The organism is Polynucleobacter sp. AM-26B4 (assembly GCF_018882285.1).
Lineage (GTDB): Bacteria > Pseudomonadota > Gammaproteobacteria > Burkholderiales > Burkholderiaceae > Polynucleobacter.
The window spans coordinates 685,587-799,408 of the sequence record NZ_JACVOT010000001.1 but is presented as its reverse complement, the minus strand read 5'-3'; the positions used below and the strand labels follow the sequence as shown (position 1 = coordinate 799,408).

Below are 113,822 nucleotides of genomic sequence, written 5' to 3'. Positions count from 1 at the left end.
GGAAGCAATGAAAAAAGATGGTCAAGCAGGTCAAAGAAAAATTACGCAGTACACACGTTATGCAACTTTGGTGTTGGCATCTTTCCAAGCTCTTGGCATTGCGATTGCATTAGAAGCTCAAGCAGGATTGGTGATTGACCCAGGCTTTACATTCCGCATGAACACTGTGATCACACTAGTCACGGGAACAATGTTCTTGATGTGGTTGGGTGAGCAAATCACTGAACGTGGTTTGGGTAACGGTATTTCAATCATTATTTTCGGCGGTATTGCAGCTGGTTTGCCTGGCGCACTTGGTGGTTTGTTTGAATTGGTAAGAACTGGTTCAATGAGCGCACTATCAGCTATTTTGATTGTTGCAATCGTTATCGCAGTAACTTATTTTGTGGTGTTTGTAGAGCGTGGTCAGCGTCGTGTGTTGGTTAACTACGCCAAACGTCAAGTTGGTAACAAGGTATACGGTGGTCAAGCTTCTCATTTGCCATTGAAGTTAAACATGGCAGGTGTTATTCCTCCAATTTTTGCTTCATCGATTATTTTGTTCCCAGCAACAATTGCAGGTTGGTTCACAGCAGGTGAGACAACAAGCTCTGTGACTTTATTTATTAAAGATTTGGCGGCAACTTTGTCACCAGGTCAGCCGGTTTATATTTTGATGTATGCATTAGCGATTATTTTCTTCTGTTTCTTCTACACAGCAATGGTGTTTAACAGCAGAGATACAGCAGACAACCTTAAGAAGAGTGGCGCTTTTGTTCCAGGTATTCGTCCTGGTGATCAAACCGCGCGTTACGTTGATAAGATTTTGACGCGCTTGACATTGATCGGTGCTGCTTACATGGTTTTGGTTTGTTTGTTGCCAGAGTTTTTGGTGTTACGTTGGAATGTGCCGTTTTACTTCGGTGGAACATCACTTCTAATCATCGTGGTTGTGACAATGGACTTCATGGCCCAAGTTCAGTCATACATGATGCAGCAGCAATATGATTCACTATTGAAGAAGGCTAACTTCAAAATGGGTAACTCGTAAGCTATATGGCAAAAGATGATGTCATACAAATGGCTGGCGAGATTGTTGAAAACTTGCCTAATGCCATGTTTCGTGTGAAGTTAGAAAACGGACATGTGGTGTTGGGACATATCTCAGGAAAAATGCGTATGCACTATATCCGCATTCTTCCTGGCGACAAAGTGACGGTGGAGCTTACTCCATACGACTTGTCAAAAGCGCGAATTGTGTTCCGCGCGAAGTAGTAACTAATTGTATAGAAGAGGTTAATTATGAAAGTTTTGGCATCTGTAAAGTGTATCTGCCGCAACTGCAAGATTATTAAACGCAAGCGCGTGGTCCGAGTGATCTGTTCATCAGATGCTCGTCACAAGCAGCGTCAGGGTTAATAAGAAGCCGTCTCAAAAAAGAGGAACGTTACATGGCACGTATCGCAGGGGTAAACATCCCAAATCATCAACACACCGTTATTGGTCTAACGGCTATTTTTGGTATTGGCAATTCATTGGCTCGCAAGATTTGCGAAGCTTCTGGTGTTGCAATTAACAAAAAAGTTAAAGATCTAAACGATGCTGATTTAGAAAAACTTCGTGAAGAGGTAGGCAGGTTCACTGTTGAAGGTGACTTGCGTCGTGAAGTGACAATGAACATCAAGCGCCTAATGGACTTAGGTTGCTACCGTGGTCTGCGTCATCGCAAAGGCTTGCCAATGCGCGGTCAACGCACACGCACTAATGCTCGTACACGCAAAGGCCCTCGTAAGGCCGGTATTGCACTTAAGAAATAATTAGGAAGAGCTGACAATGGCAAAACCACAACAAAATAACGCGGCTCGCGCCCGTAAAAAAGTTAAAAAGAATATTGCTGACGGCATTGCGCACGTTCACGCATCATTCAATAACACTATCGTGACTATCACTGATCGCCAAGGCAATGCGTTGTCATGGGCTACATCAGGTGGTCAAGGTTTTAAAGGTTCTCGTAAATCTACACCGTTTGCCGCACAGGTAGCAGCTGAAGTTGCTGGCCGCGCAGCGATTGAGTGTGGCATCAAGAACTTGGCAGTTGAGATCAAGGGTCCAGGCCCAGGTCGCGAATCTGCTGTTCGTGCTTTGAATGCTCTTGGCATCAAAATCACGGAAATCCAGGACGTTACGCCAGTTCCACACAATGGCTGCCGTCCTCCAAAGCGTCGTCGTATCTAATTTTTTTAATCAAGCCCACCGTCCATTGCTTGTAAAGAATGGACTCACCCTCAGTTTTTAACTGAAGGCAAAGAAAGGATGAATCGTGGCACGTTACATAGGCCCTAAAGCCAAACTATCACGTCGGGAAGGTACCGACTTATTTCTAAAGAGCACACGTCGCTCTTTATCAGACAAATGCAAGCTTGACACTAAGCCAGGTCAACATGGCCGCACATCTGGTGCGCGTACATCTGACTACGGTAATCAATTACGTGAAAAGCAAAAAGTTAAGCGTATTTACGGTGTGTTGGAGCGTCAGTTCCGCCGTTATTTCGCTGAAGCAGAGCGTCGCAAAGGCAACACAGGTGAAAACTTGTTGATGTTGTTGGAGTCACGTTTAGACAACGTTGTATACCGTATGGGTTTTGGCTCAACACGCGCCGAAGCACGTCAATTGGTTTCTCACAAAGCAATTTTGTTGAACGGTAATGTTGCAAACATTCCTTCAATGCAAGTTCGTCCAGGTGACGTTATTGCAATTCGTGAAAAAGCAAAAAAACAAACTCGTATTCAAGAGTCTTTAGGTCTTGTTGCTCAGTCAGCTGATGTTAGCTGGGTGAACGTAGACGCTACTAAATTAGAAGGCACATTCAAGCAAGCCCCTGATCGTGAAGACATCGGTGGCGATATCAATGAAAGCTTGATCGTCGAACTTTACTCACGTTAATGTGTCGCCCTCTTAAGGAATAAATATATGCAAAACACACTGCTGAAGCCGAAAATTATTTCCGTAGAAGCGCTTGCAGAAAACCAAGCGAAAGTAGTTATGGAACCGTTTGAACGCGGTTATGGCCATACCTTGGGTAATGCCTTGCGTCGTGTGCTTTTGTCGTCTATGGTAGGTTGTGCTCCAACAGAAGTCAGCATTGCTGGCGTTGTACACGAGTACTCAACAATTGATGGCGTGCAAGAAGACGTTGTTAACCTATTATTGAACCTCAAAGGCATCGTTTTTAAATTAGAACAGCGTGATGAAGTAACCATCACCTTGCGCAAAGAAGGCGCAGGCGTTGTTTTGGCAAAAGACATTGAATTGCCACACGATGTTGAAATCATCAATCCTGATCACGTGATCGCTCACTTATCTGCAAACGGTAAGTTAGATATGCAGATCAAGATTGAAAAAGGACGTGGCTATGTTCCTGGCAACGTTCGTAAATATCAAGACGAATCTTCAAAGACGATTGGTAGCATTGTTCTAGATGCTTCATTCAGTCCAGTTCGTCGTGTTAGCTACGCCGTTGAATCAGCTCGTGTTGAGCAACGCACAGACTTAGATCGCTTGGTCATGACAATTGAAACGAATGGTGTATTAACACCAGAAGAAGCAATTCGTCAGTCAGCTAGCATCTTGGTTGATCAGTTAGTGGTATTTGCACAGCTAGAAGGTACACAAGCTGCCGGCGACTTGGCTCCAAGCCGTTCACCAGCTGTTGACCCAATGTTGATGAGACCTGTTGATGATCTTGAGTTGACAGTACGCTCTGCAAATTGCTTAAAAGCTGAAAACATTTACTACATCGGTGACCTCATTCAACGCACTGAGAACGAGTTGTTAAAGACTCCAAATCTTGGCCGCAAATCATTGAATGAAATTAAAGATGTCTTGGCCGCTCGCGGTCTGACCTTGGGCATGAAGCTAGATAACTGGCCTCCTGCAGGTCTTGAGAAATAATAGAAAGGAAGAGCCACCATGCGTCACGGAAACGGACTTCGTAAATTAAATCGTACATCCTCACATCGTTTAGCGATGTTGCGCAACATGTCTAATTCATTGTTGCAGCACGAGGTTATTAAAACAACTTTGCCAAAAGCTAAAGAGTTGCGTCGTGTAGTAGAGCCGCTCATTACTTTAGGTAAAAAAGACAACTTGGCTAACCGCCGTTTAGCATTTGATCGTTTGCGCGATCGTGAAATGGTTACCAAACTCTTCACAGAGTTAGGCCCACGCTTTGCTACACGTCCAGGCGGCTATTTGCGTATTTTGAAGTTCGGCTTCCGCGTGGGTGACAATGCACCTATGGCTTTGGTCGAGCTTTTGGATCGCCCAGAAGTCACAGAAGCACCAGCAGCAGAATAAAGCTCGCTGTTCAATAAAAAAAGCCTGGTTTTGCCAGGCTTTTTTGTTTGGAAGATAATGGGCGATGGATTCAATTTATCTGATCATTACAACGGTTGCTAAAGAAGAGGATGCCAAGAAATTGGCTAATCTAGCCATAGAAAAAAATATGGCTGCCTGTGCGCAAATACAGTCTCAGTGCACCTCTACGTATCGTTGGCAAGGTCGGATTGAAACGGCAACAGAATACCCGGTTCATTTCAAAACAAATGAAGCCAATAAACAGACCCTGATGAGCATGTTGAAACAAAACCACCCTTATGATGTTCCTGAAATTATTTGTATCAAGGTCGATGAGGTCGAATCAGATTATGCTGAGTGGTTGAATGCGCAGATAAGTAGCAAGAATGATTAAAAAATTTCTAATTTCCTTCGTTTTAGCCTTTGGTGCGATAACAGCACAAGCGCAAAATTTTCTAGCGCCTGAACAAGCCTTTCAGGTCAGTGCTGAGTATCAGTCTAAGAATGAAATTTTTTTGAATGTAAAGCCGGCAAAAGGTTATTACATCTATCGCGAATCAATCAAGTTCAAGCTTATAAAAAGTAATGGTGATCTGTCACTAGGTGCCCCACAACTACCGCAGGGCAAAATTAAATTCGATGAGAACTTTGGCAAAGAATTAGAAACATATCCAAAAGATTTCAGCATATTGCTTCCATTAATCAATAACAAAGATGCTTCAGGAATAATTCTCAGCATGGAGTTGCAAGGCTGCGCTGATAGAGGAGTTTGTTACCCTCCGATGGAGCTAAGGTTCACATTGTCAGGTCTGCAATCAGTTGTGAATGGTGTTTTATATGAGGAAGGTGCAGAAGCTGAGTCAAGTGCGAAAAATACGACAAAAAAATTAGGCTTAGCAGATTTATGGTCGGCCAGAGATGACGCTGGCTTGTTGACTGGCATGCTGCAAAATATTTCACCATTCATTTTGCTGGGTTCATTTTTTATTTTGGGCCTCGCAATGGCTTTAACGCCTTGCGTGCTACCGATGTTACCAATCATGTCAAGCGTGATATTTGGCTCAAAAAATGATCGACATCGCGACATATCTAAGTTGAGGGCGTCAGTGCTAGCCTTATCTTATGTGTTGGGCATGGCAATCATGTACAGCGTTGCTGGAATGATTACAGCTGCGCTTGGTGCAAATATTCAGGCTTGGTTGCAAAACCCATGGGTGTTGAGCGTATTTGCATTGATGTTATTAGCACTGGCAGCAAGCTTGTTTGGTTTCTATGAATTGCGTTTACCGCAATCGCTACACAATAAAATTGATCGTATTGCCGGTAAACAAGAGGGCGGAAGTGTGATTGGGGCCTTCATGTTGGGTGCTATTTCTACACTCATCGCAAGTCCATGCGTCACAGCCCCTTTGGCGGGCGTGCTCGCATTCATTGCACAAACAGGTTCAATCCGATTGGGAGGAATTTTATTGTTTGTGATGGCCTTAGGCATGGGCTTGCCATTGATGTTGTTCGCTATTGGTGCCAAAGGTCTCTTGCCTAAAGCAGGGGCATGGATGACGATCGTTCAAAGAGTCTTCGGCGTGCTCTTGATTGGTTTGGCAGTTTGGGTGGCATCTCCTATTTTTACAAGTTCTAAGACATCAAGTAACGAAACCATGCATCGATTGGAATCAGGTATTGTGTTTCAGCGGGTTACAAATTCTGCACAGTTAAATACCTTATTGAGTCAGGCAAAGCAAAAGGGTCAACCAGTTTTATTGGACTTCTATGCTGACTGGTGTGTGACTTGTAAAGAAATGGAATTGCTGACTTTCAGCAATGAGAAAGTTAAAGCAGCGCTGAGCAGTTATCAGTTGATTCAGGTGGATGTCACAAAAAATACCGTGGAGCATCAGCGTATATTGAAACAATATGCATTGTTTGGACCCCCTGCCATTTTGTTTTTTGATGCAAATGGCGAAGAGAAGGCATCCAAAAGAGTGATTGGATTTATGAAAGCAGAGCGCTTCTTAGAGCGCCTGCAATAAGTCTGGCTGGTAATTTATTTTTTAGCGTTTAAAAGTCTTGCCGCATCTCTGGCGAAGTAAGTCAGAATGCCATCCGCACCAGCACGCTTAAATGCCAACAAAGATTCCATCATCACGGCCTCTTCATTGATCCACCCATTTTGTGCTGCAGCTTTGATCATCGCGTATTCGCCGCTAACCTGATAAGCAAAGGTTGGGTAACCAAGTTCTTCTTTGACTCTTCTAACGATGTCTAAGTAAGGCATGCCAGGTTTGACCATCACCATGTCAGCACCCTCTTCAATATCAAGAGCAACCTCTCTGATGGCTTCATCAGAGTTGGCTGGATCCATTTGGTAATTCTTCTTATCACTCTTACCTAAATTTCCAGCAGAGCCAACTGCATCTCTGAATGGGCCGTAAAAAGCCGAGGCGTATTTTGCAGAGTAGGCCATGATTTGAGTATGAATAAATCCATGAGTCTCAAGAGAATCTCTGATGGCACCAATACGACCATCCATCATGTCAGATGGAGCAACGATGTCTGCGCCTGCTTGGGCATGAGTCAATGCTTGTTTGATCAATGCATCAACCGTTGCATCATTGAGAACATAGCCATCAGCATCGATGATGCCGTCTTGGCCATGGCTGGTGTATGGATCAAGCGCAATGTCCGTCATGATGCCAAGATTTGGAAATTTCTTTTTGAGTTCTTTGATTGCCTGCGGAATCAATCCATTCGGATTGAAAGCTTCTTTGCCGTCTGGAGTTTTGAGCTCAGCCCTGATCACTGGGAATAAAGCCATCACTGGGATGCCAAGCTTGACGCAGTCTTCAGCAACTACCATCAACTTATCAAGAGATAAGCGGCTAACACCTGGCATGGATGAAACAGTTTCTTCACGGCCACTACCCTCTAGCAAGAAAACCGGATAAATAAAGTCATTGGATGACAGTTGATTTTCTTGAACTAAACGACGTGACCAATCTGTTTTGCGTAATCGACGTGGACGATGAAATAGTTGCATATAAAACCTTATGAAGAAAGTTGGGGTTTTAGATTTTTAGAAATCCGATTTTCATTGCTGGTATGTGCTGCAGACGCCTCGATACCCAACCAATTTGAAACCATCGCATCAGCTTCAACCAGACCAATTCTTTTGGTGCTGGAAAATAGCTGAACTGTGTAGGGCCCATGCGGGTTAAGTTCTTTGAGCTTTTCTTGTAGTTTTTTCAGGGCCAAACGGCTCTCTGATTGGTTCAATTTATCGCATTTTGTTAATAAAACATGGATTGGGCGACCCGTTGGGCTGAACCATTCAATCATTTGTTGGTCCAAATCAGTCATACCGCGGCGAGAATCCATGATCAAAACCATGCCCTTTAAATTCGGCCTGGTTTGCAAATAGCTAGAAAGCAGGTTGTTCCAATGGCTTTTTGTTTTGAGGTCCACCTGGGCGTAACCGTAACCTGGTAAATCGACTAAATTCGCTAAATTGGTCTTATCTTTCGTTAAAATACCGAAAAAGTTGATATGTTGCGTTCTTCCTGGTGTTTTACTGGCGAAAGCAAGGCGATTTTGTTGGCAAAGTACGTTAATTGCAGTCGACTTTCCAGCATTTGAGCGCCCAGCAAAAGCCACCTCAGGGATCTCCCAGGTGGGCAAATCAACCAGGTGGTTAATGGTTACTAGAAATTGTGCTTGATGTAAGGTCGACATAGATGTTTATGGGTTAGACCTATTGTAAAATCTAACGCTGTTAATTAGTTGTTTAGTTAAAAATAAAGATTTAAGAATCTTCGCATCATATACATACAGGTGAGAGCACAATGCGTCAAACATTTTCCGTCACATTAAAAACTTTAGTGATTGCCTTGGGTTTATCTTTGGTAAATCCTTCATTTGCAGCTGATCCTACTGCTCCAGCGCCAGCTGGTCCAGCAAAGCCCGATCTTGCTAAGGGTGAGGCTTTGTACAACGCAGGCGACGCAAAGCGTGGTCTTGCAGCGTGTATGGGTTGCCATGGTCCTAATGGAGTGAGTGGTGGTGGTACCTATCCTAAGTTGGCAGGTCAACATGCCGCTTACACAGTGAAACAATTAAAAGATTACAAAGCTGGCAAAGATCGTCCTAATGCAATCATGGGTGCTTTCGCCGGAATGATGACAGAAGAAGACATGATCAACGTTGCTGCTTATTTAGAAAAGCAAACACCAGGTTTGGGTACAGCTAAAAATAAAGCCAGCATTGAATTAGGTCAAAAGATTTATCGTGGCGGTATTGCTTCTAAGCAAGTGCCGGCATGCGCAGCTTGTCATGCACCTAATGGCGCAGGTATTCCATCACAGTATCCACGTCTATCAGGTCAGTGGGCTGAATACACCGAAGCGCAGTTAGTTGCATACCGTCAAGGTGATCGTAAGAACAGCGTGCAGATGACTGGAATTGCCTCTAGAATGTCAGATGCAGAAATTAAAGCTGTGTCAGATTACATCGCCGGCTTGCGTTAATTTATTCATTAAGTAGCTCTCATTAAGAAGGGCCCACGAACATTGTTTGTGGGCTTTTTATTTTTTAAAAGAAGGTTATGGCGAACACGGTTCTTGCAACATCTGATAGTCGTTTGAAAAGGTTTAATCGGGCCAGTATCGAGTTGCTATCGTCAATGCGTTTTGCGATTGCATTGCTAACAATCATTTCAATTGCAAGCATCATCGGAACTGTCATAAAGCAAGGTGAGCCTTACGCTAACTATGTGAATCAATTCGGACCATTTTGGGCAGAGATTTTCAATGGCCTAGGATTGTTTGCGGTTTATACGGCCTGGTGGTTCTTGCTGATCTTGGCATTTCTAGTTGTTTCAGTGTCATTCTGCGTGGTACGCAATGCTCCAAAGATGTTGACCGAGGTTCGTGCCTGGAAAGAGCATGTTCAAGAAGGTGGATTAAGAGCGCTTCATCATCATTTTGAGTTTTCAACTGGTAATTTATCCACACAAGCAGCCGCGGCAAAAATCGCTGATCAGTTAGCAAAAGAAGGCTACTCAGTTAAGACTTTGGTTTCTGAGGACAGTTCTAGAGTGCTTGCCAAAAAAGGTGCTGCCAGTAAATGGGGTTATATCTTCGCGCACAGCGCGATTGTTTTAATTTGTTTGGGTGGCTTGCTTGATGGTGATTTGTTCACGCGCGGACAAATTTGGTTTGGAGGAAAAAGTATTCTTCCTGAGAGCACGCAGGGAATGTTGATATCGGACATTCCTAGTGAACATAAGCTCAGCGAAGCAAACCCAAGTTATCGTGCGAATATTTTTGTTCCTGAGGGTGGCACAAGTGCCACAGCATTGCTTAGCTCAACAAGCGGCAGCATCATTCAAGAGTTACCATTTTCAATTGCGCTGAAAAAATTCCACGTTGAGTATTACAGCACTGGAATGCCAAAGTTATTCATGAGTGAAGTGCTCATCAAGGATCTAGATACTGGCAAAGAAACAGAAGCAAAAATCAAAGTAAATGAGCCGATGATTCATCGAGGCGTGGCTATTTACCAATCAAGCTTTGAAGATGGCGGTTCTAAATTAAAATTGCGCGCATACCCCATGCAGGGCGCCGCTAACTCTGTTCAAACAAGCTTCATCGTTAATGGAAATGTTGGTCAAAGTACCAAGTTAAAGTCCAGTGATGGCACAAGCTACACGCTCGAGTTCAGCGGATTTCGACCAACCAACGTTGAAAACATATCGAATGCGTCAGGTCAGACTGATGTCAGAGGTGTTGCCACGAACGAATCGGATGCGGGATTAAAAAAAGTATTCAGTGATCGTTTAGGTTCCGCTGCAAAAACCAGCAAGCCAGTTGATTTAAAAAATGTCGGGCCATCTGTTCAATATAAATTGAGAGATGCGGCTGGACAGGCTCGTGAATTCAGCAATTACATGCAACCACTTTTCATCGATGAAATGCCGATGTTCATGTTGGGTGTGAGACAGAGTTCTGCTGAAGAATTTAAATACTTACGCATACCAGCAGATGCAAACTTGAGTTTGAATGAGTGGTTAACTTTGAGAACTCTCTTGCAAGATCCAAGCGCACGTCAGCGAGCAGTGCAGCGCTTTATCGCAACCATCAGTCAGCAACAGGGTTTTGGTGGTGCACCACAAATGCTGAACCAATTAAAAGAGAGCGCCACCAGATCGATTGAATTGTTCTCTGGATCAACTGCGTTTGCTGTTAATCAAGCAAAAGAAGCCGGCATCAAGCCAGGTGGTTTTGCTGCTTTAGGCTCGTTCATTGATAAAGCTGTTCCAGAAGCTGATCAACAAAAAGCAGCAGAAGTTGTATTAAAAGTATTGAATGGAGTTATTTGGGAACTTTGGCAAGAGGCCAGGGCTCAACTGAAATTACCTCCCGCTAAAAATGATATGGAAAGTCAGCGATTTATTCAGGCTGCAACATCCGCTTTGTCAGACGTTAATTTTTATCCCGCACCACTGGTCTTCCAATTGGATTCGTTTGAAGAGGTCAAGGCCAGTGTATTTCAGGTGACCAGATCCCCTGGCAAGAACATGGTTTATCTAGGTTGTTTACTATTGACCTTGGGTATTTTTGCAATGTTTTATTTGCCAGAGAGAAGAATCTGGGTCAGAAGTTTAGCTAACGGCAAGCAACTATTCGCCATGTCGACTTCAAGAAAGACATTGGATTTTGAAAAAGAGTTTGAAAAATATCGGAAAGATTTTCAATAATGGAAACTAAATACGTTAGTACGGTTCAAGGTGGCTTGCTTCAAAACCTAAAACAAGGTTTTGCAAATGTTTTTAAAAGCCTAAGCCTGATGGACTACCTATTTGCTTTGGCTTTGTTGGCCGGCGCAATCTTTGCTGAAATTCGTTTTCATAATTTCATGGATAGCTATGAACAAACGATTTTGTTTTGTTCAGTTCCTGCATTAGCTATTTTGGGTTGGGCATGGAAGCCTCTCAGAAGTTTGATGATCGGTTCAACGATACTGACTTTCTTGGCAATTTACTTCTACCAAACACCAGAAGGTGGAGCGCTTGCTAGAGCAGATCAAGCTTTCTTTTTGAAGTACATGCTGTCTAGTCAGTCTGCCATTTTATGGATGAGTGTGTTTTTCTGTTTCAGCACACTCTTCTATACCTTGAATTTGTTTTTTCGCTCACAAAATATGGGATCAACAGGATCTAAATTTTGTTGGGCGGCGGTTTATATTGGCTTAACAGGCATGTTGGTGCGTTGGTATGAGTCTTATTTAATGGGCGCTGATATCGGCCACATTCCTATTTCTAATTTGTATGAAGTATTTATTCTCTTCTGTTTGGTGACAGCTTTATTCCACTTGTATTACGAAGCCAAGTATCAATCTTTGGTTCTAGGTTCATTTGTTTTATGGATCATTGCTGCAGCCGTTGCATTTATTCTTTGGTACAGCGTGACGCGTGATGCTCACCAAATTCAACCATTGGTTCCAGCATTACAAAGCTGGTGGATGAAAATACACGTGCCAGCAAACTTTATTGGTTATGGCACCTTTGCAATTGCAGCGATGTTGGGCGTTGCTTATTTGCTAAAGTCAAAAAATATCTTGGCTGATCGTCTGCCAAGCCTAGAGCTACTTGATGATGTGATGTACAAGGCAATCGCTGTTGGTTTTGCATTCTTTACGATTGCAACCATTCTTGGTGCACTATGGGCGGCCGAAGCTTGGGGTGGTTACTGGAGTTGGGATCCAAAAGAAACATGGGCGCTGATTGTTTGGCTTAACTACGCTGCTTGGTTACACATGCGCTTGATGAAGGGTCTAAGAGGCGTGGTGGCAGCTTGGTGGGCAGTAGTAGGTCTTTTTGTCACGACCTTTGCTTTCATCGGTGTGAACATGTTCTTGTCAGGTTTGCACAGCTACGGTACGCTTTAAATCCTGCCACATGAATGCCAAGTAGAGACCTGAATAAGGCTACTTGGCATATTTTTTAGTTCGGCAACAATCTTTCGTTGGCAAAGAGACTTTCAATTGATTCTCGCTCACGAATCAAGTGAATCGTTGATCCATCCACCATCACTTCTGCTGCTCTACCTCGGGTGTTGTAGTTTGAACTCATGGTGAATCCATAGGCACCCGCGGACAAAATAGCCAGCTGATCACCAGCTTGAACGTTGAGCTCGCGATCTCTTCCAAGCCAATCACCTGACTCACAAATCGGTCCCACGACATCGCAGGTCATGTTCGGCATATTTGATTGCTTCACCGGAACAATTGAGTGATAAGCCTCATACATTGCTGGGCGCATTAAATCATTCATGGCTGCATCAACAATACAAAAATTCTTAGTTTCACCAGGCTTGATGTATTCAACTGTCGTTAATAAAAGACCTGCATTGCCAACCAAAGATCTACCGGGTTCAAATAGCACTTCAAGGTGGCCATAACCTTTGGCTTCAATGTGATTGAGCAAGGTGTTGGCAAAGTCAGTGATGGCTGGTGGAGTGTCATTGGCGTAGTTGATACCCAAGCCACCGCCGATATCCAAGTGATGAATGTTGATACCGTTATCACCAAGTGATTTAATCAACTCCAGCACTCGATCCAAGGCATCTAAATAGGGGCTGATTTCAGTGATCTGTGAGCCAATATGACAATCAATGCCAACAATCTTGCAATTACTCATCGATGCAGCTTCACGATAAGTGTTGATCACTTCGTCGTAGGCAATGCCAAATTTATTGCCTTTCAAGCCAGTTGAAATATAAGGGTGTGTTTTAGGGTCAACATCCGGGTTGACGCGTAAGGAAATCGGCGCAGTAACACCTAAGCTTGCAGCTACTTCATTTAATCTTGAAAGCTCCGGGATTGATTCAAGGTTGAAACATTTAACCCCAGCTTTGAGTGCAGCAATCATTTCAGAGCGGCTTTTGCCTACCCCAGAAAAAACAATTTTTTTGGCTTCGCCGCCAGCTGCTAAAACTCGTGCCAACTCTCCAGCACTGACAATGTCAAAGCCAGCCCCTAAGCGTGCAAAAACATTCAAAATAGCCAAATTGCTATTTGCTTTCATGGCATAGTGAACTTGTGCTCGACGCTCGCCATTTGGTTTAAAACATGCCTTTTCGTAGGCATTAAAAGCATCTGTCAGAGCTTTTCTGCTGTAAACATAAGTGGGTGTCCCAAATTCTTTGGCAATTTGGGAGAGGGGGACATTTTCAGCAAACCATTCTTGCTGGACGATTGAGAAGCCATTCAGGCTTGGAACTGAATTCATTTGGAATCTTTCGCAGGTGGCCACTGTTTGCCAGTGGGTTCTGCTTTTTCAGGATGAGTCGGGGCTGGCGGTATGGTTGGTAGCGTGAGGGGGCCACGTATCCCGCATCCTAAGAGGGATATTGCTACACAAAGAAGCCAAGTCCTAGATACAATAAAACGCATATGATTAAGTATATAAATGATCTCTGACTATAGCATGGCCAATATAAAAATGATGAACAAAAACATAGAAACATTATCAGACGCTGGTTTTTACGCAATTGCTGAAAAAACATTGAAAGCCATCGAGATTTCTTTGGAAGAAGCTTTTCAGGAAACTGATTTAGACCTTGATATCTCCCGTCAAGGTGGCAATGTTGTGAACATTCAATTTGAAGATAAAAGTGTGATTGTTGTGAATACACAATCGCCATTACAGGAGATTTGGGTAGCAGCCAAAGAAGGCGGCTTTCACTATAAGTGGGCTGGTACTCTTCAAGAACCTCTTTGGTTAGACACAAAAACAGGCGCGGAGCTATTCAGTGAATTAAGCCGTCTAGCTAGTCAACAAGCTAAAACTACCTTAGTAGTTAAATTCATTTAAAGCCGCAATGAATCTAAGGCGATGCTTAATCTAAGGTAGTTGTTCTGCCAAAGAATGGGACAAATGCAGGAATAGTCCAGTCACCATCTTGCTGAGCGACGCCTGCAGGCACTGGTCGTGGAGATTCTGGAACACCGTTCAGTGCAGTCTTCATGTACCTGATCCACATAGGTAATGCTAGGCCGCCACCAGTCTCACGATCGCCTAAGCTCTTGGGCTTATCAAAGCCCATCCATGCGACTGCTACGACATCCGATTGATAACCAGCAAACCACGCATCCATGGATTCATTGGTTGTACCTGTTTTTCCGGCAATATCAGATCTGCCTAAAGCAGGTCTTGCTGATGCAGCCGTTCCAGTTTTCGTGACTTCTTGAAGTAGGCTATCCATCACGAAAGCAGTGCGAGCATCCAATGCTCGAAGATTAGGGTCGCCTGCTTTTTGAGGGGTTGCCTCAAACAAAACATTGCCCTTGGCATCGATCACTTTGCTGATCAAGTAGGGTTCAACTCGATAGCCACCGTTAGCGAATACACCATAACCAGTGGCAAGTTCGAGTGGTGTTACCGATCCAGCGCCCAAAGCCATGGTTAAGTAGGGCGGGTGCTTTTCTGCTTCAAAGCCAAAGCGTTGAATAAAGTCTTGAGCGTAACGAGGACCAATCTTTCTGATGACCCTGACAGATACTAAATTTTTAGATTTCGCTAGCGCAGCACGGAGTTTCATTTGACCTTCAAACTTACCATCGTAGTTTTTAGGACTCCACATTTGGCTGCCTGTTTCTAAGCTGCTGATGGACAGAGGCGCATCATTCACCAACGTATTTGGCATGATGCCTTTTTCAAGAGCGGCAGCATAGATGAATGGTTTGAATGATGAACCAGGCTGACGCTGTGCTTGAGAAACCCGGTTGTATTTATTTCTATTGAAATCAAAACCACCAACCAAAGCACGAATACCACCATTGTTCGCATCTAAGCCGATAAAAGCGGCTTCAACCTGAGGCATTTGCGCCAGAATCCAGCGACCATCTGATGGTAATACTCGAATAATGGCGCCAGGTTTGATTTGTTGTTTTGGCTGGGCTTTATCTGACAATGCAACTGCACCAAGCTTGAGGTCATCACCTTTGATTGTGACAGTGTCACCTGTTGCAATCACTGCTTGAATTTCTTTTGGATTAACTGCTATGACTACGCCCGCCAGTAAATCATCACTGCTTGGGTGGTCACTTAAGATGTTGTCAATCGCTCTTTGTCGTGCAGTTAAATCATCAGGAAGTTTGATGTAACCTTCTGGCCCCCTGTATTTATGGCGAAGCTCATAATCCATGATGCCTTTTCGAACAGCAGAATAGGCCGCATCTTGTTCAGCCTTTCTGATGGTGGTGATCACAGTCATGCCTTGTGTGTAAATGCCATCACCATATTCACTGATCAGCATCTGACGAACCATTTCTGTGGCGAAGTCAGCCTTGGTTGTGAACTCTCGACCAACTCCACGAACATGCAGAGTTTCAGCCATGGCGGATTGATACTGGCTTGGCGTGATCATTTTTAAATCACGCATTCTTTGCAAGATATATTCTTGACGAATTTTTGCGCGACGATAATTCACTACTGGGTTATAAGCAGATGGCGCTTTAGGTAAGCCAGCTAGCATTGCTGCTTCAGCAATGGAGATGCGCTGAATATCTTTGCCAAAATAAATTTGAGCAGCACTGCTAAATCCGTAAGCTCGCTGTCCCAAATAAATTTGGTTCATGTACAACTCAAGAATTTGTTCTTTCGATAGATTGGATTCGATTTTCCAAGCTAATAAGACTTCATAAATTTTTCTGGCAAATGATTTTTCATTTGTTAAGAAAAAATTCCTGGCGACTTGCATGGTGATGGTTGATGCACCTTGCGCAAGTCTACCTCGTAAATTAGCAAGGGTGGCTCTTAAAACTCCCCAGTAATCAACGCCGCCATGCTCATAAAAACGCTCATCTTCAATTGCAACAACGGCATTCTTAAGGTAACTCGGAATTTCTTCGATAGCAATGATGTTTCTGCGTTCTTCGCCAAACTCACCAATCAATGCATTGTCAGCGGTGTATATGCGCAGAGGAACTTTAGGGTTGTAGTCTGTGATGGTGTCTAGATCAGGAAGATTCGGTTTGGCAACAACCAGTGCATAAACAATCACCAGGCCCAATAAGATCAGGCCAGCGCTTCCCAAGAAAATACCCCAACGAATTAAATATTGCTGCCAATTGCGTCGTGGTTTTCTAGATTGTGCACCCCCGCCTAAGCGTGAGGGTGGTCTGACGGGCTTGCGAGATTCACTCATGTCTTGATTATAGAGATAGCTTGAAAAGAGGGGTATGAAAAAAATTCAGGGAAACCCTGACAAAAATTTCAGAATTTTCTGACAAGAAATCAGCATTTTGCTGATTTCTGAAGGCGGAGCCCGTCTAGATAATCCTTGAATGATCAAACGCAACTTCACTTCAGACTCTTATGACCGGGCTTTTACTGAGCAAGAGATAAAAACACCAGTTTTTCATCAAGAGCTCATTAAAAAATTGACCGGCGAGCAAGTTCAACTTTTTTGCTCAAAACATGGACTTTTTCTACTGAGCTTTTTCAATCTCATTGGGATCCTTGCGTCACTAATTTTTATGATGAGCCAATTACATGACCTTCATCAGCACATCGATGAGGGGCGTAGCAAAGTCTTAAAACTAGAAAATTTGGTAAAGGTGCTTGGAAATCCTCCAGAGAAAACCAGGCACCAGGAATTATCTCAGCGAGAAAGCGAGCCTGAGCCAGAACTGATCAGCAGTGACTTAAACATCAGATATTTAGGCCTTATGCATGCAGGGCATTCATTCAAGGCCTATGTAGAAATTGATGAAGTCACGGGCTTCTTTCGTAAAGGGCAAATGATTGATGGTCGTTGGCGGATCAAATCATTTGATCAGTCTCAGATGGTCTTGGAATCAATCAAGGGTCAGCAAGTGACCATTCTTTTGGAGTAATGAGGATGAATAAAAGAAGGTTATGGCTGAAGTGGTCTTTGATGACGTTGATTGTTCGTGCTTCTAGTACGTCTGCCCAAGAAAGTTTTTCAGGCAAAGCGATCACCCTTAAATTTTCATCGATAGATCTTCGACAACTCTTGCAAATGTTGGCAGATATGCGGGGATTGAATTTGATGATGAGCGATAAGGTGTCTGGCAAAACCAGCATCAATATGAGAAATGCATCATGGCAAACAACCTTTGACTCGGTTTTGGCTAGTAAATCTCTTGGTTCACGTTTTGATAAAGATGTTTTATGGGTGGCACCCTATGAAGAGCTCGCCTTGTTTCATCAAAGACAAAAAGACCGTGAGCAGCAGCATCAAATGGGGCAGATGGGAGAGTTGCGTCAAATCATGATTGAGGCAAGGATTGTTGAGGCGGAGAGAAGGTTTGCGCAAAACTTGGGGGCAAAATTGGCTTATCAACAGCAGCCCAATTTAAAAACAGGCCATCATCTCGGCGCTTCTGGTCTGAATGGGTTTGAACCGGGAACTGCGGCCATCACTCTATTGGGCAAGCAAGCAACCCAAGCTTTGAATATGGAACTTTCAGCCTTAGAGTCGAATGGCTTAGGGAATATTGTGTCGAATCCAAGGGTGTTGGCCGCTGAGAATACTCAGGCCTTGATTGAGCAGGGCACTGAATTACCTTATCAGTCATCCGCTGGTCAGGGTGCCACAAAAGTCCAGTTCAGGAAAGCCAACCTTCGTTTGGAGGTTAAACCGCGGATTCAGAAAAATCAGATGATTGTTTTAGATGTGGACATCAATAAAGACAGTGTCGGAGTAAAAACAGAACAAGGCTTTGCTATTGATACCAAGCATGTCAAAACACAGGTTTTGGTTGAAAGCGGTGGAACGGTGATTTTGGGAGGCATTTTTCAAGAAACAGAAAGAAAAGATGATGCCAAGGTGCCATTCTTGGGCTCAATTCCATTGATTGGCTTTCTTTTCCGGCAAGAGTCGAAGTTCAAGGACAAAACAGAATTATTAATTTTTTTAACGCCAACCTTGGTTTCTGGTCAAAAGCCTCAGTAGAATCTCATGTATGAACAGTTTTCCAGAAAATATCTTTTTAGTTGGGGTGATGGGCGCCGGTAAAACCACCGTTGGCCGTCTCCTTGCTAAAAAATTAGGAAGACGATTTGTGGATTCGGATCATGAGATTGAGGCCCGCTGCGGCGTTCGCATTCCAACCATTTTTGAAATGGAGGGTGAGGAAGGATTTCGCAAGCGTGAGGCTCAGGTCATTGATGAATTAACCCAAGAAAAGAATTTGGTTTTGGCTACGGGTGGCGGCGCTGTTTTATTGCCTGAAAATCGTCAACATTTGCATCAAAGAGGCGTGGTTGTATATTTGCGTGCAACACCGCATGAGCTTTGGTTAAGAACTCGTAATGACAAAGGTAGACCATTGTTGAATAACGATGATCCTAGAGGCACCCTTGAAAAGCTTTTCGCAATTCGTGATCCCTTGTACAGAGAAACCGCCCATCATGTGATTGATACTGGTAAGCCCAGCGTCACTCAGTTGGTGAACACACTAATGATGCAATTCGAATTATCAACATGAACACTCTTCAATTAGATTTAGGTGATCGCAGTTATCCGATTCATATTGGATCTCAATTACTTGCTCAAGCAGACTTATATAAAAAACACATCAAGGGTACTTTCACAGCGGTGGTCACCAATGAAACGGTTGCTCCTTTGTATGCCGATAAGGTGGTTAAAACCCTAGAGGGCATTGGTCAAAAAGTGAAGCTGATTGTTTTGCCTGATGGTGAAGTATTTAAAACATGGGAAGTGTTACAAAAGATTTTTGATGGCTTGTTAGAAAACTCAGCTGACCGAAAAACCACCCTGGTTGCCTTGGGTGGTGGTGTGATTGGTGATATGACAGGCTTTGCTGCTGCATGCTATATGCGCGGCATTAAATTCATTCAGGTTCCAACCACCTTGTTATCTCAAGTGGACTCTTCAGTCGGTGGCAAGACAGGCATCAACCATCCTTTGGGTAAAAACATGGTGGGCGCTTTTCATCAGCCGCAAGCCGTGATTGCTGATTTAGATACTTTAAAGACTTTGCCGCCTGAAGAATTGGCGGCGGGTTTGGCTGAAGTGATCAAGCATGGCGCTATTGCTGACTCTGAATTTTTATCTTGGATTGAGAAAAACCAAGACGCACTGAATAACTGTGATCCAGCTGCCATGGAGTACGCCGTGCGCCGCTCATGTGAAATCAAATCTGAAGTGGTAGCTCAAGATGAAAAAGAAGGTGGCATTCGTGCGATCTTGAATTTTGGCCATACCTTTGGTCATGCGATTGAAGCGGGCATGGGTTACGGTGCTTGGCTTCACGGCCAAGCGGTTGGTTGTGGCATGGTCATGGCCGCTGATTTATCAGTTCGAGTGGGTTTACTATCCGAAGCTGAGGCATCACGTTTAAAGAAAATCATCGAAGCACTTCGTTTGCCAACTCAACCACCTAAATTAGGGGTTGATCGTTTCATGGAATTGATGAGCGTTGATAAAAAAGCAGAAGGTGGCGAAGTCCGTTACATTTTGCTCAATGGTTTGGGTCAGGCAAAAATTCAAACAGTGGATGATGACCTTGTGATTCAAACACTGATCTCCAATGGGGTAGCTTGATGAGCTTGCTTGAGTGAGTTGTGATGAGCTTAGCTAGTTACGCAGCAAACCCAGCATTATCTTTAGGGCGCTTGCATCCTGAGCCAGAGGAGCCAACCCAATCTGGCCGAAATGTATTTCAACGAGACCGAGACAGAATCATTCATTCAACCGCCTTTCGTCGGCTTGAATATAAAACACAAGTTTTTTTAAATCATGAAGGCGATCACTTCAGAAATCGCTTGACCCACAGTTTGGAAGTTGCGCAGATTGGTCGTTCGGTGGCCAGGCGCTTAAATCTCAACGAAGACTTGGTAGAAGCTATTTCTTTGGCTCATGATTTGGGTCACACGCCTTTTGGTCATGCGGGCCAAGATGCACTCAATGAATGCATGAAAGAATATGGAGGCTTTGAACACAATTTACAAAGTTTATGGGTCGTTGATTTTTTAGAAGAGCGCTACGCAAGGTGGGATGGCTTAAATCTTTCTTTTGAAACTCGTGAAGGCATTCTGAAACATTGCTCCAGAAAAAATGCTGAAAAATTAGGTCCTTTGGGAGAGAGATTTTTAAAGGGACATCAACCTAGTTTAGAAGCTCAGTTGGCTAACTTTGCTGATGAAATCGCTTATAACAATCATGACATTGACGATGGTATTCGCTCGGGTTTATTAAACATTCAGCAACTATCTGAGGTTGCCTTGTGGCAAGAGCAGCATAATCGGGTGAAACATTCATTTCCTGATTTGACTGGGCGTCGTTTGGTCTATGAAGTGATTAGACACATCATTCATGTGCTCGTTGATGATTTGGTTAAAGAAACGCAGCGCCGACTTGAGGAGTTCTCGCCAAGCACCATTGACGATGTGCGTCATGGTTCACCCATGGTTGGCTTCTCCGCAAGCATGCGTGAACAAGCCGGTGCGATGAAAAAGTTCCTTTTTAAAAACTTGTATCGTCATCCACAAGTGCAATCTGTCACAAGTGAAGCAGCCAACATGGTTAAAGTGTTATTTGCACACTACCAACAATCCCCACAAGACTTGCCTGAGGGGTTTAGATCAGAAGATGATTTGTCGCGACGCATATCGCATTACATTGCTGGCATGACAGATCGTTTTGCCAATAAAGAATTTCATAAGTTGACTGCTTAAATGGCCAGACTTCAAAGAGTGGTTCTTCCTGGTTATCCGCTTCATATCATGGTCAGGGGGCACAACTCCAAAGATATTTTTATTTCTGATGAAGATAAAAAATCTTATCTTGAATGGCTCAAAGATGCGGCACGAGAATATGAGCTTGCTATTCATGCTTTTGGATTGATGCCCAATCACGTGCATATTTTGGCCACCCCAAAAACTGTCTTAAGCGCTTCTAAAGTCATGCAATCGATTGGACGCCGTTACGCACAATTGTTTAATCAAACACATGCTTCAAGTGGCACTGTGTGGGAGGGCAGATTCAAATCCTGCTTGATTGACCCTGATGCTTACTTTTTATTGGTTCAAAAATACATCGAACAAAATCCAGTGAGAACTGGATTGGTTCAAAAACCTGAAGAATGGCCTTGGTCCAGTTACCGACATCATGCTGGAGCCGAAACAATCCCTTGGATTGCTGATCACCCTTCCTATTGGGCGATTGCTAATACTCCTTTTGAGCGTCAAATGGCCTGGCAAAGATCGGTTTTAGAGCCCTTAAGCCCGAATGAGGTGGAAAAAGTAAGTAAACACTTAAGCTATGGCTGGCCAATGGCAGGGGATGTGTTTTTAAAACAATTGGCCCTCAAAACATCCAGGCCCCTTCAGCCTCGACTTGCTGGCAGACCAAAAAAGTCCTAAAAAGCCATAAAAGAAACAAGTTTTGCCATAATTTGGTGCATGAATCTCCTCATTTTAATTGACTATGTCCCCAATTTATCGATTTAATTGTTTAGCCATTAAATAATTAGTGACAGACACCAATTATTTTTATTGCTTGCCCACGGGTAATCCCCTATAGTTGTCAAAAACCTCGTTATGTCGGGGACAAAGTCTTTAATAAAGACATCCATTGTTATTTATCAAGGAAATATCTGTGACTACTACTCCTTCATTGCGCCCTGAAGCGCAAGGTCTTTATGACCCCGTCAATGAACACGACGCTTGTGGCGTTGGTTTCGTTGCGCACATCAAGGGCCATAAGAGCCATGACATCGTTTCTCAAGGTTTAAAGATTCTTGAGAACATCGATCACCGCGGTGCGGTGGGTGCAGATCCTTTGATGGGTGACGGCGCCGGTATCTTGATCCAAATTCCAGACCAGTTCTATAGAGAAGAAATGGCCAAGCAAGGCGTGAATTTGCCGCCAGCAGGTGAGTACGGTGTTGGTATGGTGTTCATGCCAAAAGAAAGTGCTTCACGCTTAGCCTGTGAGCAAGAATTAGAAAGAACGGTACGCATTGAAGGACAAGTGGTTCTCGGTTGGAGAGATGTGCCAGTTGATGCAACTATGCCAATGTCACCGACTGTTAGAAAAACAGAACCAGTGATTCGCCAAATTTTCATTGGTCGCGGCCGCGACATCATGACAACCGACGCTTTAGAACGCAAGTTGTATGTCATCAGAAAAACAGGCAGCCACGCAATTCAAGCATTACAACTTCAGCATGGCAAAGAGTACTTTGTGACTTCTATGTCAGCCAGAACAGTGGTTTACAAAGGTCTTCTTTTGGCAAACCAAGTAGGTGCTTATTACGAGGATTTAAAAGATTCAAGAGTGGTGTCAGCGCTGGCTCTAGTGCATCAACGCTTCTCAACCAACACATTCCCAGCATGGGAGTTAGCACACCCATACCGCATGATTGCTCATAACGGAGAAATCAACACAGTTAAGGGCAACGTCAATTGGATCAACGCAAGAACGGGTGCTATCAGTTCACCAGTGCTTGGTGATGATTTACAAAAATTATGGCCTTTGATTTATCCGGGTCAATCAGACACAGCCAGTTTTGATAACTGTTTAGAGTTGTTGGTGATGGCTGGATACCCAATGGCACACGCCATGATGATGATGATTCCTGAGGCATGGGAACAACATACATTGATGGATGACAACCGTCGTGCATTCTATGAATACCACGCAGCGATGATGGAGCCATGGGATGGTCCAGCAGCGATTGCTTTCACGGATGGTCGTCAAATTGGCGCAACTTTAGATCGAAATGGTCTGCGTCCAGCACGTTATTACGTGACTGATGATGACTTGGTCATCATGGCTTCAGAGGCAGGTGTATTGACCTTCCCAGAAAATAAAATTGTTAAGAAGTGGCGCTTGCAACCAGGCAAGATGTTCTTGATTGACATGGAGCAAGGTCGCATCATTGATGACATTGAGTTGAAAGATGCATTAGCAAAAGCCAAACCATACAAGAGCTGGATTGAAGCAGTTCGTATTAAGCTTGATGAAATCGACGTGACGTCGGAAGATGTCAAACAAGATGCACAGAATATTCGTCCTGCAGCTAGCTTGTTAGATCGTCAACAAGCATTCGGTTATACGCAAGAAGATTTGAAGTTCTTGATGGCACCGATGGCTTCATCAGGTGAGGAAGCGATTGGTTCCATGGGTAATGACAGCCCATTAGCAGTTCTATCAAATAAGAACAAACCTTTGTACAACTACTTTAAGCAGTTATTCGCTCAGGTAACAAACCCACCAATCGATCCTATTCGTGAAAACATGGTGATGTCTTTGGTTTCATTCGTGGGACCTAAGCCTAATTTGTTGGATACCAACAACATCAATCCACCGATGCGCTTAGAAGTGTCACAACCAATTTTGGATTTTGATGACATCGCTAAAGTTCGTCACATTGAACACTACACAGGCGGCAAGTTCCGCTCATACGAGTTGGATATTTGCTATCCATCAGCATGGGGCAAAGATGGTGTGGAAGCGCGCCTTGCTTCACTATGTGCTGAAGCAGTAGATGCAGTTCATTCTGGCTACAACATTTTGATCATCAGCGATCGTCAAGTGGCTGCTGATCACGTGGCTATTCCGGCACTATTGGCAACATCAGCCATTCATCAACATTTGGTTGATAAAGGCTTGCGCACAAGCACTGGTTTGGTAGTTGAAACAGGCAGTGCGCGCGAGACACATCACTTTGCATTATTAGCAGGTTACGGAGCTGAAGCAGTTCATCCGTACTTGGCAATGGAAACTTTGGTTGATATGGCCAAAGGTTTGAAAGGTGATTTATCTGCTGAGAAAGTTGTTAAGAACTTCACTAAAGCTGTGGGCAAGGGCTTGCAAAAAGTGATGTCTAAGATGGGTATCTCAACATACATGTCTTACACCGGCGCACAGATTTTTGAAGCCATCGGTTTGAATAAAGAGTTGATCGATAAATACTTCAAAGGTACCGCATCGAATGTAGGTGGTATTGGTATTTTCGAAGTGGCTGAAGAAGCATTGAAGATGCACAGCTTGGCATTTGGTAATGATCCAACATTGACCAATATGTTGGATGCTGGTGGTGAGTACGCTTTCCGTGTTCGTGGTGAAGATCACATGTGGACACCAGACTCAATTGCTAAGTTGCAGCACTCAACACGTCAGGGCCCAGAAAAAGGCGGCTACCAAACGTACAAAGAGTACGCCAACATCATCAATGATCAAACCAAGCGTCATATGACTTTGCGTGGTCTGTTTGAGTTCAAGATTGATCCTAATAAAGCAATTCCATTAGATGAAGTTGAGTCAGCAAAAGAAATCGTGAAGCGTTTCGCAACAGGTGCGATGTCTTTAGGTTCTATTTCTACAGAAGCTCACGCAACTTTAGCAATCGCGATGAACCGCATCGGTGGTAAGTCAAACACTGGTGAAGGTGGTGAAGATAACAAGCGTTATCGCAATGAGCTCAAAGGTATTGCGATCAAGAATGGTGAAACTTTGGCCAGCATCCTTGGCGATGATGTGATCGAAGCAAACATCCCATTGAGCGAAGGCGATTCATTGCGTTCTAAGATCAAGCAAGTTGCTTCAGGTCGTTTTGGTGTGACTGCTGAGTATTTAACTTCTGCTGATCAAATTCAGATCAAGATGGCTCAGGGTGCTAAGCCTGGTGAAGGCGGTCAGCTTCCTGGAAGCAAGGTATCAGATTACATCGGTAAATTGCGTTATTCAGTACCGGGTGTTGGTTTGATTTCTCCTCCTCCGCACCATGACATTTACTCAATTGAAGATTTGGCTCAATTGATCCATGATTTGAAAAACGTTAACAGTAAAGCTGACATTTCAGTGAAGTTGGTTTCTGAGGTGGGTGTTGGTACGGTTGCTGCTGGTGTTGCCAAGGCAAAAGCAGATCACGTTGTGATCGCTGGCCATGATGGCGGTACAGGCGCATCACCGTTGTCATCGATCAAGCATGCTGGTAGCCCATGGGAATTGGGTCTTGCTGAAACACAGCAAACATTGGTATTGAATGGTTTGCGCAGTCGTATTCGTGTTCAAGCAGACGGACAAATGAAGACCGGTCGTGACGTGGTGATTGGTGCTCTATTGGGCGCTGATGAATTTGGTTTTGCTACTGCACCATTGGTGGTTGAAGGTTGCATCATGATGCGCAAGTGTCATTTGAATACTTGTCCAGTGGGCGTGGCAACACAAGACCCTGAATTGCGTAAGAAGTTTTCAGGTAAGCCAGAACACGTTGTGAATTTCTTCTTCTTCATCGCTGAAGAAGCTCGCGAAATCATGGCGCAATTAGGTATCCGCAAATTTGACGACTTAATCGGTCATACAGAGCTCTTGGATACGAAGAAGAGCATTGATCACTGGAAAGCCCGTGGTTTGGATTTCACGAAGATCTTCCAAGCTCCAAATGTTCCGGCAAGCGTGCCTAAGTTCCAAGTTGAAACTCAAGACCATGGTTTAAGTACAGCCTTGGATCATGCTTTGATTGAAAAATCAAAAGCTGCTTTAGAAAAAGGCGAGCGAGTTTCATTCATTCAACCAATCAAGAACGTGAACCGTACAGCTGGTGCGATGTTGTCTGGTGAGGTGGCGAAACGTTATGGTCACGAAGGTTTGCCTGATGACACGATTCATATTCAATTGAATGGCACCGCTGGTCAAAGTTTTGCAGCCTTCTTGGCGCATGGCGTGACGATGGATTTGGTTGGTGACGGCAATGACTACGTGGGCAAAGGTTTGTCAGGTGGTCGAGTGATTGTTCGTGCGCCACATGAATTCCGTGGTGATACATCGCAAAACATCATTGTTGGTAACACAGTGCTTTACGGAGCAATCGCTGGTGAAGCTTTCTTCAACGGTGTTGCTGGTGAGCGTTTTGCAGTTCGAAACTCAGGTGCGATTGCGGTTGTTGAGGGCACAGGCGATCACGGTTGTGAATACATGACCGGCGGTACGGTTGTGGCTCTTGGTTTAACAGGCCGTAACTTTGCTGCAGGTATGAGCGGCGGTATTGCTTATGTTTACGATGAAGATGGTTTGTTTGCTAAACGCTGCAACACCAGCATGGCAACTCTTGAGCCAGTTCTCAGTTCAGCAGAGCAAGAAGCCAAGATGCCTAAGCCAGAATGGCACGCTCCAGTGAATGTGAAAGAAGGTGGCGAGCGTTTAACGGATGAAGTCATTTTGAAGAATTTGATTGAGCGCCATTTCAAACACACAGGTTCAGAACGTGCAAAAGCAATTTTGGCTGATTGGGACAAGTCACGTGCGCGTTTCTTAAAAGTATTCCCGACTGAATATAAGCGCGCTTTGGGTGAGCTTTGGGAGAAATCTCAAGGCAACAAACAAACCGCTTCTGTTTAAGTGATGAATCAAGAGATAAAGGAATAAAGATGGGTAAGGTCACTGGATTTATGGAATTTGAGCGCCTCAGCGAGCATTATGAGGAGCCACAAAAACGCGTGAAGCATTACAAAGAGTTTGTGATGACTTTGTCAGATGATGAGGCAAAAACTCAGGGTGCTCGTTGTATGGATTGCGGTATTCCGTTTTGCAATAGCGGTTGCCCAGTTAACAACATCATTCCTGACTTCAATGATTTGGTGTATCAGCAAGATTGGAAGAATGCGATTGATGTTTTGCATTCAACCAATAACTTCCCTGAGTTCACGGGTCGTATTTGTCCAGCACCTTGTGAGGCTGCTTGCACATTGGGTATTAATGAGGCACCTGTCGGCATCAAATCAATTGAGCACGCCATTATTGATAAGGCATGGGCCAATGATTGGGTGAAACCTCAGGTCGCCAAACAAAAAACAGGTAAAAAAGTAGCCATCGTTGGATCAGGTCCTGCAGGCATGGCCGCTGCTCAGCAATTGGCTCGTGTGGGTCATGATGTCACGCTTTATGAAAAGAACGATCGTGTCGGTGGTTTGTTGCGTTATGGCATCCCTGACTTCAAGATGGAAAAAACTTTGATTGATCGTCGTGTCGAGCAGATGAAGGCCGAGGGCGTAAAATTTGAGACAGGTACTTTTGTTGGTAAAGATACTTTGGGTAAAGAAGTTAAGAATTACTCCAAGAAAGTAGTTTCTCCAGAGCAGTTACAAAAAGACTTTGATGCAGTTGTCATCACTGGTGGTGCAGAGCAGCCACGTGATTTACCAGTTCCTGGTCGTGAGCTATCAGGCATTCACTATGCATTAGAGTTTTTGATTCCTCAGAACAAAGAAGTTGCTGGAGACAACAAAAATGAAATCCGTGCAGACGGCAAGCATGTGATCGTGATTGGTGGCGGTGACACTGGTTCAGACTGTGTGGGTACATCGAATCGTCATGGCGCAGCTTCAATCTCACAATTTGAATTGTTGCCTCAGCCACCTGAGCAAGAAAACAAACCATTGGTTTGGCCATATTGGCCAACCAAGTTGCGCACATCTTCATCGCATGATGAAGGCTGTGATCGTGATTGGTCAGTGGCAACCAAGCGTTTTGAAGGTAAAAATGGCAAGGTTGAAAAGTTGATCGGTGTGCGTCTTGAATGGAAAGACGGCAAGATGCAAGAGATTGCTGGCAGCGAATTTGAAATGAAAGCAGATTTGGTGTTTTTAGCCATGGGCTTTGTGTCACCAGCTCAGCAAGTATTAGATGCATTTGGTGTTGAAAAAGATCCTCGCGGTAATGCTAAAGCCAGTACCGAAGGTGAAAAGGCTTACTACACCAATGTGCCTAAGATTTTTGCTGCAGGCGACATGCGTCGCGGTCAATCTTTGGTGGTCTGGGCTATTCGTGAAGGTCGTCAATGTGCACGAGCTGTTGACGAGTTTTTGATGGGTAGCAGCGTTTTGCCACGTTAATTGATTAAACATCATCAGCTATTGATACACTGCCATCATGATTTCAACAATAAACATGGTGGCAGTCTGTAAATGACATATTCCGTTGAACCCACTGAATCAATTGTTTCACTAAAAGGCGTCGACTTTTCTTATGCGCCTGGGGAAAGAAACATTCTTTCTGGCCTCAATATGGAGTTCCCGCGCGGCAAAGTGATTGCTGTGATGGGTGGTTCTGGTTGCGGTAAAACCACGGTCTTGCGTTTGATTGGCGGACAAGTCACAGCTCAACAAGGCGAGGTGATGTTCGAAGGTCAAAACGTTGGCTTGATGAACACCCAGCAGTTGATGGCTGCACGCCGACGCATGGGCATGCTGTTTCAGTTTGGTGCTTTATTCACTGACATGAGTGTTTTTGAAAACGTCGCCTTCCCATTGCGTGAACATACCAAATTAAGTGAAGCAACTTTGCGTGATTTGGTGCTGATGAAACTCAATGCTGTTGGCTTGCGCGGAGCGCGTGATTTAATGCCTTCACAAATTTCAGGTGGAATGGCTAGACGCGTTGCTCTTGCGAGAGCCATTGCGCTCGATCCTCCATTGATCATGTACGACGAGCCATTCGCTGGCTTGGATCCGATTTCTTTGGGCATCACTGCTCGCTTGATTAAAAACATGAATCAAGCCTTAGGCGCCACAAGTATTTTGGTGACCCACGATATTCCAGAAACATTTGAAATTGCAGATTATGTTTATTTCATTGCAAACGGAACGATTGCTGCTGAAGGCACTCCGGATGACTTGAAACTATCGACAGATCCATTTGTGAAGCAGTTTGTTTCTGCTGATCCTGATGGCCCTGTGCCATTTCATTACCCTGGAAAAACATTGGCTGAAGATTTTGGAGCTCAGTCATGAACAGTGTTTTAAATACATTAGGTAATTTGGGTGCCTTTGTTCGAGAGCATCTGGTGGGGCTCGGTTATGCCTCAAGGATGTTTGTCACCATAATGCGACGCTCTGCCTTCTTGCTGAAGCGTCCTCGCTTGGTCACTGATCAAGTACATTTTGTTGGCAATTATTCTTTTGTGATCATTGCTGTATCAGGATTATTTGTTGGTTTTGTTTTGGGCTTGCAAGGTTATTACACCTTGAACCGTTATGGTTCTGAGCAGGCCCTTGGTTTATTGGTGGCTTTGTCATTGGTTCGTGAATTGGGCCCAGTGGTCACTGCACTTTTATTTGCTGGTCGTGCTGGAACATCGTTGACCGCTGAAATTGGTCTCATGAAAGCAGGCGAACAATTAAGCGCCATGGAAATGATGGCCGTGGATCCTTTGACCCGAGTGATTGCTCCAAGATTGTGGGCTGGCATCATCGCGATGCCAATCCTGGCCGCCATTTTTAGTGCGGTGGGCATCATGGGCGGTTATTTAGTGGGTGTACCATTGATCGGTGTGGACGATGGTGCATTTTGGGCACAAATGCAAGCGGGTGTTGATGTCGTTAAAGACATTGGTAATGGCGTGATCAAGAGCATGGTGTTCGGCGTTGCTGTTACTTTTATTGCTTTGTATCAAGGTCATGAAGCTAAGCCAACACCAGAGGGTGTTGCAAGAGCAACCACTCGAACAGTGGTGATTGCTTCCTTAGCAGTATTGGCGCTGGATTTCCTTTTAACTGCAGTGATGTTCTCAAGCTGATAAAGTCTTATAAATTCTGTAAATATTATGAAAAAACAATCATTAGATATCTGGGTCGGTTTATTTGTGGCGCTCGGCCTCTTGGCTTTGCTATTTTTAGCATTGAAGGCTGGAAATATGAGCGCTTTTACTTTTGAGCCAACTTATCAAGTAAGTGCCAAGTTTGACAACATTGGTGGATTGAAGCCGCGTGCTCCTGTGAAGAGTGCGGGCGTGGTGGTTGGGCGTGTTTCAGAAATTCGTTTTGATGATCAAAGTTATCAAGCCACGGTGTTCATGAATTTAGAAGAGCGTTACAAGTTCCCTAAAGACAGTTCTGCCAAGATTTTGACTTCTGGTTTATTGGGTGAGCAGTACATTGGTTTAGAAGCTGGCGGCGATGAAGCCATGATTGCTGGTGGTAGCAAGTTAGCTCAAACACAATCAGCCATCGTTTTAGAAAACCTGATCAGTCAGTTTTTATATAACAAAGCCTCTGATGGCGCGCCATCGGACAAGAAATAGATCGAATACTTAAAAGAAAGAAGATTGACGATTCAATATGTTGAACTTAATCAATAAAACAATCATAAAAAAAATCTTGATGTTCAGCGTGATCCTGATGACTGGTTGTGCCACCACTCAACAAAATGAGCGCGTTGCCAAGATCGATCCATTTGAGCCCATGAATCGTGCGGTTTTTTCATTCAATGAAGCAGCTGATGATTATGTGATCAAACCAATTGCGCAAGCCTATAAATTTGTCTTGCCTGAATTTGTTCGCACAGGCGTAACAAACTTTTTTAGCAACATCAATGATGTGTTGATTGCAGCCAATAATTTATTACAAGCTAAACCTGTTGAAGCAGCGAGCGACATTGGACGATTTTTAATTAACTCGACCATCGGTGTTTTGGGTTTATTTGATGTCGCCACTGATATGGGTTTGGATAAGAATAGAGAAGATTTCGGCCAAACGCTTGGCGTTTGGGGTATTTCTGATGGCCCATATATTGTGTTGCCATTCTTCGGCCCAAGTAACGTGAGAGATACAGTTGGTTTGGTGGTTGATATCGAAACTGATTTCATGATCAACACCAATAAACTCAATAGCGATGAAAAAATCGCTGTGAATGCTCTGAGAGTGATCAATCGTCGTGCAGACTTATTGGATGCAGGGCAACTTTTGGAAGATGCTGCATTTGATAAGTACAGCTTTATGCGAGATGGCTATTTACAGCGTCGCCGCAATCAGGTTTATGACGGCAATCCCCCTCCTGTGAAAGAGGAAGATTGACGAGAAAGACTGACCCTCTGAAATTGCTAGGCATTATCTATACAATTTAGGTATCTGATACAGATCTATTAAATAAGGCACTTCGACTAATGATGCACCCTATTTTGAATAAAACATTTGCAACTATTGCTTTGACATTGATCACGGCAACAGCTTCTTTTGCTCAAGCGCCGCAAGCTGCAGCTAATATGAGCACACCAGATGGCTTGGTGAAGTTTGTGGTTGAAGATGTGATGAATACCATCAAATCTGATAAAGCCATTCAAAGTGGTGATTTAAGAAAAATCAATGCTTTGGTTGATCAAAAGATTTTGCCTTACAGTGACTTTCAAAAAACCACTCGTTTAGCGATGGGTCGCAACTGGCCGAAGGCTACACCCGCGCAGCAAGCTTTGATCACGCAAGAATTTAAGACGCTATTGATACGTATCTATGGTGGCGCTTTGGCGCAAGTAAAGGATCAAAAGATTCAATACAAGCCATTCAGAGCGTCTGCAGATGACATCGATGTGATTGTTAGAACAGTGGTTGTCGGTAAGGGCGAGCCAATTCAGTTGGACTATCGTTTAGAAAAGACCGCGAACGCTTGGCGTGTTTATGACATCAACATTTTAGGTGCTTGGTTGGTTGAGTCATACCGCAACCAATTCAATGATCAAGTCAGCAAAGGTGGCATTGACGGCTTGATTCAGTTTTTACAACAAAGAAATAATTCTTTGGCCAACGCTAAATAACAATGACTGTTAGCTTCAAATTTCCTGCAAAGATTGATCACGCGAATGTTGAGTCCGTGTTGGCCGATGGGCTTGGCATGATGAAGACTTTGGCGCAGGGAAGTTTGATGGTGATTGACTGCAAGGACTTGCAATCGTTCGACTCGAGTGCCTTAAGCATGATTTTATCGATGAAGCGTCAAGCGCAAATGCAGTCAGTCAATATTCAATTAGACGCCATACCTGAAAAACTAGCGAGCTTAGCAACGGTTTATGGTTTATCAGATGTTGTGCTTGCATGAGTGCGATTGAATTTAAAAACCTCAGTAAAAATTACGGCCCTTTACTAGCACTTAATGACATTAATTTAAGTATTGAAGAGGGCGAGTTCTTTGGATTGTTAGGTCCTAACGGGGCTGGTAAAACAACACTCATTTCTATCTTGGCTGGCTTATGCAAACCAACTCATGGTCAAGTAAAAGTCATGGGTCATGATGTTCAAACAGACTTTCGTGCAGCTAGACGTTTGCTCGGCATAGTTCCACAAGAATTGGTATTTGATCCCTTTTTCAATGTTCGCGAGGCGCTTGAGTTTCAATCAGGTTACTTTGGTATTAAAAATAATGGCGCCTGGATAGATGAAATCATGCATCACTTGGGTTTAACTGATAAAGCCAATAAAAACATGCGCGCTCTTTCTGGTGGTATGAAGCGTCGTGTCTTGGTGGCTCAGGCTTTGGTTCATCGTCCACCCGTGATTGTCTTGGATGAGCCAACGGCAGGTGTGGATGTGGAGTTGCGTCAATCGCTTTGGAAGTTCATCAGCCGCTTGAATCAAGAGGGTCACACGATTGTGTTGACCACTCATTATCTTGAAGAGGCCGAGCAATTGTGCAATCGCATCGCGATGCTAAAAAAAGGTCAAATCGTGGCCTTAGATACGACTGCTAATTTATTGGCAAGAGTAAAAAACCCAAATGCGAAAGATGGCGACTTGGAAGATGTCTTCATGCAAATCATGCAAGAGGAGAGTGACTCTTGAGTCAATCAAATTTGAATACCTTCGAATCAAGCAGTGGTTTTTATGCGCTCTTCTATAAAGAAGTTAAAAGATTTTGGCGGGTGAGTTTTCAGACGGTGGCCGCACCAGTTTTAACAGCCATCTTGTATTTGATGATTTTTGGTCATGTCTTAGAAGATCATGTCAAAGTGTATGACACCATTGGCTACACCGCATTTTTAATCCCTGGTTTGGTGATGATGAGTTTGTTGCAAAATTCTTTTGCGAATACATCCTCGTCTTTGATTCAGTCAAAAATCACAGGCAATTTGATTTTTGTATTGCTGGCCCCTCTGTCACATTTTGAATTCTTCTCTGCTTATGTCTTGGCTGCCATGGTCAGAGGCATTGCCGTAGGAGCGGGTGTGTTTTTGGCAACCTGCTGGTTCACGGATGTGAGTTTTGTTCATCCTTTGTGGGTGATTGTCTTTGGCCTGTTGAGTGCCGCACTATTGGCAGCGCTTGGTTTGATCGCAGGCATTTGGGCGGAAAAGTTTGATCAGTTGGCGGCATTCCAGAATTTCTTCATCATGCCTGCGACGATGTTGTCGGGAGTTTTTTATTCAATTCACAGCTTGCCACCCATTTGGCAAACCATTTCTCATTTCAATCCATTCTTCTACATGATCGATGGTTTTAGGTATGGATTTTTTGGTATTTCTGATGTGTCACCTTGGTTCAGCTTATTGGTCATCGGCGTTTTCTTTACTGGGGTGGCTGGTTTAACCTTGAAGCTGTTATCGACCGGTTATAAATTAAGACATTAATGGACCTTATTTCATTGATGATTGTTATTTAAAAGAGATATTCATATGTTGCCAACACCTGAACAAGTCAAAAGCTATATTGCCAATGGTATTAATTGCCTTCATCTCGACGTTGAGGGAGATGGCCAACATTTTTTTGCTACGATTGTGAGTGCTGACTTTGAGGGCTTGCGTTTGGTCCAACGTCATCAAAAAGTCTATGCTGCTTTGGGCGATCGAATGAAATCTGAGATTCATGCCCTATCATTCAAGGCATTGACGCCAGAAGAGCATGCGGCTGGAAAATAATTAAAAGGTTATTAGACGTGGATAAGTTATCAATACAAGGCGGTATTCCTCTAAAAGGTGAGATCACCATTACCGGTGCTAAAAACGCGGCGCTGCCAATTTTGTGCGCAGGTCTTTTAAGTGCTGAGCCGATCACTTTAAGAAATCTTCCTGATCTTCAGGATGTGCGCACGATTCTAAAAATTTTGGCGCAGATGGGTTTGAAGGTCACATTCCCGAATCCGGATGATCGTTCAGTGGTTATTCTGGATGGCTCTGATATTCACACACCGGAAGCTTCTTATGACTTGGTGAAAACCATGCGCGCGTCTATCTTGGTATTAGGCCCATTGTTGGCGCGTTTTGGTCATGCCAAAGTATCTTTGCCAGGCGGTTGTGCGATTGGCGCGCGCCCAGTGGATCAGCACATCAAGGGCTTGAAAGCCATGGGTGCGGATATTCATATTGAGCATGGTTACATCGAAGCAAAGTTTGGTAAAAATCCGAATGCCTTGGTGGGTGCAAAAATTTTGACCGACATGATCACGGTCACCGGCACAGAAAACTTGATGATGGCAGCAGTTTTAGCTGAAGGTGAAACAGTTTTAGAAAATGCCGCCCGTGAACCAGAGGTCACAGATTTAGCAGAATTGCTAATCAAGATGGGCGCCAACATCAAGGGTCTTGGTACTGATCGTTTGATCATCAAGGGAGTGAAGGCTTTGCATGGTGCTGAGCACAGCATCATTCCGGATCGTATTGAAACAGGCACATTCATGTGCGTGGCAGGTGCCATGGGTGAGGTGGGTGCTGATTTGATGATCAAGAATGCTCGTCCTGATACCTTGGATGTGGTGATTGATAAATTACGCGAAGCGGGTTTAAAGATTGAAGTAGGGGCTGATTGGATCCATGTGACCATGAATCAACGTCCTAAAGCCGTTAGTTTCAAGACTTCTGAATACCCGGCGTTCCCAACCGATATGCAGGCCCAGTTCATGGCCATGAACGCGATTGCCAATGGCACATCACGGGTCACGGAAACCATCTTTGAGAATCGTTTCATGCACGTTCAAGAGCTGAATCGCTTGGGTGCCAATATTGTGATCGAGGGCAATACCGCGACCACCGAGGGTGTCAAAGGCTTATCGGGAGCCATTGTGATGGCCACGGATTTGCGTGCATCTGCCAGTTTGGTGATTGCTGGCTTGGCCGCTCAGGGCGAGACGATTGTGGATCGGATTTACCATTTGGACCGTGGATATGACCGAATGGAGAAAAAATTAGCCGCAGTAGGCGCTAACATCGTTCGCATGAAATAATAGAGCCATGTCCAAAATGATTACTTTGGCCCTATCCAAGGGCCGTATCTTTGATGAAACTTTGCCGATGCTCGCAAAGGCAGGTATCACTGTGTCTGAAGATCCTGAGACTTCACGTAAATTAATCCTGCCAACTTCCAGCCCTAATCTAAGGGTGATCATCGTTCGAGCATCTGATGTGCCAACCTATGTGCAATACGGGGCTGCTGATTTAGGTGTGGCTGGTTACGATGTATTGGCAGAGCACGGCATGGATGGTTTGTATGCCCCCATCGACTTGGGTATTGCAAGGTGCCGCATGTCAGTGGCTGTTCGTGAAGGATTTGATTATGCAAACGCTGTTCGCCAAGGCGCTCGTTTGCGCGTGGTGACAAAGTATGTAGAACAGGCACGAGAGCACTTTGCTAATAAAGGCGTTCACGTTGATTTGATCAAATTGTATGGCTCGATGGAATTAGGCCCATTGGTTGGCTTGGCAGATGCCATTGTTGATTTGGTGTCTACGGGCAATACTCTAAAAGCCAATCAATTAAAAGAAGTTGAAGTGATTAGTCAGATCAGCTCTCGCTTGGTTGTGAATCAGGCCGCGTACAAGAGACGCCGTGCTGATTTGCAAGAGTTGTTAGACGCATTTTCAAAAGTGTGATGCTCTGATGACCAATCTTGTTCGCCAACTCAATAGTCAAGACGCTGATTTTTCATCTGCGCTTAAAAAGCTATTGGCTTTTGATGCGGCAGATGATGAAGCGATTGATTTAGCTGCAGCAAAAATTTTGGCCGATGTCAAAGCGCGTGGTGATCAAGCTGTATTGGAATACACACAAAAATTTGATCGCTTGTCCAAAGAGCAAGCAAGTTCAATCAAATCATTAGAAATCACAAAAACAGAATTATTTGCAGCGCTTGAATCTTTGCCAAAAGAACAAAGAACCGCTTTAGAAGCTGCGGCTGCAAGAGTCAAAAGTTATCACGAGCGTCAAAAGATTGAATCAGGTTGTCACAGCTGGGACTACGCTGATGAAGATGGTACTCGTTTAGGTCAAAAGGTAACACCTTTGGATCGTGCAGGTTTGTATGTTCCAGGCGGTAAAGCTGCCTACCCATCATCTGTGTTGATGAACGCCATTCCAGCGAAGGTCGCTGGTGTGAGTGAAGTCATCATGGTGGTGCCAACACCTGATGGTGTGCGCAATCCATTGGTTTTGGCTGCTGCTGCAGTCGCTGGTGTGGATCGAGCCTTCACCATTGGTGGTGCTCAAGCTGTGGGTGCTTTGGCTTATGGCACAGAAACAATTCCAGCGGTCGATAAGATTGTCGGTCCTGGTAATGCTTATGTGGCCGCTGCTAAGCGCCGCGTGTTCGGTACTGTTGGTATCGATATGATTGCAGGCCCATCAGAGATTTTAGTGTTGTGTGATGGCAATACCAATCCAGATTGGATTGCGATGGATTTGTTCTCGCAAGCTGAGCATGATGAATTGGCGCAATCAATTTTGTTGTGCCCAAGTCAATCATTCATTGATCAAGTGCAAGCGAGCATTTTGAAGTTTTTGCCAGAGATGCCAAGACAGGCAGTGATTAAAAAATCATTGCAAGATCGTGGCGCGATGATTTTGGTCAAAGATATGCATGAGGCTTGTGAAATTGCTAATTCAATTGCAGCCGAGCACTTAGAAATTTGTGCAGACAATCCCCGCCAATGGGCAGAGTTGATTCGTCATGCAGGTGCTATTTTCATGGGCCCATACACCAGTGAGTCTTTGGGTGATTATTGCGCAGGTCCGAATCACGTTTTACCAACGATGAGAACGTCACGCTTCTCATCTCCTTTGGGTGTTTATGATTTCATCAAGCGTTCAAGCATGATCGAGGTCAGTGAAACAGGTGCTCAAAAGCTTGGTCAGATTGCCAGCACCTTAGCACACGGCGAAGGTTTGCAAGCTCACGCAAGAGCTGCTGAGTTAAGACTCAAGAAGTAATCCAATAAAAAGTATTAAAAGTAATGGCACACAGTTTGTGTGCCATTACTTTTGTCGATTTGATTTCTTACTTATAAAAAATATAAAATTCTGTTTTAAGAGGAGACAATATGAACATGACATCATTCAGCACCCTTCAATACTCAAAAGAATTACAAGCAGTTGGGTTCAGTCAATCTCAAGCAGAGGTCATCGCTGAAGGTGTGGGTATGAATTTAAATGCCACACATGACTTTGCGACCAAGAAAGAGTTGTATGAAGTAAGGGATCAGTTGAATAAAAAAATTGATCAAAAGTTTGATCATCTAGATGAAAAATTTAATCTTTTGGATAAAAAAGTTTCCCATTTGGAAGGCACAATTAACTGCATGGCAGATGTATTAATTAGCAAGCTATTTAATCGCCTGGGAGGATTGATGGTTGCATGTATGTCAGTGGGTATCAGTGCCGTGGCATTTTTTACAAGAGGCATCGCTTAATGAATGATCTTCAAATATCAGCCATATCTGAGATAAAAGGACTGTTTGGCACTTCAAATAAAAAAGTGACCATAGATCAGATGAATAAAGCAGTTATTCAAAAAGTTAAGACGAATAACGGATGCAGTATTCCACAGTTAGTTAAAGAATTTCTTTGATCGCTTTAACTAATGCATCACACTGTTCGTCAGTGCCGATGGTGATGCGAAGATATTGATCAATCCTCGGTAATTTGAAGTGGCGCACGATGATGTGCTTTTCGCGAAGTGCTGCAGATAGATTTGCGGCATCATGTTTAGGATGTTTCGTGAAAATAAAATTAGCTGAAGACGGAATTGTTTCAAAGCCAAGAGCATTCAGTGATTGAATCAAGTTCTCACGTGTTTTGATGACAGACTGACTGATCTTCTTCAAGTAGTCTTGATCTTCAATGGCTGCCATGGCGCCAGCCATCGCTAATTTATCAATCGGGTAAGAGTTAAAACTGTTTTTAACGCGCTCAAGTGCTTCAATCAAATCAGGATGACCCACGGCATAACCTACACGCAAGCCAGCCAAAGCATATGACTTTGATAGGGTGTGAGTGACCAAGAGGTTGTTGTATTGCTTGATCAATGACACGGCTGATGAAGTTCCAAAATCAACATATGCTTCATCAATCACCACAACGCTGCCTTTGTTGGATTGAAGCAATGTTTCAATGTCTTTTAAAGGCAGAGCTCTGCCTGTGGGTGCATTCGGGTTCGGGAAAATGATGCCGCCATTACGACCATTATTTTTCTTCAGGTAGTCAGCAACTGAAATTGAAAAGTCATCACTCAATGGAATGTTGTCAAAAGCGATGCCGTAGAGTTTGCAGTAGACCGGATAAAAGCTGTAAGTGATGTCTGGAAACAGAATCGGGTCTTCGTGTTTGAGTAAGCCTAAAAACACATGGGCCAAGACTTCATCGGAACCATTACCAACAAATACTTGATTGGCTGTCAGGCCATGAAGTTTGGCAATGCTTTGCTTTAAGGCATCAGAATTTGGGTCCGGATAAAGACGCAAGGCTTCGGTATTGGCGGCAGCGATGGCGGCCAATGCTTTCGGAGAGGGGCCATAAGGGCTCTCATTGGTATTGAGCTTGATGAGCTGGCTTAATTTGGGTTGTTCGCCCGGAACATAGGGCGTTAACTCTTTAACAGTTTTGCTCCAAAAACGGCTCATCTTCTTGTCTTGCCTTATTAATTCAGTAATTTATACGGTTATTTCAATGATTTTTAGCTAATTTCGTTCAAAATCAGCACCTTCAGAAGGTTACCACGGGGTGGAATTTCAGGGGGACGGTGATATTATGACGGTATGCGCAACGTAGACGTCACTCGTAACACCTCAGAAACCCAAATTCAGATTGCTCTCAATCTGGATGGCACGGGTAAAGCTCAACTTAATTCTGGGGTTCCATTCCTAGATCACATGCTTGATCAAATTGCTCGTCATGGCATGATCGACTTGGCTGTTACAGCCAAAGGCGACACGCACATTGATGATCACCACACTGTTGAAGATGTGGGCATCACTTTGGGTCAAGCGATTGCTAAGGCAGTGGGCGATAAAAAAGGTATCACCCGTTATGGCCATTCTTATGTGCCGTTGGATGAAACTTTGTCACGCGTTGTGATTGATTTTTCAGGTCGTCCAGGCTTGGAGTTCCATGTGCCTTTCACACGCGCACGCGTGGGTGATTTTGATGTTGATTTGACGATTGAGTTTTTCCGCGGGTTCGTGAACCACGCGGGTGTGACTTTGCACATCGACAATATTCGCGGCATCAATGCGCACCACCAAATTGAAACAGTGTTTAAGGCCTTTGGTCGTGCTTTGCGCATGGCTTTGGAATTAGACCCTCGTGCCAGTGGTGTGGTTCCTTCTACAAAAGGTAGTTTGTAAAAACTCGTCCACTCACCTGTCCGCTATTAGGTTCAGACCTTGTCTAAAAATTCACCAAGCATTGCCATTGTCGATTACGGAATGGGTAATCTGCGCTCAGTTGCACAGGCATTGATGCATGCTGCTCCTGAAGCAAAAGTGATGATCTCTTCAAAAGTTGAAGAAATTAAAGCGGCTGACAAAGTGGTGTTGCCAGGACAAGGTGCCATGCCTGATTGCATGTCACATTTGCAAGAGTCTGGATTATTGGACGCCGTTTTAGAAGTCAGCCGCACTAAACCAATGTTGGGTGTTTGTGTGGGTGAGCAAATGCTATTTGAGAGCAGCACCGAGGTTCGTTTTGATGCACCCGCTGGAACGAATGTCACGCCAGGTCTTGGTTTGTTGCCAGGCAAGGTGATTCGTTTTGATTTGGCTGGAAAAAATCAGGCCGATGGCTCACACTTCAAAGTGCCGCACATGGGTTGGAATCAAGTGCAACAAGTTCAAAAGCACGCTCTGTGGGAAGGTATTCCAGATAACAGTGCCTTTTATTTTGTGCACAGCTACTATGCAGTTCCTGCTAATTCAGCTCATACTGTAGGTGCAACAGATTACGGATCTTTGTTTACATGTGCCTTGGCAAAAGATAATATTTTTGCAACACAGTTTCACCCAGAAAAAAGCGCACACTTAGGTTTGCGTTTGTATCAGAATTTCACTCGTTGGCAACCTTAATCATTTTTATTAAATATCTATCATGTTGTTAATACCTGCAATTGATCTTAAACAAGGCCACTGTGTTCGTTTAGAGCAAGGTGATATGGATAAAGTCACGACTTTCTCAGAAGATCCGGGCGCGATGGCAAAGCACTGGGTTGAGCAAGGTGCACGTCGTTTGCACTTGGTTGATTTGGATGGTGCCTTTGCTGGTAAACCTAAAAATGAATCTGCGATCAAATCAATTCTGAAAGCGGTTGGTGACGATATTCCTGTTCAATTGGGTGGTGGTATTCGTGATTTAGAAACTATTGAGCGTTTATTGGATGATGGCATCAGCTACGTGATCATCGGTACTGCTGCGGTGAAGAACCCAGGATTTTTACAAGATGCATGTGTGGCTTTTCCAGGACACATCATTGTTGGTCTAGATGCCAAAGATGGCAAAGTGGCCACCGATGGTTGGAGCAAATTAACCGGTCACGAAGTGATTGATTTAGCAAAAAAATACGAAGACTATGGTGTTGAAGCCATTGTCTATACCGACATTGGTCGCGATGGTATGTTGCAAGGTATCAATATGGACGCCACTGTGAAGTTAGCGCAAGCGGTGAACATTCCAATCATTGCCAGTGGTGGCTTGACCAATATGAAAGACATTGATGCTTTGTGTGCTGCTGAGCCAGAGGGCGTGATGGGTGTGATCGCGGGTCGTGCGATTTATACCGGCGATCTTGATCTTGCCAAGGCTCAAAAGTATGCCGATGGTAAGAAGTGACGGTGAGAATTTATTAAGTCATTGATCATCAGTCATAGTATGTTAATTAGATAAGTAAACAAACAAATAAAAAAGTAATAAAACATTCATGCTTTCAAAAAGAATCATTCCTTGTTTAGACGTCACCGCAGGTCGGGTGGTGAAGGGCGTGAACTTTGTTGAGTTGCGTGATGCGGGTGATCCTGTTGAAATTGCCAAGCGTTATGACGATCAGGGCGCCGATGAAATTACTTTTTTAGATATCACTGCCACATCTGATGAGCGTGATTTGATTTTGCACATCATCGAAGATGTGGCCTCACAAGTGTTCATTCCTTTAACAGTCGGTGGTGGTGTGCGTGCCGTGGCCGATGTGCGTCGTTTGCTGAATGCTGGTGCAGATAAAGTGGGCATGAACTCTGCTGCTGTGGCTAATCCAGATTTGGTCTCTGATTCTGCCGCCAAGTATGGTTCGCAATGCATCGTGGTGGCCATTGATGCCAAACAAACTTCACCAGGTGTGTGGGAAGTGTTCACGCATGGTGGTCGTAAGAACTCAGGTATCAATGCGATTGCTTGGGCGCAAGAAGTAGCTAAACGAGGTGCTGGTGAAATTTTATTGACCAGCATGGATCGCGACGGTACAAAAAATGGATTTGATTTGGCTTTGACACGTGCAGTTAGTGATGCTGTATCTGTGCCGGTGATTGCATCAGGTGGTGTGGGTAATTTGCAGCATTTGGCTGATGGCATCAAAGAAGGTCATGCTGATGCAGTGTTGGCCGCGAGTATTTTTCACTTTGGTGAATACACGGTGGGTCAAGCCAAACAGTTGATGGCAGAGCAAGGTATACCGGTGCGCCTTTAGCATCCAACGCATCTAACCCAACTAATTTGGAATTTACATGAGTGATAAAAATGCACAATCAAATAACTGGCTAGACCAAGTGACTTGGAATGAGCAGGGCTTGGTGGCTGTGATTGCTCAAGAATTTGATACTGGTGATGTGCTGATGATGGCGTGGATGAACCGTGAATCATTGCAGCTAACTTTAGAAAAAGGCGAGGCCGTGTATTGGTCACGTTCTAGAAAAAATATTTGGCACAAGGGCGAAGAGTCTGGCCATGTGCAGACAGTGAAGAGTATTCATTTGGATTGTGATGGCGATACGATTTTGATCAAGGTGGATCAAAAGGATCGCATTGCTTGCCACACGGGTGAGCACAGTTGTTTTTTCTTGGATTTAGAAAAAACACCGAATGGCCCTGTTTGGAAAAAATAGTTTAGAGTTGTTCCATTCGGGCAAATGCCTCAATAACTACTAAGCTAAATACGACAGAGATAAACATGACAGAGCAAACCAAATCAAATAACAACATGGATGCTATCAAACGATTGGCCGATGTGGTGGATGCTCGTCGCGCTGATTTTTTAGCAGGCAATGCTAATCCTGATGTTTCATATATTGCCAAGTTGTTCAGTAAGGGCGATGACGCGATCTTGAAAAAGATTGGCGAAGAAGCTGCTGAGACTGTGATGGCTGCCAAAGATAGTCGTTTTGCCAACTTAGCCCCAGAAATGCAAAGCAAGTTGGTGGGTGAGATTGCCGATCTTTGGTTCCACTGTTTCGTGGCTTTGTCTCAGTTCAATTTGCGTCCTGAAGATGTGATTGCTGAGTTAGAGCGCCGCGAAGGGGTTTCTGGCATTGCTGAAAAAGCCGCCAGAAAATCATAATCTTCCCTAAGTTCAGTCTTATGAGCCAAGAATCTACTCACAACCATTCAGAAAACTGCATTTTTTGCAAAATCATTGCCGGTCAAATATCGAGTAAAAAGGTCTTTGAGGACGAGGATTTATTTGCCTTTCATGACATAAATCCAGCGGCGCCGGTTCATTTTCTGATTGTGCCTAAGCGTCATTTTGCTAATTTAATGAATACCTCTAGCGCAGATGGTGAATTACTGGGTAGAATGTTAACAATTGCACCGCGCCTTGCCCAAGAGCAAGGATGCCGCCCTGGCGACTCCGGGGGCTTTCGTGTAGTTATCAATAACGGTGTAGATGGTGGTCAAGAGGTTTACCATTTGCACATGCATGTGATGGGTGGCCCCCGTCCGTGGAATAAAAACTAATTAGGAGTTAAAAAATGGGTTCATTTAGCGTTTGGCATTGGATTATTGTTTTAGTGATCGTTCTTTTGGTGTTCGGTACTAAAAAATTGCGCAACATTGGTTCAGATTTGGGTGGAGCTGTTAAAGGCTTTAAAGATGGCATGAAGAATGGCGAAGAGAAGCCAGCAGATCCTGCTAATCAGATCCAAGGTCAGAACGATGGCAAGACAGTGGATGTTCAAGCCAAGGATGTGAACAGAGGTTAAGACCTCCAAGCATTGGGTGTGTTTGCCATTGCTGGTACACACACCTGAGCTTGATACACACCATCATTATTTTTAAGTTCATTTGACATGATCGATCTTGGAGTTTCCAAGCTCGCCCTCATTGCGGTAGTCGCATTGGTGGTGATTGGTCCTGAGCGTTTGCCAAAGGTTGCTCGCATGGCGGGTAATTTATTGGGTCGTGCTCAGCGTTATATGGCTGAGGTGAAAAGTGAAGTCAATCGTCAAGTTGAGTTAGATGAACTCAAGAAGATGCAAGAAGCTGCAACTTCAGCTGTGAAAGATGTTGAGTCCAGCATCAATCAAGTCACGAGCGAGGCGAGTTCGAGTTTGAACGATCCTGAGTTCAGTTATGACTTTGATAATAACTACGCTGTGCGTGAACCTAAAAGCAATGTGCGTCAAGGTCGCGATAGCTGGGGTGTCAAGAAAACAGCGATGCCTCAGTGGTACAAGCGCAACACTGGCGTGAAAACAAAGATTCAGTCAGGCGCTGCCAGAGTGAAGCGTTTTCGTCGTGCTGCTAGTCAGCAAAAAACACCAAAATCATTTTTTTAAAAGCGCAAGTATTTAAACCATGTCACAAAATCAAACACCTGAAGCAGATAAAGAAGACGGAATCCAAGAAACATTCCTGTCTCATTTATTTGAGCTGCGTGATCGCTTGATCAAAGCAGTCGGTGCTTTGTTATTGGTGTTTTTGTGTTTGGTGTATTGGGCGCCCGATATTTTCCATTTGTTCTCTAAGCCATTACTTGATGCATTACCAAGTGGCGGCAAGATGATCGTGACCGATGTCACGGGTTCATTCTTTGTGCCAATGAAAGTCACGATGTTGGTTGCATTCTTGGGCGCTTTGCCTGTGATCATGTATCAGTTGTGGGCTTTTATTGCTCCGGGTTTGTATAGCCACGAGCGTCAATTGATCCTACCGATTGTGACCAGCAGTTATTTGTTATTCATCGCTGGTATGGCATTCGCCTACTTCTTAGTGTTCCCAACCGTATTTCAATTCATGGCGCATTACAACGCACCCTTAGGTGCTGATATGGCGACGGACATTGATAAGTATTTGAGTTTTGCCATGACCACTTTCTTGGCATTTGGTTTGACCTTCGAAGTACCCGTGGTTGTGGTGGTCTTGGTGAAGCTGGGCATGGTCAGAATCAAAAAGCTCAAAGAGATACGCCCTTATGTGATTGTGGGCGCCTTCGTGATCGCTGCAGTTGTGACGCCGCCAGATGTGTTGTCACAATTATTGTTGGCTGTCCCTCTTTGTATCTTGTATGAGTTGGGTATTTTTGTGGCCAGGTTCTATGAGAAGAAGTTAGACCCTGCGGAAGAGGCTGAGGAAGCTGCAGCGAATTAATTTACGAATTAAATTAATTAGAAATATAAAAGTAAATAGTTAAAAAACTAAGTTATTTAACTTGCACCATCTCCATGAGTTTTTCTAAGCGATAACGTCGCTGTCTTAAATTACCTTCATCCAAACTGTTACTGAGTTCAGCATTCGCAAATGCTTTGCTGGCCATCATCAATGCTTTTCGTTGTTCGAGTGTTTCAATCAGGATGAGTCGTGGAGTTGAGCGGGGTAGTTCTGCTCTGATGTCTACCACTGCACCATGTTCATGTTGAATGGCTGCAATGTCAGCAAGCAATAATTCTGCTTTTGATAAATTTAATTGATTTGCCACAATCACCCGATGACACATGAGAAGTATTTCTCCAGTGAAGCGATGAGAATTTTCACTCATTGCTTGAGCAACAGCACTTGCTAGTTGATGCCAATCGTTTGTCTTGGGATTGGAATGACTTTCCATAATTTTAGAAAGTAATTCTTGTGCTTCTGGCACACCTTGTTGTGAGGCATGCCATACCCAATAGGAGGCTTGTAAGCCTTCAACTTCTTCTGATAGTTGCGCACGTTTGCGCCAGAGTGCGGCACCTTTGCGGTATTGAGCTTGAGGATGTCCTAGGTCGGCCGCTTTATCAAAATAAGTATCACTGTCTTCGGCACTGTATCCAGAATATTGAGGCATGCGATTAATCAAGCCCAGCGCATACCAAGCTTCTCGTTCGCCGTGATTGGCAGCAAGCTTCAGCCAATACACTGCGCGCTTTAAGCGAGCGTTACCAGAGTTTGTTGTTAATTCTTTTTCTTTTTTTGTATTACTAGCTGATGAATCGTTTTTATCATTACCAATGACTTCATCAACTATTGAGTCTAATTTTGCAAGGCGCAAACCCATGGCGAGTTGCGCTGGAACGTGACCCAGCTCAGCAGCAATTTCTAATGCATCAGTATTTTGTAATTGTTGCCATCCTGCCCAGTAAATGGGGAGGTGTTCCTGTTGGTGTTTTTTATTGCTAAGTAAGCTCGGTAGGTGCATCTTCAATGCAGGGACCAAGCTGGAATCAATACCTTGACTGAAAGAGAAGCCTAAAGAAAGTAAGCTACTTAAACCAATATCATTGGATTGAGTCGCTAATGAGGCGATGATTTTTTTTGAGCGATCAACATCCAATGTACCTAATCGACCATCTTGCAAACATTGCGCAAGTAATTTTTTAGCAGAAGCTTGCTCATTGAAAGAAGATAAGTCAGCCAGCTCTTCTAAATAGCGATGAGCCGCTATGCGAAATGATTCAAGACCACCAGCATCATGCCAATTTTTTTCAGACATTTGTGCAAATGCCAAAGCCGTGATGGGTGTTTCAGATATTTGATTTGTTTGAGGTGCAAATTGAGAGATGGCTTGTGCCATCAGCCATCTGGCACGGGTGTGTCCTGCATTGGCAGCTAATAAAAGGCATTTCCAGGCAAAGGGTGCTTGGCTTGAGGAAAGGTTGATTGTGAGTTCAAGGTGATCGGCCACAAAATTGAATATTTCTTCATTAAATCCGATACTTATAGATGCTTTTTCAAGCCAAAGCAAAGCATTTTGAGAGTTTTTGGGCACTCCATCGTCCCCAAGCATATAAATATGGCCTATTTTCTGTTGCGCCAAAGCATCACCAGAACGGGCTAATTTCATGATTTTCAGGAATTCTCTGCTTGCCATATGACAAAAATACCTTTTTTATTAGGGTTAATATGTATTTAACACCTAATTTCTCTTGAAATACAGTGAATTAAAAATGATTTGTTGCGCAGATGCAACACTATGTGAATTTGTATCAAAAATCGACAGAGAAACACCCCCGCAGCCCCGCAACTACATAATAAGAGCCAATGACCTGTTGCAGTATGGATAGGTCCCTAGATTAACTAGGTACGTTTATTTCACATTTTTGGAGATTTACGAATGAAAAAATTATTAATCGCTTCTGCAGCCCTAGCAATGGTTGCTGGTACAGTGCAAGCTCAATCATCAGTAACTATTTCTGGTCGTATTGATCAGTCTGTTGGCTCACATGACATTGGTACTGCAGGCCAAGGTAACGTAGGTAAAGTAAATTCAAACGTTTACGCTACAAGCCGTATTACTTTTGCTGGCGTTGAAGATTTAGGTGGTGGTCTAAAAGCTGGTTTCTTCTTAGAAACTGGTATGTCTCCTGATACTGGTGGATCTGGTTCTGTGACTGGTGTTTCTGGTACAACAGGTACAAACACATTCTTCAGCCGTGAATCAAACATGTACGTAAGTGGTGGTTTTGGTGAAATTCGTGTTGGTAAGATCACAACAGATGCAACAGATTCTGACGTTTTTGTTAACGCAACTGCTTCTCACGTTGCTGGTATGAACCAAGCTTTGGTTGGCAAGCGTATCGGTGGCGTTGCTGGTGCAGCAGCAACTGGTATCGACTCTTTAGGCGACAACTCTGACAATACAGTAGCTTACAAGCTTCCAACTTTCTCTGGCGCAACAGTACAGTTGTTCCGTGCTGAGGGTGAAAATACAGGTGGCTACGACACAGGTTCTACTAACGGTGCTTCAGTACGTTACGTAAATGGTAAATTGAAGGCTACTGCAGCTCAAGTCAGCAAAAAGATTTCTACTGGTAAATCACAAGACCAAACTTCATACGGTTTGAGCTATGACTTCGGTATGGTTCGCGTTGGTGCAGTTCAGGTAGTTTCTGATTACACAGAAACTACTCCTAACGACAAAGCTAAAGCAACTGTATTGAGCGCAGCCGTTCCAGTTAACGCTAAGATAACTTTGGTTGGTGCGTACCACACAGCTAAGAATGATCTAGGTTCAGCTTACGATGGTAAAGCTACAGTAGTTGGTGCAACTTATGACTTCAGCAAGCGTACAGCTGCTTACGTAACATATGCAGCATCTAAGAACGAAGCATCTGGTAACTACTCTGTTTCAGGTATGACAGGTACAACTGCTGGTGCGGATGAGAAGTTGACATCTGTTGGTATCAAGCACTTCTTCTAATCTAATGCTGGCCTAGCCAGTTTTAGTTAGATGTAATTGAACCCACTCTTCGGAGTGGGTTTTTTATTTTGTTAAATCCAAATCTTTCATTATTAATGTTTAGAATATCTGGATGAGTATCTTAGACGCTTCCGACACGGTTTTAATTAGCGAGGTAGGCCCACGTGATGGCTTGCAATCGATTAAGAGCATCATGCCAACCGAAGGCAAGCGACTTTGGTTAAATGCCTTGTATGAAGCTGGACTCAAAGAAATAGAAGTTTGTTCATTTGTGCCTCCGAGCCTGTTACCTCAAATGGCAGATGCCCCAGAAATTGCAAGTTATGCAAAGTCATTGAGAAAAGGAATGGTTCTTGCATTAGCTCCGAATTTGAAGGGGGCTCAATTAGCAATCCAATCGGGAGTTGATAAAGTCACAATTCCTGTTTCAGCCAGCCAAGCTCACTTGCTGGCTAATGTCAAAAAAACACGCCAAGAAATGATTTCTGAAGTTAAGAAAATCATTGAGTATAAAAATCAAACCTCTCCCAATGTGCTGATAGAAGTGGGTATTTCAACCGCATTTGGCTGCACCCTGCAGGAATCTGTCAGCGAATTGGATGTGATCTCTTTAGCTTTTGAATTAGCCGATATGGGTGTAGATGAAGTGGGTTTATCTGATACTGCTGGCTATGCCAACCCTGCGCAAGTAAAACGATTATTTAAACAGTTGAGACAAGAAATTGGTGAAAAAGCTGGGGCAGCTCACATGCATAACACTCGTGGTTTAGGGCTTGCAAATTGCTTAGCGGCATTTGAAGAAGGGGTCAGAACATTTGATTCTTCGCAGGGTGGACTGGGTGGATGCCCGTATGCTCCAGGCGCATCGGGCAATGTGGTGACAGAGGATTTGGTGTTTATGTTTGAGGCAATGGGAGTAAAGACAGGCATCAATTTTGAGCAGCTATTAAAGGCTAGAGAAATTCTTCAGGCTGCATTACCTAATGAAGCAATTTATGGCATGACTCCACAAGCAGGTTTGCCTAAAGGCTTTTCCTTGAAATGAAGAAAAAATCTTTGCCCTATGAAGGGGTTCGAGTCATTGAATTTAGTCATATGGTGATGGGGCCAAGTTGCGGCATGGTTCTTGCTGACCTTGGTGCAGAAGTGATCAAAGTTGAGCCAATTGAAGGAGACAGAACGCGCGACCTCTTGGGGTCTGGTGCTGGCTTTTTTTCAATGTTTAATCGCAATAAGAAAAGTATTGCAGTTAATTTAAAGTCAGATGAAGGTCGAGCTTTTGTCGAAAAATTAATTGCTAGTGCAGATGTTGTCAGCGAAAACTTTCGTTCAGGTGTGATGGCTCAATACGGCCTTGACTATGCCACTCTTTCAAAGAAATATCCAAAAATCATCTACGTCTCTCACAAGGGATTTCTGCCGGGGCCTTACGATCACCGCACAGCTTTAGATGAGGTTGTGCAAATGATGGGGGGATTAGCTTATATGACTGGTCCTGAAGGGCAACCTCTGCGAGCCGGTAGTTCAGTCAATGACATCATGGGTGGCATTTTTGGCGCTATTGGAGTCATGGCAGCTTTAAGAACCCGCGAACATACGGGAGTAGGTCAAGAAGTTCAATCTGCCTTATTTGAAAATAATGTGTTTTTGGTTGGCCAACACATGATGCAATATGCAAGCACAGGTGTACCAGCATCCCCCATGCCAAGTCGTGTTTCAGCTTGGGGTATTTATGATGTTTTTAAAGTAAAAGACGAGGAACAAATCTTTTTGGCAGTGGTTTCAGACAGCCAGTGGGAAACATTCTGTGACGCTTTTAAATTAGAGCAACTAAAGTCGGATGAACATTTAAAAACAAATAACTTAAGGGTTCAAAATCGGACTTTATTGCTGCCAATCTTAAGAGAAATATTTTTGACTATGGATATCAAGCATGTCGCAGAAATTTTTGAAAAAAACGGTTTGCCTTACGCGCCAATCACAAAGCCACAAGAACTGTTTGATGACCCTCATTTAGCGGCAACAAATGGTCTAGGAGAACTGGTGATGTCATCCGGTCCACGAGCAGGTGAAAAAACTAAAACACCTCTTTTACCAATTACTCTAGACGGAAATCGTTTACCCATTAGGTCAAGCCCTCCGCAATTGGGAGAGCACACACAACAGTTGATGCAAGAGCTTGGTTATTCAGAGGAAGTGTTTCAGGACTTTATTAGCAAGAAAATTATCAAATAAAAAGCCCTGTATGCAGGGCTTTTTATTTGAAGTAACACCTGAATACTTAATCCATCGTGATCTTTGCTTTTGTAATAACCGCACCCCAGCGAGCTTGCTCAGCCTTGATGAATTTCGCAAAATCCTCAGGGGTATTGCCAACTAAAGTTGCCCCATCCTCAACCATGCGCTTGGTTCCTTCTTTTGACTTGAGGGCAATTGCAATTTCTTTTTGAAGCTTATTGATAATTTCTTTAGGTGTTCCTGCTGGAGCTATAACTCCATACCATTGTGAAGTTTCAAAACCTTTGTAACCACTCTCAGCTATGGTTGGAACATTTGGAAGAGAGGGGGATCTTGTTGCTGATCCAACTGCCAAAGGAATGAGAGCGCCACCTTTGATTTGGCCAATGAGTGATGGAAGACCATTAAAAGTAGCTTGGGTCAGACCACCAATAAGATCAGTGAGCATAGGGCCTGAGCCTTTATATGGTACATGCATTAAATCAATACCAGCTTCTGATGCGAAATACTCCATGGCCAAATGACCCGCACTGCCATTCCCCGCTGAACCATAGTTAATTTTGTTGGGATTTTTTTTGGCTTGACTAACCAAGTCTGCAAGGTTTTTGATGCCACTCGATTTGCCTACAGCAATGACATTAGGCACTTTTGCAATTAATGTAATTGGAGCAAAATCTTTATTTGGGTCGTATGGCAATTTAGCGCCAAATAAAGCTGGGTTGGCCGCCAATGTACCCACATGTCCCAAAATAATCGTGTAACCATCTGGAGCCGCTCTCTTAACCTCTTCCATAGCAATATTGCCAGCCGCACCAGGCTTATTTTCTACATAGACAGATTGCCCCAATTGCGAACTAAGGCTTATAGCAATTGATCTTGCAATAATCTCTGATGTGCCTCCGGTTGCAAAAGGCACAACAAATCTAATTGATTTTTCTGGGTATGCCGCATGAGCAGTTGAGCTAGCTATAAGAGCTATGGTCATGAGGGTTTTTTTAAGCATAACTTTCTCTAATTTATAAAATAAATTAACGAATTGCGTTACCAAGTCTTTTAATCTTGGCTAGCTTAATCAGCGGCGGAATGACCAATAAGGCAATTGCAATCAACATGATTGATCCGGAAATTGGCCGTGTAAAAAATGTACTCCACTGACCTTGACTAATTGTCATTGCTTGACGCATTGATTGTTCAGCCATCGGGCCAAGGATCAAACCAATAATCATGGGAGCTGCAGGAAAATCAAAGCGACGCATCACAAAACCCAGCAACCCAAAAAAGAATAAAAGTGCGACGTCAAATGATGAATTACTAGATCCATAAACACCTGCGGCAGAAATAACAATGATGCCGGCATATAGCCATGGTGGAGGAATTTTAAGTAATTTAACCCATAGTCCAACCAAGGGAAGATTAAGAATCAATAAAATAACGTTACCGATATAAAGGCTTGCAATCAAAGTCCAAACCAAACCGCTTTGTTGTGTGAATAACTGTGGGCCAACTTGTATGCCATATGATTCAAATGCAGACAAAATGATTGCTGCTGTTGCAGAGGTTGGAATACCTAGAGTTAATAAAGGCATTAAGACACCGGCAGCAGATGCATTGTTAGCAGCCTCTGGTCCAGCCACACCTTCAATGGCACCATGACCAAACTCTTCAGGATTTTTTGAGAGTTTCTTTTCTGTGTAATAAGAAAGTAATGTTGGTAATTCTGCTCCGCCAGCAGGCATTGCGCCTACCGGGAAACCAAAAAAGGCTCCTCTGATCCAAGGCTTCCAAGAGCGTTTCCAATCCTCTTTACTTAGCCACAAACTACCAGAAACTTTTAATACTTCAGAATTCTTATTTTCTTTTCCTTGCCAGGCCAGATATAGAGCCTCTCCAACAGCAAAAAGTCCAACAGCCGCAATGGTTACTTCAATACCATCCAAAAGCTCTGGTTGACCAAATGTGAAACGGGCTTGACCTGTTTGCAAATCAATACCCACCAAACCAAACAGAAGGCCGGCAAATAAACTAATAAGGCCTCGCAAAGCAGAGTTACCCAATACTGCAGATACCATGATTAAAGCGAGAACCATCAAGCTAAAGTATTCAGCAGGTCCAAAAGCCAAAGCTAGATCAACCAGCATTGGTGCAAAAAAGGTGAGTGCAATGGTGCCAATTGTCCCCGCAATAAAGCTACCAATTGCAGCTGTAGCTAAAGCAGGTCCCGCACGGCCTTTTCTAGCCATTTTGTTACCTTCTAAAGAAGTAACAATCGTTGCAGATTCACCTGGGGTATTTAACAAAATCGAGGTTGTTGAGCCGCCGTACATTGCCCCGTAATAAATACCAGCAAACAATACAAACATGGCGGTCGCTGGAACCTTAAAGGTCAGCGGTAAAAGGAGCGCAATTGTTAATGCAGGCCCAATTCCTGGTAGAACTCCAATAAGGGTTCCAACCAGACAGCCAATAAATCCATACATTAAGGTTAAAGGTTGCAATGCAACTGCAAAACCTTGCATCAAAGAATCAAATGAACCCATAATTTTTTACTTAAAAAGGTAAGCGAATAAGAGGTCCTAAATCAACCCCAAGCAAAGCTGAGAAAAGCCCCCAGAAGGCGAGAGAAATAGAAGAACAAATAACAAAAGTTTTTATATTCAGCGGTGCATCAAATGATTTCGCTATGCCAACCCCACAAATTGTGGCTGGAATTAAAAAGCCTAAAGGTTTTATTAAAAGAATAAAAACCATGCCAGCTATCAAAAAATAAAAAACTCTTTGATTGCCACCTTCAATAGGCACGCCATCATCACTTTCGATGCAATCTGGATTTTTATTTTTCATGGACAGTATTAAGTAAATAAGCCCCAATACAGTCAAAGCAGCAATGACTACTGAGGGGGCCAATATTGGCCCTACCTCAGAGTACATTGTTGACTCAGGAATGATTGTTGTTTGCCAAATGCCGATTGCACATAAGGCTAACAATAAACCGGAGACAATTTTACTGTTCATGCTAGACCAAGATCTTTTAAAACGGCTTCAGTGTCAGCAATGCTTTGTTTGATTTGCTCATCAAACGCTGCGCCAGCCGTAAACACATCAGTCCACTTTCTCTTGCTCAAAGTTTCTTTCCAGCCTTTTGAGTCATGAATCTTAGTAACTAGATCAACCAAAGCAGCTTTTTGTTGAGCATTAATGCCCGGTGCAGCAAAAACACCACGCCAGTTCGCAGCAGTGACATTCACACCCAATTCTTTGAGTGTAGGAACATCAATGCCTGGGATGCGTTTATTGCCAGATACTGCAATGGCGCGCATGCGACCTGCTTTAATTTGCTCTTCAAACTCTGAGTAACCTGAAATACCTGCAGTCACTTGTCCGCCCAAGATTGCAGCATTAGCTGGGCCGCCGCCTGCGAAGGCTACATAGGCGGCATCTCTTGGGTTTTTGCCCAAAGCTTTAATGATTAGACCCAATAATTGATGATCTGTACCACCAGCACTACCACCGGCAACAGAAACAGCTTTCGGATTTGCTTTAAATGCTGCTTCTAAATCTTTCCAGTTTTTAATTTTTCCATCAGCTGGTACGGCAATAACACCAGCTTCTTCTGTTAATTTTGCAATTGGAGTGACGTCTTTCATGGTCACTGGGCTCTTATTTGTGATTGCTGCGCCAACCATGACTGAGCCACCAATCATCAATGAATTACCTTGACCTTTGCGTTGATTAACGAAGCGTGGCAATCCGACCATACCGCCAGCACCACCAACGTTTTCAAATTGAAATGCCCCAACAAGACCAGCTTCTTTGGCAGCAACTTCAATTGCGCGACCAGTGCCATCCCAACCACCGCCAGGCGCTGCAGGGATGAACATATTAATTGAGTCAAAAAGAGGTTTTGCTTGAGCAAACACATTAAATGGCAACAAACTGCTAGCACCCAAAGCAGTGCTATATGATAGAAAATCTCTACGTGATAGTTTCATCTTTTACTCCAACAGATATATAAGTGGTTAAATTGCAAAATAACTAACGCCATATAGCTATGACAATCAAATCATCACCCAAGCCACTGTCAATTAGCTGTCAAAATGACTAAGGTTTTACCCTAATGAAAGTACTTTTAGTTGAAGATACCCAGGAGCTAGCCTTGTGGCTGAGCTCTGCCCTCCGAAAAATGGGGCTGGAAGTTACTTTAGCTATGGATGGTCAGGAAGCCGCCAATCTTCTATTTAGTCATGAATTTAACCTGATTATTTTGGATTTAAATTTGCCAAAACGTGATGGCCTCTCGATATTGCAAGAGATTAGGGCAAGGAAAGATTTTGTTCCCGTCCTAATTTTGACCGCAAGAGCAGATGTTGGTGATCGAGTCAAAGGTCTAAATGCGGGCGCTGATGATTATTTGCCAAAACCATTTGACTTAGAAGAGTTTGATGCAAGAGTTCATGCTCTTTTAAGAAGGGCTCCTCAAATTGTTTCTGACATTGAATCTTATGGAAATCTTAGTTATGAGAAATCAACCCAAAGCTTTTTCAATAAAAATGAACTGATCAGCTTAACCCCGAGGGAGAGCGCATTACTAAGATTGTTGTTTGATCGAAAAAATAGAGTGGTTGCCAAAGATTTTTTACATCAGCAAATATTTCAACATGAAAACGCAGCACCCGATGCAGTTGAGGTTCTGATTTATAGAATAAGAAAAAAAATTACTGTTGAGCTGGGGTGCGAAATCACAACAGTGAGAGGCATTGGTTATATGTTGAGGATTGATTCATGAGTCTACGAATTAAATCTCTCAAGCAGGCCTTGTTTATTTGGCTAGTTTTACCCTTGGTTCTATTGATCATCATCAATGCTGTTTTTTCTTATAGAAATAGCGTGGATGCTGCTAATAACGCATATGATCGCTCTTTGTATATTGCAGCAAGAACAATTGCTGAAGAATCAAAATTAGAAGGCGGACGATTAAAGATTGAGGTACCTGAATCAGCCACATACTTGTTTGAAAGCAACATCGGCTCAAGGTTTTTTTATCAAATCGTAGATGCAGATAACCAAACCTTGGTTGGCAATGCAATGCTTCCAAGTACTTCTGGCCAAACAGAAAACTCAGTCAATTACTTTTCGCTGGTAAGTTTTCATAATGAAAATATCAATGGATTGCCAATTCGTTTGGCCATATTGAAACACTCATTGGTTGAGTCAGCAGACCTCAATCAAAAGTCGGGAACTAAAGGATTAATCACGATTAAGGTTGCCGAGACTTTAGAGGCAAGAAATATATTAATTTCCCACATGCTTAGAGAGCTCTTGTTAGGTCAAACAATTTTGCTCATTGCTTTAACTGGGCTTATTTGGATTGTGATTAATAAGAGCCTTAAGCCGATTAATCGTTTGAGTCGTTATTTGGCGAATCGTGATGAATCAGATTTAAGTACGATAGAGAATAAGTCTTTACCAAAAGAGCTAATTCCATTTATAGAAAGTTTAAATATTTATCTATCTCGATTGGCCAATCTGCTGACACTTAGAAAAAAATTCATAGGCAACGCCGCACATCAACTAAGAACTCCTTGGGCGATTGTTAAAACTCAAGTTGGTTTAGCAAAAAAAGAGCCCATGAATGAAGATCTGGCGAAGATTATTGAAGGCCTCTCAAAAACAGCTGACACTTCGGTTAGGTTGACTGAACAACTTTTATCAATGACGAAGGCTGAGCATGGGTATGAAATTGATTTGACTAAAAACGTAGATTTGGTTGCTCTGTCAAAACAATTGGTCATTGATTATTATCCGCATGCACAAAAATTAGGTATCGACTTAGGGATTGATTGTCAGGTTAACTCTTTGGTTGTGAAGGGGTCCGAAATTTTGTTATCAGAATGCATTGGCAACCTGATCGATAACGCTATTAGATATTGCCCTTCTGGAACTCAAGTAACCATCAGAATTGATCATGATTCATTGAGCGTCATTGATAATGGCCCCGGCATTCCATTGCAGTATCAGGGAAAAGTCTTTAATCGCTTTTTTAGAGGTGATAGCAAAGAACCTGGGAGTGGATTGGGCCTATCGATAGTTAAAGAGATTGTTTTGCAACATAATTTGAAGATTAGTTTAGATAGTCCTTATCTGTTAACTGGTGAAAATTACCATTCTGGTACAAAAATTACCCTATTTATTCCAAATTAACGTCACATAATTAGGGCATACCCATCTACTTTTATTTCTCAAAATCTGCTAAAAACTATAAATCCGGCTTTTTGCCTGATTGGGTCTGTTTTCGGTTCGTTTTAATAACAATGAAGGAGCAGTAATGAAAAAGAATCTATTGGTTGCAGCATTATTAGGTTTGGGCGTGATCGCTACAGCACAAGCTGATACTTTGGCAAAAATCAAGTCTTCAAGCGCAGTAACAATGGGTGTGCGTGAGTCTTCAGGCGCCTTGTCATACACAGTGGGTGACGGCAAGTTTGCTGGTTACCACGTAGAAATTTGTCAACGTGTTTTGGCAGACGTTCAAAAACAATTGAAATTAAACAAGCTAGATATCAAATATCAAGCTGTGACTTCACAAAATCGTTTGCCATTGGTGGCTAACGGTACAGTCGACATTGAGTGTGGCTCAACAACAAACAATGCTACACGTCAAAAAGACGTGGCTTTTGCTGTAACAACATATGTTGAAGAAGTTCGTATTGCTGTTAAAGCAAACTCAAACATTACTTCTTTGAACCAATTGGCTGGCAAGAAAGTGGCAACTACAACAGGTACAACATCAGTCCAGTTGTTGCGCAAGCACGAGCGTGCTGCAAACGTTAACTTTGATGAAGTATTTGGTAAAGACCACGCTGACAGCTTCTTGTTGCTAGAGTCTGGTCGTGCTGATGCCTTCGTAATGGACGGTTCAATCTTGGCCGGTAACATTGCCAACTCTAAGAACCCAGCTGATTTCAAAATCGTTGGTGAAGTTATTGCAGTTGAGCCAATCGCGATCATGATCCGTAAAGATGACCCAGCGTTTAAGAAGTCTGTGGACGACAGCATCAAGAAGATGATGAAAGACGGCACATTGGCTAAGTTGTGGGACAAGTGGTTCTTGCAACCAATTCCACCAAAAGGTAATAAAGTTGGTTTAGCTTTGTCTGCAAGTACAAAAGACGCTTGGGCTAATCCAAACGACAAACCTGCTGAAGACTACGCTAAGAAGTAATTCCCTAACCAAGTAGTAGAAAGTAAACACATTAGATGTCTTGGAATTGGGAAGTATTTTGTAAAAGTACTTTAGAAGAAGATTTCTCACCGGTGTGCTTTGGCACCGGTGGAGAAATCACTTATTTAGACTGGATGTTATCTGCTTGGGGCTGGACCTTATCGGTTTCAGCCCTAGGTCTTTTTGTGGCCATGATTTTGGGTGTCTTGATGGGCACTTTAAGAACCTTGCCCCCCGATAATTTATTGACCCGAGCGCTCGCATTATTGGGCACTGTATGGGTTGAGTTGTTCAGAAATATTCCTGTATTGGTTCAGGTATTTCTTTGGTATCACGTGATACCCGCTCTATTTCCTGTGATGAAGGGATTCCCTTCATTTGTATTGGTGAGTTTGGCCCTAGGCTTCTTCACTTCTGCTCGTATTGCAGAACAAGTCAGAGCCGGTATAGGCTCTTTGCCTAGAGGGCAACGATACGCCGCACTAGCAGTTGGATTAACCACCACTCAGTCATACCGCTATGTGATTTTGCCTATGGCTTTACGCATCGTGATTCCACCATTGACATCAGAATCAATGAACATCATTAAAAACTCTTCTGTGGCTTTTGCTGTTTCAGTTGCTGAGCTGACTTTGTTCGCGATGCAAGCGCAAGAAGAGACCTCCAGAGGTATTGAAATCTATTTAGGCGTGACAGCCTTGTACGTGGTTTCTGCTTTGAGTGTAAACCGTGTCATGGCCTTTATTGAATCCAGAACCAGGGTTCCTGGTTTCATTGCTGCAGCTAGCAGCGGTGGTCATTAAAAAAGATAAATAATGAATATTGATCTTTCTTTTTATAGCTGGGAACTCATCCGAAGTTATGTCTTGAGTGGCTTGGTGTTCAGCATCCAATTGACCGTGATTGCCACCATCGGTGGTATTTTCTTTGGCACTCTTTTGGCTTTGATGCGTTTATCTGGCAATAAGTGGTTAGAAATACCTGCAGCCACTTATGTGAATACGATGCGCTCGATTCCATTGGTGATGGTGATCTTGTGGTTCTTCTTATTGATGCCAGCGATTCTGGGTAAACCGATTGGCGCTGAACTATCAGCCATCATCACTTTTGTTGCTTTTGAAGCGGCCTTCTTTTGCGAAATCATGCGCTCAGGTATTCAATCGATTCCTAGAGGGCAAATTCATGCTGGCCAAGCCATGGGCATGACGTATTCTCAAAACATGCGTTTGATCATTTTGCCGCAAGCCTTTAGGAACATGATTCCGGTATTACTCACTCAAACCATCATTTTGTTCCAGGACACATCATTGGTTTACGCCATTGGTGCCTATGACATGCTCAAAGGGTTTGAAGTTGCTGGCAAAAACTTTGGTCGTCCGATTGAAACTTATTTGGCTGCAGCTGTGATTTATTTCTTGATCTGCTTTAGCTTATCAAGGCTTGTCAGAGTATTGCAGCAACGTGTGGCGATTATTCGTTAAAACAAAATTTATAAATAGCCTAAAAATAGCTTAAGTAAATTAAACATCAAATAACAAAGACATAAGAGATCACCATGATTGAAATGAAAAACGTCTCCAAGTGGTATGGGAATTTCCAGGTATTAACGGATTGCACCACTGACATTAAAAAAGGTGAGGTAGTTGTTGTTTGTGGCCCATCTGGTTCTGGTAAATCAACCTTGATTAAGACCATCAATGCATTAGAGCCTTTTCAAAAAGGTGAAATCACTGTTGACGGTATCGCGGTTCATGACTCAAAAACCAATTTACCTAAATTACGCTCAAGAGTTGGCATGGTGTTCCAACACTTTGAGTTATTCCCACATTTGTCTGTCACTGAAAACTTAACATTGGCTCAAGTCAAGGTACTTGGACGTAGTCCAAGTGATGCGCTGGCTCATGGTTTAAAGTATTTAGATCGAGTAGGCTTATCTGCTCAAAAGGATAAGTTCCCAGGTCAGCTATCAGGCGGTCAGCAGCAACGCGTGGCGATTGCAAGAGCTTTGAGCATGGATCCGATTGTGATGTTGTTTGATGAGCCTACATCCGCTCTAGACCCTGAAATGGTGGGTGAGGTATTGGATGTGATGGTTCAGCTCGCCAATGAAGGCATGACCATGATGTGCGTGACCCACGAAATGGGTTTTGCCAGAAAAGTCAGTAATCGCGTGATCTTCATGGATCAAGGCAAGATTGTTGAAGATTGTCCGAAGGATGATTTCTTTAACAAACCCGAAGAAAGATCACCAAGAGCAAAAGATTTCTTATCTAAGATCTTGGCGCATTAATATTCTAAAAAACTACTTATTTGACTTAAATCAAGTAAGTGGTACTTAGCCACTTTGGCTAAGTTTGATTTGATTCAGGTCAAATCATTGCCTTCCTCTCCCTTCTAAGATGCTTATGTCAGATGGTGACTATTTTTGAGGGAAAGAAAATGAAAAAAACAACAATCAGCAAGTTAGCTTTGGGTTTATTGGCAGCTTTGTCATTCAATGCAATTGCCCAAGAAAATCCATGGATGGTTCGTGCTCGTGCAACAAATTTAAATTGGGATAACGGTCAAACAGCGACTGTTCAAAGTGCAAATGTTCACTCTAAGAATCAAACAATCCCAGAGTTAGATATTTCTTATTTCTTTAATAAGAATGTTGCAGCAGAGTTGGTTTTGACATACCCGCAGAATGTGGAAATTATGGCTGGCTCTTCATCTTTGGGAGATGTGAAAGCGTTGCCACCTTCATTGTTGTTGCAATATCACTTTACAAATTTCGGAGCATTAAAGCCTTATGTTGGCGCAGGTGTTAATTACACTTTGTTTAGCAGCAGAAAGAATCTTGGCTCAGGAACTTACTCAATTGAAAACTCAAGCACTGGATTTGTAGCTCAAGTAGGTACAGATTACATGTTTGATAAAAATTGGGGCGTTAATTTTGATGTCAAATATATGAAGATGAATACTGATGTTTTTGCAAATGACACTGGCGCTAGTATCGGTAATTTAAACCTAAGCCCAATTGCTACATCAGTGGGTGTGACATACAAGTTTTAATCTGATTAATTGACTTGCTTAAAAGGGGCTCTGTGAATTCACGGAGCCCCTTTTTCATTTTTACTTTGTTTGTATTGTTGCTAACTTCTATTTTTTTATCTTAGTTCTATCGCTTCTTAGGCCCTGGTCTCTTGCCAACTTGTATTTCTATTTCTAGATTTTTACCTTTGCGATTAATCGTGGCTTTGATCTTGTCGCCTGGCGGTACTTCTGATATTTGCTTGAGTAATTGAGTAATGTTGCTGACTGGTTTGTTATTGATTGTTTTTAAAACATCACCTGGCTGAATACCCGCTTTATCAGCTGGGCCGCCTTTGAGTGTGCCATTGATTAATACACCATCAGCACTGATCTTGAGTGTGCTTGCCATCTCTGCAGAGATGTTCATTGGTTCAACACCAATCCAACCTCTGACAACACTGCCGTTTTTGATGATGGATTCCATCACATCTCTGGCGGTGTTAACTGGGATGGCAAAGCCAATACCCATTGAGCCACCACTTCGTGAATAGATGGCTGTGTTGATACCAATCAGATGTCCTCGGGTGTCAACCAGGGCACCACCCGAATTGCCTGGATTGATCGCGGCATCTGTTTGAATAAAGTTTTCAAAGGTGTTGATGCCTAAATGATCTCTGCCCAAGGCAGAGACGATTCCGGATGTAACAGTTTGACCAACACCAAATGGATTGCCGATTGCAAGAACCACGTCACCTACTTTGACAGATTCTATTTTTCCGAAGGTGATGGGTTTCGGTAGGTTGGGCATTTGCACTCGAAGAACCGCGAGGTCTGTGTCTGGGTCACTGCCAATCAGAGTCGCAGTGGTTTTTCTGCCATCAGCCAAAGCGACTTCAATGACATCGGCACCTTCGATGACATGTTCATTGGTGAGTATCAACCCTTCTGGACTCACGATGACGCCTGAGCCTAAGTTGGGATTGAAGTCCTCAGGATTCGGTATTTGCGGATGCTGTGGTGGCAGTGCTTTTGATTTGGATTTTTTATTTGAATTATTTTTGCTGATAAAAATATTGACCACTGCTGGCATGGATCGTTTTACAGCCTCGTGATACGACCCAGGATTAGGTGAGCTCGGATCGATGTGAGATTCTTTGATGGTGATGGTTGAAATGGAATCACCAAAGCCAACAAAGTCGGCTATGCCACTAAAAGGACCACCTTCTAACCATTGTGGTTTGAAAGTTGCCAAAATAAATATCAGGGCCAGTAGGGCCGTGAAGATTTGTGCGAAAAGTAACCAAAGATGTTTCATCATGTTGTTAGGTTAATCTATTTGCATTAAAAACGAGAAAATAATTAAGAGAATTAAAAAAGACCATGACCAAGAAAATCCAGCCAAGTAAAAAATCTGTGAAATCTTTGAAAACTCAAAAAGCCAAACTTACTCACTCTGTGACTCGAGATGAGTTGTCTTTGTATTTGGATGATCATTTGCAGGTGGCTCGCATCAAGGATTACTGTCCCAATGGTTTGCAGGTTCAGGGCAAGCCCATCATCAAAACTTTGGTCAGCGGGGTGACGGCTAGCTTGGCGTTGATTGAAGAGGCGATTGCATTGAAGGCCGACGCCATCATGGTTCACCATGGCTGGTTTTGGAAAAACGACGATGCTCGAGTTGTTGGGCAATTACACAGTCGCTTGAAGTTGCTGATGGACCATGAGATCAATTTATTCGCTTATCACTTGCCCTTGGATGTGCACCCAGTCTTGGGTAATAACGCCCAATTAGCCAAAGTGATGGGTTGGAAGCCATTAAAACAATCTGAGCGAGCTTCTTTGGGTTCTGCCTCCGTCATGGATGGTCTGATTTGGGAAGGGCGCCCTGAGGCTTCTCAAAAGACCTTGGGCCAATTGGCCAGGAGTATCTCAGGTCGCTTAGGTCGTGACCCCTTGGTGATTGGCGACCTAAATAAGCCCATCAAGCGCATTGCCTGGTGTACCGGTGGGGCTCAGGGCTATATAAATGAAGCTGTTTCAATGAAAGTGGACGCTTACATTAGTGGTGAGGTTTCTGAGCAGACCTTCCACGCGGCGCAAGAGTCAGGGGTGGCTTACATTGCCGCTGGCCATCATGCCACGGAGCGTTATGGCATTGGGGCCCTTGGCGAGTTCGTGGCCCAAAAATACAAGCTCAAGCACCAGTTTGTGGACATTCCGAACCCAGTTTGAGAGATTGGTTTGAATCACGGGTTTGAGTTACTCGAGGCTTACATCTTTGTAAGTTAATGCATTTTTCACTGTTTTTACCGTCTTTTTGATCTGATGGGGTTTAAATCAGAGGGGCGGATTCGCTATAATCTGAAGTTGACGTCAAATATATGCCTTTCTAGAGGAAATTCAGTAATGAGTGAACAAAGCATGGACAAGAGCCGTCGTAAATGGCTTATTGCAACATCAGTTGCGGGTGGAGTTGGTACAGCGGCAGTAGCACTTCCTTTGGTGAGCACATTTGCTCCCTCAGAGAAAGCCAAAGCGGCAGGCGCTCCAGTTGAAATGGACATCAGCGGTATGCAGCCAGGTGAGATGCGCACTGTAGAGTGGCGCGGTAAGCCTGTATGGGTTGTGCGTCGTACACCAGAGATGCTTGCTTCACTAGCAAAGCTTGAGGGTGACTTGGCTGATCCAAAATCAGAGCGCAATCCAAAAGATTTGACACCTGCTTATGCGCAAAATCAACACCGCTCTATCAAGCCAGAGTACTTGGTAGCTGTTGGTATTTGTTCACACTTGGGTTGTTCACCAATCACTAAATTTGAAACAGGCGCTCAGCCATCATTGCCAGATAACTGGACAGGTGGTTTCTTGTGCCCATGCCACGGTTCAACATTTGACTTGGCAGGACGCGTGTTCAAAAACAAACCTGCACCAGACAACTTAGAAGTGCCGCCACACATGTATGTGAGCGATACAAAGTTGATCATCGGTGAAGACAAGAAAGCGTAAGGGGTAGACCATGGCATTTCATGAAAAAGAAGTTCCAGCAAACGCATCACGCGGACAAAAGGTGATGGCGTGGGTTGATTCACGTTTCCCACTGACTTCAACCATTGAAGCTCATTTAACAAAATACTACGCACCTAAAAATTTAAATTTCTTTTATATTTTTGGCGCTTTATCAATTTTGGTTTTGGCCTTGCAAATCATCACAGGTATTTTCTTGGTGATGCATTACAAGCCAGATGCTGAAAAAGCTTTCCAATCTGTTGAATACATCATGCGCGAAGTGCCATGGGGTTGGTTGGTGCGTTACATGCACTCAACAGGCGCCTCGATGTTCTTCGTGGTGGTTTATTTGCACATGTTCCGCGGCATGATTTATGGTTCGTACCGTAAGCCACGTGAATTGGTGTGGATTTTCGGTTGCGCGATTTTCTTGTGCTTGATGGCCGAAGCTTTCATGGGTTATTTGTTGCCATGGGGTCAGATGTCATATTGGGGCGCTCAAGTAATCGTTAACTTATTTGCTGCGATTCCATTGGTTGGACCTGACCTTTCATTGTGGATCCGTGGTGACTATGTGGTGGGTGATGCGACGTTGAATCGTTTCTTCTCATTCCACGTGATCGCTGTGCCATTGGTGTTGATTGGTTTGGTTGCGGCTCACATCGTTGCTTTGCACGAAGTGGGTTCAAACAATCCTGACGGCGTTGAGATCAAAGAAACAGTTGATGCCAACGGTGTGCCAGTAGACGGTATTCCATTCCATCCTTACTACACTGTTCATGACGTATTCAGTGTGGGTGTGTTCTTGATGATCTTCTCATTCATCGTGTTCTTTGCACCTGAGATGGGCGGCTACTTCTTGGAGTTCAATAACTTCATTCCTGCCGATCCATTGAAGACGCCTCCGCACATTGCGCCGGTTTGGTATTTCACACCGTTCTACTCTATGTTGCGTGCGGTGACCGGTGAGTTCTTGATCCCGATGTGGTTATTTGCTGCTGCGTTGTTGGGTCTTGTGATTCGTGGCACAAAAGACAAAAAAGTACAGGGCATTTGCGCTGGTATTTTGGTCGCTCTTGCAGCTGGCTTCTTCTTGTTTGATGCCAAGTTCTGGGGTGTGATGGTGATGGGTGGTTCAGTGGTGATTTTCTTCTTCTTGCCATGGTTGGACAACTCACCAGTTAAATCAATTCGTTATCGTCCACAAGGCCAAAAATATATTTACGCCTTGTTCGTTGTGACGTTTGTTGTGTTGGGTTACTTGGGTATTCAGCCACCATCACCAATTGGTGAGAAGGTGTCTCAATTGGGTACATTGATTTATTTTGGTTTCTTCTTGGCAATGCCATGGTGGAGCAAGATGGGTCAATTCAAGCCAGTGCCAAGTCGCGTTAATTTTGTTGCGCATTGATCGCGAGCACCCAAAAGGAAAAATGAAAATGAAAAAAATCATCTGGAAAATGTTTGGTGGCTTGGCAGTTGTTTTGTCAGTGAATGCTGTACAAGCTGCTGGCAGTAACTTCCCATTAGATTCAGCGCCAAAGCGTGTGAATAGCGAAGTCGCACTTCAAAACGGTGCCAAGTTATTTGTTAACTACTGTTTGAACTGTCACGGTGCTGTGAGCATGCGTTACAACCGTTTGCGCGACATTGGTTTAACGGACGAGCAGATCAAGCAAAACTTGTTGTTCAGTGGTGAAAAAGTTGGCGACATGATGAATGTGGCTATTTCACCAAAAGATGCCAAGGCGTGGTTCGGTGCAATGCCTCCTGATTTGTCAGTGATTGCACGTGCCAAAGGTGTGGATTATTTGTACACCTATTTGCGTACTTTTTACAAAGACGATACAAAAATAACTGGTTGGAACAACATGGCTTTCCCAAGTGCAGGTATGCCGCACGTGATGTGGGAATTGCAAGGTGTTCGCACAGCCAAGTATGTTGATGAAAAAGATCCGCACGATGCCACTAAGACAGTTCATGTGTTCAAGGGCTTTGAGCAAGTCACTCCTGGTAAGTTAAAGCCACAAGAGTTTGATGATGCAATGGGTGATTTGGTAGCTTATCTCCAGTGGATGGGTGAGCCTGCGCAGTTGGATCGTAAGCGTTTAGGCGTTTGGGTTTTGATGTTCTTAGCAATATTTACAGTTTTGGCTTGGGGATTGAACAAGTCTTACTGGAAAGACATCCACTAAAAAATAATTAGGAGATTGACCCATGATGGTTTTGTATTCGGGCACTAACTGCCCGTTCTCGCAGCGTTGTCGTTTGGTTTTGTTTGAAAAGGGCATGGATTTTGAAATCCGTGACGTAGATTTATTTAATAAGCCAGAAGACATCTCTGTGATGAACCCTTATGGTCAGGTACCTATTTTGGTTGAACGTGATTTGATTCTTTATGAATCAAACATCATCAATGAATACATCGATGAGCGTTTTCCACATCCACAGTTGATGCCACCTGATCCAGTAGCGCGCGCACGTGCACGTTTGTTCTTGTTCAATTTTGAAAAAGAATTATTCATCCACGTATCAACCTTGGAAAATGAAAAAGGCAAGGCCGCTGAAAAGAATCACGAGAAAGCTCGTTTAGCGATTCGTGATCGTTTGACACAGTTGGCACCGATTTTCATCAAGAACAAATACATGTTGGGTGATGACTTCTCAATGCTAGATGTGGCGATTGCCCCATTGCTATGGCGTTTAGAGCATTACGGTATTGATTTATCTCGCAATGCTGCACCGTTAATGAAATACGCCGAGCGTATTTTCAGCCGTCCTGCATACATTGAAGCGTTGACACCTTCTGAGAAAGTGATGCGTCGCTAATTAGGTGACTAATTAGCCATCACTGCTCAATGGATTTTATGAGCGCTGTCCCAAGCAATAAACCCTATCTGATCCGCGCACTACACCAGTGGTGTGTGGATCATGGTTTTACGCCTTACATTGCGGTCTTCGTGACTGAAGAGGTGCAAGTGCCGATGGATTATGTGAAAGATAATGAAATTGTTTTAAACATCAGTCCTGATGCTTGTCAGCAATTGTCTTTGGACAATGAATGGATTTCACTCAAGGCCCGTTTTGCAGGAGTGCCTCGAGATATTCATATACCTATGAGCCATGTGATGGCGATTTACGCGAAAGAAAATGGCCAGGGCATGTCTTTCCCAGTTGAGAAAACAACTCCACCAGAGCCAACAGCAGACAAAAATACACCGATTTCTAAAGGAAGACCTAGCCTAAAGCTGGTGAAATAAGTTAGAATATTGGGCTTAGCAGCAAAGAAATTAGTAGTAAATCAGCAGTAAAGGCATCATCAGTAATTCTCTAGCAACACCGCAGGCCCCCTTAGTTAAATGGTATAACACTTGACTTGTAATCATGGATTGGCAGTTCGATTCTGTCAGGGGGCACCAAAAATCCTCAAGTAATTCAATGGCAACTTCTCGCATTATGAGAAATTTACCATTTTTGTCGCAATGCAACAAAAATACCTTGAATTGTCACATTTATTCCCTAAAATAGAGTTTGTGCAGTGCAATATATGCGCTGCAAAATAATTAACTAACCTATTTGGAGTAAACATGAACCAAGATCAAATCACAGCAAAAATGGCAGAAATCCAAGGCGAGAGCTTGAACACAGCATTCGCATTGAGCACAAAAGCAATCGAGCGCGCTCAAGAATTGGCTGACTTGAACTTCTCAGCAACTAAAGCAGTTATTGTTGAAGCTCAAGACGGTTTAGAGCAAGCTTTGACAGTTAAAGATCCACAAGCATTCGTTTCATATGTTCAAAGCGACGCATTGGCACCTTTGGGTAATAAGCTAGCTGCTCATCAGCGCGCTGTAGCGAAGATTGTTCGCGACGGTCAAGTTGAGTTGGCAGAAGTTGCTGAAGCTCAATTAGAGCAGTTCCAAGAAGGCGTACAAAACTGGGTAAATACTTTTGCAGCTAATGCACCAGCTGGTTCAGATGTGTTTGTTAACGCATTGAAAACTTCGGTTGGTTCAGCATTGCAAGGTTTCGAGCAATTCCAAGCTGCTGCTAAAGAAGCTGCTGCTGTTGCTGAAGCTAACGCAGAGCAAGCTGTTGAAGCAATTCAAGGTTTTGCTAAGCAAGCTAAAACTGCTGCAGCTAAGCCTGCAACACGTGCATCAGCTGCTAAGAAGCCAGCTGCTCGTCGCGGTCGTAAGTAATAGCCGACAGAGTCAGTTGCGCAAGCGCTGACTCAATGCTCTTAAAAGATAACAGTCAATAAAAAACCCGCATGATGAATGCGGGTTTTTTATTGGTCAAAGTTATTGTTAACTATTCGCTTATAAATAATTAACAAAGGGTTGTGACTTACTCGTCATCATCCGCAACATCGGTTAATTTGCTTGGTAATGATTTGTTTGGTTTAACGCCGAGCTTTTTAACGTTCTCCGCCGTGCGAATCAAATTGCCACGACCAGTTTTAAGTTTGCCAACAGCATCTGAATAACTGATTTGTGCTTGTTCCAAGCGTTGCCCAACTTTATCGAGGTCTTCAACAAATCCAACAAACTTGTCATAAAGAGAAGCGCATTGACGGGCAATCTCTTGGGCATTGCGATTCTGATGTTCCTGGCGCCATAAATGAGCAACAGTTCTAACAGTTGCTAATAGCGTACTTGGGCAAACGATCACGATATTTTTCTTAAGGGCTTCTTGATAGATATCAGGTGCGTGGCGCATCGCCGCCAAGAAGGCTGGCTCAATTGGGATGAACATCAATACAAAGTCAATCGAACCAACGCCGTAGAGGTCTTGGTAGTTCTTAGCTGATAAGCCTTGAATATGTTGCTTGATCGATAAAACATGGCTGTTGAGCTCAGCAATTTTGATGGTGTCATCATCAGCTTGTATGTAACGCGTGTAAGCGGTGATTGAAACTTTACTGTCAATCACCAAGTGCTTAGACTCGGGTAAACGAATCACCACGTCTGGTTGCAGTCTCGATCCATCACTGATGGTTTGAGTATCTTGCACAAGGTATTCCTCGCCTTTGCGCAATCCTGAATTTTCTAAAATCGTTTCAAGAACTAATTCGCCCCAATCACCTTGGGTTTTGGATTCGCCTTTCAGGGCGTTGGTGAGAGCGCGAGTTTCATCCGTCATGCGCAGATTAAGGCCAGCCAGTTTTTCAACTTCTTGTTTTAAGGCAAAGCGCTCTCGTGCTTCAGACTGATATGTCTCATCCACCTGTTTGCGGAAGTCTGTGAGTTTTTCTTGCAGTGGCTTTAAAAGAATATCGAGGTTTTGCTGATTTTGTTCAGCAAAGCGTTTTGATTTTTCTTCGAGGATTTCGTTGGCAAGATTTTTAAACTGATCAGATAGAACAGTTTTTGCTTCTTGCGCTGTTTGTTTTAGGGTGGCTAGCTTGTCAGCGCTTTGACGACGTTCGGCGGCTAACTCAGTTTCTGCTCTGACCCTGGCTTGGCTTTGTTGCCAAGCATAGTAGAGACTGAATAGAGCAATGAAGAAAAAAAGAGCCAGTAGTAGAAAAGCGATTGTTGTGTCCATATCGCTATGCTAAACCAATGCTGGCTCTTCATGAGAGCCAGCGCTTAAATAATTAGCAATAATTGGTAATACCTTGAGGGGTATTGCTTAGGCTTTTAGCAGTTGTTGCAATTCACCGCTTTGGTACATTTCAGTCATGATGTCTGAACCGCCGATGAATTCACCATTCACATAAAGCTGAGGAATGGTTGGCCAGTTGGCATAAGCTTTCACGCCTTCGCGGATATCTTGATCTTCCAAAACATTGACTGTGTGTGGCTTGTCTACGCCACAGGCTTGCAAAATTTGAATGGCTCTTCCTGAGAAGCCGCATTGCGGAAACTGAGCATTGCCCTTCATGAATAGAACCACTGGGTTGCTTTCAACGATTTCTTTGATTTGTGCTTGTGTGTCCATGGTGCTTCCTTATGTAGATGTCTTATTTTAGCCAAGCTTAACAGACGCTGCTCGATTAGCCGATGCGACGCGCCAAATACCCGCAAGATCCTGGTGGGCTTTGATATTGATGTAATTTTGTTCCTGCAATAACTGACAAACTTGTTTGGATTGATCAAATCCATGTTCTACCAAGATGAATCCATCCTCTGCCAAATAAGCAGGGGCTTCTTTGAAAATAGCGCGGTATGCCATCAAGCCATCATGATCATCGGTCAGTGCCGAGCTTGGTTCAAAGCGCAAGTCACCCATGGATAAGTGATGATCACCCGCTGGAATGTATGGCGGATTACTCACAATCACATCAAATACGCATTCTTCAGCTGGCAGGTTTGTGGTCAGGCCAATCAGACCATCAAACCAATTCGATTGAAGGAACTTCACTGAGTTCAGATTTAATAGACGGGCATTTTCTTGGGCTATCTTGAGCGCTTCAGCGCTGACATCCACGCAAGTGATTTGGGAATTGGGTATGTTCTTGGCCAAGGCCAAACCAATCGCGCCACTGCCTGTACCCAAATCTAGAATCTTTGGTGTTTTTTTGCCTGATGATTGAATGCGATCAATCGTCAATTCAACCAAGAGTTCTGTTTCAGGCCTCGGGATTAAAACGCCAGGGGCTACCTTAAGTTCAATATTGAAAAACTCTTTTTTACCAATCAGATAAGCGACTGGATGACCTTCAGTTCGTTGCTTTTCTAATAGGGTCCATTCATCGAGCAAGGCCTTGGGCAATGCATCTGTATCACGGCTGATCAAAGCAGATTTTGGCCAATTCAAATGTTGGTGAATCAAGTGAGCCAACAACACTTTGGCATCCGCTTTGTCCAAAGTGCTTTCTTTAAGAAGTTCTTGTATGGTTGACACTGAGCGGGGTGATGAATGTTGCTGTTTTAAATATCACCTAAGCTGGCTAGTAACTCAGCTTGATGCTCGGCAGACAATGCGTTCAAAAGGTCTTGAATGTCACCATCCATCATGGCATCAATCTTGTAGAGGGTGAGATTGATGCGGTGGTCAGTGATGCGCCCTTGAGGGAAGTTGTAGGTGCGGATGCGATCACTGCGGTCACCAGAACCTACCAAGCTCTTGCGAGTCTCAGCTTCTTTGTCGTGCGCAGCGCGACGCTTGGCATCCATGATTCTAGAAACAAGCACTTTCATGGCTTGATCTTTGTTGCGGTGTTGGCTGCGATCATCTTGGCATTCCACCACCGTACCAGTTGGAATGTGCGTGATGCGCACCGCAGAGTCTGTTTTATTGATGTGCTGACCACCGGCACCAGACGCTCTGAATGTGTCAATGCGCAAATCAGCAGGATTGATTTCAATATCGCTGATTTCATCAGCTTCAGGCATCACAGCGACTGTGCACGCTGAAGTGTGAATGCGCCCTTGAGTTTCTGTTTGAGGCACTCGTTGAACACGATGGCCACCTGATTCAAATTTGAGTCTTGAGAAAGCACTTTGTCCAACAATCCGCAAAATGACTTCTTTGTAACCACCCAAATCTGATTCTGAAGCGCTCACGACTTCCACTTGCCAACGTTGTCTTTCGGCAAAGCGTGTGTACATCCTGAATAAATCAGCAGCGAATAAAGCACTCTCATCGCCGCCGGTGCCCGCACGAATTTCCAAAAAGATATTTTTGTCATCATTGGGATCTTTGGGTAATAGCAGGCGCTGTAAATCAGCTTGCATGTTTTCCATGCGCTCTTTGGCAGATTTGATTTCTTCTTCTGCAAAGTCTTTCATTTCAGGATCAGCTTGCATCGCTAAAGCGGCTTGCTCGTCGGCTTCTGCTTGAAGGAATAACTGAAATTGTTCGACAACAGGAGATATCTCCGCATGCTCACGATTGAGTTTGCGGTACTGATCCATGTCCTTGGTGATTTCTTCCTGGACTAACAATGAATTGAGTTCTGCGAGCCTGGCATCTAACTGCTCAAGCTTCGCTTTCATACTTGGTTTCATCTATTGATTGGAGTTGTTTGACCGGAATAGCCCCGGTAAGATTTTCATGAGTGCGTCACGTTCTTCGCCTTGTGCATGTTGCAAAGCATGTAAAGAGCCGTGTAAAAATTTATTGGTAAGGCCTTGCGCTAAAAGATCTAGTACGACTTGTGGGTCTTCGCCTTTGGCGAGCAACTTGCGGGCACGCTCAAGCTCGATTGAACTCAAGTCTTCGCCGCGTTGGCGCAAGTCTTGAATCAATGGCACGGTACCTCTGGTTTCTAACCAGTGCATGAAATGCGATACGCGAGTTTCAATGATTGCTTCTGCTTGACCAACAGCTGCTTGACGAGAGTCTGAACCGGCTTGAACAATATCGCTCAAGTCATCAACGGTGTAGAGATACACATCGTTTAATTTACCGACTTCAGCTTCAATATCACGAGGCACAGCCAAGTCGACCATCACGACTGGGCGATGACGACGTTGCTTGACGGCGTTTTCAACCATGCCTAAACCAATGATCGGTAAAGTGCTGGCAGTGCAAGAAACCACAATATCAAAATCATGCAAGCGTGTCGGCAGATCAGAGAGGCGCAAAGATTCTGTTGCCAAGCCTTGTTCTGATAATTGATCAGCCAATTCTTGACCGCGCTCTAAAGTACGATTGGCCACAGCCATTAATTTTGGTTTGCGCGCCGCAAAGTGCGTGGCGCACAAATTGATCATTTCACCTGCGCCAATAAATAAAACTTTTTGATCAGAAACGCTTTCAAAAATTCTTTCAGATAAACGCACCGCAGCCGCTGCCATTGAAATGGAGTGTGCTCCAATTTCAGTGGTGCCACGAACTTCTTTGGCGACTTGAAAAGTTTTTTGAAAAAGTTGATTGAGGTAAGTGCCTAATGAGCCAGCTTCATCAGCAGAACGCACAGCATCTTTTAACTGACCCAGAATTTGGGTTTCGCCAACCACCATTGAATCTAAACCGCAGGCCACTCTGAATGCGTGACGAACAGCCAGTGATTGTGGCAAGACATAAACATGAGGCATTAATTCTTGGTGATCGATGCCGCGAGATTTAGCGAGCCACTCAATCGCACTTTTCTTCAGTAAAGAAGATTGCTGATCAGAGTGTTCGTCATTGGCGGCGCAATACAATTCTGTTCTATTGCAAGTTGATAAGATCGTTGCTTCTGGCAAATGTGTTTCAGATACACTGGCCAAATGATCTTTCAGATGATGCAAGGCAGGCTGAATCATCTCAGGTGTGAATGCCACCTGTTCACGTACCTGAATCGGTGCGGTGTGATGATTAATGCCCAATGTCAAAATCTGCATAACGAAATTATAAGTTTTTCATGGAGTTAGGATGAGTTTTCTAGCATTTTTAGTGTTTGGTGGATTGGTTGGTTTTATCAGTGCCTACTTTCATCCTAAAAAACTGAGTAAAAATACGTCCTTTTTTAAGAAATATGGCTGGGCGGTATTGATCGGAGTCGCTTCTTCAGCGATTGCATCAATTTTGGGTCAAAGCTTGAAATTCTTTCAATCCGGGCAGGTTTTGGAGTGGTTATCAGCCATGGTTTTTGCGATTTTCTGCGTTTTTTTGTTCAAATTAGGCCAAAAATGACCATAAAACGATGAAAAATGGCTAAAAATGAAAAAACCTGAAATTTGGCTTCATTTCGCTTAATTTCATGTAATTTTGGTGACTAAAAGAAAAAAGGGCTCAAATTTGAGCCCTTTTTTTATGGATTTAGGCTTTTTAAACCTTCATCAGACGTTAAAAAGGAAATTCAGCACGTCACCATCTTTGACGACATACTCTTTGCCCTCGGCGCGCATCTTGCCGGCCTCTTTTGCGCCCGTCTCACCCTTGAGGCTGATGAAATCTTCAAAAGCGATGGTTTGCGCACGAATAAAGCCACGTTCAAAGTCGGTATGGATCACACCCGCCGCTTGAGGGGCTGTGTCACCAATTCGAATCGTCCAAGCACGAACTTCCTTCACGCCAGCTGTGAAATAGGTTTGTAAACCGAGCAAGTTAAAGCCGGCTCTAATTACTCGATCAAGACCTGGCTCATCCATGCCCATGTCGCTTAAGAATTCTTTTTTATCGGCATCTTCTAGTTCTGCAATTTCTGCCTCAATGGCAGCGCATACAGCCACCACAGGGGCTTTTTCAATCGCAGCGTGAGCTTTGACCGCATCAAGGTGAGGGTTGTTCTCAAAGCCGTCTTCCTTGACGTTAGCCACGTACATCACTGGTTTGGCAGTGATGAGGCAGAAGGGCTTTAAAAGTGCCAAATCTTCTTCACTTAAACCCATGGCGCGCACAGGTTTAGCTTCATTGAGTTGCGCCTGCACTTTGGCCAGTAAAGGGGCTAAAGCATTGGCTTCTTTGTCATTGCCAGACTTGGCAGCCTTGGAATAACGAGCATAGGCTTTATCCACCGTGCCCAAGTCTGCAAGAGCTAACTCGGTGTCGATGACGCCGATGTCTGAAATTGGGTCGACCTTGCCGGCCACGTGGATCACATTGCCGTCTTCAAAACAGCGCACCACATGGGTGATGGCATCGGTTTCTCGAATATTGGCCAAGAACTGGTTGCCCAGACCCTCGCCTTTCGAGGCACCGGCTACCAAGCCAGCAATGTCCACGAATTCAACCACGGCGGGCAAAATGCGTTCAGGTTTAACAATTTCCGCTAATTGAGCCAAGCGAGGGTCTGGAACCTCGACCACACCGACATTGGGCTCAATCGTGCAAAAAGGATAGTTCTCCGCTGCGATACCAGCTTTGGTAAGCGCATTAAACAGAGTTGATTTGCCGACGTTAGGCAGGCCGACGATGCCACATTTTAAAGACATAGAGCGTTATTATTCCATGTATGAAGACTTATGACCTTATTATCGTCGGAGCAGGCATTGCTGGGAAGGCAACTTCTTTGCGTTTAGCGCAATTAGGTTTGAAGATTTTGCATTTAGCGCCGAGCTTTGAAGTTGGTTTTCAGGGCCATGATTCTGCTGTGTGGGACAGTCGTATTTACGCTTTATCAGCCAGCAGCAAAAATTTATTAGAGCAGATGCATGTTTGGTCAGCTTTAGATCAAGGCCGCATTCAGGTGGTGAGTGATATGCGCGTGTTTGGCGATAGCGGTCATGCCGATGATGAAATACATTTCTCAGCATTCAGTGCCACCGTTCCACAATTGTCTTGGATTGTTGAATCGGGCCACATTGAAAAAACTTTGGATGCAGCGATTCAGTTTCAGGGTTTGATTGAACGCATCACTGACAAAGTCATCGGTGTTGCTTCAAATAACGAAGGTGTCACAGTCACAACGCAATCTGGTTTGAGTGTTAGCGGCAAACTTGTCTTGGCCGCTGATGGAGCTCAATCATTTGTGAGAGAGCAGCTTCAAATCGAGACCACTCAGAATGCTTATGATCAAACCGCGGTGGTCGCGAATTTTCAAGCTGAAAAACATCATCAAGGTACTGCATGCCAATGGTTTTTGCCGGGCGGTGAAATTTTGGCTTTATTACCTTTGCCAGATAAAAAACTTTCAATGGTTTGGTCGGCTTCTACTGATCATGCCGAGCAATTAAAAAAACAGAGCCCTGAATCATTGTGCGCAGAAGTGATGAGAGCCACTCAAGGACAGGTTGCGCAAAGAACAGGTCAGTTGCAGATGTTGACAGCGCAACAAGGATTTCCATTGAGACGCATGAAAGCAAAGCGCATGATTGCGCCAGATACAAGGCCTCGCATTGTGCTGATCGGAGATGCGGCGCATGTGATGCATCCATTGGCGGGCCAGGGCCTTAACTTGGGTTTGAGAGACGTGGCAAGCCTGGCAGATATTTTAGATAATAAAGAAGCATTCAGAGCGTTTGATGACCCGGTGTTGCTAAGAAGGTTCGAGCGTGCGCGACATGGTGATACAGATGCATTGCTTTTCACCACCGACCGCTTACAAAAACTTTTTGCTAACGAAGCAGGGCATGTGAAAACAATCAGAAACTTAGGCATGAAATTAGTGAACCGCAGTCATTTTTTAAAAAGACAATTGATCAAGCAGGCTTTGGCCTGATCGACGCTACAGCTATTTAATTTATTGGAAAAATTATGAAATTATTTAAAACGATCAATCTTATTTGCGCCATGGGCGCCGCTTCATTATTGAGTTTTTCAGTGGCTGCTCAAGGTAATCCTGAAGCCAAGATCAAAGCAGAGATGCAAAAGCAATTGGGTGAGCGTGCCAAAGTGGATGCGGTGCGCACAACGCCGATGGCTGGTTTGTATGAAGTGACGATCGGTAGCGATATTGTCTACACAGACGCCAGCGCACGTTATTTGATTCAGGGTGAAGTGGTTGATTTAAAAACTGGCACAAATCTCACAGAACAGCGCAGCAATGATTTGAACCGTATTCGTTGGGCAGATTTGCCATTGAATGATGCAATTAAGGTGGTGCGCGGCAAAGGAACTCGTCAGGTGGCAGTGTTTGCTGATCCAAATTGTGGCTTTTGCAAACGTTTAGAAAAAGGCTTTCAGCAGTTAGACAATGTCACGATCTATACATTCATGGTGCCGATGTTATCTGCTGATTCACTCATTAAGTCTCAACAGATTTGGTGCTCATCAGACAAAATTAAAGCTTGGAATGATTGGATGATCAATAACCAAGCGCCGACTGGTAAAGGTGACTGCGGTAATCCGTTGGAGCGCAATACGGCCTTGGCTAGAAAGTTAGGCATTACTGGAACTCCAGCGATGTTCTTCACAGATGGCACGCGTCTAAATGGTGCTGTACCGATGGCACAAATTGAAAAAAAATTGAAGTGATTAACTGAAATGCCAAAAACCAGGTTCACTAGCATCACCAAGAACAACAACGATAAAGACTTCAAAGGCAAGCAGTCAAAGAACTCCATCACCTATGTGATTGGATGTGATGATTGGCGCGCTCATCGCTTTGATGTGGTGATGCAAATTCCTGGTGAGATTGCCAGTCAAGGTCCACTTCATCTGCAATTGCCTGCTTGGATTCCAGGCAGTTACATGATCCGAGATTTTTCAAAGCATCTTGAATCCATCAGTGCTTCTGAAATTATTTCTGCTAAATCCATCAAGCTAATCAAACTGACCAAAATTGATAGCCACACATGGGAGTTGAAATCCAAGCATGATGTGGAGGTGAGGTATCAGGTGTATGCCTTTGATACTTCGGTGAGAGCCGCTTACTTGGATCAAGAGAGAGCCTTTTTTAATGCCAGCAGTTTGTGTTTGCAGTTATTGGGTTTTGCAGATCTTCCTTGTGATGTGAAGTTGCTTGAGCCGAAAGATCCTGACATGAGTCAGCGTTGGTCTGTGCAAACTACATTGCCTATTAAAGATGCGAAGCAAATCAAACGTTCAGGCTTTGGGGTGTATCAAGCAGAGAGTTACGATGCTTTGATTGATCATCCTGTGGCCATGGGTGAGTTCCAAGTGATTCAGTGGCAAGTGCATGGCACGCCTCACCGCATGGTGATTCAGGGATTGTTGGATGGCGTGGATGAGCGTCAATTGAGCAAAGACTTGAAAGCAATCTGTGAAGCTCATATCAGCTTTTTTGAACCAGAAAAACCAGGAGCTCCTTTCAAAGAGTATTGCTTTATGGTGAATGCCGTGGGCGATGGTTATGGCGGTTTAGAGCATCGCAACAGCACGGTTCTTTTGTGTAAGCGTGCTGATTTGCCTTACCCTGAACAAAATTTACAGAAGCATGAAGCTTATGAAGATTTTCTTGGCTTGTGCAGTCATGAGTATTTCCATTCGTGGATGGTCAAGCGAGTCAAACCTAAAGCATTTGATCCTTATGTCTTAGATCAAAAAAATCATACGCGCTTGCTGTGGTTGTTTGAGGGCTTCACCAGTTACTACGATGATCTTCAGTTATTCAGAAGTCAGAGAATTAATCTCGCGTCTTACCTCAAGCGTCTTGAGAAAACTTGGAACATGGTTTTGCGTGGGCCGGGGAGACACAAACAAAGTTTGTCAGAGAGTTCCTTCGATGCTTGGACCAAGTATTACCAAATGGATGAGAACACACCCAATGCAGTGGTGAGTTATTACGCCAAAGGATCTTTGTTGGCATTGGCCCTTGATTTAAAGATTCGTGAACACACCAAGCAAAAGCAATCCTTGGATGATGTGATGCGACATTTATGGCAAATGTATCAATTGACTGAAATAGGTATGGCTGAGGATGATTTCGATCATGCCATTGAGTTTGTGATTGGTTCTGGTTTCAAGGCTACTTGGCAACAAATTAAGCGTGATCACATCGATGGTGTTCATGACTTGCCTTTAGAGACCTTGTTGCAAAAAGTGGGCGTCAAGGTTCAATTGAAAAAAACGCTTGCTACGGAGAGCCCTGAAGTTGCCAAGCAATTATTGGGTATCCGTACAAGCATGAACAATGGTTGGGTCAGACTGACCCATGTCTTGGATGGTGGTTTGGCGCAAGAGGCAGGTTTATCTGCGGGCGATCATTTGGCATCGATCAATGGTGAGCGCGTCACACCTGGTCGCTTGGAAGAGCTGCTTTTGCCATTGATTCAAAAGTTATGCCGAGGCCAAGTTGTTAAGTTTTTGGTTTATCGCCATGACAAAGAGTTGGCCTTGAGTATTCAATCTCCCAAAACCAAAGAAAATGTTTTGGCGGCTAAGCCAAAGCAATACACTTTGTCCGTTTAATTTACTTAGCTGATGCCGTCACTGTTTTCGATTAAAGCGTCATTGCCAGGTGATTGGCTTGAATTGATTCATGACGAATTGGCTTCTGGTCGCTTTGAGCGTTTAGAGAGAGAAGTGTCATCTATTTACAGCCAGCATGCAGAAGAGCTTGCGCCATCGCTGGACAATATTTTTCGCGCATTCAAAGAAACATCAGTAGAACAAACCAAGGTCATCATTTTGGGTCAAGACCCATACCAAACACCGGGCCTCGCTCAGGGTTTGTCATTTTCTATTCCAAAAGAAATCAAACCGGGTTGGAGAGCGTTTCCAAGCTCTTTGAGAAATATCAGCAAGGCTTTGGCATTGGATGGTTATCAGGCTTTGCCGCATGGTGACTTGAGTGCTTGGGCTGCGCAAGGTGTTCTTTTATTGAACGCCACATTGACGGTCCAACTGAATTTAGCTGGATCTCACGCGCAGCTTGGCTGGCAAGATTTAACCGATGTGCTTTTGTATCAATTGGCCAAGAAAAAATCTCTGATTTGGATGTTGTGGGGTGCGCACGCACAAAAGAAACTGGCTTTGATTGAAGAGGCTAGTCAGGAGTCTGGTGTTAAGCAAGAAATTTTGACGGCTTCACATCCATCCGGCTTAAGTGTCTACAAAACCAAAGAACCTTTTATTTACCCTGGTGATCAGCAATCATGCGGACACTTTCGCAAGGCCAATGAGCTTTTACTTCAAAGAAGCTTAAAGCCGATTGAGTGGTTAGTGCCTAGTTAGCCTCAGCACTTAGTGTTATTTAAGCGTTGAATAGTTCTGCTAAAGCTTCGCCTGGATCTTCTTGGCGCATAAAGGCTTCACCTACCAAGAATGCATCTACTTTGGCAGCGCGCATCAAAGCAACGTCTGCTTTTGTGAGAATGCCACTTTCAGTGACCACACGTTTTTCTGCAGGAATTTCTTTCAGTAAAGAAAGGGTGGTTTCTAGACTGACTTCAAATGTGCGTAAATTGCGATTATTGATTCCTAGCAACGGCGTCTTCAGTGCCAAGGCTCGCTCTAGCTCGTAGGCATCGTGAACTTCGACCAACACATCCATTTGTAGTTCATGAGCAATGGTTTCAAAGTCTTGCATTTGCGCATCATCCAAAGCAGCTGCAATCAAAAGAATGGCATCAGCACCCATCGCACGCGCTTCATAGACTTGATACGGATCAACCAAGAAGTCTTTGCGCAAAACAGGGATGCTGCAAGCATGACGGGCTTCGCGCAAATACTGAGCAGAACCTTGAAAATATTCTTTATCAGTCAAAACCGATAAACAGGCAGCACCATTTTTTTCGTAAGACTGAGCAATTTCTGCAGGATGGAAGTCTTCGCGAAACACGCCCTTGCTTGGGCTGGCTTTTTTAATTTCTGTGATGACCCCAGCATGACCTTGAGAAATTTTTTCTTCAATGCTGGCAGTAAAACCTCTGGGTTTTAAACCCACCGCTTGGATACTGGCTTCTGCATCCGCTCTTAGGACGTGCATGGCTACCTGAGAAGAGGCTTTGGCGACTTCATCAAATTTGGTTGCCAGGATGCGTTTCAGAATATCGCTCATAAATACTTTATAGGTGGTTAAGTGTCTAGCTTACGCTAATGTGATTAACATTTCAGTGAGGTGACTAATATTTCAGTAGGGTAGCTCACGCTAATGATTGCGTGGTTTTAATAAATTCATCTAATTTGGCTTTTGCTTTGCCAGAAGCAATCGACTCTCTGGCAAGCTCTAAACCATGAGCAATGTCTTTGGCAATGTCGGCAGCGTAAAGAGCAGCGCCTGCATTCAAGCAAACGATGTCTTGTGCGGGTCCAGGCTCGTTGGCCAAAACACCCAATAGAATCTTTTTCGATTCTGCTGCATCGGCTACTTTGAATGTGTTAGTTTTGCAAACGCTTAGACCAAAGTCTTGTGGTTTGATTTCATATTCTTTGATCTGACCATCTTTTAGCTCTCCAACCATGGTCGGGGCTTCTAAAGATATTTCATCCAGTCCATCTTTGCCATAAACCACTAGGGCGTGTTTCATGCCCAGTTGCTGAAGAACTCTGATTTGTACACCAACCAAATCTGGGTGAAAAACCCCCATCAACATGTGCGCCGCATTAGCTGGATTCGTGAGGGGACCCAAGATATTGAAAATAGTGCGCACGCCCATTTCTTTTCGAACAGGGGCTACGTTCTTCATGGCAGGGTGATGGTTTGGAGCAAACATGAAACCAATGCCACAGCTGTTCAATGATTTTGCCACCTGAGGTGCTTGTAATGTGATTTGCACGCCCAGCGCTTCAAGAACATCCGCTGCACCGGATTTACTGCTCACACTGCGATTGCCATGTTTGGCAACTTTTGCACCAGCTCCAGCAGCCACAAACATGGCTGTGGTGGAAATATTGAAGGTGTGCGCGCCATCGCCACCCGTGCCCACAATATCAACAAAATGACTGTTGTCAGCTACAGATACTTTGGTTGCGAATTCGCGCATCACCATGGCAGCAGCTGTGATTTCACCAATGGTTTCTTTTTTGGTGCGCAAGCCCGTCAAGATCGCAGCTGTCAGCATCGGTGATAACTCGCCAGACATGATCGAGCGCATGATGTGCATCATGTCATCGTGTTTGATTTCTTGATGCTCAATGCAGCTGAGTAATGCTTCTTGTGGAGTAATGGCCATAGTGTTAATTTAATTGGATTGTTTAGGCGATTGTGTGGCTAATTATTTAGGCAATTGTTGCTTTTGTGGTTTTAAGAAAGTTATTCAATAACTCATGACCATATTCAGACAGAATAGATTCTGGATGGAACTGAACACCTTCAACAGCAAATTTTTTATGACGCACACCCATGATTTCGCCATCATCCGTCCATGCGGTGATTTCTAAGTCCGCGGGCAAACTTTCTTTTTCGATCGCCAATGAGTGGTAACGCGTCACGGTGAAGTCTTTTGGTAAGTCTTTGAACACACCTGTTTGGTGTGTGTGAACCGTGTCTGTTTTACCGTGCATTACTCGTTTGGCTCTAATTACTTTGCCGCCAAAGGCTTCCCCAATCGCTTGGTGGCCTAGGCACACGCCTAAGAGTGGCACCTTGCCAGCAAAGTGTTGCAAGGCAGCCACTGAGATACCAGCTTCTTTAGGGCTGCATGGGCCTGGAGAAATACAAATATGGTCTGGCTTTAGGGCTTCAATTTCAGCGATGGTGATTTCATCATTGCGAAACACTTTCACCTCTGCACCTAACTCACCAAAGTATTGAACCAGGTTATAGGTGAAGGAGTCGTAGTTATCAATCATGATCAGCATGAAGACCTCCTTGAACCATTTCTACTGCGCGCAATACTGCCCGAGCTTTTGCTTCTGTTTCTTTCCATTCTGATTCAGGATCAGAGTCAGCCACCACGCCAGCACCTGCTTGAGCGTGAACCATGCCATCTTTGATCACTCCTGTGCGAATCACAATCGCCACATCCATGTCGCCTGAGAATGATAGGTAGCCAGCTGCGCCACCATAAACACCGCGTTTGACGATTTCCATTTCATCGATGATTTCCATCGCACGAATTTTTGGTGCACCTGACAAAGTGCCAGCAGGAAATGTCGCTTTCAATACATCCATGTTGCTAGCATCATTCACAAGCTCACCTTCTACGGAGCTCACGATGTGTTGAACATGAGAATACTTTTCAATCACCATGCGATCGGTGACTTTCACAGTACCATTTTTAGCAATTCTGCCAACATCGTTACGAGCCAAGTCGATGAGCATCACGTGCTCGGCAATTTCTTTCGGATCTGCCAAAAGTTCTTTGGCTAGAGCTGCATCTTGCTCTGGATTGCTGCCACGTGGTCTTGTTCCCGCAATTGGTCGCACAATCACAAAACGTTTTTCTTGTCCATCGACCTGTCTCTTTTCTTGACGCACAAGAATTTCTGGAGAAGATCCAACAATTTGGTGATCGCCAAAATCATACAAATACATGTAGGGCGATGGGTTCAAAGAGCGCAGGGCGCGGTACAAGGACAAAGGTGAGTCAGTGAATGGCTGACTGATTCTTTGGCCAATCACCACTTGCATACAGTCTCCGGCCAAAATATATTCTTTGGTGCGTTTCACTGCATCCATGAAATCTGCTTTACCAAAGCGACGAATTGCTTCTGTTTTTGAAGAGGTACTGTTGCTTGGTTTTTTGACCGGAGCATCAAGACTGGCGAGCAATTCTTTTAAGCGCTTCTGAGCAACTTCATAAGACGCCGGTTCTTGAGGGTTAGCGTACACAATCAAGTACAACTTGCCTGCCAAGTTATCGATGACCGCTAACTCTTCAGTCAACATCAGTTGAATATCAGGGGTGTTGATTTCATCTGGCAGAGAATTTTTTGCTAGACGAGGTTCGATATAACGAATGGTGTCGTAACCAAAGTAACCAGCCAAGCCACCGCAAAATCTTGGTAAGCCATCTTGTAGGAAGACTTTGAAGCGCGCGTGGTAACTGGCGATAAAATCCAAAGGATTGCCGTGATCAGTTTCAATCACTTGGCCATTGGTGATGACTTGAGTGATTGTATTGTTAGGACCACCGGTGACCTTGATGAGAGTTTTGGCTTGCAAGCCAATGATGGAGTAGCGACCAAAGCGTTCGCCGCCCACCACAGACTCTAATAAGAATGTGTTGCTTGATCCGTGAGCTTGTGTGAGTTTTAAATACAGAGATAAAGGCGTCTCTAAATCTGCAGAAACCTCAGACACTAATGCCGCACGGTTATAGCCCTGTTTTGCCAGGGCATCGAAGTCTTGTCGTTGCATCAGACTTTCCCTAATTCCTCACGCATCTTGTCGATGATCGCTTTGTAATCAGGTTTGCCAAAAATGGCAGAGCCAGCAACAAATGTATCAGCACCAGCGGCAGCAATTTCACGGATGTTGTCGACTTTCACGCCGCCATCAACTTCTAAACGAATCTTGCGCCCTGTTTTGGCTTCGTGAGCTTGCAACTTGGCTTTGGTTTCGCGCAATTTATCCAAAGTGCTAGGGATGAATGACTGACCGCCAAATCCAGGATTAACAGACATCAATAAGACCAAGTCGATCTTATCTAGAACATGGTCTAAATGAAACAAGGGAGTCGCTGGATTGAATACCAAACCAGCTTGGCAGCCGCTGTCCTTGATAAGGCCCAAAGTTCTATCAACATGAGAGCTGGCTTCTGGGTGAAAGCTGATCATGTTAGCGCCCGCTTTAGCAAAGTCAGGAACGATGCGATCAACCGGCTGCACCATCAAGTGCACGTCAATACAGGCTGGCTGACCGTTTTTAACCGCATGAGAGCGAATAGCCTCACATACCAAAGGGCCAATGGTTAAATTAGGCACGTAATGGTTGTCCATCACGTCAAAGTGGATCCAGTCTGCCCCGGCAGCCAAGACACTGCTAACTTCTTCGCCCAGGCGAGCAAAGTCCGCAGACAGAATAGAGGGGGCAATCAGGTATGAATTTGGGGTATTTAAATTAGCCATAGTGTGATTCTATCGTGGACTGGCTTGCAGTAGCGTGTTCTATAGCGGAGAATCATGAATATGGAACAACATCAATTCAGCGTTCAGGTCAAAGTGACCTATTTGCCAGACGAATCAGATGCCGAAAATCGGCAATTTGCCTTCGCTTACACCATCACCATCAAAAATACGGGGCAGGTTCCAGCCCAGTTGATTGCTAGGCATTGGATCATCACTGATGGCGATGAAGGGGTGGAAGAGGTCAAGGGTTTAGGGGTGGTTGGTCAGCAGCCATTATTGCGACCAGGGGAGCAGTTTGAATACACCAGTTGGGCGACTTTACCGACCCCAATGGGCACCATGAGAGGGGATTTTTTCTGTGTCAGCGAAGATGCACAATTTTTCCAAACCCCGATTCCAGAATTTGCCTTGGTGATGCCTCGCACGCTCCATTAATTGAATTCTAGAGCCTTATCATTTGTCTTTTCGGCGACCCATCATGGTCCAAACCACAATGATCACAAACAATACAAGCGCAGCGCCTGCTTCAATCAAAAATAACAACATGGGATATTGGTCAAATAAATCGCTCAACGGGCAGCTCCTTTTGCTTGAATCTGATGTTCGTCATTCAGGTATCGGTGTGAAGAGGTTTTTATCATACGGACTTTTGATTGCTTTTGCATTGGCATTGATTTCTTGTGCCAGCGCACCCGAGTACAAAGCAAAACCAGTTTCTAAGAGCAGCTCGGCAAGTTCAAGCGAATATTCATCATCAGTATCTAAATTAATCAATGCATCATGGAATGATTTACCAGGTTGGTATGACGATGATTTAACAGCTGCATGGCCAGCTTGGAAAAGAAGTTGTGAAGGTTTGGTCAGACGAAATCCAAGCGGTCTAGATTGGAAGTCAGTTTGTTCAATGGCTAATCGTGTGAATTCATCGAGTAATCAATCCATCCGTGATTTTTTTGAAACCCACATGAAGGTGATGGAGATCAGGCATCAGACTGGTGCAAGAGCTGGAAGTTCACAAGGTTTGGTCACTGGTTATTACGAGCCGTACTTGAATGGCTCTCGTCAAAGAGGTGGGGTTTATCAGACACCGATTCATCAATACCCCGATGCTTGGAAAAAACGTAAACCAGCTGAACTACCAAGCCGCGCTGAATTACTCTCCAGTGGTCAATTGAAGGGTCAAGAAATTCTTTGGGTGGATGATCCTGTGGCTGCGGCATTCATGCAGGTTCAGGGATCTGGTCGTGTGAGGATGAGTGATGGCAAGGTGATTCGTTTGGGTTTTGCTGGCACCAATGATCACAAGTTCAAATCTTTTGCACAATGGTTGTTAGATCGTAAAGAAATTAATACCTCAGCCGCCACCATGCAAGGTATTCAAGCATGGTCAAAGAAAAATTCTCCACAGCGCGTTCAAGAAATGTTGAACGCTAATCCGCGTTATGTTTTCTTTAGAGAAATGCCAACGGTGGCTGATGTCAGTGTGGGCCCTATTGGTGCATTGGGTGTGCCATTGACGGCCGAGCGCAGTATTGCGGTTGATCCTAAAGCACTCCCTTTGGGCGCACCTGTTTATTTGGCCAGCACATACCCTTTGAGTGAAAAACCTTTGCGTCGTTTGATGATGGCCCAAGATACTGGCAGTGCGATCGTCGGTGCGGTACGAGCAGATTTTTATTGGGGTACGGGTGATCAGGCAGGCGAATATGCTGGCAGAATGAAGCAGCAAGGGCGCATGTGGGTATTTTTGCCGCGCTAAAGTATTACCTTTGAGCATTACTATTAGGGTGTTAACTTAAAAAGAGGTTGTTATGAGTGATGAAATGATTATTACGTCGGTAAACGATCGAGTGGCCTTGATCACTCTTAATCGACCCAAAGCACTGAATGCTTTGAATGATCAATTGATGAACGAATTGGGCGCCGCTCTTTTAAAGTTTGATGCTGATGATCAAATTTCTTGCATGGTCATCACTGGCAGTGAAAAAGCCTTTGCTGCGGGTGCAGACATTGGCGGCATGGCCAACTTTAGTTTCAATGATGTTTATCAAGGTGATTACATCACTAAGAATTGGGAAACCATTCGTCGCATTCGTAAACCTGTGATTGCTGCTGTATCTGGATTTGCTTTGGGCGGTGGCTGTGAGTTGGCAATGATGTGTGATTTCATCATTGCTGCAGATAACGCTAAGTTTGGTCAGCCTGAAATCAAATTGGGTATCTTGCCAGGAGCCGGTGGCACACAGCGTTTGCCAAAAGCGGTATCTAAATCAAAAGCGATGGACATGTGTTTAACGGCCCGCATGATGGATGCGCAAGAGGCTGAAAGAGCTGGCTTGGTGTCTAGAGTTGTGCCAGCAGAGCGCCTGATGGAAGAAGCCATGGGTGCAGCAAAAACTATTTCAGAAATGTCTTTACCGATTGTGATGATGGTCAAAGAAAGTATCAACGCATCTTATGAATCCTCTCTAAGTGAAGGTATTCGTTTTGAGCGCCGAATGTTTCATGCAGCATTTGCCACAGAAGATCAGAAAGAAGGCATGAAGGCTTTTTTAGAAAAGCGACCTGCAAAATTCAAGAATCAATAAATTTAAAGTAAGCTAATTTTTCTGAAAGACCGTCCTTGAAATCACTCAGGCAACTTGGATTTATTTTCTTGGGAGTATTTTTTTTGAGCTCCTGCGCGACGATTGATGTCGCTGAAAAGAATGTGCCTCCACCCGAGAACATTGATAAGTTTTCAATCCTCAATGAGGGTGGGAAGTTACCTAAAGCATGGCAAATTTGGCGAGTCACTCCGCAGAAGAATAAAACTCAATACACCTTGAAGAATTATCAAGGCCGCACCGTTCTGCATGCAAGTGCAGATGTGGCTGCCTCTGGTTTGGTTTTGCCACTCAAGCCAAGACCTGCCGCGCAACAAGTGTTGTCTTGGGAGTGGAAGGCCATGAATGTGATTGCTGAGGCCGATAATCAAGAATCAACCAAAGATGATGCACCGTTGAGAATCGTGGTGGCATTTGATGGTGATAAAACAAAATTGCCACTCAAAGATCAGATGGTTTTTGAAATGGCAAAAATCATCAGTGGTCACGATATGCCCTATGCCAGTTTGATGTATGTGTGGTCATCAAAGAATCCACTTGAATCAATCATTCCAAGCCCTAGAACATCCAGAATCAAGATGATTGTTGTCAATAGTGGTAGTGATCGCTTGGGCCAGTGGCAGAAGCATCAGCGAGACTTATCAAGAGACTATCAGATGGCTTTTAATGAGCCGCCCGGCAAAGTGATTGGTTTGGGTTTGTTGACTGATTCAGACAACACCAAGAGCAAAGTCAATGCGATTTATGGTGATATTGAATTAAAGAAAGCATCCGCAAAAAAATAAAGACCCAAGGTTGTGAGGCCTTGAGTCTTTGCATGATTTCTTAGAAGCTCTTCAGTTTGATTATTTAGTCGACTCTAAATAGCGCTCTACCAAACGCACCCAGTAAGTGCTTCCTAGTGGCAACAATTGATCATTGAAGTCATAGCAAGGGTTGTGCAGTTGGCAAGGACCAAGGCCATGACCTTGTGAGCGATGATCACCATCACCGTTGCCAATGAACACGTAGCAGCCAGGTTTTTCTTGCAACATGAAGGCAAAGTCTTCTGCACCCATGGTCGGATCAATTCTTGAGTTCACGTGATGCTCGCCAACCAATTCTTTCATGACATCAACCGCAAAAGCAGTTTCTTTTTCATGATTGATCGTGGGCGGGTAATTTCTAGAGAAGGTCACTTCTGCTGAGCAGTCAAATGCTTGCGCAGTAGCGCTGGCAATTTGATGCAATCTTGATTCAATCAAATCAAGTACTTCGTGCGTGAACGTTCTGACCGTGCCACCAATCCAGGCACTGTCAGGAATGATGTTGCTGGCATCGCCAGCATGAAACTGAGTGATCGATAGAACAGCTGCATCAACTGGGCGTTTGTTGCGCGTGATGATGGCTTGTAGTGAGCCAATGATTTGACTGGCAGCAAACACTGGATCAGCGCTGTTGTGCGGTAATGCGGCGTGACCACCTTTACCTTTGACAGTGATCTGGAACTCATTGCTAGAAGCCATCATGGGTCCTGGGGTCACTCCAAAGTCACCGACTGGAATGCCTGGCCAATTGTGCATGCCAAACACGGCATCACAAGGGAATAAATCAAACAGGCCATCACGAATCATTTCTCTGGCACCGCCACCGCCTTCTTCGGCCGGTTGAAAAATGAGATAAACCGTGCCTTTGAACTCGCGATGTTGCGCAAGATATTGTGCAGCCCCTAATAACATCGCCACGTGGCCATCATGACCGCAAGCGTGCATTTTTCCAGGGTGCTGGGAAGCGTGTTCAAAATGATTGTGTTCTTGGAGTGGTAGTGCATCCATGTCTGCACGCAAACCAATGCTGCGACCTTTGCCTAAAGATCCTTCAATGATTCCGACAACACCGGTTTTACCTAAGCCACGATGAATCTTGATGCCCCAAGACTCTAATTTTTGAGCCACCACATCAGATGTGCGTTTTTCTTCAAAGCACAACTCTGGGTGTGCATGAATATCGCGGCGAATCGCTTGAATGACTTCGGCAGACTCTAAGATTTCTGGTAATAATTTCATAATCTTGATTGATGAGTGACTTAACCCTAATCATAGCTCTTATATAGCAGTCATGCTAATTACTTCAGAATTACCCAAGTTTGGTACAGTGTTTCTGAAGCAGTCAATCACATGTGATTTTTTAAAGGAAATGCCTTGAATCAAGATAAACCTTGGTTGAACAGTTATCCCGATGGGGTGCCGCATCAAGTGGATGGTGCTCAATTTGAGTCATTGAATGATTTATTTGCTCAATCATTCTCTCAATACGGCTCAAGACTTGCCTTTGATTGCATGGGTAAAAAAATCACTTACAAAGAATTAGATGAATTGTCTTGGCAATTTGCCGCTTATTTACAGTCGCAAGGCTTGAGTAAGGGTGATCGCCTTGCATTGATGATGCCTAATCTCTTGCAGTACCCAATCGCTTTATTGGGGTCTTTGAGAGCCGGTTGTGTGGTCGTCAATGTCAATCCAATGTACACCGCTCGTGAACTGGCTTATCAGTTGAATGACTCTGGCGCAGATGCTTTGGTGATCTTGGAAAACTTTGCGCATGTTTTTCAGAGTATTCAGGATCAAGTGTCAGTCAAGCATGTGCTGGTCACCAATGTTGGTGAGCTCATGGGGATCAAAGGACATTTGATCAACTGGATCATCAGGCATGTCAAAAAAGCAGTGCCAAGCTGGTCGTTGAATGGCGTGAGCGGTTTTCAGGAAGCTTTGCAAAAAGGAAAAAATTTCAGAGCTTCTTTTGTACCTGTGTCCATGAAGGGCGATGAAATCGCTTTCTTGCAATACACCGGAGGTACAACAGGTGTGGCCAAAGGAGCGGTTTTATTGCACCGAAATATTTTGGCCAATATTGCGCAAATCGATGCTTGGCTTGAGCCAGGTTTGAGAGGTTTGCGCATTGAGCAATTGGTGTTTGTTTGTGCTTTGCCGATGTATCACATCTTTGCTTTGACCGCGTGTTGCTTATTTGGTCTTAAGGCCGGGGGTTTGAATATTTTAGTGACCAACCCAAGAGATATTCCAGGCTTTGTGAAGTTGCTGAAGGGCTTGAAAGAATTTCACGTATTTCCTGCGGTGAACACCTTGTTCAATGCTTTGATGAATCATCCAAAATTTTCAAGCATTGATTTTTCATCACTGTTAGTAAGCATTGGCGGTGGCATGGCTGTACAAAAGTCAGTGGCAGATCGTTGGCAAAAGTTAACGGGCAAACCAATCGCTGAAGGTTATGGACTTTCTGAGACTTCACCGGTGGTTTGTTGCAATACGCCATTGATCGATGGCTTCACAGGAACGATTGGTTTGCCTTTGCCTGGAACCGATATTTTGATTTTGGATAACGAAGAGCGCTCGGTCGCCATTGGTGAGCCTGGAGAGATTTGCATCAAAGGCCCTCAGTTGATGGCTTCTTATTGGAAGCGTGATACTGAAACAAAGCAATCAATGACGGCCCAGGGGTTTTTTAAAACGGGCGATATCGCTTACATGACTGCCGATGGTTACGTCAAAATCATTGATCGCAAGAAAGACACCATCGTGGTGTCAGGGTTCAATGTTTACCCCAATGAGGTTGAAGAAGTCTTGATGATGATGCCCGAAGTCTTAGAGTGCGCAGCGGTCGGTGTGAAAGATGGTCCAGCTGGCGAAGCTGTGAAAGTCTTTATCGTTAAAAAAGATCTTGGCTTGACTGAAAGTCAGGTGCTTGAGTATTGCAAAACACAATTAACCAATTACAAGCGACCAAAGTTCATTGAGTTTAGAAATGAATTGCCAAAATCAACAGTTGGCAAAATTTTGCGCCGAGAGCTCAGGGATAACTGAGAGATAACTAAGAGATAACTAAGCTTGAGGAAAGCTTTTTATTTTTTAGATTTTTAAAAAACCGGCAGCTTTTTCCATGGCGTTGATGCTGTAAGGCACTTGAATGATCTCTTTGGGTAGCTCTGGAATAACTCCCATCAGAGGCGCTGGTATCAGGTTTTCTAAGGTCGCAATATTTTCTTGAAGCAGTGTCATAGGACCTATGGTGTTAGCCACCCATCCAGCCAAGCGCAAGCCCCTTGTCTGAATGGCTTCAACTGTGAGTAAGGCGTGATTGATGCAGCCCAATCTCATGCCAACCACTAGGACGATCGGTAGTCCAATATCTTGGGCAAAGTCAGCGCTCGTTTTGTCATCATGAAACGGCACTTTGAAACCACCTACCCCTTCAACTACGATTGCATCTGATTTCTCGCATAAATCTTTGAAGGCATTGAGCATCACTGAATAATCGAGGTGTATGCCGGATGCTTTTGCAACTAAATGAGGGGCTGCTGGTGTTGAGAGTTGATATGGACAAATATCCAAATTATCTTCTCGTGCTTTGTAAGTCATAACGCTGGATAGCGCCAAGATGTCTTCATTGCACATCTTTCCAGCAATGTCTCTTAAGCCAGCAACCACAGGTTTGAAAGCGGCAACCACAGCGTGTTGTTTTTTTAAGTGGGTGATCAAGGCGCCAGAAATTAATGTCTTACCAACTTCTGTGTCTGTGCCGGTCACGAAAAAACCAGCTTTGCCAAGTTCGCTGGGATTGTTAGATTTAAAGGTCATCTTCAATCTCCATCAGCGCTTGAATTAATTGATCAATCTGTTCAGTCGTGTGACTTGCCGAGAATGTAATGCGCAGTCTGGCGGTATTCGCCGGCACAGTCGGAGGTCTGATCGCTGGTACCCAGATATTTTTTTTGTAAAGTTGTTGAGCCACTTTCAATGCGTCTTCAGTTTTACCAATCATGATTGGTTGGATGGCTGTGTCTGATGGCATCAACCCCCATTTTTTTAGGCGCAGTGTTTTTTTCCAATACTGAATATTGTGATTCAGCGCTGTGCGATAAGAGTTGTCAGAGATCAACTCTAAGCTTTTGAGTAAGCCGTGAGCAATCGCAGGCGGAGATGCAGTGGTGTAAATGTAAGGACGACCTTTTTGCAAGATCCACTCCACCAATGTCTGATGACCAGCAATGAATGCACCACTGATGCCGGCTGCTTTACCCAAGGTGCCGATATAAATGATTCTTGATGCAGCTTCATCAGATTTTTGAATGCCGGCATGTTCAAGAATGCCAAAACCGTGTTGACCAAGAACGCCAAAGCCATGAGCATCATCGACCAAAATCAGAGCATCGTACTGATGAGCCAGTTTGAGTAATGCAGTGACTTGTGCAAGATCGCCATCCATGCTGAAGACGCCATCAGTGACAATCAATTTAAATTCATTAGTGTCATTGGCTAGAAGTTGTTCAAGAGCTTGCAAGTCTTGGTGAGGAAATACTTGCACCTTGGCCTGATTTTGTTTGCTGGCCAAACGAACGCCATCGATCAGTGATGCATGGTTCAACTCTTCAGAGTAGATGCTCATCACTTGATTCGATCCAAGGCTGCTACTGATCGCAGTGATGGCCGCTAGATTAGCCATATAGCCTGTGCTAAAAAACAATGCGCGAACTTCTGGAATGAATGCTTCTTGAGTTTTCGCCAAAGCTTTTTCTAGATCATCATGCGGGCGATGATGACCACTGATCATGTGTGATGCGCCACTGCCTGACCCAAATAGTTGTAGACCTTCAGAAATTGCTTTGGTTAATTCAGGATGATTGGCCAGTCCTAAATAGTCATTGCTGCAAAAAGTCAGCATGACTTGACCATCAATTGTCATCACAGGCGCACTGGCGCTGTCACAAATCTTCAGCGTTCTTTTAAGCGAGTGCTGCTCTAGGTCGCTTAGAAGATGATTGAAATGGTCGATGTATCTGAGGGTCATGCTTTGACTGTGGCATTCAAGCTTACTTGAATGCCCTTTGATAAGTGAGTGATTTCATCAGCACTGATGATATACGGCGGCATGATGTAAATCGTTGAACCAATTGGGCGAACCAGAACGCCTTGATTTAAAGCGTGCGCAAAAAATTCTTTTGCGAAGTTCTCACAGAGATGCTCTGCTTTGATATCAAAGGCCAGGATCATGCCTGCTTGCCTGAAATGAATGATTCGTTCATCTTCTTTGGTCCAAGCAAAAGCTGCCGCTAATTGCTGCGCAAGAACTTTGTTCTTTTCTAGGATATTTTCTTTTTCAAAAATATCCAATGTGGCTAAGGCTGCTCTACAAGCCAAAGGATTGCCTGTGTATGAATGAGAATGTAAAAATCCTTTGCGCACATCTTGGTGGTAGAAGGCCTCATAAATCTCATCAGTCGTCATGACGAGCGATAGGGGTAAGTAACCACCGCTGATGCCTTTAGATAAAGCCAAAAAGTCAGGCCATATGCCCGCTTGTTCAACGGCAAAGAAAGTACCTGTTCTGCCGCAACCCACAGCAATTTCGTCGGCGATCAAATGTATTTGATATTGATCGCAAAGTTTTCTGATGCCTTGAAGATAAGAAGGATCATGCATGACCATGCCTGAGGCACATTGAACCAATGGTTCAACAATCAAGGCCGCAATATTTTTTGACTGCTTACTCAACAACTCTTCTAAATTTTTAAGCGCGCTTGTTGCGATGTCTTTAGCAGTTTGAGTGCCTGTTGCAAGACGTGCATCGGGGTTTGCAACAATGTGAGCTGGGTGAGTCAGTGGACCATACGTTTCTTTAAAGACTGCAATGTCGGTAACGGCCAGAGCGCCTAGTGTTTCACCGTGATAACTGTTTTTAAGGCAGATGAATTCTTTTTTGTCTAGCAAGCCTTTGTTTTGCCAATAATGAAAACTCATCTTCAATGCCATCTCGATCGCTGATGCGCCATCAGATGCATAAAAGGTATGACCCAATTGATGCTGTGTCAGAGCACTTAAGCGCTCTGATAGTTCCACCACAGGTTTGTGTGTGAAGCCTGCCAACATCACGTGCTCTAAAGAATCCAGTTGATCTTTCAGTGCCTGATTGATCGATGGGTTTGCATGACCAAATAAATTGACCCACCAAGAGCTGATCGCATCCAAGTAGCGATTGCCATCATGGTCGTATAACCACGCACCTTTGCCATGAGAAATTGCCACCAAGGGAAATTGCTCATGATGTTTCATTTGAGTGCAAGGGTGCCACACAGATGCCAAGCTGCGCTCTACAAGATCTTGAGAGAGTGAAGAGGTTTTTGGATTCATTCAGCTTTGATTCCTGTGTCCTCGATCAACTTGGACCAACGTTTGGAGTCTTGTTGAATTAATTGGTTCAATGCCTCTGGTCCTTGAGGATTTGCTTCTAAGCCGATGGCTGACAGTCGTTCTTTCACTTCTGGAAGATTCAGGATGCGTTTTGTTTCTAGCGCAATTTTTTGTACGTCGGCTTTATTCATCCCTGCAGGACCCATCAGAGAGAACCATGAGGTGACCTGAAAGTTTTTCAAACCAGGTACGCCAGACTCACTCAAGGTGGGGATGTCTGGTGCGTGGATTGAACGCTGCATGCTGGTGACCCCAATTGCTTTTAAGTCACCCGATCTAATCAACGGCAATGCGGAAGCCAAGTTATCAAAACTCATGTGTACTCGACCACCCAATAAATCTGGCATGGCTTGCGCTCTGCCTTTGTATGGGATGTGTTTCATTTTTGTTTTGGTCAGTTGTTGAAATAGTTCACCTGATAAATGAATCGATGTTCCGACACCAGAAGATGAGTAACTTAAATCATGAGGCTTTGACTTGGCTAAGGCAATCAAACTTTTTGCATCTGTTGCAGGCACATGTTTATTCAATACCAATACATTGGGAGTGCTGGCTAAAAAAGTGATCGACTCTAAATCTTTGCGAGGATCATAGTTAAGATTTTTGTATAAAAAGGGATTGATGGTCAGAGTTCCAACTGTTCCAATCACCAGCGTATGACCATTGGGTTGAGCTTTGGCAGTCAGCTCTGTGCCAATGTTGCCACCCGCACCTGGTTTATTTTCAACAATTACCTGATTATTAAGGTCTTTTTGCCAATGTTCAGCCAAAATTCTGGCCAAAATATCAGGTGCTCCACCAGGTGTAAAGGTGACAATGATTTTGACTGGCTCTGAACTGCGGTTAGGCCAAGACTTTTCTGCATAAGACGCAAAGGTCAGGATACTTAAAGAAATAAAAGTTAGGATGTGACGCATACCTCTATTTGAACACTTCGACCTGTATCATTGGCAATTATGACTATGAATGACCCTAAAAAATACTCTTCCATTTCTGTTGAGCAGGTCTTAGAGCTCTATGAATTGCCCATGAATGAATTGATGGCTCGCGCAGCACAAGTCCATCAAGAAAACTTTCCAGAGGGTGATATTGAGTTAGCCACATTGTTGTCAATCAAAACGGGTGGATGTCCTGAGGATTGCGGGTACTGCCCACAAGCAGCCAGATATCACACCGATGTCAAAGCAACTAAGTTGATGGATGTCGAAGAAGTTTTGGCTGCGGCAAAAGCTGCTAAAGAAGCAGGATCGAATCGTTTTTGTATGGGTGCTGCTTGGCGCGAACCAAAAGATCGCGACATCGAAAAAGTGGTTGCCATGATCAAAGGCGTTAAAGATTTAGGTTTAGAGACTTGCGCCACATTGGGCATGTTGGCACCTGAACAAGCAAAAGCTCTGGGTGATGCGGGTCTTGATTATTACAACCACAATCTTGATACCAGCGAAGATTTCTACGGTTCAGTGATCAATACACGTCAGTACCAAGATCGCTTGGATACATTACAAAGTGTGCGCAGTGCAGGCATGTCTGTTTGTTGTGGCGGCATCATTGGTATGGGCGAAACTCGTCGCCAACGTGCTGGATTGATCGCCAAGCTAGCGAATTTAAATCCATACCCAGAATCAGTGCCTATCAATCATTTGGTACCAGTTCCTGGCACTCCATTAGAAGATCAAAAAGGTGTTGATCCTTTGGAGTTTGTGAGAACCATTGCGATTGCACGTATCACCATGCCAACAGCAAGAGTTCGTCTATCAGCAGGTCGTCAAGAATTGGGTCGACCAGTTCAAGCGATGTGTTTCATGGCGGGCGCCAATTCGATTTTCTACGGCGATAAATTGCTCACAACCGACAATCCCGAGGCAGATGCCGATCGTGAGCTGTTAGCTGAGCTAGGCTTGAAAACTAAAACAGCTTGTAAAGCTGAAGTGCTTGTCTAAGATTAACTAAGCCTAACCCAACCTGGCGGCTGGATTAAAACTTGTGTCTTAATCCAGCGGTCATACCATACTGACTCTTCTGACGATTGCCATTAGCAACACCATTTGAATTGCGGTGTTGATCTAAGAAACCATAGATATCAGTTTGTTTTGACAGTTTATAAACGCTGGTTAAGACCAAGCTTTTATCTTTGTCGACCAGATGGCGACTCTTGTGATCGTGGTGCAATTTTATGTAGTGAGCAAGACCTAAGCCCACCTTAGGAGTTAATTGATATTGCATACCCCAAGCACTCACAAATACATCAGATGCCAATTGATCACGTTCTGGAGATGACTGATGACTTGTGTGTGAGATGCTGCCACGCTGAATAGCCGGCAGCTTTGAATGAGACATGCCTGATTTAAATGTCCAACGATTAAAGCGATATTCACCACCAAAGTTAATGATCTTTGTTGAGCCCAATGATTGCGATGATTTAGCAGCAGTGCCTGCTGATTTAGCAACATCAATCTCTGTGAACGATCCACCGACAGACCAGTTGGCATCACGATACTTCATACCAATCGCTGTGCTGCTGCCATGCTTCAAAGAGCCGACTTGATTGCCACTTTGATAGCTCGCTAAAAATGTCACGCGGTTGAGTTGGTGTTGATACTTGATGGTGGCATCAGAACGATTGTGATTATTTTTCAAATCTGTGTAGCCACTCAAATAATGAATCAAACCTTTTTGGTTCAAGTTATTCGTTGGATCAAAATCTTTGATCGTGTCATAGCTAACAGTGTTCTGACGACCGATGGTTAATTGACCTAAGGATTGATTACTAATGCCTAAATGCGCTTGGCGTCCAAAGAAACTTTTGTTTTCTGATTTTTTGCCGTGCACTGATGTGTCACTGGATGAATTGTTGTCACCCGTGTTCATATCAAAGCCAGTTTCTAGTTTGAAAAAAGTTTTATTACCGCCACCTAAATTTTCTTCTCCTTTAAAACCAAGGTGAGGTGCTGATAAACCTCCTGAGTTAGTGCTTAACTGAGAATCTTTGCTGTTACCTAGCTGATCTTTACCCGCATGATTTTGATACCTCATGCCAGCATCAACCGTGCCGTAAATGGTGACATTGGATTGAGCCTGGACACTTTTGATGACCAGTGGTGAAGCCATAAGGGACATCACCGCTACGCTGATGAGCGATTTCTTCATTGTTTCTCCGTAAAAGTAGTGATGTAAAAAAACAACAAATACCGTGTTTTTTCACAGGTTCTACATAAGAACCTATTACAAAGATAACAATAAAGTCATTAATAAACCAAGTTAACCATTAAAATTAAGGTTATTTATGTGATTAATGTTGTAATAAAACAACAAAAACCCCTGATATGTGTCAAAACTAATAATCGTCTGAGCGTTTAAGATATTCCCATGAGCTCATTTGCAAAATCATCCCAACATCCTATTGATGGTTTCATCATCGAATTTGATCGCGCATTGCGTTCAATAGTTGGTGCAACTCCCATGAGACGACCTGTTCCAGATGCGTCAACAATGAATGAAACTGAATTAAGCGCTGAAGAAAAAAAACATGCTGCAGGTTTGATGCGCGTTAATCATGTTGGAGAAGTTTGTGCGCAGGCTTTGTATCAATCACAAAAGTTGCACGCAAAAAGTGATGACTTAAAAAATAAATTAGAGCATGCAGCGATTGAGGAAGAAGACCACCTGGCTTGGTGCGAGAGGCGATTGGAAGAATTAGATTCTCGTCCAAGTTTACTCAATCCTGTTTGGTATGCGGGATCATTTGTGCTTGGTTCAATCGCTGGTTTAGCAGGTGACAAAATCAGTTTAGGATTCGTTGCTGAAACAGAAAAACAAGTAGAACATCATTTGGATGAGCACTTAAAAGAATTGCCGAGTAATGATCATCGCTCACGTGCAATTGTTGCGCAAATGCGTGCCGATGAAATTGCACACGGACAAATGGCGATTCAAGAGGGTGGAGTTGAATTACCAAGCGCTGTTCAAAAGGTCATGAAAACAATGGCCAAAGTAATGACCGTCACAGCTTATCGCGTCTAACCCTAAGCTAACTTCTTAAGAGTATTTTCCAGCCCCATGTTTTTATTGAATTTTTACCAGTAAAATAGTATCAACATGTGCGTCTAAGTGCTTGTTCTAAATAAAGAATTTACAAAAAAACCACCTAAAACACTTGACCATGAATTACGCATCCTCTAAAGTGGGGAAAAGTGTGAAAAAGTGGGGAAATATTCGTGTTTCAAGGTGCTTCTGCATTAACTCTCGATGCCAAGGGTCGCATGTCGATTCCTGCAAGGCATCGTGACGTCTTGCAATTACAAGGCGAAGGCAGAGTCACGCTCACAAAACACCCTGATGGTTGCTTGTTACTTTTCCCACGTTCTGAGTGGGAAGCATTCAGAGGTCGCATCGCACAATTGCCAATGGATGCTCATTGGTGGCGCCGAATCTTTTTAGGTAATGCCTCTGACATAGAGATGGATGGATCTGGTCGAATTTTGGTCACCCCAGAATTAAGAGCTGCCGCAAGTATTGAGCGCGATGTGATGCTATTGGGAATGGGCAGTCACTTTGAATTATGGGATGCCGCAACATATGCACAAAAAGAGCAAGTTGCAATCGCACAAGGCATGCCAGATGCTCTCAAACAATTCACCTTCTGATGTTGGCCGACCATGACATTTACCCATCGCCCAGTATTGCTGGCCGAGGCAGTCACCTCGGTATTGGGAGAATCGACTTCATCAGAACAGCAATCAATCATCATCGATGGCACATTTGGTCGCGGTGGTCACAGCAGAGAAATACTGAAGCATCTCAATGCGCAATCAAAGTTGATTGCCTTCGACAAAGATCTTCAAGCGATTGCAGAAGCAACAACAATTCAAGATCCGCGTTTTCAAATTATTCACGAGAGCTTTGCATCAATGGCAGAGCAAGTGCCGAGCGACTCGATCGATGGCGTGCTCTTGGATCTGGGGATCAGCTCTCCACAAATCGACGATCCAAGTCGTGGTTTTTCATTTCGAGGCGATGGTCCATTGGATATGCGGATGGACACCACTCGTGGACAAAGTGCAGCGGAATGGTTGGCAGTAGCAGAACAAAAAGACATAGCGAGGGTCATTAAAGAGTATGGGGAAGAACGGTTTGCTTTACAGATTGCAAAGGCGATTGTTGCTCGCAGAGAGCAAGGCGATTCCCTCACTAGGACCGGAGAACTCGCGTCGCTCGTGGCTAGTGTCGTCCGCACCCGCGAAGCGGGCCAAGATCCGGCCACGCGCACCTTTCAAGCTATACGGATTTATATCAACCAAGAACTCACCGACTTGGAGAGTGGGTTGAGAGCAGCTTTTAACTGCCTCAAACCAGGCGGCCTATTGGCCGTCATCAGCTTTCATTCTTTAGAAGATCGAATCGTGAAGCAGTTCATGCAAGGTTTATCTAAGGTGTCAGTGCCAAGAGGTTTACCTTTGACTGAAAACCAAATGCCAAAACCACAGGCAGAGTTATTGGGTCGCATCAAACCAAGTGAGCAAGAAGTTCAAGAAAATCCACGTGCTCGCTCAGCCATTTTGAGAGTGATGCGAAAAATGAAGACTGTTCCAATGGGAGCCGCTTCATGAATCGCTCGACCATCATTCTTTTGATTATTTTGATGTTGTGTTCATTATCTTTGGTGGCCGCTCAACAAAAAACCAGGTCGCTGTATGTGGCTCTTGAAAGAGCACAAACTGAAGAGCGACGTTTGAATCAAGAATGGCTTCGCTTGGAATACGAGCAAAGAAATTTATCTAAGTCTTCACGAATCACGGACATTGCTCGCAAGCAATTAAGAATGCAAGCGATCAATCCTGGTCGAACACAATATGTGGTGGTTGATTAATGGCGCAGATATCTTTTTCTTCCACGCCTAATTTGGTCTTGCGCCTACCTATGTGGCGCTCAAGACTCATTTTGTTTTTAATCTTCATTGGTTTTATCGCATTGGTGGTGCGTGCCATGTGGGTGCAAGGCTTTGGTAATTCTTTTTATGAAGAAAAGGGTAATAAAGCGACCTTGCGCTCAATTGAAATGCCTGCAAGCCGCGGAAAAATTTTAGATCGTCATGGTGAGGTTTTGGCAACAAGCTTGTTGGCCAAGGCCATCATTGCATTCCCTGATGCGATTCCTGAAGATTTATCCAAAGAGAAAATTTCACAACTGGCTAAATTGTTAGAAGTCAGTGAAGCGGAGTTGCGCAAAAAATTTGCTTCTGAAAGAAACCAAGTGTTCTTGAAGCGTCAAGTTGATTTGGATGTCGCAAAGCAAATCAGAGAACTAGGTATTCCTGGTATTGCGCAAAACAATGAATACAAGCGCTTGTATCCAGAAGGCGAAGCCATGGCTCACATCGTTGGTTTCACCAACGTTGAAGATCGCGGTCAAGAAGGTATGGAGTTGGCGAAAGAAAAAGAATTGGCCGGCCAACCGGGACGTCGTCGCGTGATCCAAGATCGACTAGGGCGTTATGTTGAGGGGTTGGGAATTATTCATCCACCCAAAGACGGCGCAGACTTGCAGTTATCGATTGATAGCAAAGTACAGTTTTTAGCATTTAATGAATTAAAAGCAATTGCAGAAAAACACCGTGCCAAAGCAGCCGGCGCTGTTGTGTTGGATGTGCAGACTGGTGAAGTTCTTGCCTTAGCTAACTGGCCAACCTATAACCCAAATTCAAGAACTAATTTGAGTGGTGAGCAATTAAGAAATCGAGTGCTCACAGATACATTTGAACCTGGCTCAACGATGAAGCCATTTGCGATTTCATTGGCTCTAGAAAAAGGTTTGGTGCAACCAAATACTTCTATGCCTATTGGTAAATCGATGGTGATTGGTAAAAAAGCCATCACAGACACCCATCCTTATCCAGTGTTAACTGTTTCAGAGATTGTGCAAAAGTCGAGCAACATTGGTACCGTGAAAATGGCCATGCAGTTGCAGCCACAAGAAATGTGGGAAATGTTCCAAGCCGTTGGCTTAGGTCAAGCACCTAATTTAGGTTTCCCAGGAGCGGTTGCTGGAAGATTGAGACCATATAAAAATTGGGTGCCGATTGAGCAAGCCACCATGTCATACGGCTATGGCTTATCTGCTTCTTTATTCCAGATGGCACGTGCATACAGTATTTTTGCGCGAGATGGTGAGCTTGTACCCGCCACCATTTATAAGACGAGCGGTGTTCCAAAAGGCACACAAGTTATCTCTGCTAAGACAGCCATACAAATGCGAGAGATGTTAGAACTTGTGACGCAAACGGGTGGCACTGCAACCAATGCTCAAACCATGGGTTACCGCGTGGGCGGCAAAACTGGTACAGCTCACAAGGTTGAAGGCAAGGGTTACGCAAGTAATAAATACCGGGGCTTTTTTGTGGGCATGGCTCCGATGAGCGCTCCAAGAATTGTTGTCGCTGTGATGGTGGATGAGCCAAGTGCCGGTGGTTATTACGGTGGTGTTGTTGCAGCGCCTGCATTTGCAAATATTGTTGCAGGTACTTTGCGCACCATGAATGTTTTGCCTGATGCAGCAGTTAAGCAAATGGTTGATAAAGAATTACAGCTTGGACCAAATGGTTCAACGCAAAAGGTGTCATTGAGCAGATGAACGCCATGTTGCCAATCAACTCCATCCCTCTTGAATCATTGCTCAGTGAGCATGTAAAGCCTGATGCTCACATGACATCAGACACAAGAGTATTGAAGGCTGGAGATGTGATGCTGGCTTACCCGGTTGGCAATAGCAGACAGTTATCAGATAACCGTGTTCACATTACTCAAGCATTGAGTTTGGGTGCTGCATTGGTCTTGTATGAGCCAAGTGGCCTGACTGAAGAATTAAAAGCAGTTTGTAAAGATAAGCGGTGTGTTGCTGTGAATGATTTGGCTGAGCAGGCTGGAGAAATTGCAGCGAATTGGTATGGTCATGCCAGTCAATCAATGAGAGTGATGGGTATTACTGGCACCAATGGCAAAACAACAATCAGTCAGTGGTTGTCACAAGCATTACACAGTGCTGATGAACCATGTGGCGTGATTGGTACTTTGGGCGCTGGGCTTGTGAATGATCTGACCATGACTGGTTTTACAACACCTGATGCCGCGCGCATGCAGAGTTTGTTAAAAGACATTCAAAAAAATGGTGCGCGCAGTGTGGCTGTCGAAGTATCTTCACATGCTTTGGATCAAGGTCGTGTGAATGGCACTTACTTTGATACGGTTGTGATCACGAATTTGAGTCAGGATCACCTGGATTACCACGGTGATATGAAACAGTACGCTGCTGCTAAAAAGAAAATATTGGATTTACCAGGCATTAAACATGTCGTGGTGAATGCTGATGATTCTTTTGGCCAAGAGTGCTTGCAGTATTTGGCAAAAAAGATGGGTGATGCCGATATCACTGTTTGGGCTTACGCCAACAAATCAGAAAATTTATTGTCTTTGCCATGTTTTGCAAAGCAATCATTTAGAAAAATACTTGCCACTGATCTTCAAATGAATGATCAGGGCATGAAGTTTCAGCTTATCGTTGATGGTGAGGATGCTGGTTTGATTCAAACTCGCATGGTGGGTGCTTTTAATGTCAGCAATGCTTTGGCAGTGTTTGCTTGTTTGTTGGCTGGTGGAAAAACGATCAAGAGTGCTAAAAATTCTATCGAGGCATTGCAAGCCGTTCAAGGACGCATGGAATTAGTTCCTCGAACAACTGCTCAGCAGCTGATGGCGGTGATTGATTTTGCCCACACCCCTGATGCTCTAGAGCAAGTTCTTAAAACATTGCGCGATATTGCAAAGCAAAGAGCTGGTCAACTTTGGTGTGTGTTTGGTTGTGGCGGTGATCGTGATCCACTGAAGCGACCAATCATGGGTCGAATTGCAGAAAGCATCGCGGATCATGTGATGGTGACCAGCGACAACCCTCGCAGCGAAGTCCCAGAAAAAATCATGGCTGATATCTTGAGTGGTTTCGAAGTGCCTGAGAAGGCGCAAGTGAATGCTGATCGCGCGACGGCCATCTTGCAAACAATCAGACAAGCCAAACCAGAAGATGTGATTTTAATTGCGGGTAAAGGTCACGAAGAAATTCAAGAGATCGCAGGAAAAAAACATCCATTCTCTGATCGAGTTCATGTGCAATTGGCCATGGGGGGTGTTGCCTGATGAGCCTCAACATGCAACACATGCCTTTATCGATGATTTCAGAGTTTTTGCCAGATGCTCAGTTGTTGAACATGCCATCAATCGATCAAGCCATCAAACGATTCATCAGTGACAGTCGACAAGTTGCAGCTGGTGATTTATTCATTGCCTTGCGCGGTGAGAAATTTGATGCACATGACTTTTTAAGTGATGTGCAGGCCAAAGGAGCGATGGCTTGCTTGGTGAGTTCAGTTGAGAAATTACCTAAAGATTTTCCAGCGGTTGTGGTCAAAGATACTCAACAAGCTTTGCAAACCTTATCAAGCAACTGGAAGCAGTACTGCAGTCAGCGCAATTTAAAGCAGGTCGCGATTGTTACGGGCAGCAATGGGAAGACAACTGTGAAGGGCATGATTCAAAGTATTTTTGAATCTGCCGTTGGCATTGATAAAGCGCTTGCGACCCAAGGTAACTTCAACAATGAGATTGGCTTGCCTTTGACGCTCTTGCGCCTTGATTTGAAGCATGAGTTGGCAGTTATTGAGCTGGGCATGAACCATCCAGGCGAAACGGCCTTATTAGCAAATATTGCAAAACCAACAATTGCATTGATCAACAATGCTCAGCGTGAGCATCAAGAGTTCATGGAGACCGTTGATGCTGTAGCACAAGAGCATGCTTTGGCGATTAAGGCATTGCCAACAAATGGCGTGGCTGTTTATCCAGCTGATTCTGAATACAGTGCTTATTGGAAAAAAATATCTGATCAGCGAACGGTGATTGATTTTGCGTTTAATCAAGCAGCGACTGTGTGGGGTGAGTGGCTTGATCAAGCAACTGGTCAGATGGCGATTCATACTCCACAGGGTGATATTAAAGTGATGTTAAAGATCTTGGGAGATCACAACGCTTGCAATGCTGTTGCCGCATCAGCTGTGGCAATTGCGGCAGGGATATCGCCAGCGATGATTCAAGCGGGCTTGGAGTCTTTCTTGCCAGTCAACGGCAGAATGCAAAAACATTCACTGAATAATGACATCACTGTCATTGATGATAGTTACAACGCCAATCCTGATTCTGTTCGAGCCGCCATTGATGTTTTATCCAATATAAAAACAGCAGCTTGGCTTGTTCTAGGTGATATGGGTGAAGTGGGCAATCAAGGACCAGAGTTCCATCGCGAAGTTGGTCATTACGCTGGTGAAAAAGGCATTCAAAAATTATTTGCTTTGGGTGACTTGAGTAAAGAAGCTGTGGATGCTTATCAAGCGTCTGCCACTCAGGGAAATGTGGCTCAGCACTTTGCTGATGTTACAGAGCTTTGCACAGAATTGAATAAATCATTGCATGCAAGAAAAAATCATGAAGAAGTGACTCTTCTGGTTAAGGGATCGCGCTTTATGCGCATGGAAAGAGTTGTTAAAGCTCTCGCAGAGGAGATGAACTGATGTTGCTATGGCTTGCACAATTACTACAAGATGACTTTGGGTTTTTACGGGTCATCAACTACATCACTCTCAGAGCCGTGATGGCGACCTTGACGGCTGGATTGATAGGATTGTTTTTTGGCCCTTGGGTCATTCGTCGTTTAACAGCGATGAAAGTAGGTCAGGCAGTTCGCACCGATGGGCCGCAAACTCATTTGGTGAAAACTGGAACGCCCACCATGGGTGGTGTGTTGATTTTGATTGGTATTGCGATCTCAACATTGCTCTGGGCTGATCTATCCAATCGTTTCATTTGGATTGTGTTGATCGTGACTTTGGGTTTTGGCGCTATTGGTTGGGTTGATGACTATCGCAAAGTTGTTTATCGCGATCCCAAGGGTATGGCCTCTAAAGAGAAATACTTTTGGCAGTCATTGATTGGTCTATTTGCTGCTATTTACTTGGCATTTTCTGTTTCAGAAGTGAATAACCTAAAGGTTTTAGAACTTTTTATTAATTGGGTGCAGAGCGGTTTCTCAATTGATTTGCCAGCCAAATCAAATTTATATGTGCCTTTCTTTAAAGAAATCAGCTATCCACTTGGTGTGCTTGGTTTCATCGTTCTAACGTATTTGGTGATTGTGGGAAGTTCGAATGCCGTCAACCTAACAGATGGTTTGGATGGCTTGGTGATCATGCCGGTGATTTTGGTGGGTGCAGCATTGGGCGTGTTTGCTTATGTGATGGGTAATGCGATTTACACCAAGTATCTTTTATTTCCATACATTCCTGGTGCTGGCGAGCTGATGATTTTCTGTGGTGCCATGAGTGGCGCTGGTTTGGCATTTTTATGGTTCAACACGCATCCCGCGCAAGTCTTCATGGGTGATGTTGGTGCTCTTGCACTTGGTGGTGCTTTGGGCACTGTGGCTGTGATCGTGAGACAAGAAATTGTTTTGTTCGTCATGGGCGGAATTTTTGTGGCTGAAACAGTGTCAGTGATCATGCAAGTGGTTTGGTTCAAGTTCACCAAAAAGGTGTACGGCGAAGGTCGACGAATTTTCAAAATGGCACCACTGCATCACCACTTTGAATTAAGTGGTTGGAAAGAAACACAGGTGGTGGTGCGCTTTTGGATCATCACCATTTTGTTGGTGTTGATTGGTTTATCTAGCTTGAAGTTGCGATAGGAAAAAGAGTGATTCAATTACAGCATCCATTTGGCAAAGAGCGTCCTCAGGCAATGAGGGTCTTGGTCCTTGGCTTGGGAGAGTCAGGCGCTGCCATGGTGCGTTGGTGTGTCGCACAAGGTGCAAAGGTATCTGTGGCCGATACCAGATCAGTTGAGCAGTTATCTGATGGTGCGAAAAAATATCACCAAGCAGTCAAAGATATGGCTATCAAAGATATTCATTTTGGTGGATTGTCTGCAGAGTTGTTGAACAACACGGACGTGATTGCAATCAGCCCAGGTCTATCGCCATTGCAAGAGCCGGTTCAATCCTTTTTAGCGAATGCTGCAGAAAAAGAAATTCCAGTGTGGAGTGAGATTGAATTTTTTGCACAAGCGATTCAAGCATTAAAAGACGAGCAAAACTACGCGGTTAAAGTGATTGCCATCACTGGCACGAATGGCAAAACAACGACCACTGTACTAACAGGCTTACTCTGTGAAAGAGCAGGCAAGTCTGTGGCAGTCGCAGGCAATATCAGTCCGGCCGCTTTAGATAAGTTATTGGATATCGAAGAATTGCCAGATGTTTGGGTTTTAGAACTTTCTAGTTTCCAGCTTCAGCATACCTACAGTCTTCATGCGGATGCCGCGACTGTTTTGAATGTGACCCAAGACCATTTGGATTGGCATGGTGATTTTGAACAATATGCGGCAGCAAAGGCCAGAATTTTCAGCCCTAATACGATCGCTGTATTAAATCGCGATGACGACAGTGTGATGAACATGCAGTCTGATATGAATCGTACGATCACCTTTGGGGTTGAAGCACCCACTGAAGAAGATGCGTTTGGTGTATTCCATGACACAGCTGCTGGTGGTATCGATTGGTTGGTGTGGGCTGAGCCTGATGCAGAAGCTCTTGAGTTAAAAGCAAAGCGTCGTCGTAAAAAAGCAGATTTGGATGACGAGCCTTTGAGGCTGAAGCGCTTGATGCCTGCAGATGCTTTGCGCATCAAAGGAAGACATAACGCAAGTAACGCCTTAGCAGCTTTAGCACTCAGCGCTGCTATTGATGTTCCGATGGGTCCTCTATTGCACGGTTTGCGTGAGTACAAAGGTGAGCCACATCGCATGCAGACAGTTGCGATCGTTGAGGGTGTTGAATACATCGATGATAGTAAAGGTACGAATGTCGGCGCTACCTTGGCTGCTTTGAATGGTTTGGGTCAGTCAAGCTCTGCATCAAGTGCTCGCGCAAAAATCATTTTGATTGCAGGTGGTGAAGGTAAAGGGCAAGATTTCTCTCCATTGAGCCAAGCACTTGCACGTCACGCCAAAGCGATCATCTTGATTGGTAGAGATGCGCCAGCAATCAGAAGTGCAGTCGAGTCATCAGGCATCAGCATCTGTGATGCTGATACTTTGGAGCGAGCGGTTGAGTTAGCGGCTGAGATGGCAGAATCAGGTGACTTGGTCTTGTTGTCACCAGCTTGTGCAAGTTTTGACATGTTCAAAGATTACGCGCACCGCGCTCAAGTCTTCGTTGATGCGGTGAGTGATTTAGCTAGCTTGAAAGGTCAGGTGAGCGCATGATTCAATTCTTCAAACGTTTTAGTGCTAATGGCATCAGTGGTGTCAAAGGTGGCATCAAAGAGGGTTTCGAAGATTTTCGTTTGGGATTGCGTGACGCCACAACTGTGGTTCGTCCAACTCGTTCACGAATGATGGAATACGACCAACCTTTGTTATGGGCTGTTTTGATTCTCGTGACATTGGGTCTTGTGATGGTTTATTCGGCATCGATTGCTTTGCCAGATGGCCCTAAATATGCCAAATACAGCAACAGTCACTTTTTAGTCAGACATGGCATCTCTATTGCAATTGCTTTCACAGTAGGTATTTTTGCTTTCAAAGTACCTCTTAAAGTTTGGGATCGTTTAGCACCCGCCATTTTTGCTTTGGCATTCATCATGCTGATCTTTGTATTGATTCCAGGAGTTGGTAAAGGGGTCAACGGTGCAAAGCGTTGGATACCAATGGGTATTACAAATTTCCAGCCATCAGAATTGATGAAGTTAGCGGTTGTTTTGTTTGCAGCTTGGTACACCGTCCAACGTCAAGAATATTTACATACCTTGGTCAAGGGTTTACTGCCAATGGGTGCCGCTGTCATTGCCGTGGGTGTGTTGTTGTTATGGCAGCCTGACATGGGCGCTTTCATGGTGATTGCCGTGATTGCGATGGGCTTATTATTTTTAGGTGGCATCAACGCTAAATTATTTGGTGCACTGACAGTATTGGCCATTGGTAGTTTTGCTTCCATCATCATCTTTTCTGAATTTAGAAGACAGCGTATTTTTGCTTACCTTGATCCTTGGAATGAGGAGTTTGCAGCTGGTAAGGCCTATCAATTAACGCATTCACTCATGGCATTTGGCCGAGGGGAGTGGTTCGGAGTTGGTCTGGGTGGAAGTATTGAAAAACTCCATTACTTACCAGAAGCTCATACAGATTTTATTTTGGCAGTGATTGGCGAAGAGTTGGGATTTGTTGGTGTGGCTGTTGTCATCGCAATTTTTTATTGGATTGTTCGACGAGCATTCTTGATTGGTCGAACAGCTTTGCAATTGGATCGAAGTTTTGCTGGCTTGGTTGCAAAAGGCATTGCGATTTGGATTGGTTGGCAGGCTTTCATCAATATGGGCGTTAACTTAGGCATCTTGCCGACCAAGGGCTTGACCTTGCCGTTTGTTAGTTTTGGTGGCTCAGGTTTGATGATGAATGCTGTGGCCGTTGCCATCTTGTTAAAGATTGACGTTGAGAACAGAGTGTTGATGAGGGGTGGCAAGTTATGACGCACTCACCCACTTTATTGGTCATGGCTGGTGGTACTGGCGGGCATATTTTCCCAGGCTTGGCTGTGGCTGAATATTTGCGTGAGCATGGTTGGAATGTTTCTTGGTTGGGGAATGCCAAGGGCATGGAATACCGCTTGGTGCCGCCTCGCGGTTTTGCTTTTGAATCCATTCAGTTTGGTGGCTTAAGAGGCAAGGGAATCAAAACATTGGTGTTGTTGCCATTTAATTTATTACGAGCATTTTGGCAAAGCATTCAAGTATTGCGTCGAGTAAAGCCCGATGTTGTGTTGGGCATGGGTGGTTATGTCACATTCCCGGCTGGAATGATGAGTGTTTTATTGGGTAAGCCATTGGTTTTGCATGAGCAAAATTCAATCGCTGGTTTAGCCAATAAAGTATTGGCCAAAGTTGCAGATAAAACTTTGTGCGCATTTCCAAATGCATTGCCGGGTGCTGTTTGGTTGGGTAATCCATTGCGTGCTGGCATGAGTCAAATTGAATCTCCACAAGCTCGTTACTCAGCAAGATCTGGTCGTTTACAGATTTTGGTGGTGGGTGGTAGTTTGGGAGCTGCGGCATTGAATGAAGTGGTCCCAGAAGCCCTTGCAAAGATTCCAACTGAATCTAGACCATCGGTGATCCACCAAGCAGGTGAGAAGCACCTTGATCAATTGCGCCAAAAATACGCGAGCTTGAATGTTGAGGCAGAAGTTGTGCCATTCATTGATGACATGGTGACAGCTTATGCAAAAGCAGATTTAGTGATTTGCCGAGCAGGTGCGATGACTGTGGCAGAAATTTCAGCGGTGGGTGTGGCTTCGTATTTGGTGCCCTTCCCATACGCCGTGGATGATCATCAAACGTCGAATGCAAAATTTCTTTCAGAGGCGGGCGCTGCTGTGCTGATGCCGCAAGCTGATATGACAGCAGATTCATTGGCTGATTATTTGCAAACAGTTAATCGCACAGAGTTATCAAATATGGCTGAACGTGCTTTGAGTCAAGCCAAGCCAAATGCAACCAAAGATGTTGCAGAAATCTGTCAAATGTTATCTAAGAGAGCGGTTCAGTCATGAAGCACATTCTTCATCAAATTCATTTTGTCGGCATTGGTGGTGCAGGCATGAGCGGTATTGCTGAGGTGTTACTCAATCTTGGTTACAAGGTGAGTGGCTCAGACATGGCTGAAAGTGCAACCACCAAACGTTTGCGTGAATGTGGTGCAGAAATCACCATTGGTCATCATGCCAAGAATGTGGGTAGTGCAGAAGCAGTTGTTATTTCAACAGCTGTTACTGGAGACAACCCAGAAGTCTTGGCTGCCCGTGCGGCTCGTATTCCAATTGTGCCAAGAGCTGTGATGCTGGGTGAGTTGATGCGCTTAAAGCAGGGCATTGCTATTGCAGGCACTCATGGCAAAACAACCACGACCAGTTTGTTGGCTTCAGTTTTGGCTGAGGGTGGTTTGGATCCAACGTTTGTGATTGGCGGCAAATTAACGTCTGCTGGTGCAAATGCACGTTTAGGCACTGGTGATTTCATTGTGGCCGAAGCCGATGAATCAGACGCATCCTTCTTGAACTTGTTGCCAGTGATTGAGGTGATCACTAACATTGATGCTGATCACATGGACACTTATCAGCACGATATGGCTAAGTTAAAACAAGCCTTCGTGCAATTCACGCAACGCATGCCGTTTTATGGCGTTGCTGTGCTGTGCGTTGATGATCAAAACGTGCGCGATATTTTGCCGTTTGTGTCACAACCAATTCTTGGGTATGGCTTATCTGAAGATGCTGATGTGCGCGCTATTGATGTTGTTGCCGATGGTCCTCAGATGCATTTCACAGCCTTGCGACATACCGTGCGTCGTCATGGTGATACACCAGGGCCATTGAAGGTCACATTGAATTTACCTGGCTTACATAATGTGCGTAACGCACTTGCAGCGATTGCGATTGCCACTGAGTTGGGTGTGAGTGATGCAGCTATCGTTAAAGCCTTGAAAGAATTCCACGGCGTTGGCCGTCGTTTCCAACGTTATGGAGAAGTGAAGTTGCCTCAGGGTGGCACATGCACTGTGATTGATGATTACGGTCATCATCCTGTAGAGATGGCAGCAACACTCTCTGCAACCAGAGGAGCCTTCCCAGGCCGTCGATTATTGCTGGCATTCCAGCCACATCGTTACACCAGAACACGTGACTGCTTTGGTGAGTTTGTGCGAGTTCTTCAAGGTGTGGATGCTTTGGCTTTGACCGAAGTTTATCCAGCGGGTGAGGCTCGAATTTCCGGTGCTGATGGAGAGGCTTTGATCAAAGCTTTAGCAAAGGCCAAAGAAGAAGGTCGCTTATTGGATGTTGCCAATACTAAATTTATAAAAGATGTGAATGAATTGCCTAATTTGGTGATGAGTATGGCGCGCGATGGTGATGTGATCATCACCATGGGTGCAGGATCCATCTCTGCTGTTCCAGGAAAATTGGCAGGAGGTTCAAATGCCTAATCTGATTAATTGGAGCGAAGAGGTACAAAAAGATTTGTCACAAGTGAATGTTGCTACCTTGGGCAAGGTCGGAGTGTTGCTTGGCGGTAAATCGGGTGAAAGAGATATTTCTTTGATGTCAGGCAAAGGTGTTTTAGATGCTTTGATTTCAAAGGGTGTGAATGCTCATGCTTTTGATTCAGGCCAACAAGCCATCACAGAATTAGTCGCGCAGAAATTTGATCGAGTCTTCATTGCCCTCCATGGTCGTTATGGTGAAGACGGCACGATGCAAGGTCTGCTGGAGCAAATGAATTTGCCTTATACCGGCAGTGGTGTATTGGCTTCTGCTCTTGCGATTGATAAACAAGCGACCAAGCGATTATGGTCCAGCTTTGATTTGGCCACTCCTCGATTTGCAATGTTAAATGCCAAGAGTGATTGGCAAAAAATTATCCAAGATCTTGGACTACCGATCATTGTCAAGCCAGCCAGAGAGGGTTCATCTCTTGGTTTGAGCAAAGTCACGAAGGCAGAAGATTTGCCGGCAGCGTATGCGTTGGCGGCGAAGTTAGATCGTGATGTGATGGCTGAGCAATGCATCATCGGTGAAGAGCTAACTTGTCCAATCGTTGGCGATGGCGAGAATGCGCGAGCATTGCCGGTCATCAGAATCGTGGCCCCAGACTCTAATTACGATTATCACAATAAATATTTTTCAGACGACACCAAGTACTTGTGCCCAACAGGTTTGGATTTGGCGCTTGAGACAAAAGTACAAGAACTTGCTTTGAGTGCATACCGTGCCTTGGGCTGTAAAGGTTGGGGTCGTGCGGACGTGATGATTGATCGCAAGACCAATCAACCTTATCTACTAGAAATGAATACAGCGCCTGGTATGACTGGTCATTCATTGGTGCCAATGGCGGCTAAAGCAGCCGGTGTTGAATATGCTGATTTGGTGTTGTGGCTATTAAGTAAGGCAGGTATTCATTCATGAAATTCTTGCGCATCTTCTTCAGCTTTTTAGGTTCTATGAGTGCCACGGTGTTTGGCCCGATCTGGAATCACGCCAAGATGATGCGTGCGATGGCAAATTTGTTGTTATTGATTGCTTTGTTGGTGACGTGTGGATGGCTTCTATTCTGGTTAGGTCAAAAACCAGTGTTCACTTTGAATCACTTAACAGTTGAGTCATTGAATGGTCGTGAACTCAAGCATGTGAATTTACCAACAATTAAAACCCGTGCTTTAGATCAAGTGAAGGGTAATTTTTTCACGATTCGTTTGGATCAAGCAAGACAGGCCTTTGAGACGATGCCTTGGGTGCGTCGAGCCAGTGTGCGTCGTGAATGGCCTAACGGAATTGTGGTGGCGATCGAAGAACATCAAGCTTTGGGAGTGTGGGTTGGTGAAACGCCCAAATTAATCAACACCTTTGGTGAAGTATTTATCGCAAATATGGCAGAAGCAGAGGACAGCGCTTCATTGTTGAGATTCAGCGGTCCAGAGGGAAGTAATAAAGAGGTCTTTAGAAAATACCAGCAGCTGAATCTTTGGTTTGAGCCCTGGCAAGCGAGTGTGAAAAGTCTTGAGCTCTCTTCCCGCTATGCCTGGAGAGCCAAATTGAGTAATAACTTGAATATTGAATTGGGTCGAGAGCTGGATGAGCGCGATGCAAAGCAGATTCAATTAAGTGTTGAGCGTTTGATTAAGAGTTGGCCACAGGTTCAAGAGAAATGGGGTCAGCGAGTTGATTCAATTGACCTTCGTTATGCCAATGGCTATGCCATCAATATAGGAAAAAAACTGTGAGCGTTATCAGTAAAGACACAAAAGATTTAATTGTTGGTTTGGATATTGGCACATCCAAAGTGGTTGCTTTGGTGGCTGAGTTAAATCCAGATGGTCAATTCAATGTCGTGGGTCTTGGTCAAGTCAGTTCTAAAGGATTGAAAAAAGGTGTGGTCGTCAATATTGAGGCCACTGTTCAGTCTATTCAAAAAGCGCTTGAAGAAGCTGAGGTGATGGCTGATCGTCGCATTGCGCAAGTGTTCACAGGCATCGCTGGAAACCACATTCACAGTTTTAATTCAACAGGTATGGTGGCAATCCGTGACAAAGAAGTGTCTGCGGGTGATGTTGAGCGAGTAATTGAAACAGCTAAAGCAATCAATATTCCAACTGATCAACAAATCCTTCACATCCTCACTCAAGAATTCATCATTGATGGACAAGAAGATGTGCGAGAACCAATTGGTATGAGCGGTATTCGCTTAGAGGTCAAGGTGCACATCGTCACTGGTGCGGTCAGTGCTGCGCAAAACATTGTGAAGTGTGTGCGTCGTTGTGGTCTAGAAGTGAATGATCTGATTTTGCAACCTTTGGCTTCAAGTGTTGCGGTCTTAACCGAAGATGAAAAAGAATTGGGTGTTGTGTTGGTGGATATCGGTGGCGGTACAACCGATATCGCGATTTTTAGTCAAGGAGCGATCCGTCACACGGCAGTGATTCCAATTGCTGGCGATCAAATCACCAATGACATTGCAATGGCGTTGCGCACTCCAACCATCGATGCAGAAGATCTCAAAATTCATTTTGGTATTGCACGCCAAAGCATGGCCAACCCAAATGAAACCATTGAGGTTCCGGGTGTTGGTGATCGCGAAGCTCGCTCTATGTCACGCCAAGCTTTATCTGCAGTGATCGAGCCACGTGTTGAAGAGTTATTGAGTTTGGTTCGTCAAGTGGTGCGCGAATCAGGCATGGAAGATTTGGTTTCTTCAGGAATTGTTTTAACTGGCGGCACGGCCTTGATGCCGGGAGTTGTTGAATTGGCAGAAGAAGTTTTTGCTAAGCCAGCGCGCGTTGGTTTCCCTGAGTACAAAGGACATTTGAGTGAAATTTTAAGAAGCCCAAGATATTCAACAGGTTTAGGTTTGTTGATGGAGGGGCGTGTGCAGTTAGTGCGTGGTCGCCGAGTTGCGCAATCTGGAACCATACAAAACATCATGGCGCGTATGCGCGAGTGGTTCATGGGAAATTTTTAAGAATTTAGAAGTATTAGAAGATTTTTAGTTTTATTTTTGTCGTCGTCAACCGTAGTTATAAGGAGGTAGTATGGAATTTGAAATGTTAGATGCAGAACCGGCGGGTAAGACCATCATTAAAGTGGTCGGCGTGGGCGGTGCAGGCGGTAACGCTGTGCAGC

The 113,822-nt window shown here is 44.2% G+C and carries 118 protein-coding genes and 1 tRNA gene (2 of these 119 cut by a window edge); 90 read left to right on the top strand and 29 right to left on the bottom strand.

The genetic code is table 11. The features are described from left to right. The 10 genes from secY to dsbD all read left to right on the top strand — a co-directional run. Positions 1–1,030, top strand: partial view of a preprotein translocase subunit SecY gene (gene secY, locus ICE88_RS03965; RefSeq protein WP_215290592.1) — the 3' portion only. 308 nt of this gene lie to the left of the window's left edge; only the last 1,030 of its 1,338 coding nucleotides appear in the window; its start codon lies off the left edge, out of view; its stop codon occupies positions 1,028–1,030. A gap of 5 nt (positions 1,031–1,035) precedes the next feature. Beyond that, positions 1,036–1,254, top strand: coding sequence for a translation initiation factor IF-1 (gene infA, locus ICE88_RS03960; protein ID WP_088812713.1), 219 nt, complete (start codon positions 1,036–1,038; stop codon positions 1,252–1,254). Between the two features lie 27 nt (positions 1,255–1,281). Beyond that, the gene (gene rpmJ / locus ICE88_RS03955) at positions 1,282–1,398 is read left to right on the top strand and encodes a 50S ribosomal protein L36 (RefSeq protein WP_012357167.1); all 117 of its coding nucleotides are present in this window, start codon (positions 1,282–1,284) and stop codon (positions 1,396–1,398) included. Between the two features lie 32 nt (positions 1,399–1,430). Beyond that, positions 1,431–1,796 (top strand): 30S ribosomal protein S13, encoded by a 366-nt coding sequence (rpsM, locus tag ICE88_RS03950; protein WP_089515008.1) that lies wholly within the window; start codon positions 1,431–1,433, stop codon positions 1,794–1,796. A 16-nt stretch (positions 1,797–1,812) separates the two neighbouring features. Continuing rightward, positions 1,813–2,214 carry a 30S ribosomal protein S11 gene (gene rpsK / locus ICE88_RS03945; RefSeq protein ID WP_088812711.1) on the top strand — a complete coding sequence of 134 codons (402 nt, stop codon included), beginning with the start codon at positions 1,813–1,815 and terminating at the stop codon, positions 2,212–2,214. Positions 2,215–2,299: 85 nt separating this feature from the next. Further along, complete coding sequence (rpsD, locus tag ICE88_RS03940; RefSeq protein ID WP_089515009.1) at positions 2,300–2,923, top strand: 30S ribosomal protein S4; 624 nt, start codon at positions 2,300–2,302, stop codon at positions 2,921–2,923. A 27-nt stretch (positions 2,924–2,950) separates the two neighbouring features. Next, entirely contained in the window at positions 2,951–3,931 is a 981-nt protein-coding gene (gene rpoA / locus ICE88_RS03935; protein WP_216249686.1) for a DNA-directed RNA polymerase subunit alpha, read from the top strand. An 18-nt stretch (positions 3,932–3,949) separates the two neighbouring features. Further along, positions 3,950–4,336 carry a 50S ribosomal protein L17 gene (rplQ, locus tag ICE88_RS03930; protein WP_089515011.1) on the top strand — a complete coding sequence of 129 codons (387 nt, stop codon included), beginning with the start codon at positions 3,950–3,952 and terminating at the stop codon, positions 4,334–4,336. Between the two features lie 64 nt (positions 4,337–4,400). Continuing rightward, positions 4,401–4,730 carry a divalent-cation tolerance protein CutA gene (cutA, locus tag ICE88_RS03925; protein ID WP_216249684.1) on the top strand — a complete coding sequence of 110 codons (330 nt, stop codon included), beginning with the start codon at positions 4,401–4,403 and terminating at the stop codon, positions 4,728–4,730. Then, the gene (gene dsbD, locus ICE88_RS03920; protein ID WP_216249682.1) at positions 4,723–6,366 is read left to right on the top strand and encodes a protein-disulfide reductase DsbD; all 1,644 of its coding nucleotides are present in this window, start codon (positions 4,723–4,725) and stop codon (positions 6,364–6,366) included. Before cutA ends, dsbD begins: the two co-directional genes overlap by 8 nt. Positions 6,367–6,380: 14 nt before the next feature. On the opposite strand, the gene hemB is transcribed toward dsbD, so the two are convergent. Together hemB and yihA are read right to left on the bottom strand one after the other, a co-directional pair. Further along, on the bottom strand, positions 6,381–7,373 hold the full coding sequence (gene hemB / locus ICE88_RS03915) for a porphobilinogen synthase (protein WP_216249680.1): 993 nt from the start codon (positions 7,371–7,373) through the stop codon (positions 6,381–6,383). An 8-nt stretch (positions 7,374–7,381) separates the two neighbouring features. Continuing rightward, positions 7,382–8,065: a ribosome biogenesis GTP-binding protein YihA/YsxC gene (gene yihA, locus ICE88_RS03910; protein ID WP_089515015.1), complete on the bottom strand. Its 684-nt coding sequence runs from the start codon at positions 8,063–8,065 to the stop codon at positions 7,382–7,384. Positions 8,066–8,175: 110 nt separating this feature from the next. Between yihA and ICE88_RS03905 the strand changes: the two genes are divergently transcribed. The 3 genes from ICE88_RS03905 to ccsB all read left to right on the top strand — a co-directional run bounded on the left by ICE88_RS03905 (position 8,176) and on the right by ccsB (position 12,277). Beyond that, a complete protein-coding gene (locus ICE88_RS03905) occupies positions 8,176–8,856 on the top strand; it encodes a cytochrome c (RefSeq protein WP_216249678.1) in 681 nt (226 codons plus the stop codon). 77 nt (positions 8,857–8,933) lie between these two features. Next, positions 8,934–11,087 carry a cytochrome c biogenesis protein ResB gene (locus ICE88_RS03900; RefSeq protein WP_216249676.1) on the top strand — a complete coding sequence of 718 codons (2,154 nt, stop codon included), beginning with the start codon at positions 8,934–8,936 and terminating at the stop codon, positions 11,085–11,087. Continuing rightward, complete coding sequence (gene ccsB, locus ICE88_RS03895; protein WP_216249673.1) at positions 11,087–12,277, top strand: c-type cytochrome biogenesis protein CcsB; 1,191 nt, start codon at positions 11,087–11,089, stop codon at positions 12,275–12,277. Before ICE88_RS03900 ends, ccsB begins: the two co-directional genes overlap by 1 nt. A 55-nt stretch (positions 12,278–12,332) precedes the next feature. Here ccsB and lysA read toward each other — a convergent pair whose 3' ends face one another. Then, positions 12,333–13,619: a diaminopimelate decarboxylase gene (gene lysA, locus ICE88_RS03890; protein WP_216249670.1), complete on the bottom strand. Its 1,287-nt coding sequence runs from the start codon at positions 13,617–13,619 to the stop codon at positions 12,333–12,335. Beyond that, positions 13,616–13,783 carry a lipoprotein gene (locus ICE88_RS08500; protein ID WP_223146539.1) on the bottom strand — a complete coding sequence of 56 codons (168 nt, stop codon included), beginning with the start codon at positions 13,781–13,783 and terminating at the stop codon, positions 13,616–13,618. Before ICE88_RS08500 ends, lysA begins: the two co-directional genes overlap by 4 nt. 34 nt (positions 13,784–13,817) lie before the next feature. Here ICE88_RS08500 and cyaY point away from each other — a divergent pair, with 34 nt between their 5' ends. Further along, on the top strand, positions 13,818–14,204 hold the full coding sequence (gene cyaY / locus ICE88_RS03885; protein WP_255535205.1) for an iron donor protein CyaY: 387 nt from the start codon (positions 13,818–13,820) through the stop codon (positions 14,202–14,204). 25 nt (positions 14,205–14,229) lie between these two features. Here the strand turns inward: cyaY and ICE88_RS03880 are convergent, their stop codons facing one another. Next, entirely contained in the window at positions 14,230–16,539 is a 2,310-nt protein-coding gene (locus tag ICE88_RS03880; protein WP_216249667.1) for a penicillin-binding protein 1A, read from the bottom strand. A 334-nt stretch (positions 16,540–16,873) separates the two neighbouring features. Here ICE88_RS03880 and ICE88_RS03875 point away from each other — a divergent pair, with 334 nt between their 5' ends. From ICE88_RS03875 to ICE88_RS03775, 21 genes are all read left to right on the top strand, one after another. Further along, positions 16,874–17,230, top strand: coding sequence for a hypothetical protein (locus tag ICE88_RS03875; RefSeq protein WP_216249664.1), 357 nt, complete (start codon positions 16,874–16,876; stop codon positions 17,228–17,230). Positions 17,231–17,235: 5 nt separating this feature from the next. Beyond that, positions 17,236–18,312, top strand: coding sequence for a type II and III secretion system protein (locus ICE88_RS03870; RefSeq protein WP_216249660.1), 1,077 nt, complete (start codon positions 17,236–17,238; stop codon positions 18,310–18,312). Positions 18,313–18,322: 10 nt separating this feature from the next. Then, the gene (locus ICE88_RS03865) at positions 18,323–18,847 is read left to right on the top strand and encodes a shikimate kinase (protein WP_216249657.1); all 525 of its coding nucleotides are present in this window, start codon (positions 18,323–18,325) and stop codon (positions 18,845–18,847) included. Continuing rightward, positions 18,844–19,926: a 3-dehydroquinate synthase gene (gene aroB / locus ICE88_RS03860; protein WP_216249655.1), complete on the top strand. Its 1,083-nt coding sequence runs from the start codon at positions 18,844–18,846 to the stop codon at positions 19,924–19,926. Before ICE88_RS03865 ends, aroB begins: the two co-directional genes overlap by 4 nt. A 23-nt stretch (positions 19,927–19,949) precedes the next feature. Then, entirely contained in the window at positions 19,950–21,059 is a 1,110-nt protein-coding gene (locus ICE88_RS03855) for a deoxyguanosinetriphosphate triphosphohydrolase (RefSeq protein ID WP_216249651.1), read from the top strand. Next, entirely contained in the window at positions 21,060–21,746 is a 687-nt protein-coding gene (locus ICE88_RS03850; RefSeq protein ID WP_216249648.1) for a transposase, read from the top strand. It abuts the gene before it with no gap. Between the two features lie 235 nt (positions 21,747–21,981). Beyond that, positions 21,982–26,730 (top strand): glutamate synthase-related protein, encoded by a 4,749-nt coding sequence (locus tag ICE88_RS03845; protein ID WP_370624426.1) that lies wholly within the window; start codon positions 21,982–21,984, stop codon positions 26,728–26,730. A 29-nt stretch (positions 26,731–26,759) separates the two neighbouring features. Beyond that, a complete protein-coding gene (locus ICE88_RS03840) occupies positions 26,760–28,223 on the top strand; it encodes a glutamate synthase subunit beta (RefSeq protein WP_216249646.1) in 1,464 nt (487 codons plus the stop codon). Between the two features lie 72 nt (positions 28,224–28,295). After that, positions 28,296–29,120, top strand: coding sequence for an ABC transporter ATP-binding protein (locus ICE88_RS03835; RefSeq protein ID WP_216249643.1), 825 nt, complete (start codon positions 28,296–28,298; stop codon positions 29,118–29,120). Continuing rightward, the gene (gene mlaE / locus ICE88_RS03830) at positions 29,117–29,905 is read left to right on the top strand and encodes a lipid asymmetry maintenance ABC transporter permease subunit MlaE (protein WP_089515028.1); all 789 of its coding nucleotides are present in this window, start codon (positions 29,117–29,119) and stop codon (positions 29,903–29,905) included. The genes ICE88_RS03835 and mlaE overlap by 4 nt, the downstream gene beginning before the upstream one ends. A 27-nt stretch (positions 29,906–29,932) precedes the next feature. Then, positions 29,933–30,409 carry an outer membrane lipid asymmetry maintenance protein MlaD gene (gene mlaD / locus ICE88_RS03825; protein WP_089515029.1) on the top strand — a complete coding sequence of 159 codons (477 nt, stop codon included), beginning with the start codon at positions 29,933–29,935 and terminating at the stop codon, positions 30,407–30,409. A 79-nt stretch (positions 30,410–30,488) separates the two neighbouring features. Then, positions 30,489–31,181 carry a VacJ family lipoprotein gene (locus ICE88_RS03820; RefSeq protein WP_255535202.1) on the top strand — a complete coding sequence of 231 codons (693 nt, stop codon included), beginning with the start codon at positions 30,489–30,491 and terminating at the stop codon, positions 31,179–31,181. Positions 31,182–31,270: 89 nt separating this feature from the next. Continuing rightward, positions 31,271–31,915 carry a phospholipid-binding protein MlaC gene (locus ICE88_RS03815; protein ID WP_251370170.1) on the top strand — a complete coding sequence of 215 codons (645 nt, stop codon included), beginning with the start codon at positions 31,271–31,273 and terminating at the stop codon, positions 31,913–31,915. A 2-nt stretch (positions 31,916–31,917) separates the two neighbouring features. Then, positions 31,918–32,196 carry a lipid asymmetry maintenance protein MlaB gene (locus ICE88_RS03810; RefSeq protein ID WP_216249638.1) on the top strand — a complete coding sequence of 93 codons (279 nt, stop codon included), beginning with the start codon at positions 31,918–31,920 and terminating at the stop codon, positions 32,194–32,196. Then, positions 32,193–32,936 carry an ABC transporter ATP-binding protein gene (locus tag ICE88_RS03805; protein ID WP_216249636.1) on the top strand — a complete coding sequence of 248 codons (744 nt, stop codon included), beginning with the start codon at positions 32,193–32,195 and terminating at the stop codon, positions 32,934–32,936. Before ICE88_RS03810 ends, ICE88_RS03805 begins: the two co-directional genes overlap by 4 nt. Further along, positions 32,933–33,721: an ABC transporter permease gene (locus tag ICE88_RS03800; RefSeq protein ID WP_216249634.1), complete on the top strand. Its 789-nt coding sequence runs from the start codon at positions 32,933–32,935 to the stop codon at positions 33,719–33,721. The genes ICE88_RS03805 and ICE88_RS03800 overlap by 4 nt, the downstream gene beginning before the upstream one ends. 45 nt (positions 33,722–33,766) lie before the next feature. Then, on the top strand, positions 33,767–34,009 hold the full coding sequence (locus ICE88_RS03795) for a BolA family protein (protein ID WP_216249632.1): 243 nt from the start codon (positions 33,767–33,769) through the stop codon (positions 34,007–34,009). Between the two features lie 17 nt (positions 34,010–34,026). Further along, on the top strand, positions 34,027–35,310 hold the full coding sequence (gene murA, locus ICE88_RS03790) for a UDP-N-acetylglucosamine 1-carboxyvinyltransferase (protein WP_216249630.1): 1,284 nt from the start codon (positions 34,027–34,029) through the stop codon (positions 35,308–35,310). Between the two features lie 7 nt (positions 35,311–35,317). After that, positions 35,318–35,956 carry an ATP phosphoribosyltransferase gene (gene hisG, locus ICE88_RS03785; RefSeq protein WP_216249628.1) on the top strand — a complete coding sequence of 213 codons (639 nt, stop codon included), beginning with the start codon at positions 35,318–35,320 and terminating at the stop codon, positions 35,954–35,956. Between the two features lie 7 nt (positions 35,957–35,963). Continuing rightward, entirely contained in the window at positions 35,964–37,289 is a 1,326-nt protein-coding gene (gene hisD, locus ICE88_RS03780) for a histidinol dehydrogenase (protein WP_216249627.1), read from the top strand. Positions 37,290–37,399: 110 nt separating this feature from the next. Then, positions 37,400–37,768, top strand: a complete 369-nt coding sequence (locus ICE88_RS03775) for a hypothetical protein (protein ID WP_216249624.1) — start codon at positions 37,400–37,402, stop codon at positions 37,766–37,768. A 141-nt stretch (positions 37,769–37,909) separates the two neighbouring features. Here the strand turns inward: ICE88_RS03775 and hisC are convergent, their stop codons facing one another. Continuing rightward, positions 37,910–38,977 carry a histidinol-phosphate transaminase gene (gene hisC, locus ICE88_RS03770; RefSeq protein WP_216249622.1) on the bottom strand — a complete coding sequence of 356 codons (1,068 nt, stop codon included), beginning with the start codon at positions 38,975–38,977 and terminating at the stop codon, positions 37,910–37,912. Between the two features lie 135 nt (positions 38,978–39,112). Between hisC and hisB the strand changes: the two genes are divergently transcribed. From hisB to tatC, 10 genes are all read left to right on the top strand, one after another. Next, entirely contained in the window at positions 39,113–39,700 is a 588-nt protein-coding gene (hisB, locus tag ICE88_RS03765) for an imidazoleglycerol-phosphate dehydratase HisB (RefSeq protein ID WP_215290620.1), read from the top strand. A gap of 39 nt (positions 39,701–39,739) precedes the next feature. Continuing rightward, positions 39,740–40,417, top strand: coding sequence for an imidazole glycerol phosphate synthase subunit HisH (hisH, locus tag ICE88_RS03760; protein ID WP_255535201.1), 678 nt, complete (start codon positions 39,740–39,742; stop codon positions 40,415–40,417). Positions 40,418–40,439: 22 nt separating this feature from the next. Continuing rightward, on the top strand, positions 40,440–41,177 hold the full coding sequence (hisA, locus tag ICE88_RS03755) for a 1-(5-phosphoribosyl)-5-[(5-phosphoribosylamino)methylideneamino]imidazole-4-carboxamide isomerase (protein WP_215290621.1): 738 nt from the start codon (positions 40,440–40,442) through the stop codon (positions 41,175–41,177). 88 nt (positions 41,178–41,265) lie between these two features. Next, positions 41,266–42,024 carry an imidazole glycerol phosphate synthase subunit HisF gene (gene hisF / locus ICE88_RS03750; RefSeq protein ID WP_215290622.1) on the top strand — a complete coding sequence of 253 codons (759 nt, stop codon included), beginning with the start codon at positions 41,266–41,268 and terminating at the stop codon, positions 42,022–42,024. 37 nt (positions 42,025–42,061) lie between these two features. Next, the gene (gene hisI, locus ICE88_RS03745; RefSeq protein ID WP_216249620.1) at positions 42,062–42,439 is read left to right on the top strand and encodes a phosphoribosyl-AMP cyclohydrolase; all 378 of its coding nucleotides are present in this window, start codon (positions 42,062–42,064) and stop codon (positions 42,437–42,439) included. A gap of 65 nt (positions 42,440–42,504) precedes the next feature. Further along, complete coding sequence (locus tag ICE88_RS03740; protein ID WP_216249618.1) at positions 42,505–42,891, top strand: phosphoribosyl-ATP diphosphatase; 387 nt, start codon at positions 42,505–42,507, stop codon at positions 42,889–42,891. Between the two features lie 20 nt (positions 42,892–42,911). Further along, on the top strand, positions 42,912–43,289 hold the full coding sequence (locus ICE88_RS03735) for a histidine triad nucleotide-binding protein (protein ID WP_216249616.1): 378 nt from the start codon (positions 42,912–42,914) through the stop codon (positions 43,287–43,289). 14 nt (positions 43,290–43,303) lie between these two features. After that, a complete protein-coding gene (gene tatA, locus ICE88_RS03730) occupies positions 43,304–43,534 on the top strand; it encodes a Sec-independent protein translocase subunit TatA (protein ID WP_215290626.1) in 231 nt (76 codons plus the stop codon). An 87-nt stretch (positions 43,535–43,621) separates the two neighbouring features. Beyond that, positions 43,622–44,110 (top strand): Sec-independent protein translocase protein TatB, encoded by a 489-nt coding sequence (gene tatB / locus ICE88_RS03725; RefSeq protein ID WP_216249614.1) that lies wholly within the window; start codon positions 43,622–43,624, stop codon positions 44,108–44,110. Between the two features lie 19 nt (positions 44,111–44,129). Then, a complete protein-coding gene (gene tatC / locus ICE88_RS03720) occupies positions 44,130–44,921 on the top strand; it encodes a twin-arginine translocase subunit TatC (protein ID WP_216249612.1) in 792 nt (263 codons plus the stop codon). Between the two features lie 52 nt (positions 44,922–44,973). Here tatC and ICE88_RS03715 read toward each other — a convergent pair whose 3' ends face one another. Continuing rightward, on the bottom strand, positions 44,974–46,590 hold the full coding sequence (locus ICE88_RS03715) for a hypothetical protein (protein WP_216249610.1): 1,617 nt from the start codon (positions 46,588–46,590) through the stop codon (positions 44,974–44,976). Positions 46,591–46,860: 270 nt separating this feature from the next. On the opposite strand from ICE88_RS03715, the gene ICE88_RS03710 reads away from it, so the two are divergent. The 3 genes from ICE88_RS03710 (at position 46,861) to ICE88_RS03700 (ending at position 50,181) form a co-directional block, all read left to right on the top strand. Next, positions 46,861–47,946, top strand: coding sequence for a porin (locus tag ICE88_RS03710; RefSeq protein WP_216249608.1), 1,086 nt, complete (start codon positions 46,861–46,863; stop codon positions 47,944–47,946). A gap of 112 nt (positions 47,947–48,058) precedes the next feature. Beyond that, positions 48,059–48,991, top strand: coding sequence for a hydroxymethylglutaryl-CoA lyase (locus tag ICE88_RS03705; RefSeq protein WP_216249606.1), 933 nt, complete (start codon positions 48,059–48,061; stop codon positions 48,989–48,991). After that, the gene (locus ICE88_RS03700) at positions 48,988–50,181 is read left to right on the top strand and encodes a CaiB/BaiF CoA-transferase family protein (protein ID WP_216249603.1); all 1,194 of its coding nucleotides are present in this window, start codon (positions 48,988–48,990) and stop codon (positions 50,179–50,181) included. Before ICE88_RS03705 ends, ICE88_RS03700 begins: the two co-directional genes overlap by 4 nt. A gap of 46 nt (positions 50,182–50,227) precedes the next feature. On the opposite strand, the gene ICE88_RS03695 is transcribed toward ICE88_RS03700, so the two are convergent. The 4 genes from ICE88_RS03695 to ICE88_RS03680 are packed head-to-tail and all read right to left on the bottom strand — an operon-like array spanning position 50,228 to position 54,173. Continuing rightward, positions 50,228–51,169, bottom strand: a complete 942-nt coding sequence (locus ICE88_RS03695; protein ID WP_255535200.1) for a tripartite tricarboxylate transporter substrate binding protein — start codon at positions 51,167–51,169, stop codon at positions 50,228–50,230. A gap of 43 nt (positions 51,170–51,212) precedes the next feature. Continuing rightward, complete coding sequence (locus ICE88_RS03690; RefSeq protein ID WP_216249597.1) at positions 51,213–52,721, bottom strand: tripartite tricarboxylate transporter permease; 1,509 nt, start codon at positions 52,719–52,721, stop codon at positions 51,213–51,215. A 10-nt stretch (positions 52,722–52,731) separates the two neighbouring features. Next, entirely contained in the window at positions 52,732–53,196 is a 465-nt protein-coding gene (locus ICE88_RS03685; RefSeq protein ID WP_216249594.1) for a tripartite tricarboxylate transporter TctB family protein, read from the bottom strand. After that, positions 53,193–54,173 (bottom strand): tripartite tricarboxylate transporter substrate binding protein, encoded by a 981-nt coding sequence (locus ICE88_RS03680; protein WP_215290635.1) that lies wholly within the window; start codon positions 54,171–54,173, stop codon positions 53,193–53,195. Before ICE88_RS03680 ends, ICE88_RS03685 begins: the two co-directional genes overlap by 4 nt. 125 nt (positions 54,174–54,298) lie before the next feature. On the opposite strand from ICE88_RS03680, the gene ICE88_RS03675 reads away from it, so the two are divergent. From ICE88_RS03675 to ICE88_RS03645, 7 genes are all read left to right on the top strand, one after another. Next, positions 54,299–54,967, top strand: coding sequence for a response regulator (locus ICE88_RS03675; RefSeq protein WP_216249591.1), 669 nt, complete (start codon positions 54,299–54,301; stop codon positions 54,965–54,967). After that, on the top strand, positions 54,964–56,382 hold the full coding sequence (locus ICE88_RS03670) for a sensor histidine kinase (protein ID WP_216249588.1): 1,419 nt from the start codon (positions 54,964–54,966) through the stop codon (positions 56,380–56,382). The genes ICE88_RS03675 and ICE88_RS03670 overlap by 4 nt, the downstream gene beginning before the upstream one ends. A 124-nt stretch (positions 56,383–56,506) precedes the next feature. Then, positions 56,507–57,403, top strand: a complete 897-nt coding sequence (locus tag ICE88_RS03665) for an amino acid ABC transporter substrate-binding protein (protein WP_216249586.1) — start codon at positions 56,507–56,509, stop codon at positions 57,401–57,403. A gap of 35 nt (positions 57,404–57,438) precedes the next feature. Then, positions 57,439–58,206: an amino acid ABC transporter permease gene (locus ICE88_RS03660; protein ID WP_216249583.1), complete on the top strand. Its 768-nt coding sequence runs from the start codon at positions 57,439–57,441 to the stop codon at positions 58,204–58,206. A 12-nt stretch (positions 58,207–58,218) separates the two neighbouring features. Next, the gene (locus ICE88_RS03655; RefSeq protein WP_216249580.1) at positions 58,219–58,884 is read left to right on the top strand and encodes an amino acid ABC transporter permease; all 666 of its coding nucleotides are present in this window, start codon (positions 58,219–58,221) and stop codon (positions 58,882–58,884) included. Between the two features lie 74 nt (positions 58,885–58,958). Further along, positions 58,959–59,693, top strand: coding sequence for an amino acid ABC transporter ATP-binding protein (locus ICE88_RS03650; protein ID WP_215290641.1), 735 nt, complete (start codon positions 58,959–58,961; stop codon positions 59,691–59,693). Between the two features lie 149 nt (positions 59,694–59,842). Continuing rightward, positions 59,843–60,457 carry an OmpW family protein gene (locus ICE88_RS03645; RefSeq protein WP_216249578.1) on the top strand — a complete coding sequence of 205 codons (615 nt, stop codon included), beginning with the start codon at positions 59,843–59,845 and terminating at the stop codon, positions 60,455–60,457. 106 nt (positions 60,458–60,563) lie between these two features. Here ICE88_RS03645 and ICE88_RS03640 read toward each other — a convergent pair whose 3' ends face one another. Then, positions 60,564–61,736 (bottom strand): S1C family serine protease, encoded by a 1,173-nt coding sequence (locus ICE88_RS03640; protein WP_216249575.1) that lies wholly within the window; start codon positions 61,734–61,736, stop codon positions 60,564–60,566. A gap of 137 nt (positions 61,737–61,873) precedes the next feature. On the opposite strand from ICE88_RS03640, the gene ICE88_RS03635 reads away from it, so the two are divergent. From ICE88_RS03635 to ICE88_RS03600, 8 genes are all read left to right on the top strand, one after another. Next, complete coding sequence (locus tag ICE88_RS03635; protein WP_216251843.1) at positions 61,874–62,650, top strand: Nif3-like dinuclear metal center hexameric protein; 777 nt, start codon at positions 61,874–61,876, stop codon at positions 62,648–62,650. Positions 62,651–62,824: 174 nt separating this feature from the next. Continuing rightward, complete coding sequence (gene petA / locus ICE88_RS03630) at positions 62,825–63,424, top strand: ubiquinol-cytochrome c reductase iron-sulfur subunit (RefSeq protein WP_089515061.1); 600 nt, start codon at positions 62,825–62,827, stop codon at positions 63,422–63,424. Positions 63,425–63,434: 10 nt separating this feature from the next. Continuing rightward, positions 63,435–64,835, top strand: a complete 1,401-nt coding sequence (locus ICE88_RS03625; protein ID WP_216249572.1) for a cytochrome bc complex cytochrome b subunit — start codon at positions 63,435–63,437, stop codon at positions 64,833–64,835. A gap of 49 nt (positions 64,836–64,884) precedes the next feature. Further along, positions 64,885–65,619 (top strand): cytochrome c1, encoded by a 735-nt coding sequence (locus ICE88_RS03620; protein ID WP_255535304.1) that lies wholly within the window; start codon positions 64,885–64,887, stop codon positions 65,617–65,619. A 22-nt stretch (positions 65,620–65,641) separates the two neighbouring features. Beyond that, positions 65,642–66,253 (top strand): glutathione S-transferase N-terminal domain-containing protein, encoded by a 612-nt coding sequence (locus tag ICE88_RS03615; RefSeq protein ID WP_089515064.1) that lies wholly within the window; start codon positions 65,642–65,644, stop codon positions 66,251–66,253. Positions 66,254–66,291: 38 nt separating this feature from the next. After that, on the top strand, positions 66,292–66,684 hold the full coding sequence (locus ICE88_RS03610; protein ID WP_216249566.1) for a ClpXP protease specificity-enhancing factor: 393 nt from the start codon (positions 66,292–66,294) through the stop codon (positions 66,682–66,684). An 85-nt stretch (positions 66,685–66,769) separates the two neighbouring features. Next, positions 66,770–66,843, top strand: a tRNA-Thr gene (locus tag ICE88_RS03605). Between the two features lie 168 nt (positions 66,844–67,011). Further along, positions 67,012–67,626: a phasin family protein gene (locus tag ICE88_RS03600; RefSeq protein ID WP_216249563.1), complete on the top strand. Its 615-nt coding sequence runs from the start codon at positions 67,012–67,014 to the stop codon at positions 67,624–67,626. Between the two features lie 148 nt (positions 67,627–67,774). Here ICE88_RS03600 and ICE88_RS03595 read toward each other — a convergent pair whose 3' ends face one another. The 5 genes from ICE88_RS03595 to hemA all read right to left on the bottom strand — a co-directional run bounded on the left by ICE88_RS03595 (position 67,775) and on the right by hemA (position 72,702). After that, the gene (locus ICE88_RS03595; protein ID WP_216249560.1) at positions 67,775–68,974 is read right to left on the bottom strand and encodes a DNA recombination protein RmuC; all 1,200 of its coding nucleotides are present in this window, start codon (positions 68,972–68,974) and stop codon (positions 67,775–67,777) included. An 87-nt stretch (positions 68,975–69,061) separates the two neighbouring features. Further along, the gene (gene grxD, locus ICE88_RS03590) at positions 69,062–69,370 is read right to left on the bottom strand and encodes a Grx4 family monothiol glutaredoxin (RefSeq protein ID WP_089515067.1); all 309 of its coding nucleotides are present in this window, start codon (positions 69,368–69,370) and stop codon (positions 69,062–69,064) included. 27 nt (positions 69,371–69,397) lie between these two features. Further along, the gene (prmC, locus tag ICE88_RS03585) at positions 69,398–70,276 is read right to left on the bottom strand and encodes a peptide chain release factor N(5)-glutamine methyltransferase (RefSeq protein ID WP_216249557.1); all 879 of its coding nucleotides are present in this window, start codon (positions 70,274–70,276) and stop codon (positions 69,398–69,400) included. Between the two features lie 26 nt (positions 70,277–70,302). Further along, positions 70,303–71,382, bottom strand: a complete 1,080-nt coding sequence (gene prfA / locus ICE88_RS03580) for a peptide chain release factor 1 (RefSeq protein ID WP_089515069.1) — start codon at positions 71,380–71,382, stop codon at positions 70,303–70,305. Next, a complete protein-coding gene (gene hemA / locus ICE88_RS03575; RefSeq protein ID WP_216249554.1) occupies positions 71,383–72,702 on the bottom strand; it encodes a glutamyl-tRNA reductase in 1,320 nt (439 codons plus the stop codon). It lies immediately after the preceding gene. A 31-nt stretch (positions 72,703–72,733) separates the two neighbouring features. Between hemA and ICE88_RS03570 the strand changes: the two genes are divergently transcribed. After that, positions 72,734–72,994: a hypothetical protein gene (locus tag ICE88_RS03570; RefSeq protein WP_216249551.1), complete on the top strand. Its 261-nt coding sequence runs from the start codon at positions 72,734–72,736 to the stop codon at positions 72,992–72,994. 146 nt (positions 72,995–73,140) lie between these two features. Here ICE88_RS03570 and ychF read toward each other — a convergent pair whose 3' ends face one another. After that, complete coding sequence (ychF, locus tag ICE88_RS03565) at positions 73,141–74,235, bottom strand: redox-regulated ATPase YchF (RefSeq protein WP_216249549.1); 1,095 nt, start codon at positions 74,233–74,235, stop codon at positions 73,141–73,143. 20 nt (positions 74,236–74,255) lie between these two features. On the opposite strand from ychF, the gene ICE88_RS03560 reads away from it, so the two are divergent. Genes ICE88_RS03560 through ICE88_RS03545 form a run of 4 tightly spaced genes read left to right on the top strand, consistent with a single transcriptional unit; the run spans position 74,256 to position 78,877 of the window. After that, complete coding sequence (locus ICE88_RS03560; protein ID WP_216249545.1) at positions 74,256–75,461, top strand: UbiH/UbiF family hydroxylase; 1,206 nt, start codon at positions 74,256–74,258, stop codon at positions 75,459–75,461. A 35-nt stretch (positions 75,462–75,496) separates the two neighbouring features. After that, on the top strand, positions 75,497–76,216 hold the full coding sequence (locus ICE88_RS03555) for a DsbC family protein (protein WP_216249542.1): 720 nt from the start codon (positions 75,497–75,499) through the stop codon (positions 76,214–76,216). A gap of 9 nt (positions 76,217–76,225) precedes the next feature. Beyond that, positions 76,226–78,112, top strand: a complete 1,887-nt coding sequence (locus ICE88_RS03550) for a M61 family metallopeptidase (protein ID WP_216249539.1) — start codon at positions 76,226–76,228, stop codon at positions 78,110–78,112. A gap of 12 nt (positions 78,113–78,124) precedes the next feature. Continuing rightward, positions 78,125–78,877 carry a uracil-DNA glycosylase gene (locus tag ICE88_RS03545; protein ID WP_216249536.1) on the top strand — a complete coding sequence of 251 codons (753 nt, stop codon included), beginning with the start codon at positions 78,125–78,127 and terminating at the stop codon, positions 78,875–78,877. A gap of 19 nt (positions 78,878–78,896) precedes the next feature. Here the strand turns inward: ICE88_RS03545 and trpC are convergent, their stop codons facing one another. From trpC to rpe, 5 genes are all read right to left on the bottom strand, one after another. Further along, the gene (gene trpC / locus ICE88_RS03540; RefSeq protein WP_216249534.1) at positions 78,897–79,703 is read right to left on the bottom strand and encodes an indole-3-glycerol phosphate synthase TrpC; all 807 of its coding nucleotides are present in this window, start codon (positions 79,701–79,703) and stop codon (positions 78,897–78,899) included. A gap of 85 nt (positions 79,704–79,788) precedes the next feature. Then, positions 79,789–80,817 (bottom strand): anthranilate phosphoribosyltransferase, encoded by a 1,029-nt coding sequence (gene trpD / locus ICE88_RS03535; RefSeq protein ID WP_216249531.1) that lies wholly within the window; start codon positions 80,815–80,817, stop codon positions 79,789–79,791. 46 nt (positions 80,818–80,863) lie between these two features. Continuing rightward, positions 80,864–81,445, bottom strand: coding sequence for an aminodeoxychorismate/anthranilate synthase component II (locus tag ICE88_RS03530; RefSeq protein WP_216249529.1), 582 nt, complete (start codon positions 81,443–81,445; stop codon positions 80,864–80,866). Then, entirely contained in the window at positions 81,429–82,946 is a 1,518-nt protein-coding gene (gene trpE, locus ICE88_RS03525; protein ID WP_216249527.1) for an anthranilate synthase component I, read from the bottom strand. The genes ICE88_RS03530 and trpE overlap by 17 nt, the downstream gene beginning before the upstream one ends. Beyond that, a complete protein-coding gene (gene rpe, locus ICE88_RS03520) occupies positions 82,946–83,656 on the bottom strand; it encodes a ribulose-phosphate 3-epimerase (RefSeq protein ID WP_216249524.1) in 711 nt (236 codons plus the stop codon). Before rpe ends, trpE begins: the two co-directional genes overlap by 1 nt. Before the next feature lie 60 nt (positions 83,657–83,716). Between rpe and apaG the strand changes: the two genes are divergently transcribed. From apaG to ICE88_RS03500, 4 genes are all read left to right on the top strand, one after another. Then, positions 83,717–84,091, top strand: a complete 375-nt coding sequence (apaG, locus tag ICE88_RS03515) for a Co2+/Mg2+ efflux protein ApaG (protein ID WP_216251841.1) — start codon at positions 83,717–83,719, stop codon at positions 84,089–84,091. Positions 84,092–84,134: 43 nt separating this feature from the next. Continuing rightward, on the top strand, positions 84,135–85,415 hold the full coding sequence (locus ICE88_RS03510) for a murein transglycosylase A (RefSeq protein WP_370624425.1): 1,281 nt from the start codon (positions 84,135–84,137) through the stop codon (positions 85,413–85,415). Between the two features lie 52 nt (positions 85,416–85,467). Further along, positions 85,468–86,244 (top strand): enoyl-CoA hydratase, encoded by a 777-nt coding sequence (locus ICE88_RS03505; RefSeq protein ID WP_216249521.1) that lies wholly within the window; start codon positions 85,468–85,470, stop codon positions 86,242–86,244. A gap of 83 nt (positions 86,245–86,327) precedes the next feature. Continuing rightward, positions 86,328–87,047 (top strand): DUF3047 domain-containing protein, encoded by a 720-nt coding sequence (locus tag ICE88_RS03500; RefSeq protein WP_255535194.1) that lies wholly within the window; start codon positions 86,328–86,330, stop codon positions 87,045–87,047. Positions 87,048–87,107: 60 nt separating this feature from the next. On the opposite strand, the gene ICE88_RS03495 is transcribed toward ICE88_RS03500, so the two are convergent. Next, positions 87,108–88,307, bottom strand: coding sequence for a M20 aminoacylase family protein (locus tag ICE88_RS03495; RefSeq protein WP_216249500.1), 1,200 nt, complete (start codon positions 88,305–88,307; stop codon positions 87,108–87,110). A 135-nt stretch (positions 88,308–88,442) separates the two neighbouring features. Between ICE88_RS03495 and ICE88_RS03490 the strand changes: the two genes are divergently transcribed. Continuing rightward, positions 88,443–90,122, top strand: a complete 1,680-nt coding sequence (locus ICE88_RS03490) for a long-chain-fatty-acid--CoA ligase (RefSeq protein WP_216249497.1) — start codon at positions 88,443–88,445, stop codon at positions 90,120–90,122. 45 nt (positions 90,123–90,167) lie between these two features. On the opposite strand, the gene bioD is transcribed toward ICE88_RS03490, so the two are convergent. Genes bioD through ICE88_RS03470 form a run of 4 tightly spaced genes read right to left on the bottom strand, consistent with a single transcriptional unit; the run spans position 90,168 to position 94,423 of the window. After that, positions 90,168–90,896, bottom strand: a complete 729-nt coding sequence (bioD, locus tag ICE88_RS03485; RefSeq protein WP_216249495.1) for a dethiobiotin synthase — start codon at positions 90,894–90,896, stop codon at positions 90,168–90,170. After that, positions 90,886–92,106, bottom strand: a complete 1,221-nt coding sequence (gene bioF, locus ICE88_RS03480) for an 8-amino-7-oxononanoate synthase (protein WP_216249491.1) — start codon at positions 92,104–92,106, stop codon at positions 90,886–90,888. The genes bioD and bioF overlap by 11 nt, the downstream gene beginning before the upstream one ends. Continuing rightward, positions 92,103–93,446 carry an adenosylmethionine--8-amino-7-oxononanoate transaminase gene (bioA, locus tag ICE88_RS03475; RefSeq protein ID WP_216249487.1) on the bottom strand — a complete coding sequence of 448 codons (1,344 nt, stop codon included), beginning with the start codon at positions 93,444–93,446 and terminating at the stop codon, positions 92,103–92,105. Before bioA ends, bioF begins: the two co-directional genes overlap by 4 nt. Beyond that, a complete protein-coding gene (locus ICE88_RS03470; RefSeq protein ID WP_216249485.1) occupies positions 93,443–94,423 on the bottom strand; it encodes a tripartite tricarboxylate transporter substrate binding protein in 981 nt (326 codons plus the stop codon). Before ICE88_RS03470 ends, bioA begins: the two co-directional genes overlap by 4 nt. 45 nt (positions 94,424–94,468) lie before the next feature. Here ICE88_RS03470 and bioB point away from each other — a divergent pair, with 45 nt between their 5' ends. Then, entirely contained in the window at positions 94,469–95,446 is a 978-nt protein-coding gene (gene bioB / locus ICE88_RS03465) for a biotin synthase BioB (RefSeq protein WP_255535192.1), read from the top strand. Between the two features lie 34 nt (positions 95,447–95,480). On the opposite strand, the gene ICE88_RS03460 is transcribed toward bioB, so the two are convergent. Continuing rightward, on the bottom strand, positions 95,481–96,653 hold the full coding sequence (locus ICE88_RS03460; RefSeq protein WP_216249480.1) for a porin: 1,173 nt from the start codon (positions 96,651–96,653) through the stop codon (positions 95,481–95,483). 219 nt (positions 96,654–96,872) lie between these two features. Here ICE88_RS03460 and coq7 point away from each other — a divergent pair, with 219 nt between their 5' ends. The 16 genes from coq7 to ftsZ form a co-directional block, all read left to right on the top strand. Further along, the gene (gene coq7 / locus ICE88_RS03455; protein ID WP_216249477.1) at positions 96,873–97,526 is read left to right on the top strand and encodes a 2-polyprenyl-3-methyl-6-methoxy-1,4-benzoquinone monooxygenase; all 654 of its coding nucleotides are present in this window, start codon (positions 96,873–96,875) and stop codon (positions 97,524–97,526) included. Between the two features lie 194 nt (positions 97,527–97,720). After that, complete coding sequence (gene mraZ, locus ICE88_RS03450) at positions 97,721–98,149, top strand: division/cell wall cluster transcriptional repressor MraZ (protein ID WP_216249472.1); 429 nt, start codon at positions 97,721–97,723, stop codon at positions 98,147–98,149. A 12-nt stretch (positions 98,150–98,161) separates the two neighbouring features. After that, positions 98,162–99,112 (top strand): 16S rRNA (cytosine(1402)-N(4))-methyltransferase RsmH, encoded by a 951-nt coding sequence (gene rsmH / locus ICE88_RS03445; RefSeq protein WP_216249468.1) that lies wholly within the window; start codon positions 98,162–98,164, stop codon positions 99,110–99,112. Then, complete coding sequence (ftsL, locus tag ICE88_RS03440) at positions 99,109–99,372, top strand: cell division protein FtsL (RefSeq protein WP_216249465.1); 264 nt, start codon at positions 99,109–99,111, stop codon at positions 99,370–99,372. Before rsmH ends, ftsL begins: the two co-directional genes overlap by 4 nt. Then, positions 99,372–101,132 (top strand): penicillin-binding protein 2, encoded by a 1,761-nt coding sequence (locus ICE88_RS03435; RefSeq protein WP_216249461.1) that lies wholly within the window; start codon positions 99,372–99,374, stop codon positions 101,130–101,132. Before ftsL ends, ICE88_RS03435 begins: the two co-directional genes overlap by 1 nt. A 5-nt stretch (positions 101,133–101,137) precedes the next feature. Further along, positions 101,138–102,688 carry a UDP-N-acetylmuramoyl-L-alanyl-D-glutamate--2,6-diaminopimelate ligase gene (locus tag ICE88_RS03430; protein WP_255535191.1) on the top strand — a complete coding sequence of 517 codons (1,551 nt, stop codon included), beginning with the start codon at positions 101,138–101,140 and terminating at the stop codon, positions 102,686–102,688. 11 nt (positions 102,689–102,699) lie between these two features. Then, the gene (gene murF / locus ICE88_RS03425) at positions 102,700–104,115 is read left to right on the top strand and encodes a UDP-N-acetylmuramoyl-tripeptide--D-alanyl-D-alanine ligase (RefSeq protein WP_216251838.1); all 1,416 of its coding nucleotides are present in this window, start codon (positions 102,700–102,702) and stop codon (positions 104,113–104,115) included. After that, on the top strand, positions 104,115–105,284 hold the full coding sequence (gene mraY, locus ICE88_RS03420; protein WP_215290683.1) for a phospho-N-acetylmuramoyl-pentapeptide-transferase: 1,170 nt from the start codon (positions 104,115–104,117) through the stop codon (positions 105,282–105,284). Before murF ends, mraY begins: the two co-directional genes overlap by 1 nt. An 8-nt stretch (positions 105,285–105,292) precedes the next feature. Further along, positions 105,293–106,861, top strand: a complete 1,569-nt coding sequence (murD, locus tag ICE88_RS03415) for a UDP-N-acetylmuramoyl-L-alanine--D-glutamate ligase (RefSeq protein ID WP_370624424.1) — start codon at positions 105,293–105,295, stop codon at positions 106,859–106,861. After that, positions 106,858–108,123 (top strand): putative lipid II flippase FtsW, encoded by a 1,266-nt coding sequence (gene ftsW, locus ICE88_RS03410; RefSeq protein WP_216249455.1) that lies wholly within the window; start codon positions 106,858–106,860, stop codon positions 108,121–108,123. Before murD ends, ftsW begins: the two co-directional genes overlap by 4 nt. Beyond that, a complete protein-coding gene (gene murG, locus ICE88_RS03405; protein WP_216249442.1) occupies positions 108,120–109,202 on the top strand; it encodes an undecaprenyldiphospho-muramoylpentapeptide beta-N-acetylglucosaminyltransferase in 1,083 nt (360 codons plus the stop codon). Before ftsW ends, murG begins: the two co-directional genes overlap by 4 nt. Further along, positions 109,199–110,632 (top strand): UDP-N-acetylmuramate--L-alanine ligase, encoded by a 1,434-nt coding sequence (gene murC, locus ICE88_RS03400; RefSeq protein ID WP_215290688.1) that lies wholly within the window; start codon positions 109,199–109,201, stop codon positions 110,630–110,632. Before murG ends, murC begins: the two co-directional genes overlap by 4 nt. Further along, complete coding sequence (locus ICE88_RS03395) at positions 110,625–111,611, top strand: D-alanine--D-alanine ligase (protein ID WP_216249440.1); 987 nt, start codon at positions 110,625–110,627, stop codon at positions 111,609–111,611. Before murC ends, ICE88_RS03395 begins: the two co-directional genes overlap by 8 nt. Continuing rightward, positions 111,608–112,426, top strand: coding sequence for a cell division protein FtsQ/DivIB (locus tag ICE88_RS03390; RefSeq protein WP_216249438.1), 819 nt, complete (start codon positions 111,608–111,610; stop codon positions 112,424–112,426). Before ICE88_RS03395 ends, ICE88_RS03390 begins: the two co-directional genes overlap by 4 nt. A 5-nt stretch (positions 112,427–112,431) precedes the next feature. Then, a complete protein-coding gene (gene ftsA / locus ICE88_RS03385) occupies positions 112,432–113,661 on the top strand; it encodes a cell division protein FtsA (RefSeq protein ID WP_216251833.1) in 1,230 nt (409 codons plus the stop codon). A gap of 70 nt (positions 113,662–113,731) precedes the next feature. After that, a protein-coding gene (gene ftsZ, locus ICE88_RS03380) for a cell division protein FtsZ (RefSeq protein WP_216249436.1) crosses the window boundary here: on the top strand, positions 113,732–113,822 show its start. The gene runs 1,220 nt beyond the window's last position; 91 of the gene's 1,311 nt are visible here — the first part of the coding sequence; it begins with the start codon at positions 113,732–113,734; its stop codon lies off the right edge, out of view.

Bases quoted from the DNA above. Each gene is read 5' to 3' on its own strand.
- ICE88_RS03880 (WP_216249667.1), bottom strand. From the start codon at position 16,539: ATGAGTGAATCTCGCAAGCCCGTCAGACCACCCTCACGCTTAGGCGGG.
- rpsK (WP_088812711.1), top strand. From the start codon at position 1,813: ATGGCAAAACCACAACAAAATAACGCGGCTCGCGCCCGTAAAAAAGTT.
- ICE88_RS03820 (WP_255535202.1), top strand. From the start codon at position 30,489: ATGTTCAGCGTGATCCTGATGACTGGTTGTGCCACCACTCAACAAAAT.
- ICE88_RS03700 (WP_216249603.1), top strand. From the start codon at position 48,988: ATGAAGAAAAAATCTTTGCCCTATGAAGGGGTTCGAGTCATTGAATTT.
- ICE88_RS03735 (WP_216249616.1), top strand. From the start codon at position 42,912: ATGAGCCAAGAATCTACTCACAACCATTCAGAAAACTGCATTTTTTGC.
- ICE88_RS03715 (WP_216249610.1), bottom strand. From the start codon at position 46,590: ATGAAATTAGCCCGTTCTGGTGATGCTTTGGCGCAACAGAAAATAGGC.
- ICE88_RS03875 (WP_216249664.1), top strand. From the start codon at position 16,874: ATGAGCCAATTACATGACCTTCATCAGCACATCGATGAGGGGCGTAGC.
- tatC (WP_216249612.1), top strand. From the start codon at position 44,130: ATGTCACAAAATCAAACACCTGAAGCAGATAAAGAAGACGGAATCCAA.
- ICE88_RS03775 (WP_216249624.1), top strand. From the start codon at position 37,400: ATGAACATGACATCATTCAGCACCCTTCAATACTCAAAAGAATTACAA.
- ICE88_RS03660 (WP_216249583.1), top strand. From the start codon at position 57,439: ATGTCTTGGAATTGGGAAGTATTTTGTAAAAGTACTTTAGAAGAAGAT.
- hisG (WP_216249628.1), top strand. From the start codon at position 35,318: ATGTCCAAAATGATTACTTTGGCCCTATCCAAGGGCCGTATCTTTGAT.
- ICE88_RS03470 (WP_216249485.1), bottom strand. From the start codon at position 94,423: ATGCGTCACATCCTAACTTTTATTTCTTTAAGTATCCTGACCTTTGCG.
- ICE88_RS03640 (WP_216249575.1), bottom strand. From the start codon at position 61,736: ATGATGAAACATCTTTGGTTACTTTTCGCACAAATCTTCACGGCCCTA.
- dsbD (WP_216249682.1), top strand. From the start codon at position 4,723: ATGATTAAAAAATTTCTAATTTCCTTCGTTTTAGCCTTTGGTGCGATA.
- tatB (WP_216249614.1), top strand. From the start codon at position 43,622: ATGATCGATCTTGGAGTTTCCAAGCTCGCCCTCATTGCGGTAGTCGCA.
- ICE88_RS03870 (WP_216249660.1), top strand. From the start codon at position 17,236: ATGAATAAAAGAAGGTTATGGCTGAAGTGGTCTTTGATGACGTTGATT.
- ICE88_RS03550 (WP_216249539.1), top strand. From the start codon at position 76,226: ATGCCAAAAACCAGGTTCACTAGCATCACCAAGAACAACAACGATAAA.
- bioD (WP_216249495.1), bottom strand. From the start codon at position 90,896: ATGACCTTTAAATCTAACAATCCCAGCGAACTTGGCAAAGCTGGTTTT.
- ICE88_RS03810 (WP_216249638.1), top strand. From the start codon at position 31,918: ATGACTGTTAGCTTCAAATTTCCTGCAAAGATTGATCACGCGAATGTT.
- ccsB (WP_216249673.1), top strand. From the start codon at position 11,087: ATGGAAACTAAATACGTTAGTACGGTTCAAGGTGGCTTGCTTCAAAAC.
- mlaE (WP_089515028.1), top strand. From the start codon at position 29,117: ATGAACAGTGTTTTAAATACATTAGGTAATTTGGGTGCCTTTGTTCGA.
- lysA (WP_216249670.1), bottom strand. From the start codon at position 13,619: ATGAATTCAGTTCCAAGCCTGAATGGCTTCTCAATCGTCCAGCAAGAA.
- bioF (WP_216249491.1), bottom strand. From the start codon at position 92,106: ATGACCCTCAGATACATCGACCATTTCAATCATCTTCTAAGCGACCTA.
- ICE88_RS03695 (WP_255535200.1), bottom strand. From the start codon at position 51,169: ATGACCATAGCTCTTATAGCTAGCTCAACTGCTCATGCGGCATACCCA.
- ICE88_RS03865 (WP_216249657.1), top strand. From the start codon at position 18,323: ATGAACAGTTTTCCAGAAAATATCTTTTTAGTTGGGGTGATGGGCGCC.
- cutA (WP_216249684.1), top strand. From the start codon at position 4,401: ATGGATTCAATTTATCTGATCATTACAACGGTTGCTAAAGAAGAGGAT.
- ICE88_RS03545 (WP_216249536.1), top strand. From the start codon at position 78,125: ATGCCGTCACTGTTTTCGATTAAAGCGTCATTGCCAGGTGATTGGCTT.
- ICE88_RS03685 (WP_216249594.1), bottom strand. From the start codon at position 53,196: ATGAACAGTAAAATTGTCTCCGGTTTATTGTTAGCCTTATGTGCAATC.
- ICE88_RS03395 (WP_216249440.1), top strand. From the start codon at position 110,625: ATGCCTAATCTGATTAATTGGAGCGAAGAGGTACAAAAAGATTTGTCA.
- ICE88_RS03610 (WP_216249566.1), top strand. From the start codon at position 66,292: ATGAGCGCTGTCCCAAGCAATAAACCCTATCTGATCCGCGCACTACAC.
- ICE88_RS03655 (WP_216249580.1), top strand. From the start codon at position 58,219: ATGAATATTGATCTTTCTTTTTATAGCTGGGAACTCATCCGAAGTTAT.
- rplQ (WP_089515011.1), top strand. From the start codon at position 3,950: ATGCGTCACGGAAACGGACTTCGTAAATTAAATCGTACATCCTCACAT.
- rpmJ (WP_012357167.1), top strand. From the start codon at position 1,282: ATGAAAGTTTTGGCATCTGTAAAGTGTATCTGCCGCAACTGCAAGATT.
- ftsL (WP_216249465.1), top strand. From the start codon at position 99,109: ATGAATCGCTCGACCATCATTCTTTTGATTATTTTGATGTTGTGTTCA.
- ICE88_RS03570 (WP_216249551.1), top strand. From the start codon at position 72,734: ATGAGTTTTCTAGCATTTTTAGTGTTTGGTGGATTGGTTGGTTTTATC.
- murF (WP_216251838.1), top strand. From the start codon at position 102,700: ATGCAACACATGCCTTTATCGATGATTTCAGAGTTTTTGCCAGATGCT.
- infA (WP_088812713.1), top strand. From the start codon at position 1,036: ATGGCAAAAGATGATGTCATACAAATGGCTGGCGAGATTGTTGAAAAC.
- trpD (WP_216249531.1), bottom strand. From the start codon at position 80,817: ATGGCCATTACTCCACAAGAAGCATTACTCAGCTGCATTGAGCATCAA.
- ICE88_RS03900 (WP_216249676.1), top strand. From the start codon at position 8,934: ATGGCGAACACGGTTCTTGCAACATCTGATAGTCGTTTGAAAAGGTTT.
- ICE88_RS03625 (WP_216249572.1), top strand. From the start codon at position 63,435: ATGGCATTTCATGAAAAAGAAGTTCCAGCAAACGCATCACGCGGACAA.
- ICE88_RS03600 (WP_216249563.1), top strand. From the start codon at position 67,012: ATGAACCAAGATCAAATCACAGCAAAAATGGCAGAAATCCAAGGCGAG.
- yihA (WP_089515015.1), bottom strand. From the start codon at position 8,065: ATGTCGACCTTACATCAAGCACAATTTCTAGTAACCATTAACCACCTG.
- bioA (WP_216249487.1), bottom strand. From the start codon at position 93,446: ATGAATCCAAAAACCTCTTCACTCTCTCAAGATCTTGTAGAGCGCAGC.
- ICE88_RS03855 (WP_216249651.1), top strand. From the start codon at position 19,950: ATGAGCTTAGCTAGTTACGCAGCAAACCCAGCATTATCTTTAGGGCGC.
- hisC (WP_216249622.1), bottom strand. From the start codon at position 38,977: ATGAGCCGTTTTTGGAGCAAAACTGTTAAAGAGTTAACGCCCTATGTT.
- ICE88_RS03650 (WP_215290641.1), top strand. From the start codon at position 58,959: ATGATTGAAATGAAAAACGTCTCCAAGTGGTATGGGAATTTCCAGGTA.
- rsmH (WP_216249468.1), top strand. From the start codon at position 98,162: ATGACATTTACCCATCGCCCAGTATTGCTGGCCGAGGCAGTCACCTCG.
- ICE88_RS03615 (WP_089515064.1), top strand. From the start codon at position 65,642: ATGATGGTTTTGTATTCGGGCACTAACTGCCCGTTCTCGCAGCGTTGT.
- ICE88_RS03680 (WP_215290635.1), bottom strand. From the start codon at position 54,173: ATGAAACTATCACGTAGAGATTTTCTATCATATAGCACTGCTTTGGGT.
- ychF (WP_216249549.1), bottom strand. From the start codon at position 74,235: ATGTCTTTAAAATGTGGCATCGTCGGCCTGCCTAACGTCGGCAAATCA.
- ICE88_RS03740 (WP_216249618.1), top strand. From the start codon at position 42,505: ATGACAGAGCAAACCAAATCAAATAACAACATGGATGCTATCAAACGA.
- grxD (WP_089515067.1), bottom strand. From the start codon at position 69,370: ATGGACACACAAGCACAAATCAAAGAAATCGTTGAAAGCAACCCAGTG.
- rpoA (WP_216249686.1), top strand. From the start codon at position 2,951: ATGCAAAACACACTGCTGAAGCCGAAAATTATTTCCGTAGAAGCGCTT.
- ICE88_RS03665 (WP_216249586.1), top strand. From the start codon at position 56,507: ATGAAAAAGAATCTATTGGTTGCAGCATTATTAGGTTTGGGCGTGATC.
- ICE88_RS03675 (WP_216249591.1), top strand. From the start codon at position 54,299: ATGAAAGTACTTTTAGTTGAAGATACCCAGGAGCTAGCCTTGTGGCTG.
- hisF (WP_215290622.1), top strand. From the start codon at position 41,266: ATGCTTTCAAAAAGAATCATTCCTTGTTTAGACGTCACCGCAGGTCGG.
- hemB (WP_216249680.1), bottom strand. From the start codon at position 7,373: ATGCAACTATTTCATCGTCCACGTCGATTACGCAAAACAGATTGGTCA.
- ICE88_RS03530 (WP_216249529.1), bottom strand. From the start codon at position 81,445: ATGCTGATCATGATTGATAACTACGACTCCTTCACCTATAACCTGGTT.
- coq7 (WP_216249477.1), top strand. From the start codon at position 96,873: ATGAGCTCATTTGCAAAATCATCCCAACATCCTATTGATGGTTTCATC.
- ICE88_RS03505 (WP_216249521.1), top strand. From the start codon at position 85,468: ATGAGTGATGAAATGATTATTACGTCGGTAAACGATCGAGTGGCCTTG.
- bioB (WP_255535192.1), top strand. From the start codon at position 94,469: ATGAATGACCCTAAAAAATACTCTTCCATTTCTGTTGAGCAGGTCTTA.
- hemA (WP_216249554.1), bottom strand. From the start codon at position 72,702: ATGCAGATTTTGACATTGGGCATTAATCATCACACCGCACCGATTCAG.
- ICE88_RS03510 (WP_370624425.1), top strand. From the start codon at position 84,135: ATGGTCCAAACCACAATGATCACAAACAATACAAGCGCAGCGCCTGCT.
- aroB (WP_216249655.1), top strand. From the start codon at position 18,844: ATGAACACTCTTCAATTAGATTTAGGTGATCGCAGTTATCCGATTCAT.
- ICE88_RS03805 (WP_216249636.1), top strand. From the start codon at position 32,193: ATGAGTGCGATTGAATTTAAAAACCTCAGTAAAAATTACGGCCCTTTA.
- ICE88_RS03460 (WP_216249480.1), bottom strand. From the start codon at position 96,653: ATGAAGAAATCGCTCATCAGCGTAGCGGTGATGTCCCTTATGGCTTCA.
- rpsM (WP_089515008.1), top strand. From the start codon at position 1,431: ATGGCACGTATCGCAGGGGTAAACATCCCAAATCATCAACACACCGTT.
- ICE88_RS03645 (WP_216249578.1), top strand. From the start codon at position 59,843: ATGAAAAAAACAACAATCAGCAAGTTAGCTTTGGGTTTATTGGCAGCT.
- ftsW (WP_216249455.1), top strand. From the start codon at position 106,858: ATGATTCAATTCTTCAAACGTTTTAGTGCTAATGGCATCAGTGGTGTC.
- tatA (WP_215290626.1), top strand. From the start codon at position 43,304: ATGGGTTCATTTAGCGTTTGGCATTGGATTATTGTTTTAGTGATCGTT.
- ICE88_RS03690 (WP_216249597.1), bottom strand. From the start codon at position 52,721: ATGGGTTCATTTGATTCTTTGATGCAAGGTTTTGCAGTTGCATTGCAA.
- ICE88_RS03710 (WP_216249608.1), top strand. From the start codon at position 46,861: ATGAAAAAATTATTAATCGCTTCTGCAGCCCTAGCAATGGTTGCTGGT.
- ICE88_RS03850 (WP_216249648.1), top strand. From the start codon at position 21,060: ATGGCCAGACTTCAAAGAGTGGTTCTTCCTGGTTATCCGCTTCATATC.
- hisB (WP_215290620.1), top strand. From the start codon at position 39,113: ATGCGCAACGTAGACGTCACTCGTAACACCTCAGAAACCCAAATTCAG.
- trpE (WP_216249527.1), bottom strand. From the start codon at position 82,946: ATGCAACGACAAGACTTCGATGCCCTGGCAAAACAGGGCTATAACCGT.
- apaG (WP_216251841.1), top strand. From the start codon at position 83,717: ATGGAACAACATCAATTCAGCGTTCAGGTCAAAGTGACCTATTTGCCA.
- ICE88_RS03435 (WP_216249461.1), top strand. From the start codon at position 99,372: ATGGCGCAGATATCTTTTTCTTCCACGCCTAATTTGGTCTTGCGCCTA.
- ICE88_RS03595 (WP_216249560.1), bottom strand. From the start codon at position 68,974: ATGGACACAACAATCGCTTTTCTACTACTGGCTCTTTTTTTCTTCATT.
- ICE88_RS03705 (WP_216249606.1), top strand. From the start codon at position 48,059: ATGAGTATCTTAGACGCTTCCGACACGGTTTTAATTAGCGAGGTAGGC.
- ICE88_RS03555 (WP_216249542.1), top strand. From the start codon at position 75,497: ATGAAATTATTTAAAACGATCAATCTTATTTGCGCCATGGGCGCCGCT.
- mlaD (WP_089515029.1), top strand. From the start codon at position 29,933: ATGAAAAAACAATCATTAGATATCTGGGTCGGTTTATTTGTGGCGCTC.
- hisI (WP_216249620.1), top strand. From the start codon at position 42,062: ATGAGTGATAAAAATGCACAATCAAATAACTGGCTAGACCAAGTGACT.
- ICE88_RS03430 (WP_255535191.1), top strand. From the start codon at position 101,138: ATGTTGCCAATCAACTCCATCCCTCTTGAATCATTGCTCAGTGAGCAT.
- mraY (WP_215290683.1), top strand. From the start codon at position 104,115: ATGTTGCTATGGCTTGCACAATTACTACAAGATGACTTTGGGTTTTTA.
- ICE88_RS03840 (WP_216249646.1), top strand. From the start codon at position 26,760: ATGGGTAAGGTCACTGGATTTATGGAATTTGAGCGCCTCAGCGAGCAT.
- cyaY (WP_255535205.1), top strand. From the start codon at position 13,818: ATGGCCAATATAAAAATGATGAACAAAAACATAGAAACATTATCAGAC.
- ICE88_RS08500 (WP_223146539.1), bottom strand. From the start codon at position 13,783: ATGCGTTTTATTGTATCTAGGACTTGGCTTCTTTGTGTAGCAATATCC.
- ICE88_RS03815 (WP_251370170.1), top strand. From the start codon at position 31,271: ATGATGCACCCTATTTTGAATAAAACATTTGCAACTATTGCTTTGACA.
- murC (WP_215290688.1), top strand. From the start codon at position 109,199: ATGAAGCACATTCTTCATCAAATTCATTTTGTCGGCATTGGTGGTGCA.
- ICE88_RS03670 (WP_216249588.1), top strand. From the start codon at position 54,964: ATGAGTCTACGAATTAAATCTCTCAAGCAGGCCTTGTTTATTTGGCTA.
- petA (WP_089515061.1), top strand. From the start codon at position 62,825: ATGAGTGAACAAAGCATGGACAAGAGCCGTCGTAAATGGCTTATTGCA.
- ICE88_RS03620 (WP_255535304.1), top strand. From the start codon at position 64,885: ATGTTTGGTGGCTTGGCAGTTGTTTTGTCAGTGAATGCTGTACAAGCT.
- ICE88_RS03905 (WP_216249678.1), top strand. From the start codon at position 8,176: ATGCGTCAAACATTTTCCGTCACATTAAAAACTTTAGTGATTGCCTTG.
- murG (WP_216249442.1), top strand. From the start codon at position 108,120: ATGACGCACTCACCCACTTTATTGGTCATGGCTGGTGGTACTGGCGGG.
- ICE88_RS03560 (WP_216249545.1), top strand. From the start codon at position 74,256: ATGAAGACTTATGACCTTATTATCGTCGGAGCAGGCATTGCTGGGAAG.
- ICE88_RS03835 (WP_216249643.1), top strand. From the start codon at position 28,296: ATGACATATTCCGTTGAACCCACTGAATCAATTGTTTCACTAAAAGGC.
- trpC (WP_216249534.1), bottom strand. From the start codon at position 79,703: ATGAGCGATATTCTGAAACGCATCCTGGCAACCAAATTTGATGAAGTC.
- prfA (WP_089515069.1), bottom strand. From the start codon at position 71,382: ATGAAACCAAGTATGAAAGCGAAGCTTGAGCAGTTAGATGCCAGGCTC.
- ICE88_RS03495 (WP_216249500.1), bottom strand. From the start codon at position 88,307: ATGAAATTATTACCAGAAATCTTAGAGTCTGCCGAAGTCATTCAAGCG.
- hisA (WP_215290621.1), top strand. From the start codon at position 40,440: ATGTTGTTAATACCTGCAATTGATCTTAAACAAGGCCACTGTGTTCGT.
- ICE88_RS03795 (WP_216249632.1), top strand. From the start codon at position 33,767: ATGTTGCCAACACCTGAACAAGTCAAAAGCTATATTGCCAATGGTATT.
- ICE88_RS03390 (WP_216249438.1), top strand. From the start codon at position 111,608: ATGAAATTCTTGCGCATCTTCTTCAGCTTTTTAGGTTCTATGAGTGCC.
- rpe (WP_216249524.1), bottom strand. From the start codon at position 83,656: ATGGCTAATTTAAATACCCCAAATTCATACCTGATTGCCCCCTCTATT.
- hisD (WP_216249627.1), top strand. From the start codon at position 35,964: ATGACCAATCTTGTTCGCCAACTCAATAGTCAAGACGCTGATTTTTCA.